General features: G+C 64.0%; 107 protein-coding genes, 1 tRNA gene and 2 riboswitches (2 of these 110 cut by a window edge). Of the genes, 40 read left to right on the top strand and 68 right to left on the bottom strand.

Features of this window, described 5'->3' with window-relative positions:
- Positions 1–507, top strand: the end of a protein-coding gene (locus AC5RU9_RS19875; protein ID WP_494017817.1) for a flavin monoamine oxidase family protein. Its footprint begins 816 nt before the window's first position; only the last 507 of its 1323 coding nucleotides appear in the window; its start codon lies off the left edge, out of view; it ends in the stop codon at positions 505–507.
- Here the strand turns inward: AC5RU9_RS19875 and panD are convergent.
- From panD to AC5RU9_RS19850, 5 genes are all read right to left on the bottom strand, one after another.
- Positions 504–935: an aspartate 1-decarboxylase gene (gene panD, locus AC5RU9_RS19870; protein ID WP_211713571.1), complete on the bottom strand. Its 432-nt coding sequence runs from the start codon at positions 933–935 to the stop codon at positions 504–506. The two genes, AC5RU9_RS19875 and panD, sit on opposite strands and share 4 nt — an antisense overlap.
- A gap of 26 nt (positions 936–961) precedes the next feature.
- Entirely contained in the window at positions 962–2359 is a 1398-nt protein-coding gene (locus AC5RU9_RS19865) for a rhamnulokinase (RefSeq protein ID WP_494017858.1), read from the bottom strand.
- A gap of 113 nt (positions 2360–2472) precedes the next feature.
- Positions 2473–4512 (bottom strand): bifunctional aldolase/short-chain dehydrogenase, encoded by a 2040-nt coding sequence (locus AC5RU9_RS19860; RefSeq protein ID WP_494017816.1) that lies wholly within the window; start codon positions 4510–4512, stop codon positions 2473–2475.
- 2 nt (positions 4513–4514) lie between these two features.
- A complete protein-coding gene (gene rhaI / locus AC5RU9_RS19855) occupies positions 4515–5681 on the bottom strand; it encodes an L-rhamnose isomerase (RefSeq protein WP_494017815.1) in 1167 nt (388 codons plus the stop codon).
- Complete coding sequence (locus tag AC5RU9_RS19850) at positions 5678–6085, bottom strand: L-rhamnose mutarotase (protein ID WP_494017814.1); 408 nt, start codon at positions 6083–6085, stop codon at positions 5678–5680. The genes rhaI and AC5RU9_RS19850 overlap by 4 nt, the downstream gene beginning before the upstream one ends.
- A 124-nt stretch (positions 6086–6209) precedes the next feature.
- Between AC5RU9_RS19850 and AC5RU9_RS19845 the strand changes: the two genes are divergently transcribed.
- Positions 6210–7226 (top strand): LacI family DNA-binding transcriptional regulator, encoded by a 1017-nt coding sequence (locus AC5RU9_RS19845; protein ID WP_494017813.1) that lies wholly within the window; start codon positions 6210–6212, stop codon positions 7224–7226.
- Positions 7227–7307: 81 nt separating this feature from the next.
- Here the strand turns inward: AC5RU9_RS19845 and AC5RU9_RS19840 are convergent, their stop codons facing one another.
- Genes AC5RU9_RS19840 through araB form a run of 4 tightly spaced genes read right to left on the bottom strand, consistent with a single transcriptional unit; the run spans position 7308 to position 12217 of the window.
- Positions 7308–8204: an aldose 1-epimerase family protein gene (locus AC5RU9_RS19840; RefSeq protein WP_494017812.1), complete on the bottom strand. Its 897-nt coding sequence runs from the start codon at positions 8202–8204 to the stop codon at positions 7308–7310.
- Entirely contained in the window at positions 8201–9721 is a 1521-nt protein-coding gene (gene araA, locus AC5RU9_RS19835; protein WP_494017811.1) for an L-arabinose isomerase, read from the bottom strand. The genes AC5RU9_RS19840 and araA overlap by 4 nt, the downstream gene beginning before the upstream one ends.
- 49 nt (positions 9722–9770) lie before the next feature.
- On the bottom strand, positions 9771–10478 hold the full coding sequence (locus AC5RU9_RS19830; RefSeq protein WP_494017810.1) for an L-ribulose-5-phosphate 4-epimerase: 708 nt from the start codon (positions 10476–10478) through the stop codon (positions 9771–9773).
- Complete coding sequence (gene araB / locus AC5RU9_RS19825; RefSeq protein ID WP_494017809.1) at positions 10475–12217, bottom strand: ribulokinase; 1743 nt, start codon at positions 12215–12217, stop codon at positions 10475–10477. The genes AC5RU9_RS19830 and araB overlap by 4 nt, the downstream gene beginning before the upstream one ends.
- A gap of 185 nt (positions 12218–12402) precedes the next feature.
- On the opposite strand from araB, the gene AC5RU9_RS19820 reads away from it, so the two are divergent.
- On the top strand, positions 12403–12831 hold the full coding sequence (locus AC5RU9_RS19820; RefSeq protein WP_494017808.1) for a hypothetical protein: 429 nt from the start codon (positions 12403–12405) through the stop codon (positions 12829–12831).
- On the opposite strand, the gene AC5RU9_RS19815 is transcribed toward AC5RU9_RS19820, so the two are convergent.
- The 3 genes from AC5RU9_RS19815 to xylA form a co-directional block, all read right to left on the bottom strand.
- Complete coding sequence (locus tag AC5RU9_RS19815) at positions 12828–13844, bottom strand: LacI family DNA-binding transcriptional regulator (protein ID WP_494017857.1); 1017 nt, start codon at positions 13842–13844, stop codon at positions 12828–12830. The two genes, AC5RU9_RS19820 and AC5RU9_RS19815, sit on opposite strands and share 4 nt — an antisense overlap.
- Positions 13845–13913: 69 nt before the next feature.
- Positions 13914–15344: a xylulokinase gene (gene xylB, locus AC5RU9_RS19810; RefSeq protein ID WP_494017807.1), complete on the bottom strand. Its 1431-nt coding sequence runs from the start codon at positions 15342–15344 to the stop codon at positions 13914–13916.
- Between the two features lie 82 nt (positions 15345–15426).
- Positions 15427–16614 carry a xylose isomerase gene (gene xylA / locus AC5RU9_RS19805; RefSeq protein ID WP_211713584.1) on the bottom strand — a complete coding sequence of 396 codons (1188 nt, stop codon included), beginning with the start codon at positions 16612–16614 and terminating at the stop codon, positions 15427–15429.
- A gap of 81 nt (positions 16615–16695) precedes the next feature.
- Between xylA and AC5RU9_RS19800 the strand changes: the two genes are divergently transcribed.
- From AC5RU9_RS19800 to AC5RU9_RS19790, 3 genes are all read left to right on the top strand, one after another.
- The gene (locus AC5RU9_RS19800) at positions 16696–17964 is read left to right on the top strand and encodes an ROK family transcriptional regulator (RefSeq protein WP_494017856.1); all 1269 of its coding nucleotides are present in this window, start codon (positions 16696–16698) and stop codon (positions 17962–17964) included.
- A gap of 105 nt (positions 17965–18069) precedes the next feature.
- Complete coding sequence (locus AC5RU9_RS19795; RefSeq protein ID WP_494017806.1) at positions 18070–19149, top strand: YihY/virulence factor BrkB family protein; 1080 nt, start codon at positions 18070–18072, stop codon at positions 19147–19149.
- A 13-nt stretch (positions 19150–19162) separates the two neighbouring features.
- On the top strand, positions 19163–19360 hold the full coding sequence (locus tag AC5RU9_RS19790) for a hypothetical protein (protein WP_494017805.1): 198 nt from the start codon (positions 19163–19165) through the stop codon (positions 19358–19360).
- Between the two features lie 59 nt (positions 19361–19419).
- Here AC5RU9_RS19790 and AC5RU9_RS19785 read toward each other — a convergent pair whose 3' ends face one another.
- From AC5RU9_RS19785 to AC5RU9_RS19775, 3 genes are read right to left on the bottom strand one after another with little or no spacing between them, the layout of a single operon-like run.
- The gene (locus AC5RU9_RS19785; RefSeq protein ID WP_494017804.1) at positions 19420–20262 is read right to left on the bottom strand and encodes a sugar phosphate isomerase/epimerase family protein; all 843 of its coding nucleotides are present in this window, start codon (positions 20260–20262) and stop codon (positions 19420–19422) included.
- Positions 20259–21473: a dihydrodipicolinate synthase family protein gene (locus tag AC5RU9_RS19780; protein WP_494017803.1), complete on the bottom strand. Its 1215-nt coding sequence runs from the start codon at positions 21471–21473 to the stop codon at positions 20259–20261. The genes AC5RU9_RS19785 and AC5RU9_RS19780 overlap by 4 nt, the downstream gene beginning before the upstream one ends.
- Positions 21473–22642 (bottom strand): Gfo/Idh/MocA family protein, encoded by a 1170-nt coding sequence (locus AC5RU9_RS19775; RefSeq protein ID WP_494017802.1) that lies wholly within the window; start codon positions 22640–22642, stop codon positions 21473–21475. The genes AC5RU9_RS19780 and AC5RU9_RS19775 overlap by 1 nt, the downstream gene beginning before the upstream one ends.
- Before the next feature lie 198 nt (positions 22643–22840).
- Here AC5RU9_RS19775 and AC5RU9_RS19770 point away from each other — a divergent pair, with 198 nt between their 5' ends.
- Positions 22841–23908 carry a LacI family DNA-binding transcriptional regulator gene (locus AC5RU9_RS19770; protein ID WP_494017801.1) on the top strand — a complete coding sequence of 356 codons (1068 nt, stop codon included), beginning with the start codon at positions 22841–22843 and terminating at the stop codon, positions 23906–23908.
- Positions 23909–23936: 28 nt separating this feature from the next.
- Here the strand turns inward: AC5RU9_RS19770 and AC5RU9_RS19765 are convergent, their stop codons facing one another.
- From AC5RU9_RS19765 to AC5RU9_RS19755, 3 genes are all read right to left on the bottom strand, one after another.
- Positions 23937–24710 carry a sugar phosphate isomerase/epimerase family protein gene (locus AC5RU9_RS19765; protein ID WP_494017800.1) on the bottom strand — a complete coding sequence of 258 codons (774 nt, stop codon included), beginning with the start codon at positions 24708–24710 and terminating at the stop codon, positions 23937–23939.
- A gap of 228 nt (positions 24711–24938) precedes the next feature.
- Complete coding sequence (locus AC5RU9_RS19760) at positions 24939–25505, bottom strand: GNAT family N-acetyltransferase (protein ID WP_494017799.1); 567 nt, start codon at positions 25503–25505, stop codon at positions 24939–24941.
- Positions 25506–25551: 46 nt separating this feature from the next.
- Positions 25552–26406 carry a LysR substrate-binding domain-containing protein gene (locus AC5RU9_RS19755; RefSeq protein ID WP_494017798.1) on the bottom strand — a complete coding sequence of 285 codons (855 nt, stop codon included), beginning with the start codon at positions 26404–26406 and terminating at the stop codon, positions 25552–25554.
- Positions 26407–26573: 167 nt separating this feature from the next.
- Here AC5RU9_RS19755 and AC5RU9_RS19750 point away from each other — a divergent pair, with 167 nt between their 5' ends.
- Positions 26574–27974 carry an MFS transporter gene (locus AC5RU9_RS19750; RefSeq protein ID WP_494017797.1) on the top strand — a complete coding sequence of 467 codons (1401 nt, stop codon included), beginning with the start codon at positions 26574–26576 and terminating at the stop codon, positions 27972–27974.
- 49 nt (positions 27975–28023) lie between these two features.
- Here the strand turns inward: AC5RU9_RS19750 and AC5RU9_RS19745 are convergent, their stop codons facing one another.
- The 4 genes from AC5RU9_RS19745 to AC5RU9_RS19730 form a co-directional block, all read right to left on the bottom strand.
- Positions 28024–29181: a N(5)-(carboxyethyl)ornithine synthase gene (locus tag AC5RU9_RS19745; protein ID WP_494017796.1), complete on the bottom strand. Its 1158-nt coding sequence runs from the start codon at positions 29179–29181 to the stop codon at positions 28024–28026.
- Positions 29178–29312 (bottom strand): hypothetical protein, encoded by a 135-nt coding sequence (locus AC5RU9_RS19740; RefSeq protein ID WP_458108388.1) that lies wholly within the window; start codon positions 29310–29312, stop codon positions 29178–29180. The genes AC5RU9_RS19745 and AC5RU9_RS19740 overlap by 4 nt, the downstream gene beginning before the upstream one ends.
- 224 nt (positions 29313–29536) lie before the next feature.
- Positions 29537–29610: transfer RNA gene (locus tag AC5RU9_RS19735), tRNA-Gly, on the bottom strand.
- Positions 29611–29688: 78 nt separating this feature from the next.
- Positions 29689–31203: a M15 family metallopeptidase gene (locus AC5RU9_RS19730; RefSeq protein ID WP_494017795.1), complete on the bottom strand. Its 1515-nt coding sequence runs from the start codon at positions 31201–31203 to the stop codon at positions 29689–29691.
- Between the two features lie 213 nt (positions 31204–31416).
- On the opposite strand from AC5RU9_RS19730, the gene AC5RU9_RS19725 reads away from it, so the two are divergent.
- The gene (locus tag AC5RU9_RS19725) at positions 31417–31860 is read left to right on the top strand and encodes an SRPBCC family protein (protein ID WP_494017794.1); all 444 of its coding nucleotides are present in this window, start codon (positions 31417–31419) and stop codon (positions 31858–31860) included.
- 3 nt (positions 31861–31863) lie between these two features.
- Here the strand turns inward: AC5RU9_RS19725 and AC5RU9_RS19720 are convergent, their stop codons facing one another.
- The gene (locus AC5RU9_RS19720; RefSeq protein ID WP_494017793.1) at positions 31864–33786 is read right to left on the bottom strand and encodes a CAP domain-containing protein; all 1923 of its coding nucleotides are present in this window, start codon (positions 33784–33786) and stop codon (positions 31864–31866) included.
- A gap of 125 nt (positions 33787–33911) precedes the next feature.
- On the opposite strand from AC5RU9_RS19720, the gene dcd reads away from it, so the two are divergent.
- Complete coding sequence (gene dcd, locus AC5RU9_RS19715) at positions 33912–34487, top strand: dCTP deaminase (protein ID WP_494017792.1); 576 nt, start codon at positions 33912–33914, stop codon at positions 34485–34487.
- Positions 34488–34810: 323 nt separating this feature from the next.
- On the opposite strand, the gene AC5RU9_RS19710 is transcribed toward dcd, so the two are convergent.
- The 3 genes from AC5RU9_RS19710 to AC5RU9_RS19700 all read right to left on the bottom strand — a co-directional run bounded on the left by AC5RU9_RS19710 (position 34811) and on the right by AC5RU9_RS19700 (position 37965).
- Positions 34811–36013, bottom strand: coding sequence for a cation:proton antiporter (locus AC5RU9_RS19710; protein WP_494017791.1), 1203 nt, complete (start codon positions 36011–36013; stop codon positions 34811–34813).
- 5 nt (positions 36014–36018) lie between these two features.
- Positions 36019–36501, bottom strand: coding sequence for a cation:proton antiporter regulatory subunit (locus tag AC5RU9_RS19705; protein WP_211713611.1), 483 nt, complete (start codon positions 36499–36501; stop codon positions 36019–36021).
- A 63-nt stretch (positions 36502–36564) separates the two neighbouring features.
- Entirely contained in the window at positions 36565–37965 is a 1401-nt protein-coding gene (locus AC5RU9_RS19700) for an MFS transporter (protein ID WP_494017790.1), read from the bottom strand.
- 159 nt (positions 37966–38124) lie between these two features.
- On the opposite strand from AC5RU9_RS19700, the gene AC5RU9_RS19695 reads away from it, so the two are divergent.
- From AC5RU9_RS19695 to mnhG, 6 genes are read left to right on the top strand one after another with little or no spacing between them, the layout of a single operon-like run.
- Positions 38125–41133 (top strand): Na+/H+ antiporter subunit A, encoded by a 3009-nt coding sequence (locus AC5RU9_RS19695; protein ID WP_494017789.1) that lies wholly within the window; start codon positions 38125–38127, stop codon positions 41131–41133.
- Positions 41130–41630 (top strand): Na(+)/H(+) antiporter subunit C, encoded by a 501-nt coding sequence (locus tag AC5RU9_RS19690; RefSeq protein ID WP_494017788.1) that lies wholly within the window; start codon positions 41130–41132, stop codon positions 41628–41630. Before AC5RU9_RS19695 ends, AC5RU9_RS19690 begins: the two co-directional genes overlap by 4 nt.
- The gene (locus AC5RU9_RS19685) at positions 41627–43195 is read left to right on the top strand and encodes a Na+/H+ antiporter subunit D (protein WP_211713615.1); all 1569 of its coding nucleotides are present in this window, start codon (positions 41627–41629) and stop codon (positions 43193–43195) included. Before AC5RU9_RS19690 ends, AC5RU9_RS19685 begins: the two co-directional genes overlap by 4 nt.
- Positions 43192–43758 carry a Na+/H+ antiporter subunit E gene (locus tag AC5RU9_RS19680; protein WP_494017787.1) on the top strand — a complete coding sequence of 189 codons (567 nt, stop codon included), beginning with the start codon at positions 43192–43194 and terminating at the stop codon, positions 43756–43758. The genes AC5RU9_RS19685 and AC5RU9_RS19680 overlap by 4 nt, the downstream gene beginning before the upstream one ends.
- Complete coding sequence (locus AC5RU9_RS19675; RefSeq protein ID WP_211713617.1) at positions 43755–44033, top strand: MrpF/PhaF family protein; 279 nt, start codon at positions 43755–43757, stop codon at positions 44031–44033. Before AC5RU9_RS19680 ends, AC5RU9_RS19675 begins: the two co-directional genes overlap by 4 nt.
- A complete protein-coding gene (mnhG, locus tag AC5RU9_RS19670; RefSeq protein WP_494017786.1) occupies positions 44023–44412 on the top strand; it encodes a monovalent cation/H(+) antiporter subunit G in 390 nt (129 codons plus the stop codon). The genes AC5RU9_RS19675 and mnhG overlap by 11 nt, the downstream gene beginning before the upstream one ends.
- A gap of 82 nt (positions 44413–44494) precedes the next feature.
- Here mnhG and AC5RU9_RS19665 read toward each other — a convergent pair whose 3' ends face one another.
- The gene (locus AC5RU9_RS19665) at positions 44495–44755 is read right to left on the bottom strand and encodes a DUF4235 domain-containing protein (protein ID WP_211713619.1); all 261 of its coding nucleotides are present in this window, start codon (positions 44753–44755) and stop codon (positions 44495–44497) included.
- Between the two features lie 36 nt (positions 44756–44791).
- Entirely contained in the window at positions 44792–45481 is a 690-nt protein-coding gene (locus AC5RU9_RS19660; RefSeq protein ID WP_494017785.1) for an NUDIX hydrolase, read from the bottom strand.
- A gap of 199 nt (positions 45482–45680) precedes the next feature.
- A riboswitch (TPP riboswitch) is annotated at positions 45681–45817 on the top strand.
- 77 nt (positions 45818–45894) lie between these two features.
- Between AC5RU9_RS19660 and AC5RU9_RS19655 the strand changes: the two genes are divergently transcribed.
- Genes AC5RU9_RS19655 through AC5RU9_RS19645 form a run of 3 tightly spaced genes read left to right on the top strand, consistent with a single transcriptional unit; the run spans position 45895 to position 48880 of the window.
- Positions 45895–46515: an ECF transporter S component gene (locus tag AC5RU9_RS19655; protein WP_494017784.1), complete on the top strand. Its 621-nt coding sequence runs from the start codon at positions 45895–45897 to the stop codon at positions 46513–46515.
- On the top strand, positions 46515–48089 hold the full coding sequence (locus tag AC5RU9_RS19650; RefSeq protein WP_494017783.1) for an ABC transporter ATP-binding protein: 1575 nt from the start codon (positions 46515–46517) through the stop codon (positions 48087–48089). The genes AC5RU9_RS19655 and AC5RU9_RS19650 overlap by 1 nt, the downstream gene beginning before the upstream one ends.
- Entirely contained in the window at positions 48086–48880 is a 795-nt protein-coding gene (locus AC5RU9_RS19645; RefSeq protein WP_494017782.1) for an energy-coupling factor transporter transmembrane component T family protein, read from the top strand. The genes AC5RU9_RS19650 and AC5RU9_RS19645 overlap by 4 nt, the downstream gene beginning before the upstream one ends.
- Here the strand turns inward: AC5RU9_RS19645 and AC5RU9_RS19640 are convergent.
- On the bottom strand, positions 48877–49476 hold the full coding sequence (locus AC5RU9_RS19640) for a GNAT family N-acetyltransferase (protein WP_494017781.1): 600 nt from the start codon (positions 49474–49476) through the stop codon (positions 48877–48879). The two genes, AC5RU9_RS19645 and AC5RU9_RS19640, sit on opposite strands and share 4 nt — an antisense overlap.
- Before the next feature lie 55 nt (positions 49477–49531).
- Positions 49532–51652, bottom strand: a complete 2121-nt coding sequence (locus AC5RU9_RS19635) for a penicillin acylase family protein (protein WP_494017780.1) — start codon at positions 51650–51652, stop codon at positions 49532–49534.
- Between the two features lie 101 nt (positions 51653–51753).
- Between AC5RU9_RS19635 and AC5RU9_RS19630 the strand changes: the two genes are divergently transcribed.
- The 3 genes from AC5RU9_RS19630 to AC5RU9_RS19620 all read left to right on the top strand — a co-directional run bounded on the left by AC5RU9_RS19630 (position 51754) and on the right by AC5RU9_RS19620 (position 55433).
- Entirely contained in the window at positions 51754–52488 is a 735-nt protein-coding gene (locus AC5RU9_RS19630; RefSeq protein ID WP_494017779.1) for a siderophore-interacting protein, read from the top strand.
- A gap of 155 nt (positions 52489–52643) precedes the next feature.
- Complete coding sequence (locus AC5RU9_RS19625; protein ID WP_211713627.1) at positions 52644–54167, top strand: UDP-N-acetylglucosamine 1-carboxyvinyltransferase; 1524 nt, start codon at positions 52644–52646, stop codon at positions 54165–54167.
- Positions 54168–54233: 66 nt separating this feature from the next.
- The gene (locus AC5RU9_RS19620; RefSeq protein WP_494017778.1) at positions 54234–55433 is read left to right on the top strand and encodes a glutamate--cysteine ligase 2; all 1200 of its coding nucleotides are present in this window, start codon (positions 54234–54236) and stop codon (positions 55431–55433) included.
- Here AC5RU9_RS19620 and AC5RU9_RS19615 read toward each other — a convergent pair.
- Genes AC5RU9_RS19615 through AC5RU9_RS19600 form a run of 4 tightly spaced genes read right to left on the bottom strand, consistent with a single transcriptional unit; the run spans position 55430 to position 57922 of the window.
- Positions 55430–56032, bottom strand: a complete 603-nt coding sequence (locus tag AC5RU9_RS19615; RefSeq protein ID WP_494017777.1) for a hypothetical protein — start codon at positions 56030–56032, stop codon at positions 55430–55432. The genes AC5RU9_RS19620 and AC5RU9_RS19615 overlap by 4 nt on opposite strands.
- A 10-nt stretch (positions 56033–56042) precedes the next feature.
- Positions 56043–57251, bottom strand: a complete 1209-nt coding sequence (locus AC5RU9_RS19610; RefSeq protein ID WP_494017776.1) for an O-succinylhomoserine sulfhydrylase — start codon at positions 57249–57251, stop codon at positions 56043–56045.
- Complete coding sequence (locus AC5RU9_RS19605; protein WP_211713631.1) at positions 57252–57662, bottom strand: rhodanese-like domain-containing protein; 411 nt, start codon at positions 57660–57662, stop codon at positions 57252–57254.
- Positions 57659–57922: a DUF1737 domain-containing protein gene (locus AC5RU9_RS19600; protein ID WP_494017775.1), complete on the bottom strand. Its 264-nt coding sequence runs from the start codon at positions 57920–57922 to the stop codon at positions 57659–57661. Before AC5RU9_RS19600 ends, AC5RU9_RS19605 begins: the two co-directional genes overlap by 4 nt.
- Positions 57923–57935: 13 nt before the next feature.
- Positions 57936–58049, bottom strand: a riboswitch (SAM riboswitch).
- A 165-nt stretch (positions 58050–58214) separates the two neighbouring features.
- On the opposite strand from AC5RU9_RS19600, the gene AC5RU9_RS19595 reads away from it, so the two are divergent.
- From AC5RU9_RS19595 to AC5RU9_RS19585, 3 genes are read left to right on the top strand one after another with little or no spacing between them, the layout of a single operon-like run.
- Positions 58215–59543 carry an NtaA/DmoA family FMN-dependent monooxygenase gene (locus tag AC5RU9_RS19595; protein WP_494017774.1) on the top strand — a complete coding sequence of 443 codons (1329 nt, stop codon included), beginning with the start codon at positions 58215–58217 and terminating at the stop codon, positions 59541–59543.
- On the top strand, positions 59543–61102 hold the full coding sequence (locus tag AC5RU9_RS19590) for an aromatic amino acid ammonia-lyase (protein WP_494017773.1): 1560 nt from the start codon (positions 59543–59545) through the stop codon (positions 61100–61102). Before AC5RU9_RS19595 ends, AC5RU9_RS19590 begins: the two co-directional genes overlap by 1 nt.
- Positions 61102–62175 (top strand): PLP-dependent cysteine synthase family protein, encoded by a 1074-nt coding sequence (locus AC5RU9_RS19585; RefSeq protein ID WP_494017855.1) that lies wholly within the window; start codon positions 61102–61104, stop codon positions 62173–62175. Before AC5RU9_RS19590 ends, AC5RU9_RS19585 begins: the two co-directional genes overlap by 1 nt.
- 178 nt (positions 62176–62353) lie before the next feature.
- Here AC5RU9_RS19585 and AC5RU9_RS19580 read toward each other — a convergent pair whose 3' ends face one another.
- The 3 genes from AC5RU9_RS19580 to AC5RU9_RS19570 form a co-directional block, all read right to left on the bottom strand.
- The gene (locus AC5RU9_RS19580) at positions 62354–62836 is read right to left on the bottom strand and encodes a carboxymuconolactone decarboxylase family protein (RefSeq protein WP_494017772.1); all 483 of its coding nucleotides are present in this window, start codon (positions 62834–62836) and stop codon (positions 62354–62356) included.
- Between the two features lie 258 nt (positions 62837–63094).
- Positions 63095–64549, bottom strand: a complete 1455-nt coding sequence (locus AC5RU9_RS19575) for an amino acid permease (RefSeq protein ID WP_494017771.1) — start codon at positions 64547–64549, stop codon at positions 63095–63097.
- A 248-nt stretch (positions 64550–64797) separates the two neighbouring features.
- On the bottom strand, positions 64798–65739 hold the full coding sequence (locus AC5RU9_RS19570; RefSeq protein WP_211713637.1) for an aminodeoxychorismate lyase: 942 nt from the start codon (positions 65737–65739) through the stop codon (positions 64798–64800).
- Positions 65740–65825: 86 nt separating this feature from the next.
- Here AC5RU9_RS19570 and cls point away from each other — a divergent pair, with 86 nt between their 5' ends.
- On the top strand, positions 65826–67298 hold the full coding sequence (gene cls, locus AC5RU9_RS19565; RefSeq protein ID WP_211713746.1) for a cardiolipin synthase: 1473 nt from the start codon (positions 65826–65828) through the stop codon (positions 67296–67298).
- A 13-nt stretch (positions 67299–67311) separates the two neighbouring features.
- Here the strand turns inward: cls and pabB are convergent, their stop codons facing one another.
- From pabB to AC5RU9_RS19550, 3 genes are all read right to left on the bottom strand, one after another.
- Positions 67312–69345, bottom strand: coding sequence for an aminodeoxychorismate synthase component I (gene pabB, locus AC5RU9_RS19560; protein ID WP_494017770.1), 2034 nt, complete (start codon positions 69343–69345; stop codon positions 67312–67314).
- Positions 69342–69902: a low molecular weight protein-tyrosine-phosphatase gene (locus AC5RU9_RS19555; protein ID WP_494017769.1), complete on the bottom strand. Its 561-nt coding sequence runs from the start codon at positions 69900–69902 to the stop codon at positions 69342–69344. The genes pabB and AC5RU9_RS19555 overlap by 4 nt, the downstream gene beginning before the upstream one ends.
- 94 nt (positions 69903–69996) lie before the next feature.
- On the bottom strand, positions 69997–70623 hold the full coding sequence (locus AC5RU9_RS19550) for a TetR/AcrR family transcriptional regulator (protein WP_494017768.1): 627 nt from the start codon (positions 70621–70623) through the stop codon (positions 69997–69999).
- A gap of 99 nt (positions 70624–70722) precedes the next feature.
- Here AC5RU9_RS19550 and AC5RU9_RS19545 point away from each other — a divergent pair, with 99 nt between their 5' ends.
- A complete protein-coding gene (locus tag AC5RU9_RS19545) occupies positions 70723–71049 on the top strand; it encodes a hypothetical protein (RefSeq protein WP_494017767.1) in 327 nt (108 codons plus the stop codon).
- 19 nt (positions 71050–71068) lie between these two features.
- Here AC5RU9_RS19545 and AC5RU9_RS19540 read toward each other — a convergent pair whose 3' ends face one another.
- From AC5RU9_RS19540 to uriH, 4 genes are all read right to left on the bottom strand, one after another.
- Complete coding sequence (locus AC5RU9_RS19540; protein ID WP_494017766.1) at positions 71069–71392, bottom strand: hypothetical protein; 324 nt, start codon at positions 71390–71392, stop codon at positions 71069–71071.
- Between the two features lie 119 nt (positions 71393–71511).
- Positions 71512–72477 (bottom strand): ribokinase, encoded by a 966-nt coding sequence (locus AC5RU9_RS19535; protein ID WP_494017765.1) that lies wholly within the window; start codon positions 72475–72477, stop codon positions 71512–71514.
- A complete protein-coding gene (gene uriT, locus AC5RU9_RS19530) occupies positions 72474–73916 on the bottom strand; it encodes a uridine transporter UriT (RefSeq protein WP_494017764.1) in 1443 nt (480 codons plus the stop codon). The genes AC5RU9_RS19535 and uriT overlap by 4 nt, the downstream gene beginning before the upstream one ends.
- Positions 73916–74938 carry a uridine-preferring nucleoside hydrolase UriH gene (gene uriH, locus AC5RU9_RS19525; RefSeq protein ID WP_494017763.1) on the bottom strand — a complete coding sequence of 341 codons (1023 nt, stop codon included), beginning with the start codon at positions 74936–74938 and terminating at the stop codon, positions 73916–73918. Before uriH ends, uriT begins: the two co-directional genes overlap by 1 nt.
- 186 nt (positions 74939–75124) lie before the next feature.
- On the opposite strand from uriH, the gene AC5RU9_RS19520 reads away from it, so the two are divergent.
- Entirely contained in the window at positions 75125–76153 is a 1029-nt protein-coding gene (locus AC5RU9_RS19520; protein WP_494017762.1) for a LacI family DNA-binding transcriptional regulator, read from the top strand.
- A gap of 12 nt (positions 76154–76165) precedes the next feature.
- Here AC5RU9_RS19520 and AC5RU9_RS19515 read toward each other — a convergent pair whose 3' ends face one another.
- Together AC5RU9_RS19515 and AC5RU9_RS19510 are read right to left on the bottom strand one after the other, a co-directional pair.
- Positions 76166–76519 (bottom strand): hypothetical protein, encoded by a 354-nt coding sequence (locus tag AC5RU9_RS19515; protein ID WP_494017761.1) that lies wholly within the window; start codon positions 76517–76519, stop codon positions 76166–76168.
- Between the two features lie 35 nt (positions 76520–76554).
- Positions 76555–77178 (bottom strand): LysE family transporter, encoded by a 624-nt coding sequence (locus AC5RU9_RS19510; RefSeq protein ID WP_494017760.1) that lies wholly within the window; start codon positions 77176–77178, stop codon positions 76555–76557.
- Between the two features lie 154 nt (positions 77179–77332).
- Here AC5RU9_RS19510 and AC5RU9_RS19505 point away from each other — a divergent pair, with 154 nt between their 5' ends.
- On the top strand, positions 77333–78424 hold the full coding sequence (locus tag AC5RU9_RS19505) for a DNA polymerase IV (protein WP_494017759.1): 1092 nt from the start codon (positions 77333–77335) through the stop codon (positions 78422–78424).
- 27 nt (positions 78425–78451) lie between these two features.
- On the opposite strand, the gene AC5RU9_RS19500 is transcribed toward AC5RU9_RS19505, so the two are convergent.
- The 7 genes from AC5RU9_RS19500 to AC5RU9_RS19470 all read right to left on the bottom strand — a co-directional run bounded on the left by AC5RU9_RS19500 (position 78452) and on the right by AC5RU9_RS19470 (position 84602).
- Positions 78452–79435 (bottom strand): aldo/keto reductase, encoded by a 984-nt coding sequence (locus tag AC5RU9_RS19500; protein WP_494017758.1) that lies wholly within the window; start codon positions 79433–79435, stop codon positions 78452–78454.
- 76 nt (positions 79436–79511) lie between these two features.
- Positions 79512–79829 (bottom strand): hypothetical protein, encoded by a 318-nt coding sequence (locus tag AC5RU9_RS19495; RefSeq protein WP_494017757.1) that lies wholly within the window; start codon positions 79827–79829, stop codon positions 79512–79514.
- An 85-nt stretch (positions 79830–79914) separates the two neighbouring features.
- Positions 79915–81345: a C40 family peptidase gene (locus tag AC5RU9_RS19490; RefSeq protein WP_494017756.1), complete on the bottom strand. Its 1431-nt coding sequence runs from the start codon at positions 81343–81345 to the stop codon at positions 79915–79917.
- A gap of 180 nt (positions 81346–81525) precedes the next feature.
- Positions 81526–82710, bottom strand: a complete 1185-nt coding sequence (locus tag AC5RU9_RS19485; protein WP_494017854.1) for an RNA polymerase sigma factor — start codon at positions 82708–82710, stop codon at positions 81526–81528.
- 45 nt (positions 82711–82755) lie between these two features.
- A complete protein-coding gene (locus tag AC5RU9_RS19480; protein ID WP_211713652.1) occupies positions 82756–83115 on the bottom strand; it encodes a YciI family protein in 360 nt (119 codons plus the stop codon).
- Between the two features lie 101 nt (positions 83116–83216).
- The gene (locus tag AC5RU9_RS19475) at positions 83217–84032 is read right to left on the bottom strand and encodes a class I SAM-dependent methyltransferase (protein WP_494017755.1); all 816 of its coding nucleotides are present in this window, start codon (positions 84030–84032) and stop codon (positions 83217–83219) included.
- A 57-nt stretch (positions 84033–84089) separates the two neighbouring features.
- Positions 84090–84602 (bottom strand): MarR family winged helix-turn-helix transcriptional regulator, encoded by a 513-nt coding sequence (locus AC5RU9_RS19470; protein WP_494017754.1) that lies wholly within the window; start codon positions 84600–84602, stop codon positions 84090–84092.
- Between the two features lie 165 nt (positions 84603–84767).
- On the opposite strand from AC5RU9_RS19470, the gene AC5RU9_RS19465 reads away from it, so the two are divergent.
- Positions 84768–86942, top strand: a complete 2175-nt coding sequence (locus tag AC5RU9_RS19465; protein ID WP_494017753.1) for an MMPL family transporter — start codon at positions 84768–84770, stop codon at positions 86940–86942.
- A 20-nt stretch (positions 86943–86962) separates the two neighbouring features.
- Here AC5RU9_RS19465 and AC5RU9_RS19460 read toward each other — a convergent pair whose 3' ends face one another.
- On the bottom strand, positions 86963–87757 hold the full coding sequence (locus AC5RU9_RS19460; protein WP_494017752.1) for a hypothetical protein: 795 nt from the start codon (positions 87755–87757) through the stop codon (positions 86963–86965).
- Between the two features lie 115 nt (positions 87758–87872).
- On the opposite strand from AC5RU9_RS19460, the gene AC5RU9_RS19455 reads away from it, so the two are divergent.
- Positions 87873–88286, top strand: coding sequence for an arsenate reductase ArsC (locus tag AC5RU9_RS19455; RefSeq protein ID WP_494017751.1), 414 nt, complete (start codon positions 87873–87875; stop codon positions 88284–88286).
- Between the two features lie 24 nt (positions 88287–88310).
- The gene (trxB, locus tag AC5RU9_RS19450; RefSeq protein ID WP_494017750.1) at positions 88311–89288 is read left to right on the top strand and encodes a thioredoxin-disulfide reductase; all 978 of its coding nucleotides are present in this window, start codon (positions 88311–88313) and stop codon (positions 89286–89288) included.
- Positions 89289–89357: 69 nt separating this feature from the next.
- Here the strand turns inward: trxB and AC5RU9_RS19445 are convergent, their stop codons facing one another.
- The 3 genes from AC5RU9_RS19445 to AC5RU9_RS19435 form a co-directional block, all read right to left on the bottom strand.
- Positions 89358–90050, bottom strand: coding sequence for a DsbA family protein (locus tag AC5RU9_RS19445; RefSeq protein ID WP_494017749.1), 693 nt, complete (start codon positions 90048–90050; stop codon positions 89358–89360).
- A 49-nt stretch (positions 90051–90099) separates the two neighbouring features.
- Positions 90100–90957, bottom strand: coding sequence for a prephenate dehydratase (locus AC5RU9_RS19440; protein WP_494017748.1), 858 nt, complete (start codon positions 90955–90957; stop codon positions 90100–90102).
- A 155-nt stretch (positions 90958–91112) separates the two neighbouring features.
- A complete protein-coding gene (locus AC5RU9_RS19435) occupies positions 91113–92525 on the bottom strand; it encodes an aldehyde dehydrogenase family protein (protein ID WP_494017853.1) in 1413 nt (470 codons plus the stop codon).
- Positions 92526–92703: 178 nt separating this feature from the next.
- On the opposite strand from AC5RU9_RS19435, the gene AC5RU9_RS19430 reads away from it, so the two are divergent.
- Positions 92704–93357 (top strand): LysE family translocator, encoded by a 654-nt coding sequence (locus AC5RU9_RS19430; RefSeq protein WP_494017747.1) that lies wholly within the window; start codon positions 92704–92706, stop codon positions 93355–93357.
- A gap of 2 nt (positions 93358–93359) precedes the next feature.
- Here the strand turns inward: AC5RU9_RS19430 and AC5RU9_RS19425 are convergent, their stop codons facing one another.
- The 3 genes from AC5RU9_RS19425 to AC5RU9_RS19415 all read right to left on the bottom strand — a co-directional run bounded on the left by AC5RU9_RS19425 (position 93360) and on the right by AC5RU9_RS19415 (position 95440).
- Positions 93360–94082, bottom strand: a complete 723-nt coding sequence (locus tag AC5RU9_RS19425) for a hypothetical protein (protein ID WP_494017746.1) — start codon at positions 94080–94082, stop codon at positions 93360–93362.
- A complete protein-coding gene (locus AC5RU9_RS19420; protein WP_211713662.1) occupies positions 94072–94758 on the bottom strand; it encodes a helix-turn-helix domain-containing protein in 687 nt (228 codons plus the stop codon). The genes AC5RU9_RS19425 and AC5RU9_RS19420 overlap by 11 nt, the downstream gene beginning before the upstream one ends.
- 91 nt (positions 94759–94849) lie before the next feature.
- A complete protein-coding gene (locus tag AC5RU9_RS19415) occupies positions 94850–95440 on the bottom strand; it encodes a TetR/AcrR family transcriptional regulator (protein ID WP_494017745.1) in 591 nt (196 codons plus the stop codon).
- Positions 95441–95561: 121 nt separating this feature from the next.
- Between AC5RU9_RS19415 and AC5RU9_RS19410 the strand changes: the two genes are divergently transcribed.
- The 3 genes from AC5RU9_RS19410 (at position 95562) to AC5RU9_RS19400 (ending at position 99389) form a co-directional block, all read left to right on the top strand.
- Positions 95562–97535, top strand: coding sequence for a primary-amine oxidase (locus tag AC5RU9_RS19410; RefSeq protein ID WP_494017744.1), 1974 nt, complete (start codon positions 95562–95564; stop codon positions 97533–97535).
- Position 97536: 1 nt separating this feature from the next.
- Complete coding sequence (locus AC5RU9_RS19405; RefSeq protein ID WP_494017743.1) at positions 97537–97971, top strand: hypothetical protein; 435 nt, start codon at positions 97537–97539, stop codon at positions 97969–97971.
- Between the two features lie 86 nt (positions 97972–98057).
- Entirely contained in the window at positions 98058–99389 is a 1332-nt protein-coding gene (locus AC5RU9_RS19400) for an APC family permease (protein ID WP_494017742.1), read from the top strand.
- Here AC5RU9_RS19400 and AC5RU9_RS19395 read toward each other — a convergent pair.
- Together AC5RU9_RS19395 and AC5RU9_RS19390 are read right to left on the bottom strand one after the other, a co-directional pair.
- The gene (locus AC5RU9_RS19395; protein WP_494017741.1) at positions 99367–100263 is read right to left on the bottom strand and encodes a sigma-70 family RNA polymerase sigma factor; all 897 of its coding nucleotides are present in this window, start codon (positions 100261–100263) and stop codon (positions 99367–99369) included. The two genes, AC5RU9_RS19400 and AC5RU9_RS19395, sit on opposite strands and share 23 nt — an antisense overlap.
- A gap of 17 nt (positions 100264–100280) precedes the next feature.
- Positions 100281–100739, bottom strand: a complete 459-nt coding sequence (locus tag AC5RU9_RS19390) for a carboxymuconolactone decarboxylase family protein (protein ID WP_494017740.1) — start codon at positions 100737–100739, stop codon at positions 100281–100283.
- Positions 100740–100832: 93 nt separating this feature from the next.
- Between AC5RU9_RS19390 and AC5RU9_RS19385 the strand changes: the two genes are divergently transcribed.
- Positions 100833–101870, top strand: a complete 1038-nt coding sequence (locus AC5RU9_RS19385) for a zinc-dependent alcohol dehydrogenase family protein (protein ID WP_494017739.1) — start codon at positions 100833–100835, stop codon at positions 101868–101870.
- Here AC5RU9_RS19385 and AC5RU9_RS19380 read toward each other — a convergent pair whose 3' ends face one another.
- From AC5RU9_RS19380 to AC5RU9_RS19370, 3 genes are all read right to left on the bottom strand, one after another.
- Positions 101871–103106 carry a pyridoxal phosphate-dependent aminotransferase gene (locus AC5RU9_RS19380; protein ID WP_494017738.1) on the bottom strand — a complete coding sequence of 412 codons (1236 nt, stop codon included), beginning with the start codon at positions 103104–103106 and terminating at the stop codon, positions 101871–101873. It abuts the gene before it with no gap.
- A gap of 48 nt (positions 103107–103154) precedes the next feature.
- Positions 103155–103814 carry a hypothetical protein gene (locus tag AC5RU9_RS19375; protein WP_211713670.1) on the bottom strand — a complete coding sequence of 220 codons (660 nt, stop codon included), beginning with the start codon at positions 103812–103814 and terminating at the stop codon, positions 103155–103157.
- 136 nt (positions 103815–103950) lie between these two features.
- A complete protein-coding gene (locus AC5RU9_RS19370) occupies positions 103951–104928 on the bottom strand; it encodes an AraC-like ligand-binding domain-containing protein (protein ID WP_494017737.1) in 978 nt (325 codons plus the stop codon).
- 211 nt (positions 104929–105139) lie between these two features.
- Between AC5RU9_RS19370 and AC5RU9_RS19365 the strand changes: the two genes are divergently transcribed.
- Positions 105140–106666, top strand: coding sequence for a GMC family oxidoreductase (locus tag AC5RU9_RS19365; RefSeq protein ID WP_494017736.1), 1527 nt, complete (start codon positions 105140–105142; stop codon positions 106664–106666).
- A 71-nt stretch (positions 106667–106737) separates the two neighbouring features.
- Here the strand turns inward: AC5RU9_RS19365 and AC5RU9_RS19360 are convergent, their stop codons facing one another.
- Positions 106738–108330, bottom strand: coding sequence for an alkaline phosphatase D family protein (locus AC5RU9_RS19360; RefSeq protein WP_494017735.1), 1593 nt, complete (start codon positions 108328–108330; stop codon positions 106738–106740).
- 133 nt (positions 108331–108463) lie between these two features.
- Between AC5RU9_RS19360 and AC5RU9_RS19355 the strand changes: the two genes are divergently transcribed.
- Entirely contained in the window at positions 108464–108871 is a 408-nt protein-coding gene (locus AC5RU9_RS19355) for a hypothetical protein (protein WP_494017734.1), read from the top strand.
- Here the strand turns inward: AC5RU9_RS19355 and AC5RU9_RS19350 are convergent.
- Complete coding sequence (locus AC5RU9_RS19350; protein WP_494017733.1) at positions 108856–111279, bottom strand: HAD-IC family P-type ATPase; 2424 nt, start codon at positions 111277–111279, stop codon at positions 108856–108858. The genes AC5RU9_RS19355 and AC5RU9_RS19350 overlap by 16 nt on opposite strands.
- 5 nt (positions 111280–111284) lie before the next feature.
- A complete protein-coding gene (locus AC5RU9_RS19345; RefSeq protein WP_494017732.1) occupies positions 111285–111803 on the bottom strand; it encodes a methyltransferase family protein in 519 nt (172 codons plus the stop codon).
- Positions 111804–111955: 152 nt separating this feature from the next.
- On the opposite strand from AC5RU9_RS19345, the gene AC5RU9_RS19340 reads away from it, so the two are divergent.
- On the top strand, positions 111956–112308 hold the 5' portion of the coding sequence (locus AC5RU9_RS19340; RefSeq protein WP_494017731.1) for a dihydrofolate reductase family protein. Its footprint extends 256 nt past the window's final position; only the first 353 of its 609 coding nucleotides appear in the window; the start codon lies at positions 111956–111958; its stop codon lies off the right edge, out of view.

Raw genomic sequence — 112308 nt, 5'->3', positions numbered from 1 at the left:
AAGCGGGAGGCGGCAGCAAGGGGACAGGCAGGCCGCGGCGCAAAATTGTGGATGAAGGTGGAAGGCCGTCAGGAAAGGTTCGTCGCGTTTGGGCCCGAAACCGCCGCCCTGAACTTCGCCCAAGCTGAGTACATCGATGAGGACACCACCACACTGGTCTGCTTCGGTCCCGACGCCGGGGCCGTGGATGTCACAGACGTCGCGGCAGCACAACGGCACCTTGACGCCATAGTTCCGGGTTTGAAGGTGCTCGATGTTGCGGGACACGACTGGGTGGCCGACGAGCATGCACGATCCACCTGGCCCATGCACTACACCGGATATCTCACCCGGTACCTGGCCGAACTCCAGCAGCCCGAGGGAAGAATCCGCCTCGCGGGATCTGACATGGCCAACGGCTGGGGAGGCTTCATCGACGGTGCGATCGAGAGCGGCCTCGACGCTGCCCGCCAAGCAGCGTCCGCCCTCGGCAATGACACAAGTTCGAGCGTTGCTGTTAAGGCTTAGCTGAGGTGCGCCGCGTTGCTCAACGCGTGGGGTGGGCGCATGAGCCCGGGCGTGTGGGCCTCGGCGGGGTCGTTACCCAGCTGGAGGATTTGGTTGTCCGTGCCGACATGGACCACCTTGGGCTGGTAGGACTTGGCCTCTTCGGTGGTCATCTGCGCGTAGGTGATCAGGATCACAAGATCGCCCACGTGGACTTGGTGGGCAGCGGCACCGTTGATTCCGATCACGCCGGAACCGCGCTCGCCGGCGATGGTGTACGTCTCCAGGCGGGCACCGTTGGTGATGTCCACAATGGAGACGAGCTCGCCGGGAAGAATGTCGGCCGCGTCCAGGAGGTCCAGGTCGACAGTGACCGAACCGACGTAGTGTAGGTCGGCGTGGGTCACCGTTGCGCGGTGAATCTTGGACTTGAACATTGTGCGGATCATAATGCGACCAGTTTAGCGCGGCACCCTCATCCGGCGCTGTGACGTACCAGACGTTCAGCCGGCTCGTAGCGTTCCAGGCTCGTCCCTGCCACCACCAGCGCACGCAGCTCGGCGAGTCCGCCGGCCATCACGCCGCTTGCGCGCGCCTGCACCAGGACATTGCCCAATGCAGTGGCCTCCACGGGGCCTGCAATGACCGGTTTTCCGGTGGCGTTCGCGGTCAACTGGCAGAGGAGCCGGTTTTGCGAGCCACCGCCCACGATGTGCACCACTGCGGTGCTGCGGCCGGTGAGCCGTTCGGCGTCGGCCAGTGTACGTGCGTAACCAGCGGCGAGGCTATCCATAATGCAACGCACGACGGCGGCAGGTCGGTCCGCGAGCACCGCGCCGGTGTTTCGAACGGCAGCGCGGATCCGGTCCGGCATGTCATCCGGTGCGGTGAAAGAGGGATCGTCGGCGTTGATCTGCGGCCCGCCGTCGGGGAGTGCCGCTGCAGAGTCGAGCAAAGCCGGCAGGGACTGGTTGAAACCCTGCGCGGCCCAGGAACGCTGGCATTCGCTTAACAGCCACAGCCCACCAACATTGCGCAGGTAGCGGATGGTGCCATCAACTCCACGCTCGTTGGTGAAGTTGGCTTGGCGGCCGGCCTCGGTCAGGACCGGAGCGTCCAACTCCACTCCCACCAAGGACCACGTCCCGGAAGAGATGTAGGCAAAGTCCTCGCCCTCAGCGGGGACTGCGGCCACGGCGGAGGCGGTGTCGTGCGAACCAACAGCCACCACCTTCGTGCCAGCTGAAAGGCCGGTCCGCTCAACAACGGAGGGCAGCAAGGTACCAACGGTCTCGCCGGGCTGAACGAGCGGCGGGAAGATATCCCGAGGCAAGCCCAACGCATCAAGGAACCCCAACGCCCACTGGCCCGCAACGGCGTCGAAAAGTCCTGTGGTGGAGGCGTTCGTGGCCTCGGTTCGACGTTCACCGGTGAGCAGGAAAGCGATGAGGTCCGGAATCAGCAGGGCCTGGAGTCCATCCACGTCCTTTTCGGTGGCGAGCTGGTACAGGGTATTGAACTGCAGGTACTGCAGGCCGGTGGTGGCGTAGAGCTTTTCGGGCGGGATCACTGCGTGCACGCGCTCAACGGCGGTGCGGCTGCGCTCGTCCCGGTAGCTGAACGGCACCGAGGTGAGGTTGCCGTCTTTATTGATGAGACCGTAATCCACCGCCCACGTGTCGATGCCGATGCTTGCGATGCGCTCCCCTTTCCCTGCAGCCACGGAAGCGGCAGCCGCGAGGCCGCTCAGTACCTCAGCGAACAGGGCGTCGAAATCCCAGTGAAGGCCGCCGTCGAGCCCGATGACCCCGTTGGGGAACCGATGGATCGTTTCCAGCGAGATGCCGGACGTCGGCGATACACGGCCCAGCATGACGCGGCCGGAGGAGGCCCCAATATCGATGGCGGCAAACACTGTGTGAGAGGACACCGTCCCGGCGTGTGCCGGGACGGTGTTAGTGGATGCTTCGTTTGTCACGGTTGGGCCTAGCGCAGGAAGGCAGCTGCCACGCCGGCGTCCACGGGGATGTGGAGGCCGGTGGTGTGGGAGAGTTCGTTGCTGGTGAGCACGGACGCGGCGTTGGCCACGTGTTCGGGCAGGACTTCGCGCTTGAGGAGCGTGCGCTGGGCGTAGTACTTGCCCAGTTCCTGCTCGTCCACGCCATACACCGCCGCACGTTTGGCGCCCCAGCCGCCGGCGAAGATACCCGAGCCGCGGACCACGCCGTCGGGGTTGATGCCGTTGACGCGGATGCCGTGATCGCCCAGTTCCGCCGCGAGCAGGCGGACCTGGTGGGCTTGGTCGGCTTTAGTGGCGGAGTAGGCGATGTTGTTCGGGCCCGCGAAAACAGAATTCTTGGAGGAGATGTAGATGATGTCTCCGCCCAGGCCCTGATCGATCATCACCTTCGCGGCGGCTTTGGAGACCAGGAACGAGCCCTTGGCCATGACGTTGTGCTGGAGGTCCCAGTCCTTCTCCGTGGTTTCCAGCAACGGCTTGGAGATGGACAGGCCGGCGTTGTTGACCACCAGGTCCAAGCCACCGAACGCGAGCACGGCTTCCTGAATGGCAGCGGCGATCTGGGCTTCGTCGGTGACGTCGGCTTGGACGCCGATGGCGACGTCGGAGCCGCCCAGTTCCTCGGCTACCTTTTGGGCGTTCTCAAGGTTCAGGTCGGCAATGACGACGCACGCGCCGTCGGACGCCAAACGGGTAGCGATCGCCTTGCCGATGCCCGACGCCGCACCGGTCACCAGCGCGATGCGGGTGGCGTGGGACTTGGGCTTGGGCATCCGGGCGAGCTTGGCTTCTTCCAGCGCCCAGTATTCGATGCGGAATTTCTCGGCTTCCTCGATCGGGGCGTACGTGGAGATGGCCTCTGCGCCGCGCATCACATTGATGGCGTTGATATAGAACTCGCCTGCCACGCGGGCGGTCTGCTTGTCCTTGCCGAAGGAGAACATGCCCACGCCGGGGACCAACACGATCGCCGGGTCAGCGCCGCGAAGTGCGGGGCTGTCCGGGGTTGCGTGGCGGTCGTAGTACGCCTGGTAGTCCTCGCGGTAGGCGGCGTGGAGTTCCTTCAAGCGGGTGACCGATTCCTCGATGGAGGCGTCGGCCGGCAGGTCCAGGATCAGGGGTTTGACCTTGGTGCGCAGGAAGTGGTCGGGGCAGGAGGTGCCCAGCGCGCCGAGACGCGGGTGCTCTTCCGCGGCGAGGAATTCAAGTACTGCGGTGTCATCGCTGAAGTGTCCCAGCTGAGGTTTGTCGGTGGAGGCCAGGCCGCGGATCACCGGGGCGAGGGCTGCGGCTTTGGCGCGGCGCTCCGCCTCGGGGAGCGGGGCGTAGCCGGGGAGTGCGGGGCCGAAGGGCTCGGATTTGCCGTTGTCCTTGATGTAATTCTCGGCCTGATCGATGATCCACAGCGAGTTGGCTTCGGCCTCTTCGCTGGTGGCGCCCCAGGCGGTTATGCCGTGGCCGCCCAGGATGGTGCCGATGGCCTGCGGGTTGGCTTCCTTGATCGCCGCGATGTCCAGGCCCAGCTGGAAACCGGGACGACGCCACGGAACCCACACCACCTTGTCGCCGAACACCTTGGAGGTCAGTGCCTCGCCATCCACCGCCGTCGCGATCGCGATGCCCGAGTCCGGGTGCAGGTGGTCCACATGTGCAGCGTCAACGAGGCCGTGCATGGCGGTATCGATCGACGGCGCAGCGCCGCCCTTGCCGTGGAGGCAGTAGTCGAACGCGGCCACCATTTCGTCTTCACGTTCGACGCCGGGGTAAACGGACTTGAGTGCCTGCAGCCGGTCCAGCCGGAGTACGGCAAGGTTCTCAGCTTTGAGGGTGCCGAGGTCGCCGCCGGAGCCTTTGACCCAGAGGAGTTCGACGTCCTGGCCCGTGACGGGGTCCTTTTCGGTGCCCTTGGCGGAGGTGTTGCCGCCGGCGAAATTGGTGTTCCGCTTGTCCGCGCCGAGTCGGTTGGAACGGTTGATCAGCTCTTCAACAGTGGTGTTGGTAGTCATGCTTAAGCGCCCCATCCGGCTTGCTGGCCGCCTGCGCGGTCCTCGTTGATCTTCTTCTGGTATCCGCTGGCCTTGTACGCGGCCATTGGGTCGGCGGGCAGGCCGCGGGACTCGCGCCACTGCGCCAGGACCGGGCGGACATCGGTGTAGAAGGCATCGTTGAAGATGCCGTTGGCGGCCAGTACATCCCCGGCACGCTGGGCCTCGGTGAGGGCTGCCGTGTCCACGAGCAGGGCACGCGCGGTCATCTCCTGGACGTTCAACACCGAGCGGATCTGGCCCGGGATTTTCTCTTCCAGGTTGTGGCATTGATCCAGCATCAGGGCAACCCCGGAGTCCTTACCGAAGCCACCGCCACGGATCACCTCGTGCATGATGCGGAACAGCTGGAACGGGTCAGCGGCGCCAACAATCAGATCATCGTCGGCGTAGAAGCGGGAGTTGAAGTCGAAGGACCCCAGCTTGCCCAGGCGCAGCAACTGCATCACGATGAACTCGATGTTGGTGCCCGGTGCGTGGTGGCCGGTGTCCAGGCAAACGAACGCCTTCTCGCCCAACGCCAGGGTCTGCGCGTAAGAAGTACCCCAGTCCGGGACGTCGGTGTGGTAGAAAGCGGGCTCGAAGAACTTGTACTCCAGAACCAGGCGCTGCTCATCGCCGAGAGCCGCGTAGATTTCCTGCAAGGATTCGGCGAGGCGGTCCTGGCGACCCCGCATATCGTCCTGGCCCGGGTAGTTGGTGCCGTCAGCCAGCCAGATCTTCAGGTCCTTGGACCCGGTGGCGTGCATGATGTCGATGCACTCCAGGTGGTGATCGATGGCCCGGCGGCGTACGGACTCGCTGGAGGAGGTCAGGGAGCCGAACTTGTATTCGTCATCCTGGAAGGTGTTGGAGTTGATGGTGCCCAGCCCAACGCCCAGTCCTTCGGCATACCCGCGAAGCGCGGAGTAGTCATCCACTTTGTCCCACGGAATGTGCAGGGCAACGGTGGGAGCCAGCCCCGTCAGCTCGTGAACCTTGGCGGCGTCGGCGATCTTTTCCTCAACGGTGCGCGGCGTTCCCGGGGTGCCGAACACCTTGAACCGGGTCCCTGAATTTCCGTAGGCCCAGGACGGCACTTCAATGGCCAGTTCCCCTAGACGGCCCAGGGCCGATTCTGTGGTGTTCATGCTTGTTCCTTTTGGTATTCGTGGGCTGGATCTTTGTCTATGTGTGCGGCGCCTGCGGGCTCTGTGACGGCTCCCGCTGCGGCCAGTTGATCCTCGAGGTTGAAAACTTCCTCGATGATCTCGAAACCTTGGTCTGGAGGGAGGTCGCTGTCCGCGAAGAGGTTTGCCATCTCTGCCTGCCAGCGGGCATTGACCTCGGTCAGGGCCATCTGCGTCTGCGCTGCCTCGTAGTCTTCGCATTCCAAGTAGCCGATCAGTTGGCCATCAGGGGCGAGGAACAGGGAGTAGTTGTTCCACCCCGCGCTCTTCAGCGCTGCCAGCATCTCCGGCCATACGGCGGCGTGGCGCTCCTTGTACTCGTCCATCAGTTCCGGCTGGACTGAAGAGCGGAAACAAACCCTCATATGAGATCTCCGGGCTACTCGTCTTTGAATCGTTTCATTTGTTACGATTCAAATTACCCTCGGAAACGGAAGGGTGTCAAGGCGTTTCCTGCACTTTGACTTCGGCCCACGGAGATCGGAAAGCATGTCCACGACAGCCAGCATCAAAGACGTTGCCACCCATGCGCAGGTAGCCGTGGGAACTGTTTCGAACGTGCTGAATTATCCGGACCGCGTTTCGCAGCGGACCAAGGAACGTGTCCTGAAATCCATTGCCGAACTCGGCTTCGTACGCAACGACGCCGCCCGTCAACTCCGCGCAGGACAAAGCCGGACCATCGGCCTGATTGTGCTCGACGTCGGAAACCCCTTCTTCTCGTCGGTGGCACGTGCTGCTGAAGATGCCGCTGCGGCTCTGGGAAGCGTGGTGCTGGTGGGGGACAGTGGCCAGGATGCGTCCCGCGAAGCGCACTACATGGACCTGTTCCAGGAACAGCGGGTCCAAGGCCTGCTGATCTCGCCCGTCGGTGATGTGGCCCAGCGGATCGATACCCTCCGTGAGCGCGGCGTGCCCACCGTCCTGGTGGATGAATTGGCCGACACCGAGCGGTGCAGCTCAGTGTCCGTTGATGATCAGGAAGGCGGCTTTTTGGCCGCCAAGCACCTGCTTGACCTGGGCCGTCGTCGTCTGGCTTTTGTTGGCACGCCCTCTATCCGCCAAGTGGCCAGCCGACTCAAGGGCGCGCAGCGCGCCGTTTCGGAGGTGGACGGAGCGTCGATTGAGGTGCTCGACTCTGCCGGGCAGACCGTCCTCGCGGGGCGTCAGCTCGGCAACAAACTGGTGGAGCGTTCTCCGGACAAGCGCCCCGAAGCTGTGTTCTGCTCCAACGACCTCCTGGCCCTGGGCGTCATGCAATCACTGACCATGCTGCGAACGGTGCGGATTCCCGAGGACATCGCACTCATTGGCTATGACGACATCGATTTCGCCATCTCCGCTGTGGTGCCGCTGTCCTCGATCCGGCAGCCCACGGAAGCGCTCGGCCGCACGGCGATCGAGCTGCTTGCCGAGGAACAGGACAGTGGCGGCACCAAGCACAGGGCCGTGGTGTTCACCCCCGAACTCGTGGTCCGTCAAAGCACTGCGGGCGCTGACAGTTAGCGCCCGCCACACCCAAGTAGGGGACAGGAAACGTTCCACTGAGCGCCCAGTAGAGCGTTTGCTGTCCCCTAGTTGGGTGGGCTACAGGGCGTAGATGCTCCACGATGCCGTGTGCTCGGTGCCGGGCTCAAGCCGGATCAGGTCCCTGCCGCTGTTGAACGCATCCGGTGGGCAGGTCATAGGTTCCACAGCCAGGCCGATCCGGCTCGGAATGGGTGCCGGCTTGTCCGCTGTGTGGATCTGTAGCCACTGGGAGCTTTCGTCCCAGGACATTCCGACGCCGGTGCCCGCCGGGTCCCGCACGGAAAGCCGCGCCAGCCCGCCGTCGAACGTCAGGCCTGCGAAGGCGTGGTCCATCTCGGTATTCCCGATGGCGCGCGCTGAACGGAAGTCGAAAGCATGGCCTTCAACGGGTGCCAGCGAAAGTGGCAACAGCCTGTCCGGGGTGACTTCAAGGAAGGAATCCGCGGCAAACTCGAGCACCCACTCATCCAGCGGCGAAGAACCGGCCACCAGGTACGGGTGCGGGCAGACGCCATAGGGGGCTGCCACGTCCGCAGCATTCACAGCCGTCACGGAGGTGTGCAACCCGGATTCGTCCAGCACGTACCGGGCCGAAAGTTCCAGCACGAACGGGTAGCCCGCGCTGGGTCCCACCGTGCAGGTCAAGGTGAGGGAACCGGCGTCGTGCTCTTTCAACGTCCAGTCGAGCGGAAAAGCAAGCCCGTGCAGCGACGTTTGCCGTTCGGGTTCGTTGACCGGCAGCTGGTGCGTGACTCCGTCGAAGGTGTACGTGCCGTCCGCGATCCGGTTAGGCCACGGTGCAGCGATGATGCCGCGATAGTCGGGGATGGGGCCGCCGGCCGGGAACGGAACAATAAGGTCGCGCCCATCGAACCGGAGGACGCGCAGGGCAGCCGCGCGGGCGGTCACAACAGCCGTGTAACCGCCCGCGCTCAGCGTGAATTCAGTGCTCACAGGCCGCCGGCCAGCTTGTAGTACGCGGCGTTCCAGTTGAGTTCCTTCTTGAACTGTTTGATGGTGGTGCCTTCGTCGATGGTGAGGAGTTCGGTCTTGGCGATTTCGGCGAAGTCCTCGAACACTTCCAGGCCCACCTGCGTGGACAATACCGTGTGGTGCGCGGCGCCGGCGGTGAGCCACGCGGCGGCCGAGGTGGCGAAGTTGGGCTTGGGCTCCCAGAGCGCGCGCGCCACGGGCAGGTTGGGCAGCGGTTGGTCGAGGTCGACGACGTCCACCACGTTCGCCACCAAGCGGAACCGATCGCGCATATCAGACAAGGCGACGACGATGCCCGGGCCGGCGTCGGTGTCGAAGACCATGCGGACGGGATCTTCCTTGCCGCCAATACCCAGCGGGTGGATCTCCACGCGCGGCTTCTTGACGGTCAGCGACGGGCAAACCTCCAACATGTGCGCGCCCAGGATCTTCTCGCTGCCCGGCTCCAGGTGATACGTGTAGTCCTCCATCAGCGACGCGCCGCCGGGCAGGTTCCCGCCCATGACCTTGGCCGCGCGGACCAGGATGGCGGTCTTCCAGTCACCCTCCGCGCCGAAGCCGTAGCCGTCGGCCATGAGCCGTTGGACCGCCATGCCGGGGAGCTGGCGCAGTTCGCCCAGATCCTCGAAAGAGGTGGTGAAAGCGGCCGAGCCGTTCGCTTCCAGGAAGCTGCGCAGTCCCAGCTCGATGCGTGCGCTGTAGCGCAGCGATTCGTGGCGGTCGCCCCCTGCTTTGAGTTCGTCAACCACCTCGTAAAGGCGCTCGTACTCCGCAACCAGGGCATCGACGTCGGACTCTGCGGCGCCGTGGACAGCCTCGGCGAGCTCATTCACGGACCACGTGTTCACCGAGACGCCGAAGCGCAGCTCGGCTTCGGTCTTGTCGCCTTCGGTAACTGCGACGTTGCGCATGTTGTCGCCGAAGCGGGTCAGCTTCAGCGTCCGGACGGCGGCCCATCCGGCGGAGGCGCGCTGCCAGGCGCCCACCTGACGGGCGACCTCAGGGTTGCTGACATGCCCGACGACGGTCTTCCGCGGCACGCCGAGGCGCGACTGGATGTAACCGAATTCGCGGTCACCGTGCGCTGCCTGGTTGAGGTTCATGAAGTCGAAGTCGATGTCCGCCCACGGCAGGTCCCGGTTGGCCTGGGTGTGCAGGTGCAGGAGCGGCTTGCGCAGGGCGTCAAGGCCCTGGATCCACATCTTGGCGGGGCTGAAGGTGTGCATCCAGGCAGTCACGCCGATCACCGCGTCATCCGCGTTGGCTTCCAGCGCCGTGCGGCGGATGGCGTCCGAGTCGGTGAGGACCGGCTTCCAGACAAGCTTCACCGGGACGTCGCTGTTGGCGTTGAGGGTGTTGGCAATCTCCTGCGACTGCGCTGCGACCTGCTTGAGGACGTCCTCGCCGTAGAGGTGCTGGCTGCCGGTGAGGAACCAGACCTCGTACTGCTCAAGTGACGTGTTGTTGGCCTTTGCCATGGGGGTGCTCCTGGGGTTGTGTTCTTGTCCGGGCTGGGCTGCTGAGGGCTTAGCGGCCGTAAACGTTTTGGTAGCGGTCGTACAGCGACTCGATCTTGGCTTGGTCGATGGGAAGTGGTTCGCCCAGCTGACGGGAAATGTGCACGGTCCGGGCTACTTCCTCGCACATGACAGCGGCCTTGACCGCGGACCGGGCGTCCTTGCCGATGGTGAACGGCCCGTGGTTCTGCATCAGCACGGCGGGGGAGTTGGAGTTCTTGAGCGTCTCCACGATGCCTTGGCCGATGGAGTCGTCCCCGATCAGCGCGAACGGCCCCACGGGGATGGGGCCACCGAATTCGTCGCCCATCATGGTCAGAACGCAGGGGATTTCCTCGCCGCGGGCAGCCCAGGCTGTGGCGTAGGTGGAATGCGTGTGCACCACGCCGCCAACCTCGGGCATGTGCCGGTAGACGTAAGCGTGCGCGGCTGTGTCCGAGGAAGGCGAAAGATCCGGATTCCCCCAGTCAACGGTGCCCGCGCTGCCGGTGTTCATGCCCCGGACCGGTGTGCCGTACAGGTCGGTGACCACCATGAGCTCCGGTGTGAGGTCGTCGTAGGAAACCCCGGACGGCTTGATGACCATGAGGTCGTGGCCTGGAATGCGGCCGGAGACGTTGCCCGCGGTCCACACGACCAGTTCGTATCGGGTCAGCTCTGCGTGAAGTTCGCAGACTTCCTTGCGAACCCTCGCGATGGTGTCCAGGAGCGCGCTCATGCGGACACCCGCTCTGCGGCGTCGGTGGAAGAGTTCGACGCCGGCTCGGTCACCCTTGCGGTGCCCTGCGCCTCGCGCTGGATCGCCTTGAGGCGGTGCATGACATTGTTGGTTCCGCGGCCGAAGTAGTCGTGCAGGGTCCGGTATTCCTGGAAGAGGACGTCGTATGCAGCAACGTTTTCAGGAATGGGCGTGTACACAGCGCCGGGAGCTGCGGCCATGGATGAGGCGGCTTCGCGGATGTCCTTGTACTTCCCGGCAGCGACGGCAGCGTGGATGGCGGAGCCGAGCGCGGGGCCCTGCTCGGAACCGATCGTGGAAAGCTGCAAACCGGTGATGTCCGCGTAGACCTGCATGAGGAACTTGTTCTTCAAGAGCCCACCGGCCACGATGAATTCCTTGACGGGGACACCGGAATCGCGGAAGGCGTCCACGATGGTGCGGGTGCCGAACGCCGTGGCCTCCAGTAGGGCCCGGTAAGTGTCCTCGGGCTTGGTTGCCAGGGTTTGGCCCACCACGATGCCGGAAAGTTCATGGTCAACCAGCACTGACCGGTTGCCCGAGTGCCAGTCCAGGGCGATGAGTCCGTGCTCGCCAATGGCCTGTTTCTCAGCGAGTTCCGTGAGGTATTCGTGGATGCTTTTACCTTGGGCTGCGGCGGCGTGGTGGTATTCCGGCGGGACGCCGTTCTTAGTGAACCAACCGAAGATGTCGCCTACTCCGGACTGGCCGGCTTCGTAGCCCCACAGGCCGTCAACGATTCCGCCGTCAACGACACCACACATGCCCGGGACCTCGCGGAGGACGTCGCCGTTCATGACATGGCAGGTGGAGGTACCCATGATGGCAACAAGCTGTCCAGGCTCCACGGCATTGGCTGCCGGTGCGCTGACGTGCGCGTCAACGTTTCCCACGGCTACGGCAATCCCTGCCGGAAGGCCCGTCCAGGCGGCGGCTTCTTCCGTGAGCTGTCCGGCGGCGTCGCCCAAACTGCCGATGGTGTGCTCCAGTTTTTCGGAGACGAAATCCTTGAAGTGGGGATTGAGCTCGGCGAGGAAATCCTCCGACGGGTACTTTCCATCCTGGTAGATGCCCTTGTATCCGGCTGTGCAGGCGTTCCGGACGTAGTTTCCACATAGCTGCCAGACGATCCAGTCGGCGGCTTCAACCCAGTGATCCATGGCGCCGTAGACTTCGGGGTCCTCTTCGAGGAGTTGCAGGCCCTTGGCGAATTCCCATTCGGAGGAGATCAGGCCGCCGTAGCGGGGGAGCCAGGATTCGCCACGCTTTTCAGCAAGCTGGTTGATGCGGTCCGCTTGTGGTTGGGCGGCGTGGTGGCGCCACAGCTTCACGAAGGCATGGGGTCGGTCAGCGAAGCGGTCCACCTCGTTCAGCGGCGTGCCGTCCGCCGTCGTCGGGACCATGGTGCAGGCGGTGAAGTCGGTGGCGATGCCCACCACCTTCTTCGGGTCGATGCCGGCATCGGCGACGGCGGCCGGTACAGCATTGCGCAGGACGTCGCGGTAGTCGTTAGGGACCTGGAGCGCCCAGTCGGCGGGCAAACGCTGGCCGCTGCCGGGAAGCTTTTCCGTGACCACGGCGTGCGGGTATTCGAACACGCCACTGCCGAGCTCGGCACCGTCCGAGACGCGCACGACGACGGCGCGGCCGGAGAGGGTGCCGTAGTCCACGCCGATGACGAATTGCTCATCGAGGGGGGAATTTTCTGAGGTATTCATGAGGTCTCCATCCGGCTGGCCAGGGCCTCATTGCCGGGGTTCGGGGTGGAAAAGTGAAGAAGGTCTGATGCAATTGTTAGCGCTCACAACTTTGATGTCAAGAGCGGTTCCGCTGATGTGTCCAAGTCCGCTCACGGGTAGGGTGGCAGGACAAACTGTTTGGGGGAACATTGAGATACCGCGAGATGACGTCCGTCGCCGCCGCTGTTGCGGTCCTGTTGCTTACCGGGTGCTCCAGCTACCCCGGAATTGCGGCCGTACAACGGCCCGCCGAGGCAAAAGACGCACTACCCGCCGATATTCGGAGCGAAAAACCTGACTTGCCCTCAGACTTCCGACTTTTGGCCGAGGACGACGGGGTTAAGTACTTCGCAGCTGAGAGCCCTGAGCACACGACCGCCTGCATCGCCGCCTACCCCGTTGACAAGCCGGACCAATGGACGCTGGCTTGTTCCGATGGGATTACCGGCGAACGGGAAATCGTGACCACCAGCCACACGGGGCAGCCCACCGTGAAGCTGGTGACAACCGGCTTCGACACCAAGGCCCTCGAAGCAGAGGGCTGGCGCAAGGTTCACGACAATGTCTGGGTGGGGGCCGTAGCCAACCCCTAGGCCTGCCCCGCTTGGCGGGTACCGGCTTGGGTGGGTCCGGCTTGGGCTGTGGTGGAGCGGACAACCAGGCGCGGCGTGACCGTCGCCGGCGCGTGCGACGTGCCCTTGTCCAGGTACTCGAGCAGCAGATCGATGCAGCGTTGGCCGAGCTCTTCGAAGTCCTGCGCAACGGTGGTCAGTGGCGGAATGAAGTACGCGGATTCCGGCTGGTCATCGAAACCCACCACACTGATGTCGGTGGGAACCTGGACGCCGGTCTCGTTGAACGCGCGCAGTACCCCCAGAGCCATCTGGTCGTTGGCAACAAATAGAGCCGTCACCGAGCGCTCCGCAGCGATCTTCAAGCCTTCGCGGTAACCACATTCAGCGCTCCAGTCGCCCTCGATCAGTGTGGCTGGCTCAAGCCCCGCCTCAGCCAAAGCATCCCGCCAGCCGTCGATGCGCGCGGCCGCGTCGATCCAATCGGCGGGCCCGGACAAGTGGCCGATCTGCGTGTGGCCAAGGTCCAGAAGGTGTTGGACTGCGAGCCGGGCTCCTTGCCGTTGGTCGACTGTGGCGCCGCTGAGGTTCTCATCGCCCACGGACCCGACGGCTACCAGTGGAACCTGGGCTGTGATATCCCGCAGGACATCAAAAGTTCCGGGGTGGGGCACCGTGACCACAATGCCGTCCACGCCCTGGTCCATGAAATGGGCGATGGCGTCCTTGATGGTTTCCGGCGTGACTTCGCGCAGGCCCGCAACGCTGACGAAGTAGCCGGCGTCCCTCGCCGCTTGCTGGACGCCCAAAAGTGTGTGGGATGGTCCGTACTGGGCCAGTTCGCTGCCGAGCACACCAATGGTTTGGGAGCGTCGGGTTACCAAGCTACGTGCGGCTACGTTGCGGCGGTAGCCCAGATCGGTGATGGCCTGTTCGACGCGCTCGCGGGTCTTGGAACTCACGTTGGGGTGGTTGTTGAGCACCCGTGAAACGGTCTGATGGGACACCCCGGCGACGCGGGCGACGTCCTCCATGACCGGAGGGCGGGTTGGTGCGGTTCGTTCAGAGCTCACCCTGTCACGATAGAGCACTGGCCACGATGATCAGCCGATGGCCGCCCTTGCGGCGTAATGGCGGTACCTCGTAAGGAAGGCGGCGGGCGCGTCGCCGTTCCGTGCACTCACGTTCACGCCTTTCACTGGCCAGTCAGGCAACGTGCCCGCCAGGACACCCGCTGCCTGGCGCGCGGCGCCATCTGCAACGTACTCGCCCGGCTTCGGCACGAACACCGGAACCCCGAATACAGCGGCGGCGACCTCCTGGACGGCTCCGGATTGTGCGCCGCCACCTACCAGGATGACGCGCTGGGCCGCGACGCCCTGGGCCAGGAGTGCGGCCAGGCCATCGGCGAGGGAGCACAGCACACCCTCGAATGCGGCCCGGGCCAGGTTGGCGGGGGTGTAGTTGGAGAGGGTGAGGCCGTGGAGCGAACCAGTGGCGTTCGGCAAGTTGGGTGTCCGTTCGCCCTCGAAGTACGGCACCATGGTCAGCCCGCCGGATCCTTCCGGTGCGGACAAGGCCAGTTCGCCAAGTTCGTGGAGGGTCACGCCCAGCAAAGCGGCGGTGGAGTCGAAGAGCCGTGTGGCGTTGAGCGTGCAGGCGAGGGGAAGATAATTGCCGGTCGCATCAGCGAAACCTGCCACCAATCCACTGGCGTCGTGTGAGGAAACCTCCGATACGGCGAATACCGTCCCCGACGTGCCGATGGATATGACGACATCACCGACGGTGGCACTGACGCCCAGGCCTGCGGCAGCGTTATCGCCAGCGCCCGGCCCGATCAAGGCGCCTCCCGGAGTCTTGCCTGCCACTTCCAAAGGCCCCACGACGGTGGGCAGCACCGGTACGTGTCCCAGCGTGCTTCGAAGTACTTCGGGAAGGTACTCGCCGGTGGTGGCCGAAAAGTAGCCGCTGCCGGAGGCGTCGGACCTGTCGGTGCGGAGGAGCTCCAGCGACGCGGGCCCTGTTCCTGGACCGTTGCCTGCCAGGCGCCATGACAGCCAATCATGGGGAAGGCACACCGCGGCCGTACGGGCGGCGTTGTCCGGCTCATTGCGGGCCAACCAGCGCAGCTTGGTGGCCGTCAATGAAGCGACCGGCACGGTTCCTGTGCTGCTTGCCCACTGGGCGGCACCGGCCACTGAATCGCCATCACCGGCCTCCCGGATGAGATTCTCGGCGTCCGGTGCTGAACGGGTGTCGTTCCACAGCAGGGCCGGGCGAACAACGTCGCCGGATTCGTCGAGGCACACCATGCCATGCTGCTGCCCACCGATGGAGATGGCGTCCACATCATCCAAACCGCCCGCGTCCGTGATCGCTTCCTGCAGCGCAGCCCACCAGTGCTCAGGGTGAACCTCGCTTCCCTCCGGGTGGGAAGCCCGGCCCTGACGCACCAGGGCACCTGTGGCTGAGTCGCGGATGATCACCTTGCAGGACTGGGTGGAGCTGTCGATCCCGGCTACGAGAGGCATGCGTAATTCCTTTGGAGGACATCGCCGGACGTACCCGAAACAAGGGCACGTCCGGTGATGGATGTTGGTGGGCGGGAGTGACTTAGCGGGCGCCGAGCAGGTGCTCGATGGCCAGCTGGTTGAGGCGGACGAAAGCGAACGAGCGCTCCGCGGCCTGGTCGGCGTCGAACGTTTCGAAAGCGCTGGCGTCAGCCAGCAGGTCCGCGGTGGTCTCGCCGGCGCTAAGAGTCGGCTCGCCCAGCTCGAACACGCCTGAGGTGGCCAGCGCTTCCTGGACCTCGGGATCCGCGCGGAACGCAAGCGCACGCTCCTTGAGCAGGAGGTACATGGACATGTTGGACTTTGCGGATTCCCAAACGCCGTCGTAACCGTCCGTGCGGGACGGCTTGTAGTCGAAGTGGCGTGGGCCGTCGTACTTCGGTCCGCCGTTCGGGAAGCCGTTCTCCAGGAGGTCCACGGTAAAGAAGGCGCTGGTGAGGTCGCCGTGGCCGAAGACGAGGTCTTGGTCGTACTTGATTCCACGCTGGCCGTTGAGGTCGATGTGGAAAAGCTTTCCGGCCCACAGTGCCTGGGCGATGCCGTGGGTGAAGTTCAGGCCCGCCATCTGCTCGTGGCCCGTCTCCGGGTTGAGGCCCACGATGTCACCGTGTTCCAGCTGCGCGATGAACGCGAGGCCGTGCCCGACGGTGGGAAGGAATATATCGCCGCGGGGTTCGTTCGGCTTGGGCTCCAGGGCGATCCGTAGGCCGTAACCCTTCTCCTTGATATAGCCGGCCGCGGTGTCAACGCCTTCCTTCATGCGGTCCAGCGCGGCGGAGAGGTCCTTCGAGCCGTCATATTCGCTGCCTTCGCGGCCGCCCCACATCACGAACGTCTCGGCGCCAAGCTCGGCAGCGAGATCGATGTTGCGGAGGATCTTGCTCAGGGCGAAGCGACGGATGGAGCGGTCGTTCGACGTGAAGCCACCGTCCTTGAAGACGGGGTGGCTGAAGAGGTTGGTGGTCACCATGGGCGTCTTCAAGCCGGTCTCGGCCAATGCTGCCTTGAAGTTCTTCAGGATCAGTTCACGTTCGGAGGCCGTGGCGTCGAAGGGGATCAGGTCATTGTCATGGAAAGTGATGCCGTAGGCGCCGAGGTCGCTGAGCTTGTGGACTGCTTCTACCGGGTCCAGGGCAGGGCGGGTTGCTACGCCGAACGGGTCTGCGCCTGTCCAGCCGACGGTCCAAAGGCCAAAGGTGAAGCGGTCCTGGGGGGTGGGCTGCGGGGTCATTTTGCTCCTTTGCAAAGCACTGGGAAGGGAAGGAAAGTAGTGCCTTCCAATTAGTTTTCAATCTGAACTATATGGGGGATGATGGATTATGGTCAATGGAAGCCGGCAAAAAGTTTTTCGAATCCGCAGGGAGGTCCCATACCCGTGATTGACGCAACCGCGCCGGGGCGCGTAGGTGATGTCCGCCGTCGTAATCTTTCGCTCGTGTTGGACTCCATCGCGAGGACGGGGGATGCCAAGCCCAGTCGCGCGCAGCTTGCCGCGGGAACCGGACTTACCAAGGCTGCGGTGTCCAGCCTCGTCGCCGACCTCGTGGAATCAGGGCTGGTCTCCGAGGTGGGCCTTTATCGCGACGGTGAGCGGGGGAGGCCGGGCCAGGGCCTGGAGCTCAGTTCCCGGCGCGGCGTGATCGGCATGGAAATTAACGTGGATTACCTGGCCGTAGGCGTGGTGGACCTGGGTGGCAACCTGCGCTTCCATTCAAGTGTTGAGTCGCCCAACCGGGGCTTGGAGCCGGCAACGGTGATGGAGCGTCTCGGCGCCTTGGCGGCCGAGGCGAAGGCTGCTGCGGCCGCCGAAGGCATAGCCATCCTCGGTGGCGGCCTGGCTGTCCCCGGGCTGGTGGACGAGCAACGAAGCGTCGTCCTCTCCGCCCCTAACCTGCATTGGGAAAATGAGCCATTGAATCCACGGGCCCTCCTGGAGGGGGCCCCGCTTGGGGTGCGGTTGTCCAACGAGGCCAACAGTGCAGCACTGGGCGAACTTTGGTACGGCGGCGGCCCCACCGACTTCCTCTACGTGTCCGGAGAGGTGGGTGTAGGTGGCGGCGTCATTATCGCGTCCGAGCTGTACACGGGACCGGGTGGTTCCGCGGGGGAGCTGGGGCATATCGTAGTGAACCCGGACGGACCGTCCTGCTCGTGCGGTGGGGCGGGGTGCCTGGAAACCTTCGCTGGCCAAGAGGCGATATTCGAGGCGGCGGGCATTCCGCCCGGCACGTTGGAGGGGCGCGCAGAGGTACTGCTCGCCGCGCTTCGGCGGCGGGATCCGCAGGCTACGAAGGCAGTCGACGACGCCGGACGGTACCTGGGCGTGGCCCTCGCCTCCTCTGCCCGGCTGATGGATATCGAAGCGGTAGTGCTCGGCGGGCATTTTGCCGTGCTGGGAGAGTGGCTGCGCCCGGCCCTGTTGGGTAGCCTGGAGCGCCATGCGCCGGGGCTCCTGGATCCGAGGAACCTGACATTGTCCGGCCTGGAGCATTCCGGAACCCTGCTGGGAGCTGCCGGCCAGGTGATCCGCTCCGTGATTGAGTCGCCGTTCGAGTTCCTGCTGGCGGCGAAGCTGGCATAGATTCCGGGTTGAAAGTCGGCGTGGGTTCTTCCTAAAGAATCATCAGCATGCTTAGTATTGGTGAGTCAGTTGTTCGCGCAACCTACCCCCACGAACGAGTGCCCCATGACTACACAAGATTCAGCCCACACAAGCACTGCCAAGGCGCAGACCGCACCTTCCCCGGAAGACTCGCGCAAGCCGGACAGTCCCAACGACCTCGCCAAACCCACATGGATGTACATCGCCAAAAGGACCCTGAGGGAGTTCACCAAGGACCAGTGCCCGGACGCTGCGGCAGGCTTGACGTACTACGGTGTGCTCGCGCTCTTCCCCGCGCTCCTTGCCTTGGTTTCGCTTCTCGGCATATTTGGCGATGCAGGCAAGACCACATCGGGATTGCTGGACATCGTCCAGCAATTTGCTCCCGGACCGGGCGTTGACACCCTCCGAAAGCCCATTGAGGAGCTGACCCAATCCAACGCGGCAGGCTTCGCCCTGTTCTTCGGGATCGTGGTGGCCCTATGGTCGGCCTCCGGATACGTGTCCGCGTTTAGCCGCGCCATGAACCGCGTCTACGAAGTGGACGAAGGGCGTGGGTTCATCAAGCTCCGCGGCACGATGCTGGCAGTGACGGTCGTCGCCGTCGTTGGTGCAGCGCTGGTCGCCGCCATGCTGGTCCTCAGTGGGCCGGTGGCAGAAGCAATCGGCGGCGCCATTGGATTGTCCCAGGCGTTCCTGACGGTCTGGAACATCGCGAAATGGCCGGTACTCATCGTCATTGTGGTGGCCATCATTGCCGTGCTCTACTACTTCACTCCCAACGTCAAGCAGCCCAAGTTCCGCTGGATGAGCATGGGCTCCCTCATCGCCCTGGTGATTTTTGCCCTCGCCTCACTGGGGTTCGGCTTCTACGTTGCCAACTTCAGCAACTACAACAAAACCTATGGCGCCCTGGCGGGTGTGATCATCATGTTGCTGTGGCTCTGGATCCTCAACATGTCCTTGCTGTTCGGTGCCGAATTCGACGCCGAGATGGAGCGTGGCCGCCAGCTGCAGGGTGGAATTGAAGCTGAAGAGAGCATTCAGCTGCCGCCCCGCGACACCAAGAAGAGCGACAAGATGCAGGAAAAGGAAGATGAAATTGTCAGGACCGGAGAGGAAATCCGTGAAAGCAACGGCGACGAACCGCGGAAGAACAAGTAGCCGGAACCCTGTCATGGACGCCAGCAAAACCAAGCTCAAAGCGATCAAACACGGCGACAACGTGAAGATCCGGGGTGAAGTCTTCCGGGTCAGCGCAGTGCAGCCTGCGGAAGGCTCACCGAACATCACCTTGGAACTGCAAGGGCACGACGGCGGTTCGGTCACCCTCATCGGCCTGCCGAAGGCCCGCGTGGAGCTTGCCGCGAGCTGAGGCGGCCTTGGTGCGACCCTCCCGCGGAGATTGGGGCCATCCGCGGGAGGATCACGTTCTTAGGCGAACGGGAGGACGAGCTCCGCGTAGCGCTGCTTCATGGTTTCCAGGACGGTGTCACCATCGGCATCCCAGATCTCCTGGTTAAAGATTTCAACCTCGATGTCGCCCGTGTACCCGGCGTCCCGGACCCAGGTGCCGATAGTCGCGAAGTCGATGACGCCGTCGCCCATCATTCCGCGCGAGAGCAGCGCATCCGTAGCGATCGGCAGGTTGAAATCGCACACCTGGTAGGAGGCGATGCGGTTCTCGCGGCCAGCTCGTTCGATCTGCGCCTTGAGTTCCGGATCCCACCAGACGTGGAAGGTGTCGACGGCGACGCCCACTGCCTTCGCGGCGTACGGCGCGGCGAGGTCCAGGGCCTGGCCCAGGGTGGAGATCAGGGCACGGTCGGCCGCGTACATCGGGTGCAGGGGCTCAAGAACCAACCGAATGCCATGCTCTGAGGCAAAGGGAACGAGTTCCTCCAGCCGGTCCGCCACGCGTTGCCGTGCAGCGACCACGTCCTTCTCACCCGGTGCGAGCCCACCAACAACCAGGAACAACTCCTGGGTGTCCAGTGCTACTGCTTCGCGGACGGCTTCGAAGTTGTCGGCCAGTGCTGCGGCCTGTCCCTCGGGATCTGCCGCGGTGAGGAAGCCGCCGCGGCACAGCGAGGAAACCCGGAGTCCGGCGTCCTTGATGAGCTTGGCTGCTTTGTCCAGGCCAGCCTCGGCCACGCGGTCACGCCACGGGCCGATCGCGGGGATGCCCGCGCGGGCACAACCGTCCACGGCCTGGGCAAGTGTCCACTTCTTTGTGGTGGCGCTGTTCAGCGACAACCGCGAGAAATCCGTGCTCATGCGCCCACTCCGTTGATCCGAAGGTAGTCCGACATGCGGAACGCTGCCAGGGACGGATCCTTCAGTAGTCCGGCTTTGTCCGCCAGTTCGAAGGTCTTCGCCAGGTGCAGGACCGAACGGCCCGAGTGCAGGCCGCCCACCATCTGGAAGCCGGGCTGCTTGCCGTTGAGCCAGGACATGAAGGCAATCCCGGTCTTGTAGTAGAACGTCGGGGCGCTGAAGATGTGCTTGCCGAGCTCACGGGTGGAGTCCAGGACTGCGCGCCCTTCAGCACCTTGGCCGGCGTCGTACTTCTGCAACGCAACCGAAGCGGCCGGGTAGATGGCCGCGAAGATGCCCAGCAGGGCGTCCGAGTGGTGCGTTTCGTCGCCGTCGATCAGTTCCGGATAGTTGAAGTCGTCGCCGGTGTACAAGCGCACACCGGACGGGAGCGCAGCGCGCAGCGCGACCTCGTGCGAGGCGTCCAGCAGCGACACCTTCACCCCGTCAACCTTGTCCGCGTGCTCGCGGATCAGGCTAAGGAACGTGTCGGTAGCGACGGAGACGTCATCGGAGCCCCAGTAGCCAGCCAGTGAGGGGTCGAACATGGTGCCCAGCCAGTGCAGGATCACGGGCTGGTCCACTTCCTGCAGGAGCGTGGAGTAGACGTGCAGGTAGTCGTCGGCGCTGTTGGCAACCTTGGCCAAGGCGCGGGAGGCCATGAGGATGACCTTGGGCCCGGCCTCGCTGACGACGGCGATCTGCTCACGGTAGGCGTCGATGACGGCCTGGATACCGGCTGCACCGTCAGGGAGGGCGGCAATATCCAGCTGGTCGGTTCCGGCACCACAGGAAACGAGGTCCCGGACGGACTTGCCGGCCGTCGCCGCATTGTTGCCGGCTACGACGGACGCGGCCTCGGCACCTGTGCGCTTGATGAGCTGCTGGGTCGCAGCCCAGTCCAGGCCCATGCCGCGTTGTGCGGTGTCCATGGCGTCAGCAACACCCAGCCCGTAGGACCACAGCTCGTGCCGGTACGCCAGCGTGGCATCCCAGTCGAGCTGCGCCGGGGCGCCTGGGGTGTTATCAGCTGCCACTTCGGGGATGACGTGGGCTGCAGCGTAAGCGCGGCGCGCCGCCAGCGGAGCCGTTGGCTTGACCCATGCTGTGGCGGGTTGGAGGCGGTACTCGCGGGTGCCGCCGTCGTCGGTGGGAAGGATGAGTGACGTCATTAGAGGGTGATCTCCGGGATGTCGATGGTGCGGCGCTCGGCCGAGGACTGGAGGCCAAGTTCGGCCAGCTGTACGCCGCGGGCAGCGGAGAGGAGGCCGAAGCGGTGCTCACGGCCGGCGACGACGTCGCGCAGGAACTCTTCCCACTGAAGCTTGAAGCCGTTGTCCAGCTCGGCGTTGGCGGGAACTTCCTGCCACTGGCTCCGGAAGGATTCGGTGACGGGCAAGTCCGGGTTCCAGACGGGCTTGGGCGTGTGGGCGCGCTGCTGCGCGACGCACTTGTTCAAACCGGCGACGGCGGAACCGTGCGTGCCGTCGATCTGGAACTCAACCAGTTCGTCGCGGTAGACGCGGACGGCCCAGGAGGAGTTGATCTGGCCGATCACGTCATCGCCGCCCGGGGTCTCGAGCTCGAAGATGCCGTAGGAAGCGTCGTCGGCGGTGGCCTTGTATTCCTTGCCGGCTTCGTCCCAGCGTGCGGGGATGTGGGTGGCGGTCTTGGCGTTGACGCTCTTGACCTTGCCGATGATTCCTTCAAGGACGTAGTTCCAGTGGCAGAACATGTCCGTGGTCATGCCGCCGCCGTCTTCCTTGCGGTAGTTCCAGGACGGACGCTGGGCAGCCTGGACATCGCCTTCGAAGACCCAGTACCCGAACTCGCCACGGATGGAGAGGATGCGGCCGAAGAAACCCTCGTCCACCAGGCGGCGGAGCTTGACCAGGCCGGGGAGGTAGAGCTTGTCGTGCACAACGCCCGCGGTGACGCCTGATTCCTTGCCGATTTGGGCGAGCTCGATGGCTTCCTCCAAGGTCTCGGCAGTGGGCTTCTCAGTGAAGATGTGCTTGCCGGCACGCATGGCCTTCTTCAGGGTGGCGGCGCGGAGGCTGGTCATCGAAGCGTCGAACACGATGTCTACGGTGGGGTCGTTGATGACCGCGTCCAGGTCGGTGGACCACTCGGAGACTTTGTGCAGTTCGGCGAGTTCGCGGATCTTGGCCTCGTTGCGGCCAACCAGGATCGGCTCCACCTGGACCTTGGTGCCGTTTTCGAGGGTGAAGCCCCCGGCGTCGCGGATGGGGAGGATGGACCGCAGCAAGTGCTGGCGGTAACCCATACGGCCGGTGATGCCGTTCATGGCGATGCGGATCGTCTTTGTTTCGAAACCCATGTTTTGTCTCCAGTGCCTTGTGTGCCGGTCGCTCTGCGGTTCCCGGTGCTTGCTTGGTTCGTGTGGGAAAGCGCATTCCCATTGCAAAGAATCATGCACCATGGCGCGCCAGCTTGGCAAGCGCTTTCCCGAATTCCCGCTCGAACTGCCATAATTTCCTTAGCGCCAGTCCCGACGCCTGCAGACAAGGAGGGCCCCGTGGCCGCCAGCACACTTAGTGAAGTTGCCCGTTTAGCCGGGGTTTCCCTGGCTACAGCATCCCGGGTCCTCAACGGCTCATCCCGTAAGCCGGCGGAAGACATCGCCGAGCGCGTCCGCGAGGCCGCCGATAAGCTCGGCTATGTCCCCAATGCGCAGGCACAGGCGCTCGCGAAGTCCAGTTCCGGACTGATAGGCCTGATTGTCCACGACATCGCCGATCCCTACTTCTCGGCCATAGCCCGCGGCGTGCAGGAAGCCGCCCGGCAGCAGAACCGCATGGTGTTGCTGGCAAGCACCTCCGGCGCCGCTTCCGACGAGCGGGAAGCCGTAGCTGCCTTCGCTGCCCGCCGTGCGGACTCCATCGTGATCGCTGGTTCACGCTCCGTCCGGGCCGAGGACCAGCAAGGCAATACCGAGCTCGCCTCCGAGTTGGACCGTTACTGCCGCAACGGCGGACATGTGGGCGTGGTGGGGCACCCCATCGTCGGCGCTTCCGCCTCAGAGGGCTACCACGTGGTGAAGGTCCCCAACGAGGAACTCGCGGCTGGCCTCGCCGCAGAATTGGCTGCCTCCCACGATGGACCGTTCCTGATCATCGCCGGCCCCGAAGGCCTGTACACCTCCGACGACAGGGTCCGCGGATTCCAGCGCGGACTCGCCGACGCCGGCAGGCCGCCGGCCGAGGTCATCCGCACCGGCTTCAATCGTGCGGGAGGATACGACGCCGGCCTGGCGCTCGCGGAACGGATCAAGTCTTCCGAAGAACGGCTCTGCATCTTCGCGGTCAACGACGTCATGGCCATCGGAGTCACAGCCGCGCTTCGACCGGAAGGGGTATGGATTCCCCGCGATGCCACCATCGCTGGCTTTGACGATATCGAGACCCTGCGCGACTTCCGGCCGGCGTTGTCCACGGTCCACCTGCCGCTTGAGGATATTGGTCGCCTCGCTGCCGGAGACCCGGATACGCCACCTGTCAGCGGCGTGGTCAAGCTTCGCCGCAGCACCGAGGCTCCGACTGCAGAAGCTCCGGCTACAGATGCTCCGGTGGAATCCCAGGCGTGACCACGCTGCCGTCCGGGCGGCTTTCGCGCTAGTCCTCGCCCAGGGTGATGGTGTGCAGGAAGGCGGCGTCATTGAAGACGTTCTCCGGGAGGTCATCCTCGACGAACTCCAACATGATGTCCATATCCTTGCCGTTGCCCCGCAGGACGTCGGTGACTGTCTGCCACAGCAACTTGCGGTTCCGCAGCGGGAACCGCTCGGCTTCAGGCCCCCAGGAGAAGCAGTGCACGCCAACCACACGAGGCAGGACCTGGTGGAGCGAGTCGAGTGCCTGCTGGTCGGAAAGCCCGACGGCGGGTTGCCAGTAGGTGCCGACGTTGGCGTGGTTGACGCGGTCCAGCAACTCGAGGGTGGTGCCGGGGGAGTCCGTGAGAGTGTTGCCGTGGTATTCGAAGGCGATGGTGATCCCGCGTTCGGCCCCGAGATCGGCAATACGCTGGGTGTCTGTCACCACCGAGTCCCAGTGTTCCGGGCCGGCACCCGCAGATCCGAGTTCCCCGGCCCATACACGGACCCTTGGGGCGCCCAGTGCGCTGGCGAGATCCAAGGCCTTTCCAAAGTCTCCGAAAGCGCCGCATCGGTAGTACGAGCCAAGCGACAGGACCGTTAGCCCAGCGTCTTTCGTGGCGCGCCTGGCATGGGCCGCTGATTCCGCATCACCGACGTGGACATCGGTGCCCCATTCGATCCCTGCCAGGCCAGCCTCGGAGGAGATTCGCGCAACGTCGTCGATCCCCAGCGCGCGGAGGGTGACGGAACAGATGCCAGGCGTGAGGTCAGCCAGCGTGGTGAGGTCGGTCATGCTTCACAGGATACCGGGAATGCGCTTACCCAGTAAGGGCTGATCGTATGCCGAACACTGTCCGCACCGGTTCCCGCCGAACGCACCCGGTACGAGCGAACGCCGCACCCGCTCCCGCCGAACGCACCCCGTACGCGCAAGCGGCGCGGCCATTCCCGCCCAACGCACCAGAGGTTACGGGTGCGAACGGCGGAAAAGGGTGCGGCCTACATGTCGCACATCTCCGGGCTACAGCTGGAACCAGTAACGCCGGATCGCTTCGGTGACTCCCAACTCCGGGGCAAAACTCTCCGGTGGCCGGACGCTTTCAAGAACGCCGCCGCACGCCTCGATGGTGCGGGCCGACGCCACGTTCGGCTGCTTGCACGTCACCAATACTCGTTCCATGCCGAGGGCGCGACCCTCCAGGAGGGCGCTTTTCAGTGCTAGTTTGGCGAGCCCCCGGCCCCGCGCACTGGGCCGGATGCCGTAGCCGATGTTGCCTCCCACCTCAACGAGGTAGTCATTGACCAATGAGTGCCTGAGGCTGGCGGCCCCCAAGTAGGCGTTGTCCTCGACAACCCAGAGGGTGGTCTGGTTGGCCAAACCTTCGGGAGGTTGGAAGCTCTCCTTGGGCAGCTCGTGCAGCAGGCCAACCCATTCCGCGAAGTCGCTGCTGTCGCGGAGATCCAGGCCGTACCTCCCGGCCACAAAAGCCGCCGAGCCATCCTGATTAAGGGTTCCCCACTCGTCATAGCTGTCCAGCCAGGACTTATGGAAGCGTGCCGACGGCTGTGTGAGCTTGGCGTGAGTCATGGGGTGAGCGTACTACGGCCGCTGGCTGCTCCCAGCCGGCCAGCACCTAGTTCGACTTGCTGAGGGTCCTGCCCATGATCGCTTGTGTCAAGGCGTCGATCACCTCTGCGTTCGCCAGCGGATTGCGGATCAGGGTGAAGTCGACGTCACCCACCGGGGGCAGGCCGAAGCGCTGGGTGATGACTTTCAGGTCTTCCGGGACCAGTGATGCCGGCATCACGGCGACGCCGATGCCTGCCCGGACCGCAGCCAGGACGCCGCTGATCTGCTTGGTACTGCATGTGATCCGCCACGTCCGGCCTTCGGCTTCCAGTGCATCGATAGCCAGCTTCCGGCTCAGGCTGGGAGCCGGATAGGCAATGAGGGGGACCGGGGCTCCAAGTTCCAGCACGGTCTGCTCGACGCCAACCCAGGCGAAGTTGTCATGTCGGACTACGGTGCCTTCCTTTGCTCCGGCCACCCACTTCACGAAAACCAGGTCCAGTTGCCCCGCATTGAGGCGCTTGTATAGCTGGTCGCTTTGGCTGACTGTCAGCTCGAGGTTGATCTGCGGGTACAGCTGACGGAACTCACGCAGGATCCGCGGGAGGCCCGTAATGGCAAGGTCGTCGGCGGTACCAAAGCGGAGTCGGCCGCGCATCGCCGAACCGGAAAAGTACCGTGCAGCTGAGTCGTGGGCGGCAAGGATGTTGCGGGCAAAGCCGGCCATGGCATCCCCGTTGTCGGTCAACCTGACCTCCCGAGTGTCCCGCGCTACGAGGACGCGTTTGGCGGCGGCTTCGAGCTTGCGGACGTGTTGGCTGACGGTGGGCTGTGCCAATCCCAGGCGGTCGGCGGCTTTGGTGAAACTCAAGGTTTCGGCCACAGCGAGGAAGGAGCGGAGCTGGACTGGTTCGAACACAAAACTCCTCGGTGGCCGGGCTGGACTACTGCGTCACTTCCCTTGTGCTGCAAGCAGCTCATTGCATTCCGCAATGCTAGTTATAGGCGCAATACTCTTCCATAATTGCTGCTGGCAACCATAGCGTTAAACGCATCCCACCGAAACTCTCCATCCGAGGACTACTTTTGGCACCCCCACCGCCTTCAGCGGCACACGTCAGCCAGCCCGTCATCGATTCTTTGTCCGCCCGTCCCTTGCCGGACACAAACCAGCCGGACACCGTCACCCAGCCACTCGCCGTCGTGAGTGAAAAGCTGCCCTGGCGGCACACGTTCATCTCCCTGAAGGTCCCCAACTTCAGGATTTTCGCGATCGGCCACTTCATCGCCGTGATCGCCATCTGGATGCAGCGCATCGCCCAGGACTGGATGGTTCTTGAACTTTCCGGTTCCGTCACCGCCGTCGGAATTACCGTGGCGCTGCAGTTCATGCCATCGCTGTTCCTGGGGCCCTGGGGCGGCATGATCGCCGACCGCTTCCCCAAACGGAAGATCCTCATCATCTGCCAGTCGGCGGCTGCGGTGCTGGCTGCCCTGTTGGCCGTCCTGTCACTGAGCCAGCGGGTTGAGGTCTGGCACGTGTATGCCATTGCCCTGGCGTTGGGCTTCGTGACGGTCCTCGACCAACCGGCACGGCAGGTCTTCGTCAATGAACTCGTTGGGCCAAAATACCTGCGCAACGCCATCAGCGTGAACTCAACCACCTTCCAGCTAGGCGGCCTGATCGGGCCCGCTCTGGCTGGCGTGCTGCTCACCGCCGTGGGCGCAGGCTGGGCGTTCGCCGCCAACGCGGTTGCGTGCTGCTCCACCGTGACCATGCTGCTCATTTTGCGCAAGGACCAGCTGCACCTCAGCCAGCCCACACCGCGCAAGAAAGGCATGCTGCGGGAAGGCCTGAACTATGCGCTCAGCAAGCCCACCATCTACTGGCCTTGGCTCATGGCGGGGTTCGTCGCAGTTTTCGCGATGAGCCTTCCGGTGCTGTTGGCGGCTTTTGCGGACCACGTGTACGACGCCGGGGCCGGAGGCTACGGCCTGCTGAACGCGATGGTTGCGCTCGGTGCACTGACCGGCGCCGTGGCGTCCACCCGACGTCGGCAGTTGCGGTTACGTTCGGTGGTCACGTCCGCCGGGTTGTACGGCCTGATGCTCTGCCTGTCCTCGATCATGCCGTCCATGGTGTGGTTCAGCGTCATCATGGTGCTCGCCGGATTCTGGTGCCTGATGTTCCTGACCGCCGCGAACCAGATGGTGCAGACCAGTTCCAACATGAGTATCCGTGGCCGAGTCATGAGCCTGTACCTCGTGGTGTTGATCGGTGGCCAGGCGATCGGCGGCCCCATGATGGGTTGGCTCGCCGAACACCTCGGTCCGCACCTGGCCATTTTGATAGCTGGCGGCGTGCCGGCCATCGCGGCTGCGGTAGTCGCCGTCGTACTGGCCCGGAAGTCCTCCCTCCACATCAAAGTGGATTTGCGCGACCGGCGGCGTGTACTGAGGATCGTGCAGGAAGCCCAGGCAGCTTAAAGAAGGCGGCGCCCGCGGCAGGACCGCGGGTGCTGCCGTCTTGGCGCCTTTAAGCCGCAGGCACGTGCGGGTAGTCCGCCGAACGTCCCTGGAACTCCAGGATGTCCGGATTCCGGATGACGCCGTCGCGGATTTCGATGGCTCGGGAGATGGTCTCATTGGCAGCCCACTCGTCCGGCCCCGCCACCACCGTCCCGAGGAAAGGCAGCAGTGCTTCGCTGATTTCCCAGCTGGCCGAGTTCCACAGGTACGACGGGCTGTGGTCCACGGCGTAGTAGTTGACGTGCCCGCCCACGCGAAACATGGGCTCGTCGAAGGTAGTTGTCCGGGCCCAGCTAAAGCCCATCCCTTCGTCGCAGGAGACATCCACGATCAGGCTGTCCGGCTTGAACTCCCCCAAGTCCTCGGTACGCAAGTACGTGAGCGGCGCGTTCGGGTCCTGCAGGGTGCAATTGACCACGATGTCGGCCGCCGCAAGGAACGGCGCCAGGGGCTTGCGCCCGGTGTCCGTGATGACTTCGCTGAGGAACGGCGCCTTGCTGTCATGGTCGAATTGCACGATCCGCACCGAATGGATCGGCGACCCCACGGCAGCGACACCCCGGTTGGTCAGGACCTGCACATCGTGGACGCCATGGGCGTTCAACGCGGTGACGGCCCCGCGGGCAGTAGCCCCGAAACCGATGACCACCGCACTCAAGCGCCGGCCATAGTCGCCCGTGGAACCCGTCAGGGCCAAGGCATGCAGCACGGAACAGTACCCAGCGAGCTCGTTGTTCTTGTGGAAAACGTGCAGGCCAAAACCGCCATCCGCCGCCCAATGGTTCATGGCCTCGAACGCGATGAGCGTGAGTTTCTTGTCGATGGCCAACTGGGTGATGGCCCGGTCCTGCACACAGTGCGGCCACCCCCACAGTGTCTGGCCGTCGCGGAGCTCGGCAAGGTCCTGGGCCTGCGGCTTGGGCAGGAGGACGACGTCGCTCTGGGCGATCAGCTCGTGGCGGGTACCAAGCCCGCCGACCAACGACTCCAGCGTGCTGTCCGGGACGCCAAACCGTTCGCCGTAACCGTATTCGAACCGGAGCTGTTGGCGCACTTCCGGAGCAATGCGCTCCAAATGCTGGGGATGGATGGGAAGGCGGCGCTCATTGGGCTTCAGCGAGGAAGCGAGGACGCCTATGCTCAGCTGGCCAGTTGGCGCGGTCACTTCTTGTTGCCGGTGGAAGGCTTTGCGGCCTCGGTGGCGGAGGACTCGGAGGCCCGCTTGTCCGCACGTTTTTCCTTGATGGACTTACTGGATTTCTTCGATGCAGCTTGGCGCGGTGATTTGTCGCCCATGATCGCTCCCTTAGAGCGGAGCCGAAATGGCTCCTGACTCCTGACGATACACCTCTCAGGGAGGAGCTGTGGCCGGGGTCACTGGGGCTCTGCGCACAGGGGAGAGGTGACCCTTGGGAGAGGCGACCCTTGGGCAGGCGGCCCGCGGGGCGGTGATCCGGGGGGCGGCCGGAGATCAGGCCTGGGACAGAAGAAACCCCGGATCGCTGGATCCGGGGTTTCCTTGGAGCGGGCGACGGGAATCGAACCCGCGTATCGAGCTTGGGAAGCTAGCGCTCTACCATTGAGCTACGCCCGCGATGCCCCGGGAAAATCCCTTGAGCGAGTCCTAGCTTAGCGCAGTTCCAGGGGCCCTCATGACAGATGCTTCCCGGGCCTACTTGAACAGTTTCAAGTTGCTCCACCCCGAGCCCACCTGACCGTATGTGGTCCACTGCCCGCGGCCCAGGCCATAGTTATAGAGGTTGCCGTCGGCGGTCTGCGCTGTGATGCCGCGCGTGCCGGCACCGGTCAGCCCGAAGCTCGGCGTCAATACACGCATGTACTGCCAGCCCGTGCCCACTGTTGTGGCCGGTCCGTAGAAGCCTGCCCAACCATCACCGCGGTAGTTGATCAGGGAACCGGATGGGGTCCGGGCCAGAATGTCGTTGGCGCCGTCGCCTTCCCAGTCGGCAATGGTAAGTTCCATGCCATTCCAGCCCTTACCAATAATTTGCGGGGCGCTGAGCGCACCACCGAAGGTGTTGGCGTAGTAGCGCAGGACACCGTCGGGGAAGTATCCGACCACGCCGGGTCGGTCATGCGCGTGCGTCCACTTGCCCACGGTGATGGTCATGCGGTCCCAGCCGCCGTTCCCGACAACAACCTGGCCGCCGAATCCGCCGCCCGGTAGGCCCCGATAGACGCCGAGCATGCCGTTGTTCCATTGCGCAAGGATGTCGTAGACACCATCGATGTCCCAGTCCACTACGAAGGCCTGCTTCAGCCCAGTCCACCCCGGACCTACCTGGACGGCGCCCATGTAGCCGCCCGCCGCCGTAGCCGGGTAGCGCAACAGACGGCCAGAAGTGTCAGCAGCAAGCAGGTCGGCGCCGGACTTGATGCTGGCTGCCGCGGCAGGGTTGCCAGCGAAATAATGCTCCAGGGTGGGGAACCCGCGCCGGTTCATGTCGGTAGCCAGGGCAACGCCCACGTAGCGCAGGTGCCATGGCTCGTAGCTGTAACCCGTGGTGCCGGTGTAACCGTTGGGGTAACGGACGATGAAGCCGTACTTGTAGGCGTTTGCGGCAACCCACTTGCCGGCGGCGGTGTCGCCGAAGCACGTGCTCAGGCCGCAGGAACCGGCCGCGTTGCCGATGTCCATTGCCAGGCCGGTCTGGTGCTCGCTGTAGCCGGGACGTGCGGAAATCGTATCCGCATAGGCCTGGCCGTAGATGCTGACATAGTACGCGTAGACCTGCTGTTGCTGGGCGTACGAACGGTAGCCGCTGACGATTGACAAACCACCGGTGCCGGCATCAGCCGCGCCTTGGAACAGGCCGTTGAGCCACGCAGCGGCTTCGGCCCGCATGTATTGACCCGAGCCCCGGGCATTGATGAGGTCATTGGGAGCGTAGCTTGCCGGATTCAGCGGCCTCGACTTGTTGACCAGCACCGAGAAGCTCGCCGGATCTCCGACAGGGTCAACGCTAGGCAGTGGGTTTGCAGTTGCGGGCACGCCCACCTTCGCCGTCACGGCAGTACTGGCCACCGCAGCCCGGTCAGGCGCGGCTGCGGTGGCAGGTGTCGCTGAAATCGCACCGCCCGCCACCGCTACGGCGAGGAAAACCGCGCACGCGGCCACCCGTCGTCGAGCCTTTGCCGCAAAAAGTTGATGGTCAAGAACCCGCATAATGCCCCCAAATCGGTATTTACCAGCCTCGGGCACTCTACCGCGTGGAACCGATGGTGTCAGTCGTAACTTTATGAAGCGCCAGGTAACCATTCGGACAAGGCTCGTACTGGATGTGTTCCGGTGGGGCGCGGCTGACTATTCTGAAAGTGTTAGCTGCAGCGTATGGGGAACCGGGCTACGACATCGGACCGTACGCCGAAAGAGGTTTCCGTGGCATTCGCAGACTATGAAGTGGTGATCAGCAGGGACGCCATGACCGTTTACGGATTCCTTATGGACGGTATGAACAATTCACTCTGGCGCTCCGGGATCCGCAGCATCTCCCTCCGCTCCGGCAACCGCGGTCAAAAGGGCGCTCTGTACCAGCAGACAATCATTGGCCCGGGCGGACGCCCCGTAGCGGCCGACTTCCAGATCACCGAGGCTCGGCCAGGTGCGGAAGTGCGCTTTGCCGTGGTGGCCGGACCGGCCCGGCCAACCGGCGGCTACTACCTCAGCACCGAAGGACAGACAACCCGGCTCAGGTTCGCCCTGGAGTACAACCCCAAGGGCCTGCAGAAACTGATGAACGGCGTTATCCAGAAGACCATGGAGGCCGAAGTTGCCCAACTGGAGCAGCTCAAGACCGTGATGGAATCGCGCTCAGTGGTGTGAGCCCTACTGGGCCAGCTTGAAGCCGGTCCAACCGCCGCCCACCGTCACCGGCGTAGTAAGCCTTCCGGAGGAAAGATCCCAGTACTCCAGAACTCCGTTGGTGCCAAGACCAGCGACGCCTGTGGTGCCTGGTCCATTGACTCCTTGCAGGGCACGCAATGCGGAGTAGTCAGTCCACGCCGCGCCTACCACCGGCCTGGCTTCTTGTTTGGGGGTGCCCAGGCCGCTGCCGCGGTAAAGGCGCAGGTATCCGTTGGGCTCAACCGTCAACAGGTCCTGCAATCCGTCCGCGTTGTAATCCACCATGCTGAGCCGCACGGCCTTGTTTCCTGTGCCGATCGCCGCCTGTGAACGGATGAACGTCAGGCCTGCGTTCCTGTATAACCACAAGCCACCCGAGGCGTCCATGGCAACAATTTGCGGCAGGCGGTTGTTGGCACACCAGTTACCAATGGCAAGATTCAGGGACTGCCATCCCTGGCCAAGGACGCCCGGGGAGCCGAAGCCGCCGCTGGCCCTTCCCGGATAGACCAGTAGTGCACCGTCAGTCCTTTGGGCTATGAGATCGAAAACGCCGTCGCGGTCCCAGTCAGAAACGAACAGCTCCTTGAGCCCCGTAAAGCCGACGCCGATCTTCTTGACAGCGCCATACTTGGCATTCCCCCGCGATGGATACGAGTACACCGTTCCGTCCGGCCCCACAGACACGAGGTCGGCAGCGCTGCCGATGGATGCCGCGCTCAGGTTGACCGTAGGGGGTTGGTATTTGTTGTCCGGTTCGCACACAGCCACCGGATCGGTGGGCGGAGTGACCGTCCCACCGGGCCGCGTCGTGGTCCCCGCCGGCAGGGTGGTGTAACCGAAGAAGTTCACTACGCCCCAAAGCGTGTAACGGTTCGGCGTGGTCTGCCAGTTGCCGTCCGTGTACGTGATGCCAATGCCCATCACGTTGAACCGGGGATCGCGGAGGAGGGCATCGTGCCCCGGCGATTGCTTCCACCACTCCACGAGCTGTGCGGCGTCACGGTCCCAGCGGACAGCGATGACTTCACCCGCGCCATTGTTCGGATTGAGTGCCCGGGGGTCGGTCCAGAAATTGGGGCGGTGCTGGATCACTTCCCGGCTCGCGATGTTGTTGGACCACTCCTGAGCCAGGCTGGCCACCGTTGCGTGGTACTTCACCGGTGCCAACCCGAGGGATGCGCGGTAGCTGTTGATCGCGTTAAACACCGTCAGGATCGCGGCGGAGTTGCTGTCAGGAAGGAGTGCCAATGCTCCGTTGTCGGGATCGGTTTCCTGGCTCGGCGCCTTCCCTGGGAACGGGGTTGGGGCTGCCGTGGATGTTGTTGGGACGGGTGCCGGGGTTGGCGTGGCGGAGGTGGCGGACGGCGTGGGGACGGGTGAAGTGGCGGACGGCGTCGGCGTTGGCGTGGAGCTCGGCGTCTGCTGTGGAACCGGACCGATCGCGGGAGCCGTTGGCGCTGGATCGGGTGTAACGGCGGATGTGGTGTCGCGGGGTGCGGGCTCAGCCTCCGTGGCTGGGGGACCGGTGATGCCGGTATCGGGGACACTAGGGTTGTCAGGGCCCCACGACGGTCCGATGTTCGGCACCGGCGGTGGCGTCTCGAACACGGGATCTATCGCGACCGGCCCATCGCCGGTGGCCCGTTCCGGAGCCGGAATGCTGACGGGGTCCTCGGCGCTGCCGGCTACTGGAGTCGCTTCGGAAGGGCCAGGGTCGGCGAGCGGTGCCGGGTCCGCCGTCGTGGTCGCTTCCGGTGCGTTCAGTCCCGACGGGACACCCGCTGAAGAAGCGGTCCCGTCAGGGACCGTCTGCGTTGCCGGAAGGAGCTGGCTGGAAGCAGCCACGCACAGGGCCAGCGCTCCGGCCAGCACAATAGCGGCAGGCGCTGCCAGTTTTTTCACAATTACCCCGCGAATGCTCGATGCCCCCAGGTACGGGCGCGGTTCTACATGTCCGGGAACTATAGTCCCATGGGGCTGGCCGGACAATGCATCGGGTATTTGGCGCATGGGGTATTTTTGATGCTGTGCTGATCTCTGACCGCGATATTCGTGCCGAAATAGACTCCCAACGGATTGTTCTTGAACCGTACGACCCCGCGATGGTCCAGCCGTCTTCCGTGGACGTCCGGATTGACCGGTTCTTCCGGCTCTTCGACAACCACAAATACGCCCACATCGACCCTGCCGAAGAACAGCCGGAACTCACGCGGCTGGTAGAGGTCGAAGGCGACGAACCTTTCATCCTGCACCCCGGTGAATTCGTGCTGGGCTCCACCTACGAAACGGTCAGCCTCGCGGACGACATCGCCGCGCGCCTCGAAGGAAAGTCGTCCCTGGGCCGCCTCGGGCTGCTGACGCACTCCACAGCCGGCTTCATCGACCCCGGGTTTTCCGGGCACGTAACGTTGGAACTGTCGAACGTCGCCACCCTCCCCATCAAGCTGTGGCCGGGCATGAAGATCGGCCAGCTCTGCTTCTTCCGACTCACGTCGACGGCCGAGCACCCCTACGGCTCCGGCGAATACGGCAACCGCTACCAGGGCCAGCGCGGCCCCACCGCCAGCCGCAGCCACCAGAACTTCCACCGGACGTCCATTTAGTTCTTCTTAGTTCTTGGCGTCGAGGGGGTTAGCTCCCGGCCCACCTCGTTGCGGCCGCGGATCAAATCATTTGTCGTCTTACGCGACCCCTTGGGCCGGGAAGTGGTGTGGCCGGATCTCGCCTTCCGGAGTTCAAAGGCGCGATAAATTACGACGGCGGTCACCACCTCAGCGCCGCGCAGAAGGAATCCGACATCCAACGGGAGGCCTTGCTCGCAGCCAACGACTGGATCTCCGTGGTGATCACAGTCGAACAAGTGCGTGTGCACGGGTATGACGGTGTTGCCCGCCGCATCAGGGAGGCCCTTATCCGTGGGGGCGGCTTAGGCGGGAGCGCGCTCGGGGCGGCGCCGGGGTGGGGCTCCGGGGGTTTTGCGGAAGACCTTGACCACGGGCTCGACGAACCGTGCCGCCAGGGGACCGAGGATGGCCATGATGAGGACGTATGCCGTGGCGAGTGCGGCGAGCTCGTCGGGGACGGCTCCGGACGTGACGGCGAGGCCTGCGATGACGATGGAGAACTCGCCGCGTGCGATCAGCGCTGCCCCGGCGCGGAAACGGCCAGGCACAGCGATGCCGGCACGTTTCGCAGCCCAGAATCCCGTGAGCATTTTGGTGAGGGTGGTTAGGACGGCCAACACGAGGGCCCATCCGAGCACGGGCGGGATGGACGTGGGGTCTGTGTTCAGCCCGAATGCCACGAAGAAGATGGCCGCAAACAGGTCACGCAAGGGTTCCAGGATCCGTGTGGCGTTATGCGCGGTGGCCCCGGAGATCGCGATCCCCAACATGAAGGCACCCACAGCAGCCGATACCTGCAATGCCGAGGCTATGCCAGCCACCAACAGCGCGAGCCCCAGCAAGTTCAGCAGGAAGACTTCGGAGTTCTCGCTGTGGATCGCTTGGGACACCCGGTGGCCGTGCTTGAGGGCGATCACCAGCACCACCGTGACCACGGCCAGGGCGATGCCCACGGTCTGCAGGCCGCCCAGGAAACCAACACCGGCGAGGATCGCGGTGAGGATGGGGAGGTAGATGGCCATGGCCAGGTCTTCGAACACCAGGATGGACAGCACGACGGGCGTCTCGCGGTTACCAATGCGGCCCAGGTCGGTGATGACTTTTGCGGCAATCCCTGACGACGAGATGTAGGTGACGCCGCCCATGACGATGGCGCCCACGAGGCCCCACCCCAGGAGGACGGCAATACCGGCTCCTGGAATGAAGTTCAGGATGAAGTCCAGCACGCCCGCCTGCCATGAGCGCCTCAGCCCGGTGACGAGCTCTGACGCCGTATATTCCAGTCCGAGCATAAGCAGGAGCAGTATGACGCCAATTTCGCCAGAGAGGTGCGAAAACTCGTGCATGCCGTCCAGCTTGACGAACCCGCCGGCACCGAAGGCCAAACCGCCCACAAGGTAGAGCGGAATGGGCGACATGCCAATTCGACCCGCTAACCGAGCCAGGAGGCCGAGGCAGAAGACGACGGCCCCCAGTTCAACGAGGGCTAGTGCAAGCGGGTCCATCCGGGTTAGCCGTTACGCAGGATGTCGGCTGCTGAGTCAAGACCTTCCTGCGTGCCGACTGCTACGAGTAAGTCACCGGTATGGAGTACGACGTCGGGCGCGGGCGAGGGGACGACCTCGCCTTCGCGCATGATCGCGACGATGGAAACGCCGCTGCGGGTACGAACCTGGGCTTTGCCCATGGGCTGGTTGACGAAGGGCGAATCCGGGGTGATGGAGAACTGCCGCGTGACGATGCCGGGAACCTCGCGGTGGGCTTCAGCCAGGCGCATGGCTATGTGCTGGCCACCGAGGAGGTTGCCCAGGGCGGCTGCTTCATCGGCTGTCAGGGGTATGGTCGCCTGGCACGTGTCGGGGTCGTCCCACGTGGACACGAAGAGTTGGGTCTCGCCCTCCCGCAGTTCCACCACGCCAATACGCCGGCCCGAGGCCGTGACGAAATCCTTACGGACCCCAAGGCCCGGGAGTTCAGTCTCATCCACATTCATAGCTACACCCTAACTCTGGGAACCGGTCTGGTGTGGGGGTGGCCCTCCGCCGGTCCTATGTAGTTAACGCTCTGGCACCACGGCTATTTCCACTTTTGCGGGTGGCTTTACGGGCAGGATCACCAACAGCCCACCGAGGAGTACCACCATGATCCCAAGGATGCCCCAGCGTTGGGCTTCACCCTCTGCGACCAAGGGAGAAGCGATGGCGATGCACAGGGTGAAGAGTGTCGGGGCCAGGAAGCTGACGGCACGCCCCGTGGTGGCGTAGAGGCCGAACAGTTCACCGGATTCTCCGGCTGGTGCGAGCCGTGCCAGATACGCGCGGGAGGACGACTGGGCGGGGCCCACGAACAGGCAGAGCAGCAAGCCGAAGACCCAGAACGTTGAGGCTCCCGGCCATTCATTGCCGAAGAACACGTAGTCCCCGTTGCCCAACACCAGGATGAACGTACCTGCCACGAGGAGGCCCACCAAAGACAGGACGATGACGGCCTTGGGGCCGATCCTGTCGTCAAGGAAGCCGCCAATGATGGCACCGACGGCGGCGACGACATTGCCGAAAATGGCAAAGAAGATCACTTCCTTGAGCTCGAAACCGAAGGTGCCCGCGGCAATGACGCCGCCGAAGGTGAACACGGCGGCCAGGCCGTCGCGGAAGATGGCGCTGGAGAGCAGGAAGTAGATGGTGTGGGGGCTTGTCCGGTAGATGGCCCCGATACGCCGGATGAGCAACCTGTATGACGCGAAGAAGCCCAGCGATGCGGTTGCTTTTTTAACGGGCACTTCGGGTACAGCGAACATGACGGGCAGGGCGAAGATGAAAAACCAGAGCGCCGAGAAAATCGCGACGAGCCGGATGTTGAGGGAGTCCTGGGTGGAGGCGCCAAACCACTCAAAGGACGGTTGGACGAAGAGCTGAAGCACCAGCAGGAGTGCCACGATTCCGCCGAGGTATCCCATGCCCCAACCGAAGCCGCTGACCTTGCCGATATTCCGTGGCGTTGAGATCTGGGCCAGCATGGCGTTGTAGTTGACGCCCGCGAACTCGAAGAAGATGTTGGCCAGTGCAATCAAGCAGACGCCCAACAGTAGGAACTCCGGCCGCGGGAATACGAAGAAGCACAGCGCCGTGAGGACGGCTGTGGCGGCAGTGTTGACCCCTAGCCACAGCTTGCGCCGGCCGCCCGCGTCTGAGCGCTGGCCGGTGACGGGAGCAAGCAGGGCAATGGCGAGGCCTGCGATGGCCAAGGCTGCACCCAAGGCCGCCGACGCCGCGTCTTCTCCGCCGAAAGCGTTCGACGTCAGGTAGACGGTGAAAACGAACGTGGTCATGACAGCGTTGAAGGCAGCCGAACCCCAGTCCCAGGAGGCCCACGCAAGGATTTGTCCCTTCTTTGACGCGACGGGACCGGAGGCGAGCTCGGACGTTGGGTGGGTTTCTGGAACTGCAGCCGCGTTCATAGTTTGAATGCTATAGGGACCACGCGAACGGTGCTCGCATGACAGACCCTATGTGGATATCACTGTCCGTGCCCCTTGATAAACTAGGTAAACCGAACCCAACGTATGACCGCTTGCTCCAACTTTTGACAATTCGTTCCTGACTTTGCGGAGAAAACAGTGCTCACAGTTCTCGCCATCACCTTTGTAGCGGCAACTGTGGCGCCCTTGATCTTCCGCGCATTGGGCCGGAATGCGTTCTACGTCCTGGCCGCCGTCCCCGCGGGTGCGTTCGTGTGGCTGCTCTTCCAATATGGACCTGCATATTCCGCTGGCGGCATGGAAGAGATCCTCCCGTGGATTCCCAGCCTGAAGCTGGAACTCGCGTTCCGCATGGACCCCTTGGCATGGATGATGTCCTTGCTCATCCTCGGTGTCGGTTCGTTGGTGCTGGTCTATTGCGCACGATACTTCAAGAACGAAGATCCGTACCTTGGTGGATTCGGAGCCCAGCTGCTCGCTTTTGCGGGAGCCATGTTCGGATTGGTCACCTCTGATGACCTTCTGATGCTCTTCATTTTCTGGGAGCTCACCACCATCCTGTCCTACCTGTTGATCGGTTATGCCCGGACCCGCCTGGCCGCCCGCCGATCGGCGCTTCAAGCCCTGATGGTCACCACAGCAGGTGGGCTTGCCATGCTGGTTGGACTCATCATCCTGGGCCAGGCCGCAGGAACGTACCGGATTTCGACCATCCTTGACCAAGCCGGGTCGGTCATGACTGGACCCATGCAGGGCGCGGTTGCCGCCGCCGTCGTGCTTGTCCTGTCTGGTGCGGTGACCAAATCGGCGCTGGTTCCGTTCCATTTCTGGCTGCCCGGTGCGATGGCCGCTCCCACTCCCGTGAGCGCCTACCTCCACGCAGCCGCGATGGTGAAGGCCGGCATCTACATCGTGGCTCGTTTGGCCCCGGGGTTCGCCGAGTCACAATTCTGGCTGCCTGTGGTCCTGGGACTCGGGTTGGCCACCATGCTTGTCGGCGGGTACCGGGCCCTCCGCCAGACCGACATCAAGCTCATCCTCGCCTATGGAACGGTCAGCCAGCTCGGCTTCCTGACCATGGTGGTTGGGCTGGGTCGTCCCGATGCGGCGCTGGCGGGGCTCGGGCTGCTGCTGGCCCACGGCCTGTTCAAAGCGGCCCTCTTCCTGGTGGTGGGCATCATCGACCACCAGTCCGGAACGCGCGATATCCGCAAGCTTTCCGGCGTCTTCCGGTCTTCACGGGCACTGGGCGTCGTGGCCGCCATTGCCGCAGCGTCCATGGCCGGTGTCCCACCCTTGGCAGGTTTCGTCGCCAAAGAGTCGGTCTTTGAGGCTTTCGTCCACTACGGGACGGGCCATGACGCGCCGGCTTGGGGCATCTGGATTCTGGTCGGCCTGGTGATCGGATCGATCCTCACCTTCGCCTACAGCGCCCGATTCATGTGGGGTGCGTTCGCCACGAAGCCCGGTGTGGAGCCCACACCGTTCAAGCCCATCAAACCCGCGTTCCTGGCCGCCCCCGCCATTCTGAGCTTGCTCACGATCGCCTACGGCCTGTGGCCGGTGCCGGTGGACACGTGGATCCAGCCTTATGCGGCGTTGTTCGCCGACGGCCCGGACGCGGTCGACGCCGGACACCTGGCTTTGTGGCATGGCGTCACCCCGGCTTTGGGCCTGACAGCAATAACGTTCGCGGCCGGCGCCGCGATGTTCTACGGACGCAACCTCGTTTCCCGAGCCCAAGGCCTGGTCCCGGACTGGGTGGATGGCGACCGCGCCTACCAGAACACCATTGGCGCCTTGGACGATGTTGCGGTGTGGGTCACGGGCCGTACCCAGCGTGGTTCGCTGTACTTCTACCTGGCTGTCATTCTGACGGTCGCCTTCGCCGTGCCGGCGACCGCTCTGATCATGGCCAACAAGCCCTTGCCGGATGGCATCTATTTCATCGACCCCAATTCCCCGCTGCAAATGGTGGCCGGGGCAGGCATCGTGGTGGGCGCACTGGCTGCCGTCCGCGCCAACAAGCGCTTCCTTGCCGTGCTCATGGTGTCCGTGACGGGCTACGGCATCGCCCTCATGTTCGCGCTGCAGGGCGCCCCGGACCTCGCCCTGACGCAGATGCTGGTGGAAACCATCGTGCTGGTGGCCTTCGTGCTGGCCATGCGCAGCCTGCCCGCGGAGCTGCGGGACAGGACCGGCGGCAGGCTCAGGGTGATCCGCGTGATCATCGGAGCGGCCTTCGGCATCACCATGATCTTCGTGGCGATCTACGCCATGGGCGCCCGCGTGGCTACCCCTGTCTCCCTTGATTTCCCGCGCTTGGCCTATGAAGGCGGCGGGGGATTGAACGTGGTCAACGTGACCCTCGTGGACATCCGCGCCTGGGACACATTCGGTGAGATTTCCGTGTTGGCCATTGCCGCCACGGGTGTCGCCAGCCTGATCTTCGTCCGCAGCCGTGGCGACCGTATCAAGGCCTCCGAAGCGGTGCCCGAAGGCAGCGTGGGGCGCCGCATCGGCGTCGAACGCGGTTCCCGTGCCAATGCCACGCTTGCCGTGGCGAAGAAGTTCACCGACGTGACCCGCGACGTCTGGCTCGTTGCCGGCCGCACCTTGGCGCCTGAGCGCCGTTCGATCATTTTCGAGGTTGTCACCCGGCTGATCTTCCACTCAATGATCGTGTTCTCCATCTACCTTCTCCTTGCAGGACACAACCTGCCCGGTGGCGGCTTCGCGGGCGGCCTCACCGCTGGACTCGCCCTGACCATCCGCTACCTCGCTGGTGGCCGGTTCGAGTTGAGCGAGGCAGCGACAGTAAGTGCCGGAACCCTTTTGGGGACGGGTCTTGCGACGGCGGCCGCATCCGGCGTGGTCCCGCTCTTCCTGGGCGGGCAGGTTTTCCAAAGCGCCATCATCGAGTTCTGGCTTCCGGTGTTCGGCAACATCAAGTTCGTCACCTCCACCATTTTTGATATTGGGGTGTACATCGTGGTGGTGGGGTTGGCGCTTGATGTCCTCCGCAGCCTCGGTGCCGAGATCGACGAGCATTTTGAGGGCCAAGGCTCACCGCTGGCAGAGGAAGATGCTGCCGGGCTGGCCGAAGAAGCAGCCGAATCAGCCGCATCCGGGAAAGGTACCGCATGAGCATTAACCTGACCCTGCTGATCGTGATGGGCGTGCTGTACGCCTGCGGCATCTACTTGATCCTTGAACGCAGCCTGACGCGTGTGCTGCTGGGATTGATGCTGCTGGCCAATGCCACCAACATCCTGATCCTGAGCACCGGCGGTTATGCGGGGCTGGCGCCCTTGTACAGCAAGGAAACAAACCCCGAGGCTTACAGCGATCCCTTGCCGCAGGCACTGATCCTGACGTCGATAGTGATCTCGTTCGCGGTGACCGCCTTCATGCTGGGCATCATCTACCGGACGTGGGTCCTGGCCCGCCAGGACGAGATCCAGGACGACCTTGAGGACGTTCGCGTGGCCAAGACTCCAAGCTTCGACGCCGAGGAGGACGCCATTGTTCCGTTGGAAACCTCGGAGTTCGCCGTAACGCCCATCACGACGACGGACCGGAGCCATCCGGAAGCCACGGAAAAGCCGCACACCAGCACCACCCAGGAAGGAGGCAGCGCGTGAATCTCGCGAGCCTGTCGCCGCTAGCAGTCCTCCTGCCGATCCTGGGTGCAGCACTCGCATTCCTGTTGATCCGGCACCACTCAGCCCAGCGGGCGGTGAGTATCGGCATCCTGAGCGCCACCCTCCTGCTCGAGTGCCTGCTCCTGGTATCCGTGTGGAACGGCGGCACCACGTCCGTAACCCTGGGCGGTTGGCTGCCTCCATGGGGCGTCGTCCTTGTGGTGGACCAGTTCTCCTCGCTGATGCTGGTTGTGTCCACCGTGGTGAGCCTCGCGGTGTTGATCTACGCCACCGGCCAGGGCATGGCTGATGGCGACCAGGAAGCGCCGGTCTCGATCTTCCACCCCACATACCTGATCCTGGTGGCAGGCGTGTCCAACGCGTTCCTCACCGGGGACCTCTTCAACCTTTATGTCGGCTTCGAGATCCTGCTCACCGCAAGCTACGTCCTGATGACCCTGGGCGGGACGGGGCCACGCATTCGTGCCGGCGTCACGTACGTGGTTGTTTCCGTCGTGTCGTCCGTGTTGTTCCTGGTGGCCATCGCCATGATTTACGGTGCCACTGGAACCATCACCATGGCGGACCTGGCGATAAAGCTCGCCGAATTGGACCAGGGGACCCAGAACCTCCTGCATGTCATGTTGCTGGTGGCGTTCGGTATCAAGGCCGCCGTGTTCCCGCTGTCCTTCTGGCTTCCCGACTCGTACCCAACAGCGCCGGCTCCCGTCACCGCGGTGTTCGCTGGTTTGCTCACCAAGGTGGGCGTTTACGCCATGGTCCGCACCGAGACGTTGCTGTTCCCGGGAGATACCCTCAACGTCCCATTGATGGTGGTGGCGTTGCTGACCATGGTGGTGGGTATTTTGGGCGCCTTGGCCCAAAGCGACATAAAACGTCTCCTGTCCTTCACGCTGGTGAGCCACATCGGGTACATGGTGTTCGGCCTCGCCATGAGTTCCGTCGCAGGCCTGGGCGCCGCTGTCTTCTACGTGGCGCACCACATCACCGTGCAGACCAGCCTGTTCCTGGTAACTGGCCTTATCGAGCGCCGGGGTGGCAGTTCGTCGATCGACCGGCTGGGTGGCCTGGCCAAACTCTCGCCACTGCTGGCATTGCTGTTCTTCGTTCCAGCCATGAATTTGGCAGGCATACCGCCCTTCTCCGGCTTCCTCGGCAAGCTGGGCCTCCTGCAGGCCGGCGTGGAACTGGGCACACCACTGGCCATCACCTTGGTGGTCGGCGGCGTGGTCACCAGCCTGCTGACGCTGTTGGCCATCGCCAGGGTCTGGAACAGGGCGTTCTGGCGCAAGCCCGAGGACGCCGAATACCCGGATCCCGTGTTGTTGGCCAGTGGGAACGTCGGGGTGCTCCCGCGGACCATGGTGGGTTCGACGGCGGGACTGGTGGTTTTCGGGGTGGCGCTGACGGTGTTCGCCGGGCCGCTCTTCCACCTCGCGGATGGTTCCGCGGAGATCATGCTGGACCGATCGGCCTACATCCATTCGGTCCTGGGCGATGCAGTCGAGGTTCCGGCGCTGCCGCAGACGGGTGGTCCCAAATGAGCCGTAAACCGAACTCCTTCCGTACCGAGCTGCCTCTGCTCATCTGGTTGGTCATTGTCTGGGGTGCATTGTGGCGGGATTTCAGTCCGGGCAACCTGTTGTTCGGTGCCTTGATCGCGGTGCTGGTGGCAAAGTTCTTCTACCTTCCTCCGGTTGAGCTCAGTGGCAGGTTCAACATTCGGCGGGCCATCCCGTTTGCCCTGATGTTCCTCGCCAAAGTGGTGGCAGCGAGCTTCCTGGTGCTGTACCTGGCTGTGGTCAAGGGGCCAAAGGTGCGCAGCGCCGTCGTCGCCGTTCCGTTGCGGAGCCACTCCGACCTCATGGTGACGGCAACAGGGCACGTCATCTCGCTGATTCCAGGCTCGTTGGTGGTGGAAGTGGACCGTTCGACGTCCACGCTGTACCTGCACGCGCTCAACATTTACCAAGAGGCTGACATCGATAAGATCCGTCAGGAAGTCCAGAACATTGAAGCCGGCTTGATCCGCATCATGGGCACCCGCGAAGAAGTCCAGGCGCTGGGAGCCGAGATAGGTTCCGGAGTGAAAGGGGCAGCCCTGTGAAGGAAATCGTCCTCATAGTTACGGCCGTGATTCTTAGCCTGGCTGCTGCCGGCGCCATTGTGCGGATCGCGATCGGTCCTTCCCTGCTGGACCGGGTTTTGGCCTCAGACGTTTTGCTGGCCATTCTCGGCGCAGCCCTCGCGATCGACATGGCGGTGAACCGGCACCTGAATAACCTGATGCTGCTGGTGGCGCTGGCCGTGATTGGCTTCATTGGTTCGGTGACGGTGGCCCGCTTCGTGGCCGAGCGGAGGGAACAGAGCAATGAGTCCTGATGCCACCGGCGTGGATGCCGTCATCGATATTGTGACCGCTGTGTTCCTGGTGGTCGGAGCGCTGATGTCCCTTGGCGCAGCGGTCGGTTTGCTGCGTTTCCCTGACCTGATGAGCCGCATGCACGCAGCTACCAAGCCTCAGGTCCTGGGCTTGTTCCTCATGCTGGCAGCTATAGGTCTCCAGATGCGGACCTGGTGGGTTTGGCCCGTGCTGTTGGTGGCGTGGATATTCCAGCTGCTCACCGCACCCGTCTCGGCCCACATGGTGGGGCGGTCCGCGTACCGCACCAAGCATGGCCACCGGGAGATGCTCACCAAGGACGAACTAGAGGCCGTTGTTCAGCGGGCAGCTGCGGGTCAAGCCGACCACGAGCGTTAAGTTAACGCGGGGTCATTTCCGGCCCATCCCGAGGGGATGTAGTGGCTGGAAATGAACCCGCGTTGCCTTGGACGGTGATGCCCTAGACGATGTCCTGGGACTTCGCGAAGCGGGCGATTGCACGCTGCGTGCCCCTGCTGGCAAGCACCTGGATGAGTGTGCTCACGAATGCCGAAATCAGGGCGAAGGTGAGGGCGGAGCGCAGGCTCGTTTCCATGTCATCGTTGCCTACGGGCGGCTTGTTGCCTGTGGCCTTTTCCCACCCTTTGTTGACGAGTTTTGTTCCGACGAAGCCCGCCCCGAGGCTCACTCCGGCGCCGATCAGCTTGAAGAAGAGGTTCATGCCCCCAGCCTAGCCGCAACGGGTGGGCCGGCAACGCTAGCGGCGGCTTTCCCGTTCCTTAAGGAACGCGGTCAGGGAGCCTACGGGTGCCAGCACGGGTACGACAGGGTGGTCGGCCGACCACACGGCGTCGACAGTCCCGTATTCGGCGATTTCCTTGAGGAGATAGTAAGTGGGCGGCATCAGTTTCAGGGTGCCTGCCGCTTCCGCCGCGAGGATTCCCTCTACCGGCATCCACAAGGATTGCCACGCTTCAGTTGTTTGGTGGTGTGGTGCCATGTCCGCCGACGGCTTGGCCACGTAGAAGAACGTGTCGAACCGCTTGGGCATGTCGATCGGGGTAATCCAGTTGGCCCACGGGCGCAGGTCACCGGCGTCGATGCCCAGCCCGGCTTCCTCGCGGACCTCGCGGATGGCGGCTGTGAGCACGGTTCCGGCATTCCTGGCCGCGTCTTCTGAATCCGCCCCGATGGAGCTTGCCTGCCAGTCCGCCGCGTGGCGCTGGAGCAGTTGGGGGGCGTAGTCCCACCCGGAGTGGTCGGCGGGGTCCACGCGTCCTCCCGGAAACACCACCATCCCGGCGGCGAAGTCCATGGTGCTGACCCTGTGCTGGACGAATGCCTCGAGCCCGGAGGGGGTATCGCGGAGCAGGATGACGCTTGCGGCGAGGCGTGCTTCCGACACGACAGCGTTGCCTGGGAGGCCTGAGCCGGGATGGTCCGTCATGAAGTGTGCCCCTTTGCCGCGGTGGATGTTGCTGGATCATTCTCTCAGGTCCCGTTGCGGGGCCCGCCGTGCAGGGTATGGGCCCAAAGAAGGGTGTTCAGCGGGCCTCGCAACGGTGGAGGTGGGCCGGATTGTGACCGGGCAGCAGTCCCCACCACGGAGGGCAGGTGTAAACTGAACCAGCCCAGCAGGGCAGATTTAATAACGACAGGGGAGCGCCGCCGTCGGAACTTGCAGAGATGCAGGAGCCGCGAGGGCGCTGAGAGTGCGGACAGCCGCAGACCCTCGAACCTGATCCGGTTAGTACCGGCGCAAGGGAGTCGAGCTTCTCAGAGTGTCCGGAACCGGGCGGCGCAGGCCGGCCGGGGAATCCGGGGAGCACTTTCCCCTCCTGTAACTCAGGAGGCAGAAAAATGACCACGGTAAACGTGAAGAAGACCAGTTATAACTGGCGTGTTGTAGACATCGTGGTGGCAGCGTTGATCGCCATCGCCGGCGGCGTGATTTTCTGGGCTTGGTCCCAAGGCGCCGCACTCGTATCCATCCCCATGAACGCAGCATATCCGCCGTTGACGGGCCTGATCGCAGGCGGTTGGATGATTCCGGCAGTCCTGGGCATGCTCATCATCCGCAAGCCGGGTGCTGCCCTGTTCTGCGAGGCGGTCGCAGCTACAGGCGAACTCATCATGGGCTCCCAGTACGGCACCACCGTACTCATCTCCGGCATTCTGCAAGGCCTCGGCGCAGAGCTCATCTTCGCCGCGTTCCTCTACAAGAAGTTCAACCTGCCCACCTCGCTCCTTGCCGGAGCAGGTGCAGGCCTCTTCTGCGGCCTCAACGACTCGTTCCTGCCGTGGGGCTGGAACATCGCCTACGAGGCAATCGACAAGCTCACTTACATCACGTTCACCACAATCTCCGGGGCGATCATTGCGGGCGCACTCTCATGGATTGCCACGCGTGGTCTGGCAAAGACCGGTGTCCTGAGTTCCTTCGCGTCGCGCAAAGCCGCTTCGGAGCCCGTCTTCAACTGATGTCCGCAACCGAACGCGGCGGCCAGGTCCGGCCTGCCGCCATCTCAGCCGAGGGCTGGGGATGGCGGCACGCCGGCAGGGCCACACCCGCCATCCAAGGCCTTGACCTCAGGATCGAACCGGGGGAGCGGGTGCTGCTGCTCGGACCCTCGGGTGCGGGCAAGTCCACGCTCCTGCATGCCCTCGCTGGGGTGTTGGGGGACGAGGAAGACGACTCGGACGAGACCGGCTCGCTGCTGATCGACGGCGTTGCTCCCCGCGAGCAGCGGGGCCGCGCCGGCCTGATGCAGCAGGACCCCGAAACGCAGGTTGTGCTGTCCCGGGTGGGGGACGACGTCGCCTTCGGCGCCGAGAACCTGGCCGTGCCGCGGGAGGAAATTTGGTCCCGCGTCCATGAAGCGCTCGACGACGTCGGGCTGCGCACGGCCGCGGGCGGCGGACTGGCGTTGGACCACCCGACGGCGGCACTCTCCGGCGGCCAGAAACAACGCCTTGCGCTTGCCGGGATTTTGGCGATGCGGCCCGGGTTGATCCTGCTGGACGAACCAACGGCCAACCTGGACCCGGCAGGGGTCCTGGAGGTGCGGGACGCGGTGGGGCGTTGCCTCGATAAGACCGGTGCCACGCTTGTTGTGGTGGAACACCGCGTGTCCGTGTGGAAGGACCTGGTGGACCGGATTGTGGTACTGCAGCCCGGATCCGGCGAGGCGGGAGCGGCGGGCACTCCAGGCGTCCTGTTGGATGGGCCGCCGGAGCAGGTCCTGTCCGAGGCCCGCACCATGCTGATGGCAGCGGGTGTTTGGGTTCCCGGATACGTCCCCGCAACCCGTGCGCGGCGAAGTGAAACCCCTACCGCGCAACTGCTGCTGGCCGCCCAGGATGTGGCAGTCTCCCGCGGGAAAGCTCGCAGGAAAGGCTTCCGGACCATCCCACCCGTTGCCGTGCAATCCGATATCAGCGCCCAGGTCAGGGCCGGGCAAGCATTGACCATCACAGGTCCGAATGGTGCCGGTAAGTCCACGTTCGCGCTCACGCTGGCCGGCCTTTTGGCGCCGGTGGACGGCAAAGTGAGTGCCGCCGTCGAGCTTTCAGAAGGGGCCGGAATCGACCCGTTCAGGTGGAAGGCTGACCAGCTGATTTCACGCATCGGGACAGTGTTCCAGGAGCCCGAGCACCAGTTCGTCACGGGCAAGGTGCTGGATGAGCTGATGTTCGGTCCGAAGCACCTTGGCCACGGCGAGGAACGCGTGGACGAACTGTTGGAGCGGTTGCGGCTCACCCATCTGGTGGACGCGAACCCGTACACCCTGTCCGGCGGCGAGAAGCGAAGGCTTTCCGTGGCCACGGTGCTGGCCGCGCACCCCAAAGTCCTCGTCCTTGATGAGCCCACCTTCGGCCAGGACGCGAACACCTGGGCCGAGCTGGCGTCGTTCCTTTCGGAGTTGCTCGACGCCGGAACAGCCGTGGTCTCCGTAACCCACGACCAGGAATTCAGTGCTGTACTCGGCGGCACGGAGCTGCGCCTGAACCCCGCGGCACGCGCTGAAAGCCGCCAGGAAGCCGGTGCAGCATGAGGGACGCACTGAACCTGCGAGGTAACCATGCCCTGCTGACCAACGCGAATCCGCTGGCCAAGTTCGCCGCGGTCTTCCTCATTTCGCTGGTGCTGGCCCTCTCCATCGACTGGGTGTCAGCATCAACCGCGCTCGTTGCCGAACTGGCGCTGTTCCCGCTCGCTGGGCTCACGCTGCGGCTTTTGTGGCAGCGGGCGTGGCCGTTGATCATCGCGGCGGCGATTGGTGGCTGGAGCACGGCGATCGTGGCGGCTGACAGCGGCGCTGTACTGCTCGACGTCGGCCTGTGGTCCATCAGCGAAGGTTCCCTTGAGCTGGGGCTCGGTTTCATGCTGCGCGGGTTGGCGATTGCCCTTCCGGCGATCCTGCTGATGACCTGCACCGATCCCACGGACCTGGCCGACGCCCTGGCGCAGAAGGCGAAGCTGCCGCACCGGTTCGTCCTGGGCTCCCTCGCCGCCATGCGGTTGGTTGGCCTCATGGCGGAAGAATGGCAGACCATCGGCATGGCCCGCCGCGCCAGGGGTGTCGGTTCGCAAGGCAGCCCGTTCCAGCGGTTGAAAGCTACCCTCGGCCAGAGCTTCGGGCTGCTGGTCCAAGCTGTTCGGCGCGCCTCACGGTTGGCTGTGACCATGGAAGCACGTGGCTTTGGCGGCGGCCAGCGGACGTGGGCGCGCGAATCCACGTACTCTGCGCTGGACATTTGGGTGGTCCTTGGCGGAGTGGTCATCGCAGCGGGTGCCGTGCTGGCCGCTGTGAGTGCCGGGACGTGGAGCTTCGTCTGGCGCTAGCGGGCGGAACGTTCCTGTATTTCATCGAAACCGGCCCGGGTGAGGAACCCCAACTGGGCTTCCTTCTCTGCGAGCTGGACGATGGGTCCACGTTCGAAGCATGTTGCTTCCAGGCGACGCAGGGCCTTGGCGTTGCGTGAGTCGGGCTCCACGACGATCCGGTCCTTGCCAGGCACGGAAAACATGTACTTGATCAGGGACGTGGCCAACCTGGGAGTGAAATGCGGAATGGGCCGGGTGGCCGGAGCCAGCAGCAAGTGCATGCCGATGTCTTCCTCCCGCGCGGGGTAGGCCTCACCCACGGGGTCGTGCAACGGCTCGTAGGTCTGGAACAACGCCAGGGCCTCCCCGTCCAGAATCACCAGGAACGCGTGGTGGGTGTCCAAGGAATCCAGGAATTCATAGATGCCCAGGACTTCCTCACGGGTGTGCCCGGTCATTCCCCAGAACTTGGCGCGCGGCTGGGTCACCCACTCGAAGACAAGCCCTATGTCCTCGTGCGGAAGCAGCGGGACAATCCGCAGGGAACCCCATCCTTCGAGTTCTTCGGAGTAGACGGTGGTGCGGACGGAGAAGTCCTGGGCGGTGGTGGTCATGTCTTCCTTCGGGTGCTGGGGCTGGGTATTCGTGGTGCGACTGGGTGGAGAAGTGTCAGGATGCTTCTTTGCTGAGGGCCGACCACTCGCTGGCCACCGGGGCAAGCTGCCCGGACGTCCACAGGGGCGATTGGTCAGCGAAATGCTGGTGGCCCGGCGTTCCGGCGGCGCCGAAAGGAACAATCCACCGGCTGTTCCGGCGCTCGGACAGGTCCCAGACGTAGCGGGCCACAGGGCCGCGGAAGCTCCGATCATCCACGCCCGGGAGGCTCTCAGTGCACAGCACGCATCCGGTGTCGCCGCTGAGGCCGGCAGTTGGCGCGGCGTCGGCAAGGGAACCGGGCAGGAGATGAACGGCCAGCAGCTTATGGCGGTCACCCCATGACGCTCCGTCCAGCAGAGCCTCTTCCCGCGCCGTGTCTTCAAGACTTGCAGCGGCTTCCACTCCAGCGTCGATGCCGAGCTCCGAACCCCGGAGCAGCAGCGTCTCAAGGGCGAAACCGATCCGGGAGGGAACGGACAACCACGGCCCGAATAGCGGTGAATAGCCTGTGGGGTCGTTCAATGCAGCAAGGGATGGGTGCTTGGCGATGCGTTGGACCAAGGTACCCCTCCACCCGGCAAAAAGGGCCGCGGGCTTGCTGCCGGCGTCCATCCGGCCATCCCAACGAAGCAGTCGTGAGCGCACTTCCTTGGCCTCCCGGGACAGGTCAGTCGGGTCCAAGGCGGCCAGGATCGACCGGTACATCGGCCATGGACCCAGCAGGGTGTCCATGTGGATGGCCTGCATATGGTCAGGAGCAAGAGGCCCTTCAATCGCCTCCAGCAGCTCGCGGATCCGCGCGGCACGGTACGCGGGTGCGAACTCCATTGCGACGGCGTCCCCACCGCCTGCTGCACGGTCATTCGCGCTGACGGCGAACGTTTGTACCGCGGACCGGGGAAGGATCACGTACTGCCCGTCCCACGCATGGCGGGCTGAGTGCGCGGGTGCGGGCAGGCGACGGTTGGCGGGATTCCGCTGGGGGACGAGCCCGGCGACAAACTGCGTCACGGTTCCGGACGTGTCAGCGGCAATCACACTGTTGACGGGCTCCACCCATGCATCCAAGGCCGCTTCCACCGCGGAAACGCTCCGGCTACGCAGCAACGGCAGGAGGGCCTCGAAACCCAACCGCCCCTCAACCCTCGCAGGAAAGCGCAAACTCAAGGCGCCGCCGTCGGGCGTTTCAGAGATGACCGGTCCGCGGGCCGTCTCAAAAATGTCCACGGACACAGACTCACCGTCGCGGACGTGAATGGTCTCCAGATTCACGACGACGGTTTCCCAGCCCTGCTCGCCACGTGCCTCGACGCGCTCGCCGGAGTAGTCCGTGACACGGCGCAGTTCCTCCTCGAAGAGGTCCTGGTAATCGGCCATGGCGTTCGTGACGGCCCATGCGGTGTGCTCCGTCTGGGCGAAGTGCGGAAGGCCGGGAACTCCCGGAAAGGCGAACCCGACGGCGTCGAATTCCGGGCAGCCGAGCCGCACCTGCTGATACACGCCGGGCAGTTCCATCAGACGGTGCGGGTCTCCGGCGATCAGCGGGGAACCGCTCACTGACGCCGAACCATGGGCCGCCCACGCGTTGCTGCCAGACCAAACGGGAGCTTCGATACTGAACAGGCCGACGGCATCCTCGCCGAGGGTCTGTGCGACATGGGCCCGGAACAGCTTGTTGGGGAAGGTGGAGAAAAGGATGTGGTGCACCAGGAAGACGCCAAGGGGGGTCCACGGATTCCAGGGATGGGGAGAGCTCCCGGACTCGGCGAACTCCGGGCTGTCCCGGTACCCGTCAGCCAGCGCGCGGTTGACCCCGTCCACGTACTGGCTGCACCAGCTTTGCGTGTCCGCGTCGAGGTTGTCGAAGCATTGGCGGGCGGTGTCGTCCAACCGCGCTTGCCGGGCGAACCTGTCCCAGCTCACGGCCTCCGCGCCAAGCACTTCGGCGGTGCGGCCTTCGGAACGCCAACGTTCCAGTTCGATCTGCCATGACCGGTCAATCGCCGCATTGCGGCCTTGCAGGAACGCCAGTTCGTGGGCGGATTCGGCCCAGAGGTGCGGGATTCCCCATGTGTCGCGGTACGTTCCGGGACCGCCTGCCGGTCTTGACGGTTGCGTTGGGGCAGGCGTCATCTTCTCGATCCGCTTTCGGGCTTAGGTTAGGCTTACTTAAGTTCAAGATAAGTGGCTTTGGCTCCGTGCACAAATCGTGGCCATTCGTAAAGGAGAGTTCCTTGAAGCGCAATTGGGAAGGCGTGGTCCTCAAGGTGATGGGCGCCAAGGACTTCACCCTCGAGGTGACGGGACGGGAGGAGATCACCCCCGATTTCCTCCGAATCCATGTGCGCGACGGCGGACTCCTGGAGCGCAGTGGACTCCATCCCACCATGTGGATCCGGTTGTGGTTCGATGACTCCGGCAAAGCGCACCAGCGCGCCTATACCGTGGTGAACGCGGACCCGGCAGCCGGTACGTTCAGCATGGACTTCGCGATGCACCAAGGCGTGGCGGCCGATTGGGCCTGGTCGGTACAAGCCGGGGAAACCATCGAGGCAACCGTCCAGGGCAGCTCGTTCACCTTCCCGCAGCCGTCTCCGCGCCGCATCTGGGTGGTGGGGGACCCCGCGTCCATACCGGCCATCAACTCCCTGCTGGACGAACGGGAACGCTGCGCCCCGGGAGCGGCGCCCGTGACGGCATGGCTTGAATACCAGCACGACGCCGATACCTCACTTCAGGTGCGCACGTCCGGTTCCGATGTCGTCACCTGGATTCCACGCAAACGTGACGGGGCTGCGTTGGTGGAGGAAGTCTGCCGCGCCCTTGAGGCGGACGTGGTCTCGGCGTCTGAGGACTTCTTCTGGATTGCCTGCGAAGCATCCAGCACCCGGGCCATCGTCAAGCATCTCCGCAAAGAACTTGGTGTGGACAAGCACCGCATCGATGCCTTGGGATACTGGCGGGCCTAGGACCCCCGTGGCTGGACCCCTCAGAGGTGCCTGACGCTGCCTCGGTGACTGCCGCCGTCGTGCTTCATATCTCACAATCCGGGTACCGTGTGAGATTAACCGCTCAAAGCGAGATTTTCTGGCCACTTCTAGCTCACCTGTGATATTTCTTGGGTATGACGCAAGCTACGCCAGAACACATAGGCCACCTGCTCCGCAACGCTCGGGGCGAAAAGGGCTGGACGCAGGGGCAGTTGGCTACCGAGCTGGGAACCAGCCAAAGCGCAATTGCCCGGATGGAACAGGGTAAGCAGAACCTGAGCCTCCGAATGATCGAACGCCTTGAAGCGATCTTCGGGCGCTCGATCGTCAAAGTCGGCAAACCCCAGATGACGCACCTGCGTGTGGAAGGTGGCCGGACGCTCTCGGGTGAGGTGGATGTCAACAGCAGCAAGAACGCCGGTGTGGCGCTTCTGTGTGCAAGCCTCATCAACCGGGGCACCACCACGCTGCGCCGGCTGGCCCGCATCGAGGAAGTCAACCGGATCGTCGAGGTCCTGACCTCCATTGGCGTCGAATGCACCTGGCTTAACGGCAGCGATCTCCGGATTCGCCGGCCCGAGGTCCTGGACCTCGAATCGATGGACGTCGACGCCGCACGCCGTACCCGCAGCGTCATCATGCTTTTGGGTCCGCTGCTGGACGAGACCAGCGAATACCTGCTGCCCTACGCCGGGGGTTGCGACCTCGGAACCCGCACCGTTGAACCGCACATGCAGGCCCTGCGGCAGTTCGGACTGGCCGTCGAAGCCCGGTCCGGGTTCTACTCGGTTACCGCACCACCCGCCGACGACGACAACCGGTCCTTCGTCCTGACTGAACGCGGCGACACCGTTACCGAGAACGCCATCATGGCCGCCGCCCACCGCGAAGGTACAACGGTCATCCGCAACGCCAGCCCCAACTACATGGTCCAGGATCTCTGCTTCTACTTGCAGGGGCTCGGCGTGGAGATCGACGGCGTAGGAACAACTACCCTCAAGATCACGGGCCGGTCCGCCATCGATGTGGACATTGAATACTTCCCGTCGGAGGACCCCATCGAGGCCATGAGCCTCATCACCGCGGGCATCGTCACCAACTCAGAGGTCACCATCCGCCGGGTGCCCATCGAATTCATGGAGATCGAACTCGCCACCCTGGAGCAGATGGGCCAAAACCTCGAGGTCTCCGGCGAGTACATGGCCCGCAACGGCCGCACCCGCCTGGTGGATGTGACCACCAAGCCCTCCGAACTCCGGGCACCCCAGGACAAGATCCACCCCATGCCCTTCCCCGGCCTGAACATCGACAACCTGCCGTTCTTCGCCGTGATCGCAGGCAACGCCGAGGGCCAGACCATGATCCACGACTGGGTCTACGAGAACCGCGCGATCTACCTGACAGAGCTCAACAAGCTGGGTGCGCAGGTGCAGCTGCTGGATCCGCACCGGATCTACGTCAACGGGCCCACCAAGTGGCGTGCCGCGGAAATCGGCTGCCCACCGGCCCTCCGTCCGGCCGCCTGCCTGCTCCTGGCGATGCTGGCGGCCCGGGGAACGTCCGAACTGCGGAACATCTACGTGATCGAGCGTGGCTACGAGGACCTGGCTGAGCGCCTGAACACCATCGGCGCGAAAATCGAGTACTTCCAGGACTAGCCTGCAGGAATGCGCGCACCCGGCCAACCCCCTGTCGCCCTTGGGCACTCTGGCGCAGAATGAAGTATGCGGACTTTCGGGGTTGAGGAAGAGCTGCTGATCGTCGATCCCGTGACCGGGATGCCCTTGGCCCTTGCGGACGCGCTCCTCGCAGGCCAGGAGGAACCAGGGAAAGCGGAAACGGGTCTGGGTCACGAACTGAAGCTGGAGCAGATCGAGACCCAGACGCGCCCCTGCCACAGCTACGCCGAACTCCTCCACCAGGTCCATCGCGGCAGGGCCATGGCCAACGACGCCGCCCGCCACCACGGCGCCAGGGTGGCTGCGATTGCAACGTCGCCGTTGGCCTCGAACACGCACACCACCCCGGATCCCAGGTACGCCGAGATGCTGGACCGCTTCGGCATCATCGCCACCGAGCAACTGACATGCGGATTCCATGTGCACACCTCGGTGGAGTCGCCGGAGGAAGGCGTGGTGGTACTTGACCACGTCCGCGACAAACTTGCGGTGCTCACGGCCCTTACCGCTAACTCTCCCTACTGGCGCGGGCTCCCCACGGGTTTCGACAGCTACCGAACGCAGGCTTGGAACCGCTGGCCCACTTCGGGCCCATCGGCGGTCTTCGGCTCGCTCACCGCCTACCGCCGGATCGTGAAACGGCTCCTGGAAACCGGCGTGATCCTCGATGAGGGCATGATCTACTTCGACGCCCGGATCTCCAGGAACCACCCCACCGTGGAGGTCCGCGTGGCCGACGTGTGCCTGAGGGCCGAAGATGCGGCACTGGTGGCGGTGCTGGTCCGGGCTTTGGTGGAGACGGCTTCACTGGAAATGCTCGACGGCGTCGAACCCACCCATGTGCCGACGGCGTTGCTCCGGATGGCGAGTTGGCAGGCCAGCAGTTCAGGGCTTCGCGGGGAGTTGCTGGACTTCGGGGATTTCCGTCCCGCACCCGCCGCGGACGTCGTCTGGGCGCTGGTGGACTACGTGAGCCCGGTCCTGGACGACCAAGATGAGCTGGCTCTGGTGAAAGCCGGCATTTCGAAGCTTCTCGAGCGCGGGAACGGCGCCCAGGAGCAACGCGATGCCGCGATGCGCTACAGCGACAGGCGCGGCCACGGGCATAACCCGCCCGGAAGCCCGCCAAGCGGAGAGGCCTTGGCCGCCGTCGTTGGACATGCTGCGAGAGTGACCGTGCAGGGCGCTGGAGCTGATGCGCGCAAGGACCCCGCACCGATGCTGACCATGGTTCGTAGGCCTTAGTTTTCCGGTTCCTCCCACGTCATCAGGTAAGCCCCGGTGGCCCCTTCGATGAGGTAGAAAACCAGCGGCGGAATGTCCTTCTTGGCGAGGAGAATTCCCCCGAATACAGGAGCGCTGGCCGCGGCGGTATAGCCGATCCAGCGCTTGGCGGGCGAGGAAAGCAGGCTCCCACCCAACGCCCCCAGCGCCACAACATGCAGCGCGGAATACAACAGGAACGGCGCATTCGATCCGCGCCGGGCAGCGAAGCGCTCCAGATTAGAAGCGCGGAGCGAGATGCTGTAAACAAAGAACGGGGCGCCGGCCAGCAGCGCGGCCGCAGCGGCAACGGCCCACTTCTTCGACTTCCCGCGTTCTTTATCGGTGCCCGGAACAGCACCAGCGAACGCGGCGAAACCCACCGGCACGGCGACGGTTCCGGCTGCAGTCAGGTGCTGTCCCACCACCCAGCCGCGTCGACCGGCCTGGAGCATCCGCAGCCGTTCCGCTGCGTCCGGGGTGATGTATACGCGGCTGACCGGTGAGACTCCCACGAACCACACCACCGTGCCGGCAACGATAACCGCTCCGGCACGGCGGTAAGGGTAAGTCCCGCTCATGGCAGCAAGGCTAGACCTGTTTGAGGGCCTTCTCCAGATCCAGGATGAGATCGTCCACGTCTTCCAGGCCCACGGACAAGCGAACCACTCCATCCGAGAGGCCAATTGCCGCCCGGCCTTCCGGACCCATGGCCCGGTGCGTCGTGGTGGCCGGGTGGGTGATGAGGGACTTGGAATCGCCCAGGTTGTTGGAGATGTCGATGACGCGGAGTCCGTCGAGCAGCGCGAAAGCAGCTTCCTTGGCCGAACGCCCGGCTGACGGCGAAAGCTCGAATGTCAGCACAGTGCCGCCGGCTTTCATCTGCTTCGCAGCGAGCTCGTACTGCGGGTGCGATTTCAGCAGCGGGTACTTGACCCAGCTGATGGCGGGCTGCTGCTCGAGCCACTCCGCGATCTTCAAAGCCGACGCGGAGCTGTGGTTCACCCGCAGCCCCATGGTTTCCAAGCCCTTTGTCAGTACCCAGGCGTTGAACGCGGATAGCGAAGGTCCGGTGTGCCGCATGAGCTGCTTGACCGGGCCGTCGATGAATTCCTTGGTTCCAAGGATGGCGCCGCCCAGGACGCGACCCTGGCCGTCGATGTGCTTGGTGCCGGAGTACACGATCACGTCGGCGCCCAGCTCACCGCAGCGCTGCAGCAGGGGAGTGGCAAAGACATTGTCGACGACGACGGTCGCCCCTGCGGCATGCGCCAGTTCGCTGACGGCGGCGACGTCGACGATCTCCTGCATGGGGTTCGACGGGGACTCGAAAAACACGGCCGTGGTGGGCTCGGACAGGGCCTCACGCCACTGCTCCAGATCGGGTCCATCGACGAATACCGTCTCCACGCCCCAGCGCGGCAGGATTTCGTTGAGGATCACGAAGCAGGATCCAAACAGGGAGCGGGCAGCGACCACGCGGTCGCCGGCAGCCAGCAGGGCACCCAGGGCGGTGAAGACCGCGGACATTCCGGACGCCGTCGCAAAGCACGCCTCGGTTCCTTCGAGCAGGCGTAGCCGCTCCTGGAAGGTGGCCACGGAGGGGTTGCCGTAGCGGGAGTAGACGAATCGTTCGTCCTCGCCGGTGAAGGCGCGTTCGGCAGCGGCAGCGGATTCGTAGACAAAGCCGGAGTTCAGGAAAACGGGTTCGGACGTTTCCTGGAAGTTGGTACGGTCAAGACCGCCACGGACAGCCTGGGTGTCAGGGTTCCAGCCAGCGGCGTCGGGATTGAAAGTCACTTAGTCGGTCCCCAGGTTCGTCGGTAGGCCACGGTTTTTCCAGCCATTCACAGTGCGCTCGCCGTAGCGGTCGGGTTCGCCTTCAAAGCCCTCAAGGACGTTGTATGCGGTGAAGCCTGCCTGGGTTGCTGCGATGGCCGCGGAAATGGAGCGCTGGCCTGAGCGGCACAGGAACACCAGTTCCACGCCGTCGTCTTCGGGCGCCTGTTGCCGCAGGTCCTCGATGAAGCGTGAGTTGGGGATGCCGCCGGCGAGGTTCCACTGGATGAACAGGGGATCGTTTTCCGTGGCTTTGGTGTCCGGGATGCCGATGTGGGCCCATTCACCCTCGGTGCGGACATCCACCAGGATGGCGCCCGCTTCAAGTTTGGCCCACGCGTCCTGCGGGGTCAGGTCACCTGCGTAGCTCATGCGTGCCCCTCGAATGCTTCGTCGTCGTCGTTTTCAAGCTGGTCGACGGCGTCGGCCACGGCGGCGTCTGCGTTGGCGATCGCCGCGGGTAGCACAATTGCCTGGGCGACGATGACGTCCGTGCCGTTAAAGGTGGCTGCCGGGCTGCCATGGAGCACATAGCCCTCGGCGAGTGCGGAGCTGATCCGCTCGCAGAAATCGCGGGTGTCTGGGCCTGTGATCAGGCGGTAGGAAAGTTTTTCTTCAGTGGGTTCAGGCATCGCTGGTGCTCCTCAGTCACGCTTGCAGTTCGAATCTGTCCGATACGCCGAGTAGTCACCTGAGGCACCCCGCCGGAGAGAGGGTTGCCGACCAGCAAGTCAGGGCTTCGCGCTGGTACTCATTACTCAAGAAAAACGTAGCATTCAGGGCGCCCGGGCTGCATGTGGCGGGGGGTTGCCCGCCGTCATGTTGCGTAACCGGAGGGTGCTGTGGCAGGGCCCATTTATGACGCCCCGGGAGCATAATTGACGCAGTACGTCCCCCTGTAACTTCGCAAGAAATCAGGTCGCGGTGAACGGACAGAGCAGTTCTACACTCAAGCCCATGCTGCATTTTGGATGGTTCGTGGGCCACGGATTCGGAGTCCAGGGCTGGGGGACTCCCGGCTACAGCCTGGGTTATGACTGGAAGAAACCCGCCCTGTACCAAGAGGCCGTGCGCGCCTTCGAGCGGTCCGGGCTTGACCTGTTCATCATTGAGGACTCGCTCACCGTTCCGGACACGTATGGCGGTACGGCGGAGGTCTCGCTTGCTCACGCGTCCTTCGCGCCGAAGCACGACCCATTGGCGTTGGTCCCATACCTCCTCTCCGCCACAGAGCACCTGGGGATCGTGCCTACCGTCAGCGCCTCTTTCTATCCGCCCTTCACTGCCGCCAGGCTGCTGGCCACGTTGCAGCACTTCTCCGAGGGCCAGCTGGGCTGGAACGTGGTGACGTCGGGCAGCGACCTCGCCGCCCAGAACTACGGGCTGGATCAGCAGATTGAGCACGACTTGCGGTATGAGAAGGCGGAAGAATTCGTCGACGTCGTGAGGCGGCTTTGGCGGAGCTGGGAACCTGGCGCCGTGCTTGAGGACGTTTCCGCCGGGGTATTCGCGGACCATACAAAGGTGCACCCGATCAACCATGAGGGCGACTTCTTCAAGGTCCGTGGCCCGCTGAACACGGCGCCCCTGCCGGAGGAACCCGTTTTGGTTCAGGCGGGGGCTTCACCCCGCGGCAAGGCCTTCGCTGGCGGGCATGCCGATGTAGCGATCGCCTTGGCACGAGGCGTGGACGGGATGAAGGCGTACCGGGACTCCATCCGTGCTGAGGCTGCGAAGGCCGGCAGGAACCCCGATGACGTGAAGGTACTGTTTGTCCTCAAGCCCACGGTGGTCGGTTCCGCTGCGGAAGCCGAGGAACTGCGCGCCCAGAGGCGTGAGCTCACCCAACGCGATATCGACAGCCAGCTCAACTCCATCTCATACCTCTCCGTGATCGACTTCAAGCAGTTCGACCTCGATGAACCACTGCCCGAGCTGAGCACCAACAGCAACCAGGGCACCCTGGAGCATTTCGCCAAAGCAGCGCCGCCAGGTTCCACGCTTCGCCAGATCCTGCAGGCCCGTAGTGGCGGGGCAGGCGACTCAATCATCGGTACTTCGGGCGAAATCGCCGACTACCTCGAAGAAACCGGCTCTGCCGTGGGCGGAGATGGGTTCCTCTTCTCCGGCTTCGTGGATCCGGTTACGGTGCATGGGGTGCTGGACAAGCTCACCCCGGAGCTGCGCCGACGGGGGCTGTTGAGGAAGAGCTATGGCAACGGTGGATTCCGGCAGAACCTCCTGGACTTCTGATGGCCTCCGATGATCCAAGAACCCTGGTGATAGGAACGGCCCCAATACGGGCGGAACGCGTGGCTCTGGCGGCCAGCGATGCCTCGTTTCACGTGAAACTCAACCATGATGCGTTGACTTTGCTTGGACGCTCCCGCGAGATCCTGGAGGAGGCTGCCTCTTCCGGCCAGAGGGTCTACGGACTCAACACGCTGCTGGGATCCGGTCGGGACACGGTTGTGGAGGACAAGTCGATCCTCAGTTACCAGGTGCAGGTTGTCCGGTACCACAACAGTGGTGTGGGCCCATATCTGGACCGCGCCGCCGCCCGTGCCGTCATCCTGGCCCGGCTCGTCGGATTCAGCCGTGGTGGCTCCGGAGTTCGCCCCGACACGGCCCGCTTCTATGCCGAACTCCTGAATCGCGGCGTCCACCCCGCTATCCCGGCCGAAGGCTCAGTGGGCTCATCGGACCTCACCCAACTCGCCGCCGTCGCTGCTGTCGCCCTTGGCGAAGGTGAAGCGTTCGATGCCGACGGCGCCTTGGTTCCGGGGGCCAAAGCGCTCGCCGACGCCGGGCTGCAGCCCCTCACCCTCGCAGCCGGCGAAGCCCTGTCACTGGTGAGCGCCAACTCCTACTCCGTGGGCGTCGGCGCCCTGATCCTCCTGCGGTTGCGGCACGTAGCCGAACTTGCCGACGTCGCGCTTTCCCTCTCGCTTGAGGCAATCGCAAGGTACGACGGCGGTGGGAACCTCAGCCCGTTTTCGCCGGCGATCCAGGCAGCCAAGGCGGTGGACGGCCAGCGGGACTCGGCCGCTGCTGTTCGACGCCTTTTGGGCGGCGGCTGGCTGGAGGATGTTCGGCCTGGGGTTTCGGTTCAGGACGCTCTCTCCTTCCGCGCCGCACCGCAGACGCACGGGGCATTCCGGTCCCTGGTTTCGGACCTGGGCAAGGCGCTGGAGGTGGAACTGAACGGTCGCGGTGACAACCCGCTGGTGGACGTCGGGTCCGGGCTGGTGGTGTCCGGCGGGAATTTCCAGCCCACGCAGTTGGCGCTGTCCTTCGAAGTGTTGCGGCTCGCTTTGGCCCATGTGGGCATTTCCAGCGAGCGGCGCATCGCCAAGTTGTACCCGCCGCAACGCGCCATCCGGGCCAAGCACCTCGCCGCAGCCACCGACGAGTCGGGCCTTGCACATGAAGAACTGCCGGGACTGCTGTGGTACTCCGCCGCGGGGCTCCTGGCTGAACTCAAATTCCTGGCAGCGCCGGCAACCCTTGGAGCACCAACCCTGTCCGCCGACGTCGAAGACCACTCCACCCTGGCCCCACTCGCGTTGCAGCAACTTGAAAAGTCGCTGGAGGCCGCGGAGAAGCTGTTGGCGATTGAGGCCCTCACTGCGTCCTACTTGCTGCTTGAAGCGGGGGCCGCGCAGCCACTCGGGAAGGGGACGGGCGCCGTCGTCGGACGTTTGGCCGATGTCCTTGCGGACCGGCCGTCCGCGCCGGATTTGGTGGAGAGGGCGCGGTCTGGGCTGCGCGAGGCCGTGCAACAACTTATCGAGTCCGAAGGAGGGGAATGATGGTGAACACCGCTATCCGCAAACACGGCGCGCACTCAGCCGAGCCGACGCCGGACGTGCTGGATGCCTCAGTCCTGGACAAGGTGGGGAACACCCCACTGGTGAAACTCGAGGCCATGGGCCGTGGGTTGGGCAGCGCCATCCACATCAAACTCGAATCCGAGAACCCCGGGGGCTCCATCAAGGACCGCACAGCCTTGAGCATGGTCCGTGCCGCTGAACGCTCAGGGGAGTTGAAACCGGGCGCCACCATCGTGGAGAGCACCTCCGGAAACACGGGGATCGGACTGGCCCTGATCGGGCACCTCACCGGCCACCCGGTTGTTGTGGTCACCGGCGACACCATCTCGCAGGAGAAGCTCGCCGCACTGCACAACTACGGCGCACGCGTGATCCTCACGGACTGGAACGCGCCCTCGGAATCGCCGGAGAACGCCCGTGCCGTGGCTGCCCGCATCACCGCAGAGACGCCCGGCGCCTGGCGGCCGATGCAGTTCGACAACCCAGCCAATCCCGCCGCGCATTACGAGAATACCGGCCCTGAAATCTGGGAACAGACAGGCGGCTTGATCACACATTTCGTGGCTAGCATCGGCACAGGCGGGACCATCAGTGGCAACGGGCGCTTCCTGAAAGAACAGGTGGCAGCTTCACGGCCGGGCGGTCATCTGGAAGTGGTGGGCGCAGACCCCTACGGATCCGCGTACAGCGGCGGCCACCCCGGCGAAATCCTGGTGGATGGCGTGGGTAACTCGTGGCCCGAACCCGAGTGGCCCAAGGCTTTCAACCGCGGGATCGTGGACCGTTTTCTCCGGATCCCCAACGACGAGGTCTACACCACGGTGCATCGGCTCCTGGACGAGGAGGGGCTCGCTTTGGGACCGTCGTCCGGGCTTGCGGTGGCTGCAGCCCTCCGGGTGGCCCGCGCCGCGCCGCACGGTTCGGTGGTGGTTGCCATAGCCCCCGACGCCGGCACCAACTACCTGAGCAAAGCCTTCAACCCTGTTTGGCTGGCAGAGCACGGCATCCGCCTGGCTGCCGACGTTCCCGAAGCGCGCAACCCCCGCGAGTAGATCCTCTCTCACGTTCCGCCCGCTTGGGCCGGACGCTCTGTCACGTTCCGTCCGTTTGGGCCGGACGCTCTGTCACGTTCCGCCCGCTTGGGCCGGACGCTCGCTCACGTTCCGCCCGCTTGGGCCGGACGCTCGCTCACGTTCCGCCCGCTTGGGCCGGACGCTCTCTTCAGTGCGGCTACTTCTTGGCCACGCGTACGGGGTGCTCGCTCAGAATGGAGAGCCGGTTGAAGGCATTGATCCCGATCGCTGCCATGCAGAGGACGCTGATCTGTTCGTCGCTGTAATGCTGTCGCGCCCGTTCGAAAAGTTCAGGGTTGGGGCGCGATGTGCTCATTCGCGTGATCTGTTCGGCCATCTCCATGGCTATCACTTCAGCGGGCTCGAATAATTGAACTTCCCGGTATACGGCCACCAAGGAAAGCCTCTGCTCTGTTTCGCCGTACTTCAATGCCCGCCGGTGGTGAAGATCCAGGCAAAATGCACAGCCGTTGATTTGCGAGGATAAGTAATTTATGAGCTCGAGGGTTCGCCGCGGAACACCTAGCCGGTCAGCTTCTTCGACGAGCTGTTGGGAATAGTGGCTGAGCGTGGCATAAAGGTCGGGCTGCTGCTTATCCAGATAGCCGGCAAGACGTGGTTTCGTTTCCTGTTCGGGCATGGATGGAGCCTAACGCACCGCGCGCGGGCCAACGAAGTGAGTGAGGGTTGGGTTGAAGGGGGTGGGGTGTGAGTGAGGGTTGGGTTGAAGGGGGTGGGGTGTGAGTGAGCGTTGGGTTGAAGGGGGTGGGGTGTGAGTGAGGGTTGGGTTGAAGGGGGTGGGATGTGAGTGGGGGTCGGACGAAACCAGCCCCCGGGCAACCCGGTGAGGTTGCCCAGGGGCTGGTCCTTCGTCACGCCAGGTCGGGGAGCCGTGGGCCTAAGCGCCGGCAACCTTCTTGAGCGACCGCCGTCGTCCGTACTTGAAGTAGAAGAATGCGTAGCAGGCTCCAACGAACGGCACGCCGAACAAGAGCGCCGCGACCTGGTTGGGATCAAAGGCGATGCCTATCAGCGACACCACGCACAAGGTGAAGGCCAGGATCGGGACCAAGGGGAAGAGCGGGGCCTTGTAGGGGAGCGTCGAGACGTCGCCCCCGTTCTTCACGAAGGTTCGGCGGTAGATGAAGTGTGAAGCGACAATCGACATCCAGACGCCCACCGTCGCGAAGCCGGCCACAGACACCAGCACCAAGTAGACCGTTGCCGGCGCCACAACACTGCTGATCAGGGAAGCCAGGCCACCGAGCATGCTGACGCACAGGGCGATCATGGGGATGCCGCGTTTGGTCAGCTTCTTGAAGGCCTTGGGTGCGTGGCCTTCGTCTGCCAACGAGAACAGCATGCGGGCACAGGAGAAGAGTCCGCAGTTGCCGGCCGAAAGCAGGGCGGTGATGATCACGAAGTTCATGATGTCCGCGGCGAAGGGGATGCCCAGCATGGAGAAGACGGTGACGAACGGGCTCTCGTCCACGCTGACTTGCTCGTAGGGGATGGTGGCCGCGATGACCACGATAGCGCCGACGAAGAAGATCATGAGCCGGATGACCGTAGTACGCATCGCTTTGGGGATGTTCGCCCCCGGGTTGGCGGTTTCGCCTGCTGCGACGCCGATGAGTTCGGAGCCGGAGAACGCGTAGAAAACAGCCAGGCACGTAACGAAAACACCCGTGAAGCCATTCGGGAACAGGCCGTCGGGAGTCGCGAAGTTCTCCCCGAACGAAGGGAATCCGCCTGTGGCGAGGGGGTGGAAGCCCGCCAGCGCAGCGCCGCCCAGGATGATGAGGCCGACGACGGCGGCGACCTTAATGAGCGCGAACCAAAACTCTGATTCACCAAAGACACGCGATGAGATGGCATTCAGCGTGAAAAGGACTGTTGCGAAGACGAAGCACCAGATCCATACATCGACACCGGGGAACCAGCGCTGCATGAGTAGGCCGGCGGCCGTGAATTCCGAGCCCAAGGCCACTGCCCAGCAGAGCCAGTACAGCCAGGCGGTGGCGAAGCCTGTTGCAGGGCCGATGGTCCGGGCCGCGTAGATGTGGAAAGCGCCTGAAACGGGGAACGCTACGGCGAGTTCTCCGAGGCAGGCCATCACCAGGTAAACCACGACAGCGCCGATGAGGAAGGCCAGGACCGCGCCCAAGGGGCCTGCGGTGGCGATCGTGTAACCGGAACTGACGAACAGGCCAGAGCCGATGACGCCACCCATGGCGATCATCACCAGGTGCCGGGCCTCCATGGACCGGCGAAGACCTGTTGACGGGGCGTCAGTCTGGGTCTGCGCCTTGGTTGCCGATGCTTCGGCTTCTGTGGGGGAGCTGAGTCCCATATTCCCTCCGGGAAGTTAGCCAGCAAAGTTTGGGTAGTGCCAGCCGGACGTGATCCAACTAACACGAGAACAAGATTCATCACATGACGGATGAGCATTTCAAGGAGGATAAGAAATGCGGTTGGACCCGCAGGAACCTTTGGGCTGAGGCCAAGCTTTTCTTATCTAAAAGTCACGCGAGCGATTACTTTGCTTGCGATCTGCTAGGTTCCAAGCGGAGCTCCCACGGCCTCGATCCGGGGTCGGGCTTATTCGATTCCCGCGAACAGCTCGTTCAACTCGGCTGTGAGCTGCTTCCGTACCGCGGGCGTGCCGATTTCCTTGCCGTTGATGTGGTTCACAGGAGCGATCAAGCGGATGCTCGAGATAAGCCAAACAGCGTCGGCGTCGAACAGGTCCTGTGGGACGAGGGGCCCGTAGCCAAGTTCCCAACCCGCGGCTTTCGCTGCAGCAAACAGGGCGCCTTGGGATGTTCCGGGCAGAATTCCGCTGTCGTGTTGGGGCGTGATGAGACGGCGTACGGTCTTGACGGAACCTTCGCCGTCGTCGACCTCTTCAAGGTGCGCCAGCAACACGGTGGACGTCGGACCTTCCAGGACGCGGCCGTCCGTGGAGGTGAAGATGGCGTCGTCAGCTCCCTGCTTGTGCGCGTAGCGAAGCGCCGCCATGTTGACCGCATAGGAGAGCGTCTTGGCGCCAAGCAGCAGCCAGGGTGCCCGCTCGCCGGCTTCCGTGTCGAAGCCGCGGTCCAGAAGGACGACGTCGATGCCCGTCTCGCGCTGCCGGCGGCTGCCCGCGGGGGATGGCGAAGCCTGTACCCAACAAGTGGGGTTTGCCGCGCCTTCAACGCCGCGGGTCACGATCAGCTTCACGACCACCTCATCCTCCTCCGGCGTCGCGGCCGGGTGGAGGTGGCGGAACTCGGTAATGGCGGTGTCGATTGCCCTGCGCCAGGCGTCCTGCTCCGGGAGTGCCAGATCGAGTGCGGCAGCGGAACCACCCAAACGGTTCAGGTGTGCCTGCACCTTGCGGGGGCGTCCTTGGACCGCCAACAGCGATTCGAACACTCCATCGCCACGTGTGGCACCCAGATCCGTTGCCATGAGCTGGGGTTGGCTGGAATCGGCAAGACGGCCGTTTTCGAACGCGGGATCCAGGAAAACCAGGACCGTGGGGGCAGGTGAAGTCATGGTCCCAGCTTAGTGCCGGGCCATTGAATATGACTTTGCCGGATAGGCTGTGGTCACTGTTGTTCACGGAACGTGGGGGTTGGTCGGTGCTCTTTCCTTTTCCTTTTGGCCAGGAGTGGACCTGGTTATTGGGTGTCTGGGCCATTGTGGAAGTCGTCATGCGCATTGTGCTGCTCGGCGTCATTCCCGGCAATCGTCGTCCCACCACGGCCATGGCATGGCTTCTGGCTGTGTTCCTCATCCCATCTGTCGGCTTTGTCCTGTTCCTCCTCTTCGGAAACTTCAAGCTGTCAAAGCGCAGGCGGGAGCAGCAGGAAGAAGTTAACCGCCGGGTCCGCGCCGTAACCTCCGATCTCTCCGATCCCGTGAGCGTTTACTCAGGCCCCGAATGGGTGAAATCGGCAGGCGAACTCAACCATCGGCTCGGATCGTTGCCCATGGTTGACGGCAACAAGGTGGAGCTCATTCCTGGCTACGAAGAGTCCATTAAGGCCATGGCCGAGGCAGTCCGGGGCGCCAACAGGTACGTCAACGCAGAGTTCTACATCATGAGCAGCGACTCCGTTACGGACGAGCTGCTGACGGAGTTGGAAAAGGCCGCTGAACGTGGCGTCACTGTCAGGCTGCTTTTCGATCACATCGGCACACTCCGGGTTAAGGGCTACCGCCGGTTGATACGCAGGCTCAAGGCTGGAAAGATCCAGTGGCGGCGGATGCTCCCCCTGCTTCCGATCCATGGCCAGTGGCGGCGCCCGGACCTCCGGAACCACCGCAAAATCATGGTGATTGACGGCATCGTTGCCTTCACGGGCTCGCAGAACCTGATCGAACCGTCGTACAACAACCCCAAGCACCGCAAGGTGGGCCGCAAATGGGTTGAGCTCATGTCCCGTCTCGAAGGTCCGATCGTGGCAACCCTCAACGTCGTGTTCGCGACAGACTGGCTCAGCGAGACAGACGAATCCCTGGAGGACCAGCTCCGGCTGCCCTCCCAGCCTTCTCCGGGCAAGGTCACGGCACAGGTGGTTCCGAGTGGTCCAGGTTTTGCGACAGAGAACAACCTCCGCCTGTTCAACACCCTGATCTATTCCGCGCAGCACAGGATCTCCATCTGCAGCCCGTACTTCGTTCCGGATGACTCGTTGCTCTACGCCATCACCACCGCGGCACAGCGGGGCGTGGACGTGGAGCTATTCGTCTCCGAGAAGGGCGACCAGTTCCTGGTCCACCACGCGCAACGCTCCTATTACGAGGCCCTCCTGGGTGCCGGGGTACGCATTTACCTGTACCGGGCGCCGTACGTCCTCCACGCCAAGCACTTCACCATTGACGACGAAGTGGCGGTTCTTGGTTCCAGCAACATGGACATGCGCTCCTTCTCCCTGAACATGGAGGTTTCGGTGATGCTGTTGGGCGCCGAAACCGTGAACCTCATGCGCGCCGTGGAGTCCACGTACCGCGAGGTGTCCCGTGAGCTTATGTTGGAAGACTGGGTTGATAGGCCCCCGCTGGCCAAGTATGTGGATAACGTGGCCAGATTGACGGCCACGCTGCAGTAGCCCTCAACAGGTATCAGCCAGGGAACTCCGCGCCCAGCGTGGACAGCACGCCGTAGGCCTTGGTCCGGATTTCCTCGTACTCGTCGTCGGCCACCGAATCCGCCGTGATGGCCCCGCCCACGCCCAGGCTCAGGGTTCTCCCGCCTGCACCGGAAGGGTTTACCACCAGTGTTCGGATGACCACGGCGAGGTCTGTCGCAGCGTTCAGCGAGAAGTAGCCGATAGCTCCCGAGTAGATCCCCCGAGGCCCCGATTCGAGGTGGTCGAGGATGTCCATGGTGCTGATTTTGGGCGCGCCCGTCATGGACCCCGCAGGGAAAGCGGCCGCTACCGCTTCGGCCCGGGGGGCACCCGGATTGAGGTGGGCATCCACCGTGCTCACCATTTGGTGGACCGTGGCGTAGCTTTCGATCGCGCATAACCGGCTTACAGTGACCGAACCCGGGATGGCGAAGTGGCTGAGGTCGTTGCGCAGCAGGTCCACGATCATGATGTTCTCCGCGCGGTCTTTCAGCGAGGTCTCCAGGTCATGCTGCAAGGCTGCGTCTTCAGCGGGGTTGGCACTGCGCCCGCGGGTGCCCTTGATCGGTTCGGCGCGCATGCCGCCGTCGGACAGGATACGAAGGAACCGTTCGGGCGACGTGCTTGCGACCACCAGTTCGCCGAACCGCAGGTAACTGGCAAATGGTGCCGGGTTCCGGCGTCGAAGGTTAAGGTACGCAATCCAGGGGTCGAGGTCGCCAGCGGGGGCTTCAAGGGTGGTCGTCAGGCACACCTCGTAGGTGTTGCCTTCTGAGATTTCGTGTTGGGAGGCCGCGATTTTCCGCTTGTAGTCGGTCGCGGAGTCGCGGCTGACGAATTCGGGGACGATCCCCGATGAGGCGGCGACGCCGGCGGCCGCCGGGACAGCAGCAGCCCCGACTGCGGTGCGTGCTTCGTGGAACCATGCCTCGGCGTCGGGCGCATCCAGCGCGAGAAGCCACGCGGTTTTTTCGCGGTGATCGAGGACGACGGCCCGTCCAGCGAAGAGGAGCGCGGCGTCAGGGGTTTCGGACTGGACGTCGCTGCCGCCGGTTTCGCGTTTGAGCTCGTACCCAAGGTATCCGAGCCAGCCGAGCGTGAACTGGCCGTCGTAACCGCGGGGTGCGCGGACGGCCCGGCGGCCCCACACGGAGTCGAGCCAGCGGAAGAACGTCCCGGATGTGGTCACCGTGGCGGAGCCTGCTGTTACTTGGGTGGCCCCGGACCGGTGGGTTGCCAACTGGCCGTAAGTGCCGCCGTCGTCCGCCAAAATGCTGAAGCGGCTGCGTGCCGCGGCCTGTGCCGTCCCAGCAACTGACGACGCGTTGGAGGAATCAAGCCAGACGGCGTTGGCGGACTGGCCGTAGAGGGACTCGAAGAGCTGGGCTGCGTCAGGCATGGCGTCCACACGCTCGGAGCGCAACTGGAGTCCGCGGCGGGCACTGAGCTCCGGCGCGAGGATTGCCGCCAGGGATGGCAGATACATGAGGGCCTGCAGCACGTCGTCAGGTGCGCTGCCATCGGCGAGGTTGAGGACGTGGACGTCCGCGGCGCTGGCCGCCGGGTCCGATTCCAGCCAGGCGTCTTCCTGCGCAGCCCAGCTGTCCCAGTACGGTTCGTAGGTACTTCCGTCCCGCGTCAAAGCCCGACGACGGCGGTCGTCACCGGGGGACTCGACCCACACCACGGCGTCCAGCATCGGCCGGGCAGCCTCAGCAGCGGCACCCACGCCTTCCACGATCACGATCTCGGCCGGCAGGGTGACTTTCAGGCCGCCGTCGTAATGGCGTTCCCAATCCCAACTTGTCCATTCGGCGGCGAGGCCGGCATTCAGCGGCGGGAGGACCGTGGCCACGTAACGTTCGATGCCCGGCATGAGGCCGTTCCAGCCGGGGTAGATGTCTTCCAGGTGGAACAGTGAAACTTTGTGGTGCTGCCGCAACCGGGCCGCCAATTCGACAGCCAGTGTGGTTTTTCCTGCGCCGGACCTGCCGTCAACAGCGATGATCACGGGTGCAGGGGTCATGACATAGAGGTTACCTGCTGGGGCTCGCCGGATTCGGCCTCGACCTGGGGGCCGATGGCTGTTTTGACATGTTGCACGATCCCCGGGATGGCGTCGTTGATGAGGGTCCAGGTGGTGTCGAAGTCCGTGTGGCCCCCATACCAAGGGTCTTCGATGCCCAGATCGAGCGAGCTACGCCCGGCCACGTGCGGATCGAAGCTGCGCAGCATCCTGACTTTTGCCAACGAGCCGGCGTCCGGGGCGCCTTCCTGGAGCCACCCGAAATGATCAACGTCCAGGGCGAGGATCAGGTCCCGCTCAGCGAACCATTCGTGCCGCCATTTGCGGGCGACATGGTCTTCTGAGGCGATGTGTTTGGCGGTCAAAACCCTGGCTGCACGGGGGTCTATGGGGTGCCCGACCTCGTAACCGGTGGTGCCGGCTGAATCGACGGTTACGTGGTGGCCCAGCCCTTCCGCTTTGAGGGCCTCGGTGAGCATGAGCGCCGCCATGGGCGAGCGACAGATGTTTCCAGTGCAGACCGTGATGATGCGGTATGGGCTCGACGTTGAGTACATGAAGCAAGCATGGGTGATCCCACCCCCTCTTGGCTAGGGGCAACTTCACAAGCAAGTCACTTTTGGTGTCAAACCTGTCACAGCGCCGCTGGAGTCAGGCTGTTGCCGGTTCAGTTGCTGCCGCTTCGGTTGTTGCCGCTTCGGCGGCCAACGCTGCAGCCATCAAGCGGACGGTACGTACGACGGCGGCGCGTCGCCTTTCGGTGCGGCCCGGGTTGTCGCCGGCCATGAGCCCGTCGAGGGCCGGCAGTACGGGAGCGGAATCGCACAGGCTGACGATGGTGATGAGGAGATCGCCCGCGTCCTCCCGCGAGATGCCGGGGAGGGCTGCGATGGTGCTGTTGACCTTCGATGCGCAGTTGGCCATCCGCTTGGGCAGTCCCACGACGTCGGTGCCGCGTTCCAGTCCTTCCCAGAACAGCAGGCGCGGGGCGGTGGCATCCACCTGGTGGTGATCGAAAAGCCTCCCGGCGTAATCAGCCATGGCTTCCGGTCCGCTGCCCTCGATGGGGACCTCATCCATGAGGTTGGTCAGGGCGGTGACAATCACGGCGTCGAACAAAGCGTTCTTGTTGCCGAAGTACTGGTAGATCCGCTCTTTGTTGACGCCGGCTTCCGCTGCGATGCGGTCAATGCGGGCGCCGGCCAGTCCACGCGCGCAAAACTCTGTGGTGGCCGCGCTGAGCAGCAGCCCCTTGGTTCGCTCTGTGTCCCATGCCATAGAGTCATCTTAGCATTTTCCAACTAAGTGGTTGTAATTGTTCGGCGCCACGGTTATGGTGATTCCAAGCCCAATTGCAACTATCTGGTTGGAGAATCGATGACCACCGAAACAACGCCCATCACCACAGAAGCAGAGCCCGTCGCGGCTCCCGCCACCGCGGCGGCCCGTCCCCAAGGGCCGTCCGTTCACATGCGGGCGCTCATTACCTGGCTCGCCATCTTCCCTCTGGTCTCCATTGGCATGCTGCTGCTGGGCCCCTTCATGGAACCGTGGCACCCTGTCCTTCGGGCGCTCGTCCTGACCGCATTCGTCGTTCCCACGGCTGTCTACCTGGTGGTTCCGCGGATGCTTGAGGGCCACGGCCACCTCAGCCGCAAGGCAGCGGAACGCTCAAGCCAACGCGCTGCCCGCCGGTCCGCCTAGGATCGCAGCGCCGTCGGTCCTACTTGGAAGACGGACTGTAGTCGGGGTAATACCGCTGGATCTCATCGGCTTCCAAACCGAGCTCAACCATGTGTTCAAGCGATATGAGCGAGCGGACTTCCTCATCTGAAGATTTGATGCTGTTCCAAGGGCCTATCGTCTGGTAACAGAAGTCATTTGGATCGTTGAGCTTGGTGGCGTTGTAGCACTCCGGGTGATTCTTTTCGCCTGCGGGAACTTCCACCGCCCTCGAGGCCGAGGAGTCGAATGCCGATGAAAATCCCAGTCCAAGTACTGACGCAATAGCCAGGGCTGCGATGGCTAATTTAGTTCTTTTATTCATGGTTCCCCCAAGTTCCCGATGACTTGGAGAGCCTATAGCAAAGGGACGTGAAACGAGAGTCGGGAACCAGCGGGCCACCCCAGGGCGGCCCGCTGGCGAGGTCACTCAACTCAGGTCACTCAGCTCAGGTCCGCCTGTTTCCACAGTTCCTCGACCTCAGCGGCACTAGGGTACGCGGCTTGCGTGCCCTTTTTCGTGGCAGCCAGCGCGGCTGCCACCGAAGCGAACGCCGCTGCATGGGCCAGGGAATCTCCAGCTGCCAGGCGCGCAGCGACAGCACCCGTAAAGGCATCGCCGGCTCCCGTGGTGTCCACGGCGGCCACGCGGGTGGGCTCAATCCGGGTGATCTGATCATCGCCGCGAGCCAGCGAGTCCAGCACCACAGACCCCTGGGCGCCGAGCGTCACCAGTACGCGCTGCATCCCGCGGTCAGCGAACTGGCTCCGGACGGGCTCCCATGCCTCCACGCCAGCCTCAGCGTCAGGAATGTCCGCTTCCGAACCCAGGAACAGCGAAGCCTCGTGCGCATTTACCAACAACACGTCGCTCAACCCGGCCAGCTCCTCCGGCACCTCGGCGTAAGGCGAGAGGTTCAGCATGACTGTAGCTCCGGCGTCGTGCCCTGCTTGGGCGGCAGCTAGCACGGTAGCGATCCCCACCTCCAGGCAGAGGCACACCACGGCGGCGTCGCTGAAAGCAGCAGGCTCGACGTCGGCCGGGGTCAGAGTGCCGTTGGCGCCAGCCGAAATGATGATGCTGTTCTCGCCGCTCGCGTCCACGGAAATAACCGCGACACCGGTGGCAACGTCCGCACGGAGGACGCGGGACACGTCCACACCGGCACTGGCCGTCGAGTCCAGGAGCATGGTGCCGTTGGGGTCCTCGCCCACGGCGCCGATCAGGGTGACCTGCCCACCGAGCTTGCTGGCAGCCACCGCCTGGTTGGCGCTCTTGCCGCCGGGATTCACCGCAAAGCCGTTGCCGTGGACTGTTTCGCCGGGATTCGGAAGACGGTCGGTGTAGATGGTCAGGTCGGCGTTGAGGGAGCCGACGACGACGATCCCCGCCCTGGGTGCGCCGCTCACACCGTCACCTCAGCATCTTCGGTTACTTCTGCGTCCACCGGCTTGGGGATCAGGAGTGACGCGGCGAAGGCAGCCAGGGTGATCGCAAGGCCCACCACAACCACCGTCAGGTACGAGGCTTTGGTGTCGTTCAACGAGGCTGTGGCAACCAGCACGGCGGGCAGTACCAGGAAGCTCAGCCCCGCGCCGAGGTTAAAAGCTCCCGCGTTCATGCCGGGGAGGAAGCCAGGGTTGCCCTTCGGCGAAAGGACGACGCCGAGTCCGTTCAGCATGATGTTGACGGTACCGGCGTACATGATGCCCAACAAAGCCGTGCCAACAATCATCATTGGCAGGCTATTCAGGCCGAAGAATGCGATGATGGCCAGGGCCACAAGGCTGCCGATGAGGCCGATGCGGAGCACCTTGGTGTAACCGAGAACCGGAGCAAGTCGGCCGCTGATGGGACCGAAGATCCAGCCAAGGAGTGCGTACGGGGTCAGGATCATGAGCGACATCTCGGTGGGCCCGACGCCGAAGCCGGGATCGGCTGCCTGAACGTACGCCGGGACGATGCCGTTGATGACCGCGAAGATACCGGTCATGGTCAGCGTGGTGGTCAGCAGCGGAGCCCACGTGGAACGCTGGCGCAGGTGCACGGTTTCCACCATGGGCTGCTTTGCCCGCTTCTCGACAGTCCAGAACGCGAAGAACGCGACGGCGGCAATCAGCGTAAGGAAGATCGCGAGGGTCAGGGTGCCGGCGTCGAAAGCCGTGGCCAGCTTGGAGCCCTCGTTCAGGGCCGTCAGCAGTGCACCCACGGCGATCACGATGAAGAAGACGCCCAGCCAGTCCATGGTGGTGCCAGCTGCAGGCTTGCTTTCGCCGGCGAGGAAAGCAATCAGGACGGTGGCAACGACGGCCAGTGCCACCATGAGCCAGAAGATGCTCCGGAAACCAAAGTTCTCTGCGAAGTAGCCGCCAACAAACGAGTCGACACCGGCCACGCCGCCATTGACTGCCGTGATGAGGCCCATGAGCGTTCCGTACTTGCGCGGGTTGCTGACGGCCGAGCGAAGCATGATCAGGCAGAGCGGAACCGTGGGCCCGCTGACGCCCTGGATGATGCGGCCCACAAAGAGCCAGGTAACGTCAGGGGCCATTGCTGCGATGACGGAGCCGACGGCCATCAGGATCATCATGCCGACCAGGATCTTCTTGCGGCCAACAATGTCGCTCAAACGTGGCAGGAAGAGGGAGAACAGGGCGGCCGCGGTGAAGAACCACGTCTGGGACAGGCCGATGGTGGCCTGGTCCGTGTTGAGTTCGTTGCCCATGGTGACCAGGGCGGGGCTAAGCATGGAGGCGTTGAGCTGGAAGGCTACGCAGGCTGCCAGCAGTGCCACCATGAGGGCGGTGACGTTGCCGCGGGCGGACTTGGTTTCTGCGGGGTTCGACATTACTTGGCCCCTCCTGCGAGAACCGGGGCGGTTCCGGCACCAGCGGTGGCGGGAGCGCCGCCGTCGTGCGTTGGTTCGCCGATCCTGACGATCGCGTCGGTGACCAGGTCCCAGAACTTCTTGTGGTCCAAGTCGACGGCGACCGATGTGTGGCAGTCCTCCGGGGCGGGTGCGCGGAAGTCAGCCACGGTCATGCCAAGGGTGAGCCTGCCATGGAGTTCGATGTCAACGGGGACCTTGCGCGTGGTCATGACCGAGGGGTCGATGACGTACGCGACGGCGCAGGGATCATGCACCGGCGGGAAGTCGAAGCCCTGGGCGTCCTTGTAGGTCTTCTTGAAGAATTCCATCAGTTCAAGGACGAACTTGGCGGGTTTGGTGCCGATCTTGGCGATCCTGTCCACAACCTCGTCCGTTGCCAGCGCTTGGTGCGTCAGGTCGAGGCCAACCATGACCACGGGCCACTTTTCGTTGAAGACGATGTGCGCAGCCTCAGGGTCGATGATGATGTTGAACTCGGCCACCGCGCTCCAGTTTCCCACGTGGTAGCCGCCGCCCATGAGGACAACTTCCTTGACGCGTTCAACGATGCGGGGCTCCTTGCGGGCCGCCATGGCGATGTTGGTCAGGCCCGCAGTGGGAACCAACGTGACGGTGCCAGGCTCGTGGGCCATGACGGTTTCAATGATGAGGTCGACGGCGTGGCGCGGGTCCAGCTCGATGGCGGACTCGGGCTGCTCCGGACCATCCATGCCCGAATCGCCGTGGATGCTGGGGGCGGTCTCGATGGTGCGGACCAAGGGACGGTCGCAGCCTGCGGCGAAGGGGACGCCAGTGATGCCGGCAATGGTTGCCACCGAAAGGGCGTTGCGGGTGACCTTCTCGAGGGTCTGGTTGCCCACCACCGTGGTCACTGCGAGCAGTTCGATGTCCGGGTTGCCGTGAGCCAGCAGCATTGCTACGGCGTCGTCATGGCCAGGGTCGCAGTCAAGAATGATCTTCTTGCGTGTGTTGGGATCCACGTTTCTCTCCACGTCATTGGGGCCTGCCAGGTACTTGCCCGGGGCAGGGCGCTAAGCATTCAGGGGTGATTCTGGCACTGTTTCCGGTCGGGCGTCAAACGCTTAACGTGCTGATTGCGAGGGGTACGTCAAGCGCTTGATGCCTTGTCGCAGGTCAGGGCGGCATATCAGCGCTACGATCGATGCATGGAATCCCTGGATCGGCGCCATGCCCGCGCGCCACGAGTGACCGCCGCGATGGTGGCCGCCCGAGCCGGCGTTTCCACGGCGACCGTATCGCTGGTGGCCAACGGCAAGACGCAGGGTCGCGTATCCGATGACAACATCTCCCGCGTTCGGACGGCCATTTCCGAACTCGGTTACGTAGTTGACAGCATCGGCAGCTCGCTGGCCCGTGGCGTCAGCTCCATCGTCATCCTGGTAACGCCGGACGTGTCCAACCCGTTCTTCGCAAACGTGATCGCAGGCGTGCGGGAATCGCTGGGCGCCGAATACCAGTTGCTGCTGTCAGTGACCGACGCCGGGGAGTCGCCGCAGGCCTCCGACGTCCGCAAATTGTTGGCCCTCCGCCCGGCGGGCCTGCTGGTGGGCGCTCCCAGTGCCGGGTTCCTTGAAGACCTCTCCGCGGCCGGACCCCTGGTGCTCCTGGACGCCCCCGGGCTAGAAGGTTTCGCGCCGTCCGTCAATCTCGATGTAGCCCAGGGTGCCCGCGAACTGGCCCGGCACTTGGCTTCCTCCGGACACACGAGGGCTGCGTATGTGGACGGCATCACTGGAACAGCCACGTTCCAGTTGCGCCGGGAAGCTTTCCTCGAGGAAGCCGCTTCCCTCGGCCTGGTGGTCTCGCGGGAGCACATCATCAGAACAGCGATCGACGTCGGTGCTGCCGCTGCCGCTTTCGCCGAAGCCTGGCCGGCATGGCAGCGCGAGGGGGTGACCGCCGTCGTCTGCGGTACCGATACCCACGCCTATGGAATGCTGCAGGAGGCGCGGGTGGAGGGGGTCCGCATCCCCGAAGAATTGGCTGTGGCCGGCTTCGACGACTTGCCCTATTCGGCTACCAGCAACCCCAGCCTCACCAGCGTCCACCTGCCGGCGACCCCCCTGGGACGCAAAGCGGGGGAGCAGCTGCGCGGGCTCATGGAGGGCCGTGAATTGTCGGAGCCGCATGTGACTTTGGAGAGCTCGCTGGTAGTGCGGGGTTCTACTTCGTAGGCAGGCCGGGAATCACCGCGACAGTGGGCGAAGCTGTTCCTCTGTGACAGGAAGCGAGACCGTGAAATAGATCTGGGGAGCGGTCATGTCGCCCCAATCGTCCTTCTTTACCCGGACCGAGGACGGCGTGACTTCCGCAATCCGCACGCGCAGCCAGCCGCCGTCGTCGAGCCGTAATTCGTGGGGCTCGGCCAGGTAGCGCAAGCCAAGGTCATCGAGGACTTCCTCCGCGCTCAACCAGTCCACAACCTCGGTCCGCGGACGGCCAAGCAGGTCGATGGCGACGAACCCGTCGGCCACGGGCTTCATCCAGCCAACATGCTCGCCGTCATCCGCGCGCCGGTGCTCGATCCAGTTCGACTCCATGCCTCCGACCGTAGCATTCGCCATGGCTGCAGGGGCTAGTGGATGACTGCCAGCAGGATGCCCACCAGCACGAACAAGCAACCGAAAATGCGGTTGAGGACCTTCTGGCCACGTTGGTCGTGGGTGAAACGCTGGAATGAACGCGCTGCCAAGGCGAAGAAGAACCACATCACCATGATGTCGATCGCCAGAACAGTGGCGGTCAGCACCACGTATTGCTGGACCAACGGCTGGTCCGGGCGGATGAACTGCGGCATGAAGGCCAGGAAGAAGACAATGGCCTTCGGGTTCAGCAGGTTGACCCACACGCCCCGCTGGAACATGGAAAGTGCGGGTTCGTTCTTCTTGTCCTCAACCTGTTCTTCGTCCAGATCGGGTTTCCGAAGGAACTGCCGGATGCCGAGGTACACCAGATAAGTCGCGCCCGCGTATCGGATCACATTGAAGATGACGGGCGAGTTGGAAACCAGGACACCCACACCCAGGGCCACGATCAGGATATGGATGACCAACGCCACCTGCTGGCCCAGGATGCCCCAAATGGAACGTCGGAAGCCAGAGTTGAGCGAGTTGCTCATGGTGAAGATGGCACCCGCGCCGGGAGTGAAACTGATCAGGGTGCCGGCACCAACCAAGGCCAGCCAGAGAGAAAATTGCACCACCTCAGCTTATGCCGGTGAAGGGAGTGATCAGGACGCGTCCCGTCACCACCCACTTTGCCGGTGTAGAGCGGGGGATGCATCCGAAAAAGGTTTATTCCAGCGGCAACCCAGCCCAAAGTAGGTGGTGAAGGTACAGCCAAGGCCCGCGGCCATGGGGCAGACTGATCCCGTGAGCGGAATACCGTGGGTGTTGCACGTTGATCTGGACCAGTTCATTGCGGCGGTCGAGGTACTGCGGCGGCCCGAGCTGGCGGGCAAACCGGTCATTGTGGGCGGAAGGGGAGATCCTACGGAACGGGCTGTGGTGTCCACGGCATCCTACGAAGCAAGGGCCTACGGAGTTGGCTCAGGGATGCCCCTTCGCGTCGCAGCCCGGAAAGTCCCCGAAGCCATCATCCTGCCGGTCGACCAGGAAGCTTACCTGGCAGCATCAGAGGTGGTGATGGCGACCCTGCGGGAACAACCGGGTGCAACGGTTCAGGTGCTCGGCTGGGACGAGGCTTTTGTTGGCATCACAACAGAGGATCCTGAAGCCTACGCACGGTTGATCCAAGAAGCCGTGCTGGAACAGACCCAGCTTCACTGCAGTATCGGCATCGGCGATACCCTGGTCCGCGCAAAGAACGCCACCGACTTCGGCAAGCCCGCCGGGGTGTTCAGGCTGACCAAGGAAAACTGGCTGGAGGTCATGGGGGACAAGCCAACCAGGGAACTGTGGGGCGTTGGAAGCAAAATCTCGCAGCGCCTCGCGAAGCACGGCATCACCACAGTCAATCAACTCGCCGCGGCCGACCCGCAGGATCTGGTGCCGGAGTTCGGCCCCAAGATGGGGCCGTGGTACGCACAGCTGGGGCGCGGCGAAGGCGCCACGGAAGTCGACGATACTCCGTGGGTGGCCCGCGCCCACGGCCGCGAAACCACCTTCCAGCAGGACCTCACCGAACCGGACCAGGTGGAGGCCGCCGTCAAGGAACTGACGGCCCGCGTCCTCGAGGATGTTGCAGCCGAGGACCGGCCAGTGGTGGGCCTTACGCTGAAAGTCCGTTACAAGCCGTTTTTCACCAAGACCTATGCGAGGAAGATCCCTGAGACTTTCAGCCGCGACGACGTCCTGACCCAGGCTTTGGAGCTCACCGGAAAAATCGAGCCGGACCGCCCGATCAGGCTGCTCGGACTTCGCGCCGAAATGGCCATGCCGGACGACGCCCGGAAGGGACACACCCCCACCCGGAGCGGTTGGTGAAAACCAGGTACGACGCCGGTCTGGCGGCTACCAGCGCGGGTGGATCGCTTCGCGGAAGTAGCGGTCGTAGATGTCCCGCACTCCATCGGCCAATCCCGCCCCGACCACGGGCATCTCTCCAGCCTCAGCGTTGATCCGGGCCTGCTCCGCGGACCGTGCTCCGGGGATCACGGAAGTGACGCCATCTTGTGCGACCACCCAGGCGAGGGCCGCTTGGGAGGTGGTGACGCCGTCGGGAACCAATGCACTGAACTCCTGGGCGGCTTTGACGCCGGTTTCGAAGTCGACGCCCGAGAAGGTTTCCCCCACATCGAACGATGACCCGTCCCGGTTGTAGTTGCGGTGGTCGTCAGCGGGGAACTCGGTTGCAGCTGTGTATTTTCCGGACAGCAAACCCGAGGCCAGGGGAACCCGGGCGATGATGCCCACGTTGGCCGCCTTCGCGGCGGGCAGCACCTCATCGAGCGGCTTCAGGCGGAAGGCGTTGAGGATGATCTGCACGGAGGCAGTGTTCTCGCGCTTGATGGCTTCGAGGGCCTCGTCTGTCCGTTCGACGCTGACCCCGTAATTGCGGATGGCCCCTTCGCTGACCAGCGTGTCCAGTGCGTCGTAGACTTCGTCGCGGCTGTAGACGGCGGTGGGCGGGCAGTGCAGTTGGACGAGGTCCAGGGTGTCCTGTTGGAGGTTGCGGCGCGACCGGTCTGTCCACGCTCGGAAGTTCTCGAGGGTGTAGTTCTCGGGCACCTGGTCAACGCGACGGCCCATCTTGGTGGCTACGGTGATGTCCAGGCCAGGGTTGGCGCGGAGGAATTTTCCAATGATTTCCTCGCTGCGGCCGTCGCCGTAAACGTCTGCGGTGTCGAAGAAGGTGACGCCGTGGTCCACGGAAGCCTTAAGCACGGCCACGGCATCTTCTTCGCTGACGTCTCCCCAGTCCGCCCCGAGTTGCCAGGTGCCAAGCCCGACGGTTGAGACGGATCGGCCGGTCTTGCCAAGTATGCGCTGTTCCATGCGTTCGACTATATGCTGCCTGATTGGGACGTTGCCCAAGAAAGTGGGACCAGAGGGTGACGCCGTGCCGGGATCCTCAGCGCGGGGAACGCCGATTGCGAGCCTGGCGGGCCAGCTGAATGAACCCATAAACGAAAGCTGCTTGCACAAGCACCATCAATGCCAGGAGCAGCCACTGACTCCGGGCAATGAATACTACGGCGCCTGTGATTACCAGCGTGGTTCCCAGAATGAGGGCATACACGGCGAATCCAAGGGCGACTTTCGCGCTGCGCACACCCGTTCTGAAGCCGAAGCCCGCAGGTTCGTTGTCTGGATGGCCGCCCATGGGATCTGGGCGGGCAGGTTTGAGGTTGTCGAATTCTGCCCAGAGGTCCGGGTCCGGATTGCTCACGTCTTCATCATCCCTCAGCCTTCCGGTTTGGTGAACCAACCCAGGCATGGGACGGCCGATGGCTGCGGCAGCCGTGAGCCTGTGCCTAGTATCTGGCCACGAAGGGGTAGAGCTCCATACCCACCATGGAACTGATGTTGGAGACCGTGATGCCTTCCTGGGGGTTCAAAGCCTGCACCACTTGCCCGTTCCCCAGATAGATCGCCACATGGTAGAAGTTGGACGGCGAACCCCATACCAAGAGGTCTCCACGGCGCGCCTGTGAGAGCGGGACATGGACGGGCGCTGCGGCATATTGCTGCGAGGCGGTGCGTGGCAGTCGCATCCCGGCTGCGGCAAAGGCGGCCTGCACCAGTCCTGAGCAGTCAAAACCGTAGGGTCCGGTACCGCCCCACTGGTAGTAGAACGGCGAACCGACCTTACCCAGGGCGATGGAAATTGCTGTTTCGTAAGACCCGCTCGATGGCACAGACGGCGGCGCAGGTGCGGGTGCCGGGGCCGGTGCAGGTGCTGGCGCAGGTGCGGGCGCAGGTGCTGGGGCTGGCGCAGGTGCGGGTGCCGGTGCTGGGGCTGGCGCAGGTGCGGGTGCCGGTGCCGGTGCTGGCGCTGGTGCGGCCGGAGCCGGGGCTACCGGAGCCGGAGCAGCGGGTCCAGGCGTGTCCGGCGACGTTGCCGGATTCCGGGGAGCCTGATCCTGCTCAGCCTTGTCGGTGCTGGCGGTCAGTGCCGCGAGCCGTGCCTCTTCGCGCTGCCGATCCAGGGCATCCACCCTGGCCGACTCAAGCTCAACAGTGGAGTTGCGGAGCTGGGCCAACCGGTCCACCAAAGTGGTCCGCTGCGCTTTCGCGTCGGCCACAGCCTTGACCTGCGCCGCGTTGGCCTGTTCAGCCTGCGTTTTGCGCTGTTCCGCTGTCTTGGCCGCGTCGTCCGCGGCTTTTGTGGCGTCATCCGCAGCTGCTGACAGGGACTTGGATGCGGCGGCGGCGCTGACGGCAACCTCAAGATCGCGGTTTCGCCTGGCTGAGAGAGCCTCCAGCGTGGCGGCCTGCTGGAAGCTTTCACTGCCGCCGGCCAGCGTAACGAGTGCGGGATTCAGTCCACCGTTGCGGTACAGGTCGCCGGCGATCTGCCCCACTTGTTTGCGCGTCCTGTCCTGCTGTTCCCGGGCGGCAGAGGCTTGGGCGCGGGCTGTAGAGGCGGTTTTGGTCCTTTGCTGGAGCTCCACCAGGGCCTCGCTGTAGGCGTTGTTGGCCTGCATGGCAGCCGTGGCGGCTACCTGCTGGTCAGCGGCTGCGTCCGCGAGGGTCCGCTCAATGGAGGCGACCTGGTCCGCCGTCGCCGCTTCACTGGCTTTGGCCGCCGCGATCTCCTCAGGCGAGGGCACGTGCGGAGACGCCCCGACAGTGAGCGGGGTAGTTGTTGCGGGTACAGCCACTGAGGGAGTTACCACTGCCCCGGAAAGGACGACGACGGCGCACAGCACCGCGGTCCCTCGGGCGGATCGGGATAAAGCCATGTACAGAAACCTCGAAACGGGACGGGGGAGCGAGATTCTGGAGGAGGCGCGTCTGCGCCCCTCAGATGCTCTCGGCAGTCCTGAGGTTACGTGAGCGCTTGCACATTGGCAACAGCAGTCACACCAGTAACATAAACCACAACGTTGTGATTTCGGCCGACACGGCGGGTGTGTCGTGGGTCAAGCTCCGGCGGTATCCAGCCTCGCTACTTTTCCCAACAAATACCGCCGCTCCTGCAAGCTGGCGGTCTTCTTCGCTGCGCTGAGGTAGGCGGCGCGGGCTTCGGCGGGGGAGCCTGCCATCTCCAACAAGTGACCCCGGACTGCATCCAGGCGGTGTGAGCGGCCCAGCGCGGAATCCAATCCGTTCAGCAACTCAAGCCCGGCACCGGGACCGTCCACCATGGCGACGGCGACCGCGCGGTTCAGGGTGACAACCGGGCTGGGTGCCACGGCTTCAAGCACCGTGTAGAGGGCCAGGATCTGACGCCAGTCCGTCTCCGCATCCGTTGCTGCTTCGGCGTGCACCGCGGCGATCGCGGCTTGAAGCTGATAGGGACCTGCACTGCCGCGTCCGAGCACGGAAGAGAGCAGGGCGATACCTTCCTCGATTTGTTGGTGGTTCCACAGGCTCCGGTCCTGCTCCGCCAGTGGTACCGGGGTCCCATCCGCCAGGGTGCGTGCCTTCCGACGCGAATCCGTGAGGAGCATCAGCGCAAGCAGGCCGGTCGCTTCCAGCTCCGACGGCGCTGCAGCAACCAACAACCGCGTCAGCCGGATCGCCTCGGTGGTGAGGTCTTCGCGCTGCAGCGACGCCCCGGAACTCGCCGCGTAGCCTTCGTTGAAGATCAGGTACAGGACGTGGAGTACGACGCCGAGCCTCGCCTTCTGCTCGGAGGGCGGTGGCATGGTGAACGTGGCTCCAGCCTTCTGGATCGCCTGTTTCGCCCGGCTGATGCGTTGTCCCATGGTGGCTTCGGGGACAAGGAAGGCTGAGGCGATTTCCGCCGTCGTGAGTCCGCCAACTGCCCGTAGCGTCAAGGCGAGTTGTGAGGGTGCCGTCAGCACCGGGTGGCAGCAGAGGAACATCAAGGTGAGAGTGTCATCTGTTGCCGGAACGGAGCTGTAGGAGTAGTCGACGTCCATGGCGGCGACGCGTTCCTCGCGGGAACGTCGTGCGCTTTCGCTCCGGTAAAAGTCCACCAAGCGGCGGTTGGCGACGGCCATCAGCCACGCTTTCGGGTCGCGCGGCAACTCGGATGGCCACTGCAGGGAGGCCTCCAGCAAGGCTTCCTGGACTGCGTCCTCACAAGCGTCGAACTGCCCGTGCTTGCGTGCCAGCACGCCGAGGACCTGCGGCGCCAGCGTGCGCAGCAGGTCCTCGATTCGCTTGTCCGGCGGGTGTTCCAGCTAGACCTCCGGAGGCGCTTCCTGGATAGCGCGTAGTTCCACGACTTGCGAGTACTTCACAATGCTCGCGCAGATTTCGACAGCCCGTTCCTCGCTGGCGACATCAACCACCCAGTAGCCAACCAGGGATTCCTTGGACTCGGCAAAGGGGCCATCAGTGGTGATGACTCCGTCCGGGGTTTGCTTGACGAGCTTCGCGGTGCTGCCATCGGCCAGCCCGGCGTTGAAAACCATCTCACCGGACTCGGTCAGATCCTTGTCGATCTGGATCATGAACCCGATCATTTCCCGGATCCACTCAGGGTCGGCGGTTTCCATCATGCCCTCAGCCGACCCGAACATCATGATCATGTATTTCATCTCAAACTCCTTATGAACGGCACCCCGTGTGGGCGCTTTCATTCATGGGTCGGAACTGCGGTGGGTATTTCTACATGGTGCGGCACATCTTTTTCGGGTCGCTACGCGCGGGCGATCACCTCGCCGTTGGGAATGAGGAAATAGCCGTCGTCCGTGGCGCCCCAACGGTGCCAGCCTGCAGCGATCCGGGCAAGATCGGCTTCGTTTGCCAGGCCGTATTCAAGAGCCTGTTCAGCGAAAGCGGAGTGCAGCACACGTTCGCTCCAAACCCGGGATTGCCAGGCGCGTTGCTGGGCGGTGGCATAGAGCCAGTTGCTGCTGGTGGGCGCCACCTGGGTGAATCCTGCCTGCTGGGCCCAGGAGACCAGGCGGCGTCCGGCGTCGGGTTCTGCTCCGTTGCGGCGGGCGATCTTCTGGTACAGCTCCATCCAGTCGTCGAGCTCCGGGACTTCCGGGTACCAGCTCATGCCATGGAAATCGGCGTCGCGAACCGCCACGATGGCTCCGGGCTTGGCCACCCTGCGCATCTCCCGGAGCGCCGCAACCGGGTCGGTCAGGTGCTGGAGGACCTGGTGGGCGTGGACGAGGTCGAAGGTCTCGTCCTCAAAGTCGAGGTCATGGATGTTGCCGGTCTGGAAGCTCACGTTGTCCACGCCGCGCTCCGAGGCAAGTTCAGTCGCCTGGGCCACGATGTCAGGTGAACGGTCCAGGCCGATCACCTGGGCGGGCGCCACCAGCCCGGCGAAATCGCAGGTTATGCTCCCGGGTCCGCACCCGACGTCGAGCACGGAAGTGCCGGGGGTGAGATGCGGCATGACGAACGCCGCCGAATTCTCGACCGTCCGTGAGGCGTGGGCCCGGACAACCGACTCGTGGTGCCCGTGGGTGTAGACATCTTCAGGCTGCTGCGCGTTCATAGGGAAACGCTACAACCAGGAAGGCGAATTCAGGCGGAACGCGCACCCAACAGTCAACTACTTGGGTTCAGGGTTGGTGGCTTCCTGGCGGGCGGCCAACGTTGCTTCCACCATGTCCGTCATGAAACGGGTGACAAGGTCCAACTCCTCGGCGCTGTAGGCGGCCATGGCCTTGCCCATTCGGAGGGCCAGCGGCATGAACATGGCGCTCCCGTCGCGGTAGGCCTTGGGCGTCATATGGAGCTGGACCTGCCGACGGTCAGTGCCAAGCCGTTCCCGGATAACGTGCCCGGACGCATGGAGCCTGTCGATCAATGCCGTGGTGGCAGGCGAACTGAGCCGGAGCTCAGTCCGCAGGACGCCCGGAGTGACCACCTGGCCAGCGGCGGAGTGGCGCATGATCACGGCGAGCGCATTGAGGTCTGTGCGGTGCATGTCGTTGCGTCCGCCGGCTGCGTCGACGTAGTGGTTGGCTTCGAGGGTGAAGTTCTGGAGAAGCCGTACGAGTTCCTGCGGGGCCGCGTTTTCGGGCCTGCCGGCTTCGGGCCGCGGGGCTGATGGGTCAGACATTTCCGCCCTCCTGCCAGCGTTCGTCTCTTGTTTACTGCCTTCCGGATATTACTCCCAGCGGCCACGGATTCCGGCATCAGCTCCAGGCGCTCTTGGAATAGTTCCATCATAGAGATAATCTATGATGGAATAAAGACCTTGATCATCCCCGGAGAAGAAGGACACATGAACGCGCAGAAAGTACCGTTCTGGCTGAGATGGCTGCTACCCGTGGTCCTGGTTATCACCTGGCTGGGCATCGCCGGAATCGGAGGGCCCACGTTCGGGCGGTTGGATGAAGTTTCCTCCAACGACCAGGCATCATTCCTCCCTGCCGGCGCCGAAGCCACGGAGGCCGGCGACTGGCAGGCCAAGTTCAGGGACTCGGAAGAGATCCCGGCAGTGGTCATCGTTGAGAACGGTGCTGCGTTCACCCCCGCCCAGCTCGGCGAAGCAGCCCAGCTGAAAGCCGACATCGAGGCACTCAAGCTGGGGAGCGCCGTCGTCGGGCCTATCCCGTCCGAAGACGGCAAAGCCATCCAGTTCATCGTCCCCATGTCCTCCTCCGACGAACTGCGGGATAAGGTCCAGGAGCTGCGCGACGTCGTTCAGCCCGGGGCTCCCGACGGTATGAAAGCGTTCGTGACGGGCCCTGCCGGGCTCACCGCGGACCTCGTGAACGCGTTTGGCGGGATTGACGGCATCCTGTTGCTGGTTGCATTGGGCGCAGTGTTCGTGATCCTGCTGCTCGTCTACCGGTCCGTGGTGCTGCCATTGGCGGTGCTGTTCACCTCGGTGTTCGCGCTGTGCGCAGCCATCCTGCTGGTCTTCGGCATGGCCAAGCTCGGCTGGATCCAGCTCAACGGACAAAGCCAAGGCATCCTGTCCATCTTGGTGATCGGTGCCGCCACCGATTACGCGCTGCTATATGTGGCGCGGTTCCGTGAAGCACTGACACACACCACCAACCGCACCCGCGCCGTCATCACAGCGTGGAAGGCATCTTTCGAGCCGATCCTCGCCTCGGGCGCCACCGTCATCATCGCCCTGCTCTGCCTGCTCTTCTCCGACCTGAACTCCAACAAGGCCCTGGGCCCGGTCGCGGCGGCCGGCATTCTCTGCTCGTTGTTTGCCGCGCTCACGCTCCTGCCGGCCCTCATGGCACTGCTTGGCCGCGCAGCCTTCTGGCCCTTCCGGCCCAAGCTACTGCCCGACGACGAACGCGAACCTGAGCTCGTTACTGGCCTTGAGGGGCAAAAGGGTCTCTGGAAGGGCGTCGGAACCCTCGTCTCCAAGCGCCCCCGGGTGGTCTGGATTGCCTCGGTCCTCCTGCTGCTTGTAGCGTCCGCGGGCGTGCTCCAGCTCAAAGCCAACGGCGTCCCACAAACCGACGTCATCCTGGCCAAGTCCGACGCCGTGGACGGCCAGGACGCGCTGGCGCGCCATTTCGACGCCGGCAGCGGCAGCCCCGCCGTCGTGGTCGCCTCCCAGGGTGCCGCGCAGCAGGTCCTGGATAAGGTCAAAGCGGCCGACGGCGTGGGTGACGCCTACCTCCTGGCTGACGGAAACGTGCCGATTACCGGAGCCCGGGGCGCCCCGTCCGAACCGGCAGTCCGCGATGGCAGGGTGCTGATCAACGCCACGTTGAACTCTGCTGCGGACTCCATCGAAGCCGAGGACGCAGTGAAGTCCCTGCGTTCTGCCGTGCGCGAGGTTGATTCCGCAGCGTTGGTGGGCGGGGTGACCGCCACTGCACTGGACACCAACACCACCGCGCAGCGCGACCTTGTGGTCATCATCCCGATCGTCCTGGTAGTCATCCTGTTCATCCTCATGCTCCTGCTGCGATCCGTTGTGGCGCCGGTGCTGCTGGTGCTTTCCGTGGTGTTGTCGTACGGCGCAGCCCTTGGCGTCTCTGCATGGGTGTTCAACGGGATCTTCAAGTTCTCCGGAGCTGATGCCACTGTGCCGTTGTTCGGATTCGTGTTCCTGGTTGCGTTGGGGGTGGACTACAACATCTTCCTGATGAGCCGGGTCCGCGAGGAATCCCTGAAGCACGGAACCCGCCCCGGTATCCTCCGTGGGCTGGCCGTCACCGGTGGCGTCATCACCTCCGCAGGCGTGGTGCTGGCCGCGACATTCGCAGCCCTGGGGGTCATCCCGATCATGTTCCTGGTGCAGTTGGCGTTCATCGTGGCATTCGGGGTGCTGCTGGATACGGTACTGGTCCGCTCCCTCCTGGTCCCGGCACTGGCGTACGACCTCGGCAGCAGGATCTGGTGGCCCAGTAAGCTCGGACGATCCTCCGGCGAACCCGTAGTCCGGGCGCCCGAGGAGGAACAGGCATCCGTCGGGCGGTAGGTGCCGGTGATCGCCGGTGTTCAGGCGACTTGCTTCTGCTTCGCCTTAGCCGGTGACTTTCGCTTCCGTTTTCGCCGTCGCTTGGCTTGAATGTTGAACGGTGGGCGGGGTTCGCCGAGCCGCGGACCCCGCCAATACCGCCCACCCAGCAGGATGCCGGCAAGAATGCCGTACGCCCACACAAAGGGAAGGGCCAACTGGCCGGTATTGCTGCCCAGGAAAACCAGGAGAAAGAATTCAACGGGTATGACCAGAAGGAGCCCGTTTCTGGTCTGCAGCGACGGCGGGAAGCGGAACAGTGCCCAGCCGGCAATCAAGGAGCCAATCAGAACGGCACCGACGGCCGGCGTCGGCGATTGCAGGCAGAAATGGGCGACGCCAATCGCGAGCAGGACAACGGCGCAGGCCGCGTTGATCAGTGCGATGCGCCGGCCACCGGTGAAGCCTTCACCGTTGCGTTCCCGTTTCTGCGTCACTTCGGACCCTGCGCGCTTCCCGGACCACGTGTGGCCGCCCGCGATTCCGCCGGCGAGGATCCCCAAGAACCATGAGCCGGCCGCCAATGCTCCCAGATCATCCTTGACGGAGATCAAGGAAAAGGAAATGAGGCCGATGGCGAAATTCATCACCGTTGATGCGCGGCTCGATCGCCACACGGCACGAAACAGGAAAGCCGCATACGCCGTGCCCAATGCAAAGGCAACAGACGCGGGGACGAGGTCGTCGTGGGCCACCCAAACGAACAATGCCACGATAGCCGCGATCATTACGGCATAGACCAGCCGCACATTTGCCGCGGTCGATTTTTTCGGCACAATAACACCCCCCGCGTACAAGGATAGGTGACGTAACAGGGCGAACGGGGAGGACCCAGCTTGACCGATCGCCTGGCGCGCACCCACGATTTAGTTGTTACCGTCAGGAGAACCAATGACCGGCAAGAAGCCGTCCGTACTTTTCGTGTGTGTGCACAATGCAGGGCGCTCGCAGATGGCTGCCGCATTCCTCACCACACTCTCCCAAGGCGCCATTGAGGTCCGGTCCGCCGGCTCCCAGCCAGCCGACACCGTGAACCCGGCCGCCGTCGAAGCCATGTCGGAGCTTGGGATCGACATGTCAGCCGAGATCCCCAAAGTCCTCACCACTGAGGCCGTCAAGGACTCCGACGTCGTCATCACCATGGGTTGTGGCGACGAATGCCCGTACTTCCCCGGGAAACGTTATGAGGACTGGGTCTTGGAGGATCCCGCCGGGCAGGGTGTGGACGCCGTCCGACCTATCCGTGACGAGATTCGAACACGGATAGAAACTTTGATCGCCTCGTTGATCCCTGCTGCCACATAAATCCGACCACCAGGAGCGTCTCTCATGAGTAACGAACAACTGATCATCATCGGGTCCGGTCCTGCCGGCTACACGGCGGCCATCTACGCCGCACGCGCTGGCCTGGAGCCCCTGGTCCTGGCCGGTTCGGTCACCGCCGGCGGCGCGCTCATGAACACCACCGAGGTGGAGAACTTTCCCGGGTTCCCGGGCGGCATCCAAGGCCCAGAGCTCATGGACGGCCTGCAGGAACAGGCCGAAAAATTCGGGGCCCGCATAGTGTTCGACGACGTCACTTCGGTATCGCTGCAAGGTCACGTGAAGAGCGTGGTTACCGGAGCCGGCGAAACCCACGAGGCGCCGGCCGTCATCCTGGCCACGGGCTCCGCATACAAAGAACTTGGCTTGCCCGAGGAGAAGAAGCTCAGCGGACACGGAGTCTCCTGGTGTGCAACGTGCGACGGTTTCTTCTTCCGCGAACAGGACATCATCGTGGTGGGCGGTGGCGACTCAGCGATGGAGGAAGCGACCTTCCTGACGCGGTTCGGGAAGTCAGTGACCGTCGTCGTGCGTAAAGGCGAACTGCGGGCATCCCGGATCATGGCGCAGCGCGCCAAGGACAACCCGAAGATCAGTTTCGCCTGGAACTCGGCGATCAGCGCCATTCACGGAGACACCAAGGTCACAGGTGTGACGCTCAAGGACACCCGCACCGGCGAGACCCGCGAGCAGGCAGCAGCCGGCATCTTCGTCGCGATCGGCCATGTACCCCGCACTGAACTGGTTGAAGGCCAGGTGGACCTGGACGCCGAGGGCTACATCAAGGTGGACTCTCCCACGACGTGCACCAACCTTTCGGGCGTTTTCGCGTGCGGCGATGCGGTTGACCATCGCTATCGCCAAGCGATCACCGCTGCGGGCACTGGCTGCTCTGCCGCATTGGATGCCGAGCGGTACTTGGCTGCGCTCGATGACGCCCACAGCATTGCTACCGCACTGGTTGAGGAGCCCACGCACTTCTAGCCTGAGGTGGCCAGTGGTCTGGCAGGTCCATCGCAAAGCTCCACGCCCGGCGTCGGGAAGCCGACACCTCTACTTAGCGGCTTCGTCAAGGAGTTGGCGGAACTGTTCTTCGGTGTCCAAAGTGAGCTTTTTGCCGTTGAGGAAGAACGTCGGAGTGCCAGTGACGCCGAGGGCCCGACCGTCGCTGGCATCCTTCCGAATCCGAGCCTCGGTCTTCGTATCTGCGACAGCAGCATCGTATTGGGCCAAGTCGAGGCCCAGTTCCCCCGCGTAACTGCGGAACGTCGCTGCTTGGGAATCTTGCTTTTCGCCCCACTGAGGCTGGGTTTCGAAGAGCTTGGCCACCATCGCTTCGTACTTTCCCTGCTGTGCCGCGGCTTCGACTGCCAGTGCAGCGGTTCCGGAATTCCGATGTCCGGGCAGGGGGAAGTAGCGGTGGACGAACGTGATCCGGTCCCCGTATTCCTTTTTCAGTTCCTCCACCAAGGGCACAGCTGCCCGGCAGGATTCGCATTCGAAGTCCAGGAACTCCACCAGTTGCGCCTTCTCCGTGGCAGGAGTGGTGATCCGGTGACTGTCTTCACGGACCAACTGCGGCCCGTCCAGCGGGGCGGACGTACTGGGTGATGGTTTGGTGGCCGTGGACACAGCGAACCAGATGCCCCCTGCCGCAACAACGGCCGCGATCAGGATCCACACGATGGCCCGTACTCTCTTGGCGGTGTCGGCGACGGGCTGGGGTCTTGGTGGTGCCTGTGTCATCAGTGGTGTTGCTTCCTGGTCGCGGCGGGCTGCGTACTAGTGCAACGGGTCAGGCACTAACCGTGTTCCGCTCGCGGTAACCGTCCGCCGCGTAAACGCCCAGGATCCGCACTTCCGTGGTGAAGAATTCCAGTTCCTCAAGCGCCCGCCGTAAGCGGGCGTCCTGGGGGTGTCCCTCGACGTCGGAAAGGAACATGGTGGCGGCGAACTCATCGCCCACCATGTAGCTTTCCAACCGTGTCATGTTCAGGCCATTGGTCGCGAATCCGCCGAGTGCCTTGTAGAGCGCCGACGGAACGTTGCGGACGCGGAAGACGAAGCTGGTGATCGCGGGACCCGGCAGTTCTTCCTTGGTGGGAAGCTCGCGTTCCCGTGCGAGGACCACAAAGCGTGTGGTGTTCGTGGGGTCATCTTCGACGCCGGACGCCAGGACCTCCAGGCCGTACAGTTGGGCGGCAAGCGGCGGAGCCAAGGACAGTTTGCGGGGATCGTTCCAGTCCCTGACTTCGCGGGCTGAACCCGCGGTGTCGCCGGCGATCACGGGCTTGAGGCCTGCTTCTCGAATGATCCGGCGGCATTGTCCCAGTGCGTGAATGTGGCTGTGGACCTCGGTGGCGCCTTCGATGGTGCTGCCCGGAATTCCCAGGAGGTCGAAGCGGATGGGCAGGAAGTACTCGCCGACGATCTGCAGCTTGGACTGGGGGAGGAGGACGTGGATGTCAGCCACCCGGCCGGCGATGGAGTTCTCGATCGGGATCATGGCCAGGTCGACTTCCCCGGTTGATACCAACTCGAATGCGTCCTCAAAGCTCGCGCACGGCACGCTCTGGAGCTCGGGGAACATTTCCTTGCACGCGAGATCCGAGTTGGCTCCCGGTTCACCTTGATACGCAATCTTCTGGGCCATGGTCCTCATGCTTTCACGCAGGCCATGCATGGACCCAAACGCGTCCACCCTGTGACTGACAAGAGCCGCAGGGAGAGCCCAACCAAGGGACAGGTAACGTCGCAATGAGGGCTCAATGCGGCGGTATCTGTCCCCTGGCTGGGCGACCGGATGGCCTAGCCGTTGATGATCTGCGGTACGCCCAGCGCCTTGAGGCCCTCGACGCCGAACTCCAGGCCATAGCCGGACTGCTTGGCGCCGCCAAACGGGACACGGGGGTCCACTGCGCCGTGCTTGTTGATCCACACGGTGCCGGCTTGGATGCGTGCGGCGACTTCGCGGGCCGCGCCCAGGTCGGAGGACCAGACGGAGGCGCCGAGTCCGACGTCGAGCGCGTTTGCCTTGGCGACTGCCTCGTCAACGGTGCTGTACTTGATGATCGGCAGGGCGGGGCCGAACTGCTCCTCCGCGACCAGCGGGTTGTCGTTGTCGATGTCCGCTACCAGGGTGGTGGGGTAGAAATTGCCGGGCTGGTCGGCCTCGGGGTTACCACCAACCAGGATGCGGGCGCCGGACTCGCGGGCGGCCTCAACCAGCCGGGCCACGATGTCGTACTGCTGCCGGTTCTGCAGCGGACCGAGGACATTATTCTCGTCGAGCCCGTTACCCATAGGCATGGCGGCAGCGACGGCGGCGAGTTCGGTGCACACGGCCTCGTACTGGGATTCGTGCACGTAGAGCCGCTTCAGGGCGGCGCAGGTCTGGCCGGTGTTGATGAACGCGCCCCAGAAGAGCCCCTCGGCGATGGCTTTAGGGTCGGAATCGGGCAGGACGATGCCGGCGTCGTTGCCGCCGAGTTCCAAGGTGAGGCGCTTGACGGTGTCCGCGGAGGAGCGAATGATCGCCTTGCCCGTGGCAGTCGAACCCGTGAACATGACCTTGCCGATTGCGTCGTGCGAGGCCAGGGCTTCGCCGACGTCGCGGCCCCCGGAAATGACCGAAAGCAGGCCCTCGGGCAGTTCTTCGTTGATGATCCTGGCCAGCGCCAGAACGGACAGCGGCGTGTATTCGGAGGGCTTGACCACCACGGCGTTACCCATGCGCAATGCCGGGGCGATCTGCCAAACGGTGATCATCATGGGCCAGTTCCACGGTCCAATGGCACCCACGACGCCGATGGGCCGGTAGTGCAGTTCGGCGTGGGTTTCGCCGTCGTCCACTACGGTTTCCGGGTCGAGCGGAGTGGATGCGGTGGCGCGCAGCCACGCCGCGCAGGCGCCGACTTCGAAGCGCGCGTTTGGGCCGTTCAGCGGCTTGCCCTGCTCGCGGGAGAGCAGCTGGGCGAGTTCTTCTGCAGAGCGTTCGACGGCGTCGGCGGCTTTCATGAGCGCAGCGGACCTTGCGTCGTGGCCCAAGGCAGCCCATGCGGGTTGCGCAGCAGTGGCAGCGGCGATGGCGGCTTCGAGGTCCTCGACGGTGTGCACGGGGGCTTCGCCGACAGCCTCACCCGTGGCCGGGTCGAAGATGGTGCGGCTGTTCTGGCCGGTGGCTGGGGTAATCGAGGCCAGCAGGGCGTCGTAAGTCTCCATTGGTACTCCGCTCGGGTAGTAAGTCTTGGCGGCCAGTAAGGCGCGCGGCGATGTTTCCAGTGTGGTCGGCGTCACGGGGAAGGGCCTTGTCTATGCACGAACAGCCCTTGACGGGAAGTGAACGCTTTATGTTGGCGTGGCTTTCGCAACCCACCCGTCATGCCCGACAATCAGTCTTGTGACTCTCGCTTCCCTCGCTGCTTTCGCCGGTCTCTGCCTGGTTCTCTCCGTAACCCCGGGGCCGGACACGTTCCTGGTGCTCAGGATTGCCTTGAACCGACCCAGCGCAGGGATTGCCGCTGCCGCGGGTTCGGCGGCTGGCGCGATTGTCTGGGCAGCGCTGGTGGGCGTGGGGCTTGCCGCGCTCCTGGAGCAGTCAGCCGAACTCTTCCGTTGGCTCAAGATCGCGGGCGGTTTGTACTTGCTGTACCTGGGAGTGTCGTCGTTCATCAAGTCCCGGAAGGCCGCCAAGGCCGCCAATGCCCCGGCGGTGGACGGTGCAGCGGAGAATGGGCCCCTCCCTTACAGCCGGCTCTCCGCTTTGGGCGCCGGGGCGCTGTCAACGCTGCTCAACCCCAAGGTTGGGCTGTTCTATTTAGCCGTGGTCCCGCAGTTCATCCCGCACGGCGGCGACACCATGGGCACTTCCTTGGTTTTGGGTGTGGTGGTGGCCGTCATCGCCTTCGCGTATCTCTCGATGATCGCGGTGGTCGCGTTCAAGGCGATGCGGTGGCTCAAGCGCCCCAAGGTGAGTACCGCCGTCGAGCGTGTCAGTAGCGGCGTGATCGCCGGGCTGGGCGTCGGTGTGGTGGCGTCGGGGGCCACGAGCTAAAGCTAATTCAGCGAGAGACGAAGACGTTCCACGCCCTCGGCACATTCCGGCACCTGATCCATAAGCTCTGGTTCATTGGTAAGACGGCCCAGCATGTTCGCCAGATGGTTCTGTTCAGCAGGTTTGTAGGTGATACCGCGAAGGTCCGAGGCGCGCACAACAGAGGCCAAGGTCAGGAAATCATCTACGTGCCGTCGCCAGAGGGGGTCATTGACGATGGTCAGGGCTCCCGCTTTGCCTATCAGGCTGCCCAGGATGGTGGGCCGGATGACGCTGCCGGACACAAATCCTGCCAGGACCTCGACGGTCTCGGAGCGGTCAAGCGCTTGCTGGCTGGCCGGCGCAGCAATGGTGGTTCCACCCGTAACTCCGCGTCTCTTCTCCGCCCGTTCCCCCAGGTGTCGAGGAATCAGGACATCCACCACCGCATCTCCGCGTTTCCATCGATGTTGGTACCCCTCGAGGGATTCGCCTTGGGATTCGAAGCCGAGATGCACCAGCAGTTCCGTGAAGTCGTGAAGCATCGTTGGGAATGCCCGGATGTCGAGTGCCACGTCCGCGTCCTTAGTAGCCCGCACGGCCGGAGCACCTCGCTCGACAGCGTGCAGGAAAACGGCTTGGCCGCCTACCAGAACCCATCCTTGGGGCATCGCGCTATGTATTTCAAAGACCGCTTGCCAAGCTTCCTGTTGTTCGCGGGGCATTGCCGGAAGTTCAATGGGCATGGATTGTCCTGAGGATTTCGCGTGCGGCTTGCTGTTCCCGGGCACCCTGCCGTTCGGCCAAGTCCACCGCGACCGCAAGTGGTGGGAGCTCATCCGGGATTCGTTCGGCGGCCCGCAGCACGACATTGGGTCTCTTGCCGGGGGACGGCTCAACCAGGAACCAGTCTTTGACGATGTCCTCAAGTTCGTCGCGTTGCACGTAGGCCTCCAGCTCCGAATTGGCCAGCAGCCCAGACCACGGGTGCGAGACTCCGGAAAGGTGGATCCGTTTGTCCTCGCGAAGCTCGGCAAGGTCGGCCGGGCTGGAAGAGAACTGGAGCTTTTCGGCCCGATTAGCCAACCATGCCGCCAGGAGTTCCAGCGAAGCGGGGGAGTCCCTCAGTCGGCTGATGCGTTCCTTCAACCGGTGCTGTTCTACGGGTGAGGGTGCCAAGTACTCCGGGAGGGGGCGGCTCTGGCTGTCGTCCCAGAAGCATGCCATGAGTTGCCAGGCGCTGCGTTCGGACAGGGGGCGTCCCGCAGGCCGGCCAGGCAGGTATTGGGAAGCATCGACTTCCTCAACAATCCAGCGTCCACCCACCCGTAGCCCTCGGATACGTCCGGATTGAACGAGGTGGCGCGCTCGACTTTCGTTGACGTGGAGGCGCCTCGCCAGTTCTGGGATGCTCAGTACCATTACACAATGGTATCGGTTTCGCTAGTAATGTGTAATGCCTGAACCTGGAGGTTTTCGGGTGGCGGACTTCCGCGTGGGGCATGCGAACCGCTCAACCAGCCAGCAGCGTCAGGTAGTTATCCAACTGCCTGGCAAGGTCCTGCGAAAAGTGTTCGTTGGGGGATAGTGCGGCCACGATCTGCGCGCCGAGCATCATGTTGAGCAGATGGTCGGCGACGGCGGCGTCCCCGATGGGGGTGCTGATCTCACCGGCCGCACGGGCTGCTGCGGCATGAGCCGTGATGGTGGTGTGCCACTGGTTCATGGACTCGCTGTGCAGGGATGCCATGTCGGGATCGTTGAGCGCTTTTTGCCAGAACGGGATCACGATCCGGGCCTCATTGACGCGTTCTTCATCCAGCGGCAGTACCTCGGCGCAGAACGCGCGGAGCGCGGCTACTCCTGCCAGCCCCTTGGTCATCGAGGCTATGCGCTGGTTGGTGCGGTTGAAAACGTGCCCGAACGCCGACGTCAGCAGCATGTCCTTGGTGGGGAAGTAGGGCTTGAGGGCGCCGTTGGCGAAGCCTGCTTCCTCGGCGATTTCGCGCATGGTGGCGCCTTCCATGCCCAGCCTCGCGATGATGCGCCAGGTTGCGTCCACCAGTTCAAGGCGTCGTTGATCGTGGTCCACAATCTTTGGCACTGTTGGGGCTCCCGGAAAAAATATGGCGGACAGGTCTTGTGACTCATCTTACGTTTTGGTTATTCTCTACAACTATAGAAAATAAATCCTGACCGTACGCGGTCCCGGACAAGAGGCAGCCATGACGCCCACAGCAACTGAGACAGCCGCCATTGAGGAAACGCAGTACCGCCTCGCCACGGGTGCCGAAATCTCCGAGGTCCAGGGAATCCTGCAGGCCGCCGGACACCTCGGCTCCGGAAAACGAATCGCCTACCTGGGACTGGTGGACCCCTCCCGCGGTCAGACGGAAAAAGACCGCCGCTTCCGCATCTTCATCCACGACATCTCCGGTGGCGCACCCACCGACGTCCTCGTCTCCGTGACCCGTGGCGAGATCCTGTCCGCGACCGAACTGGACACCAAGGTCTCCGGTGAACTGCCAGTACTGGAAGAAGAATTCGAGGTAGTGGAGACGCTCCTGGCTACGGACGAGCGTTGGCTTGCAGCCCTTGCAGCCCGCGACCTGGACGTCGCCAAAGTCCGGGTGGCCCCGCTGTCCGCCGGTGTTTTCGAATACGACGAAGAGAAGGGCCGCCGCATCCTCCGCGGGCTGGCCTTCGTGCAGGACTTTCCCGAGGACAGCGCTTGGGCGCATCCGGTGGATGGGCTGGTGGCCTACGTGGACGTGGTCAACAAGGAGGTCACCCAGGTCATCGATCTTGGGGTTATGCCTATTCCGGCCGAACACGGAAACTACACGGACCCGGAACTGACCGGCCCGCTCCGGGAAACCCAGAAGCCCATCAGTATCACCCAGCCGGAAGGCCCCAGCTTCACCGTTACCGGCGGCAACCACGTGGAGTGGGAAAAGTGGAGCGTGGATGTCGGCTTCGACGTCCGCGAAGGAGTGGTCCTCCACAACCTGGCCTTCAAGGACGGAGACCGGCTCAGGCCCATCATCAACCGTGCATCCATCGCCGAAATGGTGGTGCCTTACGGCGACCCCTCACCCATCCGGTCCTGGCAAAACTACTTTGACACCGGCGAATACCTGGTGGGCCAGTACGCCAACTCCCTGGAACTCGGCTGCGATTGCCTTGGCGACATCACCTACTTGAGCCCGGTTATCAGCGATGCCTTCGGGAACCCCCGCGAAATCCGCAACGGCATCTGCATGCACGAGGAAGACTGGGGAATCCTCTCCAAGCACTCCGACCTCTGGACCGGCATCAACTACACCCGCCGCAACCGCCGTCTGGTGATCTCCTTCTTCACCACCATCGGCAACTACGATTACGGCTTCTACTGGTACCTCTACCTGGACGGGACCATTGAATTCGAGGCCAAGGCCACCGGCGTCGTCTTCACCAGCGCTTTCCCGGAAAGCGGCTCGGACAACATTTCCCAGCTCGCGCCAGGACTTGGAGCCCCCTTCCACCAGCACCTGTTCAGTGCCCGCCTGGACATGGCTGTTGACGGCCTTACCAACCGGGTGGAGGAAGAAGATGTGGTCCGCCAGGCCATGGGCCCAGGCAACGAGCGCGGCAACGCGTTTTCCCGCAAACGCACCCTCCTCACCCGCGAATCCGAGGCCGTCCGGGAAGCCGACGCGCGTGCGGGACGCACCTGGATCATCTCCAACCCGGAGTCCCGGAACCGCCTGGGTGAGCCTGTTGGCTACAAGCTCCACTCCGAGAACCAGCCCACCCTCCTGGCCGACCCGGATTCTTCCATTGCCAAGCGCGCCGCGTTCGCCACCAAGGACGTGTGGGTCACCCGCTACGCCGACGAGGAACGCTACCCCACGGGCGATTTCGTGAACCAGCACTCCGGCGGCGCCGGGCTGCCAGCGTATGTGTCCCACGACCGCGACATCGACGGCCAGGACATCGTGCTGTGGCACACCTTCGGCCTCACACACTTCCCCCGCGTTGAAGATTGGCCGATCATGCCCGTGGACACGGTTGGCTTCAAGCTGCGCCCGGAAGGCTTCTTCGACCGCAGCCCAGTGTTGGACGTGCCCGCCAACTCCTCCGGCTCCAGCTGCCACAGCACCGCAGCTTCAGGTGCGGCGGGCGAAGAGCACGGCGAGTCCGCCGGGCACTGCCACTAGCGTGGCCACGGCCATCAGTGGAGGACGGGCCGGACCCGTCCTCCACCCCCGGGTCTGCGCCGTCCTGACCGCACTTTCCTGCGTGGTCCACCTTGGGCTCGCAGCCTCGGGGCACCACGAAGCCTGGCTGGCTATCCTCATGATCGCCCTTGCAGCCGTGTGCATCCCCTGCACAGTCCACATCTGGCGCCACAGCCGCGTCGGTGCACTCCACCAAGTCACCGGCTCAGCCCTTGCCATGGTCACCCTGCACGCCGTGCTGCTGCTGGGAGCGGGCGGTTCCGGACACACTCATGGCGGCAGGCCGGCGTCGAACGCTGTCGATTCATCCGGCGCCGCCGGATTGTTGCTGGTCATCGCACTGGAAATCACGACGGCGTTACTCGCTACAACGCTGGTGGCCCGCCTCAGGCGGATCCGGGCGCAGCCCATCTAAACGGGGTGCCCAAAATTCGGCAGGATATTGCTGTTTGCAGGCAGTATCCCTGCTTGTTGGACCCCTTCCGAATACTGTTCAGTGGGATGGTGAATAAAGCTGTCAACAGTTCGGGTCTGGGCCTCTTCCGTGCAACGGGAATCTATGTTGGTGCCATTCTCGGTTCAGGCGTGCTGGTCCTGCCCGCCATTGCCGCCCAGGTGGCTGGGCCGGCGTCGATATTGGCGTGGGGCTTGCTCCTGGTGTTCTGCACGCCCGTGGCATTCAGTTTCGCCGAAATGTCCAGGCAACAGCCCGACGCCGGCGGCATAGCAACGTTCGTCACGAGGGCCTTCGGGCACCGGGCGTCAGCAGTGGCCGGCTACTTGTTCTACTTCGCGATTCCCTTCGGCGCGCCCGCCACGGCGGTGATTGGCGGGGAGTACATCGCCCACGCCATGGGAGGCGGCCGGGAGACGGCACTGATTGCCGGGGGGCTGATCCTGGCGGCTGGTTTTCTGAGCAACGCGGTGGGCATCAGGGTCTCCAGCAAACTGCAGCTGCTCCTCATGGTCTTGTTGGTGGCTTTGCTGGCCTTCGCTGTTGCCGTGGCCGGGCCGTATGCCCGGGTGGAGAATTTCGAGCCCTTTGCCCCGCATGGCTACTGGGCTGTGGGAGGTGCGGCCAGCTTGTTGTTCTTCTGTTTCGCGGGATGGGAAGCCGTGACTCACCTGGCAGGCGAGTTCCGCAACCCCGAGCGCGACCTGAAGCGGGCAACCTGGCTGACGCTCGTCGTCGTCGGTGTGGTGTACATCGGGCTCGTGGCTGCGTGCGTAGCTGTCCTGGGGCCCGCGCTCGCGGGCAGCAGCGTCCCGGTTGCCGAGTTGCTGGCGAAAGGGCTCGGCCCTGCGGCAGCACCGGTTACCGCCGTCGCGGCGGCGGTGCTCACGTTCGGTCCGTTGAATACTTTCGTGGCCGGTGCCAGCAAGCTCGGTGCAAGGTTGGCGTCCGACGGCGTGCTGCCGCGGGCTTTGGCGCGCGGCGTCGGGCCGGGGGAGGTCCCATCGGTGAGTCTCGGCGTCCTGGGCATGTTGGCGTCGATCTCCTTTGCTCTCGCAGCGACCGGTCTGCTGAGCATGGGGTTCCAGATCGGCGCGGCCTCGGCTTGCTTCACCGCGGTGACGGCCTTTGGCTTGGCTGCCGGAGTGGTACTGCTTCGCCGTGGGACGCCGGCTTGGTACGGGGTGATCGTGGCGGCGGTGGTGATGCTCGTTGTGCTCGTGTTCAGCGGATGGGCGCTGCTGGTCCCGGCTGGCCTGGGTGTGGCGGCCCTGGCTGCCTGGCGAGTTCGCGGGAAGCCTGCCACTTCGCACGGAAGTTTCCCGGCGAGCCCGCAGCCTTCCCGCGAACTCGCGGCTAGGAACGGCAGACCCTCGTAAGTTTGTCCGGATTGGACACTTGCCGCAGGCCCCGGATGCTTCCATCCGGAGCTGCGTCCACCTCGATGACGTCGGAGCGGCCGTTATGCCTGAGCACCAAAGCCGTTCCACCGTTGATCTCCACAAGCCAGGCCCGGATCGGCTCCACGGGATCTAAGGCCACAGCCTTGCCGAGGATGCCCGCAAAGAAGCGTGCGATCCTCGAAGCCCCGAACAGCGGGTTCATCGCGCTCTTGACCTTGCCACCGCCGTCGGCCCACAGCACTGCGTCGCGGTGGAGCATCGAAACCACCGTGTTGATCTCACCCTGCTCAATGGCTTGGACGAGTTTCTCCAGGGCGGCCCGGTCCTTTGCCCGGGGAGCGGGTGCTTCGGGGTCAATATCCAGGCGGCGTTCGGCCCTCGAAATCAGCTGGCGAACGGCGGCCGGCGTCTTGCCCAGGACGTCCGCGATCTCCGGTGCGGGCATTCCGAAGGCACGGTGCAGGACCAACGCCGCCCGCGCCTCCGGTGCCAGTTGCTCGGCCAGATGCAGCAAGGTCAAGGACAGCAGTTCGCGGTTGGCCACTGCCTCCTCAGGCAATTGCGCGGTGTCCACAGGCTCAGGCAGCCACGGTCCGGTGTAGTCCTCCCGCACCGCGGCGAGTTGGCGCACCCGGTCGATGGAACGGCGCACGCACACGGTGGTCAGCCATGCCGGCCAGGAGTCCACGCGGCCGCCGTCGGTCTTCCGTTCCTGCCGTACGGCGTCGATCCCAACCTCGGAGACCACATCCTCGGCATGGCCGAAGTCGCCCAGCATCCGGTAGGCAATCCCCAGCAGGCGGTTCCGTTCGCTTTGCCACGCCACCGTGGCCGAGACTGCAAGCGTCATGCTGCCCACGTTACCGTTCAGACCAGCGGATTCTTCTCGTCCACGGGCGGCTCCATCTGTGTGCTGATCGCAATCCTGTTCCATACATTGATGGTGGAGATCGCCAGGACCAAACCGCCCATCTGGCCGTCGTCGAAATGGGTTGCCGCAGCGTTCCAGATCTCGTCGGTCACAGTGTCGGGCCCCAACTGGGTCAAGGCATCGGTGAGGGCAAGGACGGCCTGCTCGCGGGCGTCGAAGAACACCTTCGAGTGCTGCCAGGCGGCCACAGCATGCAACTTCCGTGACGGGATGCCACGCTTGCGGCCATCGGTCGCGTGCATATCCACGCAGAAACCGCAGCCGTTGAGGATCGAGGCGCGGAGCTTGATCAGCTCGTAAAGATCAGGGTCCACAGAGGTGCGGGCGTAACCTTCCAGGCCAATGACGGCAGCGTAGCCGAGTTTGTTGCTGCGGCCGATGTTGATGCGGGTCATGCTGACTTCCCTTCAGAGTTGGTGCGTTACAACAGTGATGTCGGAAGCAGTAGCAAAAGTGTGACAGTGCTGCCCGATTGTTAGAGTCGATCCGTGCGAGCAGTGATTTTTGATGAGGTCCGGACCCAGCCCTACGTTCGGGAGGTCGACAAACCAGAGGCACCCGCAGGGGGCGTTGTGGTGAAAGTGCTCGCTACGGGCATGTGCCGCAGCGACTGGCACGCGTGGGCCGGCCACGACGACATCGCCATGCCCCACGTCCCGGGGCACGAGCTTGCCGGTGTCATCGATGCAGTAGGCGAGGGCGTCCGGAACTGGAAAGTGGGCGACCGCGTCACCGTCCCCTTCGTCTGCGGGTGCGGCACGTGCGAATGGTGCCTGGCAGGCGACGCGCAGGTCTGCCCCGAGCAGCAGCAACCCGGTTTCACCCACTGGGGATCGTTCGCCGAGTACGTGGCGCTGCACGCAGCCGACAGCAACCTGGTTGCCATCCCGGACAGTATTGAATTCACGACGGCGGCCAGCCTCGGCTGCCGCTTCGCCACGGCATACCGGGCATTGGCAGCGCGTGCGCAGGTCAAAGCCGGCGAATGGGTGACCGTGGTGGGCGCGGGTGGCGTCGGGCTCAGCGCCGTGATGATCGCGAAAGCCATGGGAGCCAGGGTCATTGCTGTGGACCGGAACCCGTCAGCCTTGGCTGTGGCCGCCCGGCTGGGCGCCGAACACACGATCCTTGCTGATGGCACGGACATCCCTGACACCGTAAACGTCCTCTCCGGTGGAGGCAGCCACGTGGCGGTGGACGCCGTCGGAAGTGAACAGACCTGCGCCGACGCGATCTTTAGCCTTCGCAGGCGCGGGCGGCATGTCCAGATCGGCTTGTTGCCGTCCATCGACGGCAACCCGCAAGTGCCCATGGCAAGGGTGATCGGTTGGGAGCTGGACCTGTTGGGCAGCCACGGGATGGCCGCGACGGACTATCCGGGCATGATGGCACTCATCGAACAGGGCTCGCTTCAGCCGCAACTGCTGATCGAACGCACCATCGGGCTCGAAGACGCGGCGGCGCTGTTGCCCGGCTTCGACCAGGCCAGCCCGGCCGGGATGACCATGGTGGACCCGGCGCTTTAGTCAGTTGGTTTCCCGTGCCGGCCGGTTCCGGTAGGCCGCGAGGAAGTGCGATATACGGCGCACAGCTTCCTCGATGTCCTCCACTGCCGGCAGGATCACGAAGCGGAAGTGGTCCGGCGTTGGCCAGTTGAAGGCTGTGCCGTGCGAGACCAGGATCTTCTGTTCCTGCAGGAGTTGGAGGACGAACTTCTCGTCGCTCTCGATTGGGTAAATCTCAGGGTCCAGCCGCGGGAACAGGTACATGGCTCCGGCGGCGGGGACACAGGAAACACCCGGGATGGCCGTCAACAGTTTCCAGGCCAAGTCCCGTTGCTCGCGCAACCGCCCGCCAGGACGAATGAGGGCCTCGATGCTTTGGTACCCGCCCAGGCAGGTCTGGATGGCGTGTTGCGCCGGAACATTGGCGCAGAGGCGCAAGGAAGCCAGCAGTTCCAAGGACTCACGGTAAGCGGCAGTGGCAGCAAGTGGCCCAGTCACAGCGACCCAGCCGGCTCGATACCCGGGCATGCGGTAGGCCTTGGACAGTCCGCTGAACGTCAGGACACACACGTCCTCGGCTACTGCCGCGGTGTGGATGTGGGGTGCGTCGACGTAGCGGATCTTTTCGTAGATCTCGTCCGAGAACAGCACCAGGTCATGCTTCCGGGCCAGGGCGGCGAACTGCTCAAGGATGTGCCGCGGGTACACGGCCCCGGTGGGGTTGTTCGGATTGATGATCACGATGCCCTTGGTGCGCGGGGTGATCTTCGCTTCGACGTCGGCCATGTCCGGCCACCAGTTCTCGTCCTCATCGCAGAGGTAGTGAACAGCTTGGCCACCGGTGAACGTCACGGCAGCTGTCCAGAGGGGGTAGTCAGGGGCGGGAATGAGGATCTCGTCGCCGTTCTCCATGAACGCCTGGAGGGTCATGGAAATCAGTTCGCTGACGCCGTTGCCAATGAAGAGGTCTTCGACGCCGATGTTCATCAGTCCGCGGGTCTGGTAGTACTGCGAAATGGCGGTGCGGGCGGAGAAGATCCCTTTGGAATCGCTGTAACCCTGCGCGCCCCGGAGGTGATGGATCATGTCCACCACCACCGACTCCGGCGCCTCCAGGCCGAACGGTGCGGTGTCCCCAAGATTCATCTTGAGGATCCTGTGACCCTCCGCTTCCATGGCCTTGGCGGCTTGGAGGATGGGACCGCGGAGTTCATAGCGGACGTTCTGGAGTTTGCTGGAGTGCTGCATCGGACGCATGGTTGATCTTTTCATGGGAGCGGCCCGGGTGAACAAATGATTCCAGAATCAGACCCAGCGAATGATCAGGGGAAGGCTCTTGGTGCTGGCCGAGACTTCCCGTTCGGTGCCGTCCACGGCAACAGCGAAGTGCTGGAGTTCATCGGAAGATGTCAGGACCTCAAAGTGCCCCGTCGCATCACTCACGGCGGCAGTAGCGGATGAATGGGCATGGATGTAAGCGTCGGGAATGCCCTTGTTATGCACGTCCACCAGCCGTCCCCGGATCCGGCGGCCCGCTCCTGACATCCCCTCGGCAGGCCGGGCTGGAGGATCGGACGGTTCCTCGAAGCGGAGGGACACCGGGATACGAACCAGAAACCCCAGTCCCTGCTGGATAGCGCCGGAGTACTCGTCCTGCCGGAATTCGCCGTTGGACACCACGGAGTACTGGCTGTGGAGTTCAACAGCCAGCAGCAGTTGCTCCATGTTGTCCAGCTGTTCCGGACCGTGGCACTCCACCGCAACCCTCAGCTCGAGGTCCAGGACCGGCCCCTCGCGGCGGGACCGCCCAACCCTGCTCAGGGTTACCGCCCGCACCGTGACCGGAGCGTCTGGTGGAGGAACGACGGCGGTGGGGGACCCGTCGTCGAACCTGACGTGCTGAGGGGCGACGGCGTCGGAAAGTACCCCCAAGAGGTCGGACAGCGACGAACGCACATGGCCCACGGCAGAACCCCAGCCGGACAGAGATCCACTAAATCAACTGGAACAAGGCTACTCCCGCAGATGCCCCTAGTCACTGGGAATCAGGGGTAACTCCATTCGGTTGAATGCGGGCCCTGTCGTTGAATGCGGGCCCTGTCTAGGCCGGGCGGTACGAGTAGCGATACTCCGACGGCGAATAGCCGAACGCGGTCTTGAACGCTCGCGAGAAACTGGACGCATCGGTGAAGCCCCAGTGCATCCCTACTGCGGATACCGGGCGGGTCCGGAGGCGTGGGTCCACCAGATCGGTGCGGCATTTCTCCAATCGCTGCCGGCGCAGCCAGGCGCTCACGGTGTCGTCGCGCTCTTCGAAGAGCTTTTGGAGGTACCGGACGGATACATTGTGGGCCGCCGCGATGTCACTGACGGTCAGCTCGGGATCGCCCAGGCGGTCCGCAACGAACGCCTCGATCCGCTCCATCAACGCGAGCCGCTCGGACGATAAGGGCGAAGACGGCGGGACCCGTTCGGCGAACACGGCCGACACCAGGTTCATGAGCGCATCCGAAACGGTGGCGGCGTCGGACACTGCGCCTTCGTGGAGTTGCTTCGCCACTGCCCCAAGAAGGGCGGACGTCAGGGACCCCAGGCCCTGCCTGCCGGAGACCCTTGAAGCGGTGAGTGTGGCGATGCTTTTGCGGTTCAGGTGGAGGGCTTCGGGCGGGAACATGACCACCATCATCCGGTAGGCGTCGTCGAAGTAGAGGTCGTACGGCCGGGTGGTGTCGTAGATGGCGAAGTCACCCGGAGTCAGGGCAGCCTCGCGCCCGTCCTGGGCCACCACGGAGTAGCCCCTGAGTTGGAGGCCCAGTTTCACCAGGCCGGGATCGTTGGCCTGAATCTGGCGTTGGCCGCGGCTGACGTGGCTCGCCGTGCCGGACACAGCACTGAGGAAGACCGGTCCGACGGTCTGGTTGATGAGTCCGCCGTCGAACTCTCCCGGGTCCCGGGCCACGACGGTCAGCGGGACGAAAGCATTGTTGACGGCCTGGTTCCACGCGTCAAAACGATCGGTCCTGGCAAGGTCCTTGGTAGTGAATTCTTCACGCGGCTGTCTGGCGATGACACCGGTCACGTCGGCTCTCCTTTGAAATGACGCTCGGACGCAGGTGGCGGTTCCTCCAGTGTCCCACGGCCCCCGGAGAGCTGGTGATCCGTATCACAAACGTGCGGATGGTGCGCAGTGCTGTGCGCGCCCGGTCAAGAATCACGACGGCGGTTCGCGGCAGACTGCTGGGGAAGGCACCCCGCCAGACCCGGAGTTTGATGTGTTCAAGGAGGAACCCATGGCTGAAAACCAAACCCATCGTGCCGACTATGTAGTGGTCGGAGCAGGCTCGGCAGGCAGCGTCGTCGTGCGCCGTCTGCTGGACGCCGGACACACAGTCCACGTTATTGAGGCCGGATCCGTGGACACCGACCCCAACATCCACAGCCCACAAGGCTGGCCCTTGTTGCTGACCGGGGCCAACGACTGGGCCGTCATGACCACCCCGCAGAAGCACGCCCATAATAGGAGCCTCTATTGGCCGCGCGGCAGGGTCCTTGGCGGCAGCAGCTCCCTGAATGGTATGATCTACATCCGCGGACACAAGAGCGACTACGACTCGTGGGCCGCCAACGGTGCCGAAGGCTGGTCCTGGGACGAGGTTCTGCCGCTCTTCAAGAAGTCCGAAGACCACGCAGACGGCGCCAGCGAATTCCACGGCAAAGGCGGGCCTCTCCACGTGGAGCGCATCGCGGAGCGGCACCCTGCTGCCCAGGCATTTGTTGACGCTGCGAAGGAACTGGGCCACACCGAAACGGAGGATTTCAACGGAATCCAGATGACCGGCGTCGGCTTTAATCACACCACCACCAAGGACGGAAAGCGCGCCAGCGCGTGGCAGAGCTTCGTGGCGCCGGTGCTGGACCACCCTGGTTTGAAGGTCACCACGGACGCGCTGGTCAGCCGGATAGTAGTCGACGGCGGGCGAGCCACCGGCGTCGAATATCACCGTGATGGTGAGGTGCTTCGGGCGGAGGCGGGCGCTGAAGTGATCATCAGCGCCGGTGCCATTGGTTCCCCGAAGATCCTGTTGCTTTCGGGGATCGGTCCGTCGGAACAGCTCCGGGACCTTGGGATCGACTCGGTGGTGGATTTGCCGGGCGTTGGAGAAAACCTCCACGACCACCTGCTGGCGGGAAACACCTACGAGGCATCAGGACCGTTGGTTGCCGGCCGCCACAACCTGCTGGAAAGCCAGCTCTACGCCCACAGCAACCAGACCGACGAGGAAGCCCCGGACCTCCAGCCGCTTTTCCTCCACTTGCCGTATCCCACCGACGGTGGCGCTGCTCCCCAACACGGGTACACCATTGCGCCCGGGATTGTGCGTCCCAGGTCCCGTGGAACGCTGCGCCTGGCGTCGGCTGATCCTGCGGCAGCGCCGCTGGTGGATCCCAATATCCTCGCGGAGGAGTACGACGTTGAGGCGTTGGTGGACGCGATCATTATGTGCCGGGAAATCGGAGAGCAGGAGGCCTTCGCGCCCTTCCGGAAGTCCGAGTTCACCCCCGGACCCACTGTCCAGAGCCGGGATCAGGTCCGGGAGTTCGCCCGCCAGGTAGCTGGGACCTATCACCACCAGGTTGGCACGTGCAAGATGGGCGTTGACGACCTCTCGGTGGTGGATCCTCAGCTCCGTGTCCGCGGAATCGAGGGTCTGCGGGTGGCCGATGCATCCATCATTCCGTTCGTTCCCAGCGGAAACACGAACGCCCCGTCCATCATGATCGGGGAGAAGGCATCGGAGCTGCTCCTCAGCTCCTGACCCCACACCAGGTAACAGCACCTGCTCCATCGAACGCCCAGTGGGACAGGTGCTGTTACTTGGATGCGGGATCAGCTCAGGCCGGGGACGCGGTCGTTGATCGTGAAGGACTTCTTGGTGCTGACGGGAGCGCCCGGTGTGGTGACGTGGTCAAGCACCCGGAAGTCCGCGGTCATTGCGTCCTTGGTGATGCGCGTGTTCACGTAGCCGCGGTTGTCGTTGTAGAACTTCAGGTGCGGATTCCAGGCCATGGTTGCGTCCGTGGTGGAACCCGTCCCGTCGCCCGTCGAGGTGATGGAGGTGCACACCAGTTCCGAACCGACAACGGCTGCTGCCGGGTCCTTGTAGTCCACCTTGAGGTCGGTGGCCCAGTGGCGGTGGACGTCGCCGGTGAGTACGACGGCGTTACGCACCTTGGCGTCTACCCAACCTTGGGTGATGCGGCGCCGGGACGCAGCGTAACCGTCCCAGCCGTCCATGGAGACGTCGTCGATGTCCGGTGCCTTGTCCCTGTCGCGCTCGGCAAAGAACACCTGCTGGCCAATGATGTCCCAACGCTGGGTGGAGCTCCGGAAGCCGTCCAGGAGCCATTTTTCCTGCTCGGCGCCGGTGATGGTCCTGTTCTCGTCCAATCGTTCGGCAACGTTCTTCCGCCAACCGTCGCCGGCGAGCTGGTCGTCCCGGTACTGGCGGGTGTCCATCATATGGAAGTTGGCCAGCTGGCCCCACTGGATGGTGCGGTAGATCTTCATGTCGAAGCCAGCCGGGACCGAGGACGGACGCAGCGGCATGTTCTCGTAGTACGCCTGGAACGCGGCCGCGCGGCGTTGCCGGAAATGCTCGGTGGTGTCGTTGAGTTGGCCGGCGTCGCTGTTCTCGGGTACGTCGTCAGCCCAGTTGTTGTCCACCTCGTGGTCATCCCACACCACCAGCCACGGGGCTATCGCGTGCGCGGCCTGCAGGTCGGCGTCGGCCTTGTACTGGGCGTGCCGCTGGCGGTAGCTTGCCAGGCTGACCGTCTCGGGCCCTTCGTGGTCGCGGGGATTCCCGCCGCCGATCACGTAGCCGCCCTTCTTGTACTCGTAGAGGTAGTCGCCAAGGTGGAGCACCAGGTCAGGGTGGTCTTCGGCAAGTCGCCTGTACGGGGTGAAATAGCCGTGCTCATACTGGGCGCAGCTCGCGAAGGCCATGGCCAGCGCCGCCGGGGTCTCTCCGGGCGCAGGGCTGGTCAGTGTGCGGCCCACTTCGCTCACGTGCCGTCCGGTACGGAAACGGTAGAAGTACTCCCGGCCCGGCCTAAGGCCCTTAATCTCGGCGTGCACGGAATGGGCGGATTCGATCCTGGCATGCTCGACGCCGCGGGCTACTACCCGGCGCATGGCGGGGTCTTCTGCGACTTCCCATGCGACGGCGACGTTGCGGGAAGGCATGCTGCCCAGGCCATCCTCGGCCACGGGATTCACTGCCAGGCGTGTCCAGATGACGAACCCGTCGGGCCATGGTTCGCCCGACGCGATGCCGAGCGTAAACGGGTAGGTGCGGAGACCGGCGTCGTCCGCTGTTGAAACCGCAACAGCGGCCTGCGGCATCGCGGCTGACACACCGGCGACGAGCCCGGCGCCGAGTCCGGCGGAGATGAGGGACCTGCGGGAGATGTTTTCCATACAGCCGACCCTATGAAGCCCGAGTTGACCGCGTTCAAGCCGGGTATGAATAGTCGGTTAATTGTGTGACAAAACGTGTTAACCCGCACTGGACCCCTGCCAGCCCTCAGGAGCGCTCGTCTATGCTCAGTCCATGATGACGGGGGAGCGACCCAAGCGCCCTGGCGCGGTGACGTTTTCGGTGGTGCTGATGTACATTGGCGGCATCGCCCAGATCCTTCTGGGAATCCTCACAATCTTCCTGCGGTACACGCCCGAGGCCCAGTCCGGTGGCATCGCCTTTCCCATCACCCTGCTCGGTGCGGGGATGGTCCTTTTTGGATTGTTGGTCATCGGGCTGGCGTCCGGCGTGGCACGGGGAAGCGCAGCGGCCCGTCGCGGTGCTACAGCGGTCATGCTGCTCGGGGTGGCCTTCGCCGTGCTGGACCTCGTCATCGGCGCTGACGGAGACTGGTCCGCGGTCATTTCCCAATCCATCGCAACGGTGATGGTGCTGGTGCCGTTGTGGACGGCGCGGGGTCGCCGCTACTTCGAGGGGTGATGCAGGGCTTCCTGGGCGTCCCGGTACGCCACCCGGCGGTGCACGAAACGGACAATCTCGATCAGCCCGATACAGGCCGCGGACGTTCCCAGGATGAGTAGCGCAGTAGGGAGCGTGGGGTCAGTGAACTGCAGGAAGTCCCGCGCGACGCGCACGGAATACACCAGGACCAGGCCCACCATCATGGCGCCGATCACCAGTCCCTTGAACCGGGTCACTGGCCGTGATAGCACCACCAGGATCCAGATGCCGATGATGGCCAGGATGAGGGTGGACCCCGTCCTGATCTCCACTTCGGGGATGGCCATGTTGGCGGCCAGGCGCGCATAGGACGCAAGCCCCAGCGTCACGGCCACTCCGGCTGGGACCGCGAAGGTCAGCGACCGCCGGAGGAAACCCGGAATGTAGCGCTGGGCGTTGGGCAACAGAGCCAGGAAGAAGGCCGGGATGCCGATGGTGAGTCCGTCGGTGACCGAGAGCTGCCGGGGGAGGAAAGGGAACGGGAGCAGGAGGATGCCGAACGCGATGGCCAGGAAGGTGGCGTAGGCGGTCTTGGTCAGGAACAGCATGGAAACCCGTTCGATGTTCGCGATCACTTGCCTGCCTTCAGCCACCACGCTTGGCAAGTGCGAGAACTTTCCATCGAGGAGCACCAGCCGTGCCACTGCCTTCGTGGCCGCCGCGCCGGAGTTCATGGCGACGCCGATGTCGGCCTCCTTGATGGCCAGGGCATCGTTTACCCCGTCACCGGTCATCGCCACCGTCCGGCCGGCCGACTTCAGGGCCAGGACAATCCGCTTTTTCTGGTCGGGCGTCACTCGGCCAAACACCACGTTGTTGTTGATGGCTTCCAGGAATTCCTGGTCCCCTTCCGGCAGTTCCCGGGCATCGAAACCATGCGGTGCCTGGAGACCTACCTCCCGCGCGATCGCGGCCACTGTGTGCGGGTTGTCCCCTGAAATGATCCGCACATCCACATCCTGTGCGGCGAAGTAGGAGAGCGTTTCGGCAGCGTCGGGGCGAATGTTCTCCTTGAAGGTCAGCAGCACCACGGGAACAGCGTCAGCGGGAACGGTCTCGTCCTGTGTTGGAGTTCCGTGGGCCAGGACCAGTGTCCGGCGGCCGGTTGCGGCCAGTTCCCGGGCCTTGATCGCGAGCTGCTGCTGGGCGGGGTCGGTGGAGTTGTGGGCCGGGAACACCATCTCAGGTCCGCCCAGGATCCACATGCCCTGGTCGAACACCACGGCGCTCCACTTGCGGGCCGAGGAGAACGGAACCCGGTCCGTTGGTGGTTCGGCGGGTGGAATGGTGAACTGCCCGGCGAGGCTGCGGGCTGTGGCATTGGCGTCATTTTGCACCCCATACCAAGCCAGAATGGCTTCCCACCCTGCCCGGACTGTCAGCGGGTGGGCGGCGTCGAAAACGATGTCGCCTTGGGTGAGGGTACCCGTCTTGTCCAGGCAGATGATGTCCACGCGCGCCAGGCCTTCGACGGCGGGCAACTCCTGGACGAGGACCTGCTGGCGGGCCAGTTTCACGGCCCCCACGGCGAACGTAATGCTGGTCATGAGCACCAGCCCCAAAGGAACCATCGCGACGACGGACGCGATGGTGGCGGTGGCCGCGTCACGCCAGGCGCCACTCGAGGAGGCATGGGCCCACCCTCCTTGCGCAACCATCTGTGCGTTCAGGACCAACAAAGCCACGGGGCCCACGAACCACGTCACCCACTTGAGGACCCGATCGATGGAGGAGCGCAATTCCGAGGCCACCAGCGAAAACCTCTTGGCTTCCGCGGCGAGCGAGTTCGCGAAGGAATCAGCACCAACCTTGTCCACCACGGCCGTTCCCTCCCCGGCCACCACCACGGAGCCGGACAGGACCCTGTCTTCGGACGTCTTCCCCACGGCATCGGACTCACCCGTGAGCATGGATTCGTCCACCTGCAGGCCGCGTGATCCCGTGACCACCGCATCTGCCGGCACCTGGTCCCCGGCCCTGAGGACAAGGGTGTCGTCCAGAACCACATCATCCAGTGGGATTTCCGCTTCCGAACCTTCGCGCATTACCCGTGCATGTGGTGCGTTCAGCAGGGCCAAGCGGTCCAAGGCCCGCTTGGCCCGGTATTCCTGGACACTGCCGATAACTGCGTTCGCGATGGCACTGAAGCCGAACAGGGCATCCTGCCAGCGACCGATCGCGAAGAGGACGATGAAGCAGGCAAGGATGATGCCGTTGAACAGTGTGAGAACGTTGGCGCGGACGATGCTCCACACGCTGCGGCTGGTGTCCTGGACAAAGGCGTTGGTTTGTCCGGCGGCGACCCTCTCGGCAACGTCTGCCGCGCCCAGACCCTGCGTCGATGACACGTTCTGCCGGACGGTTGCGCTTTGAAGGTCCTTTTCCATGCCAATCACACCTCCGTTGGCCGCCACGGGGTGAGCCGGGGCCACCATCCCGGGACATTTCGCCGGTAATCCAGGTACTGCTCGCCGAATGTCCTGGTGAGGGTTGGTTCCTCGTAGCCCTTCACGAATGCGGTCACCGCGGCGAGCGCCATCAGGGCATAGAGGACCAACGCCCAGCTGGCGAACAACAAGGACTGGCCCAGGATGATTGCAAGGACCGCGAGGTACATCGGGTTCCGAACGAACCGGTACGCTCCCGTCACCACGAGCGTCCGGGTCGGAGCGATCGGAGCAGGCGTCCCGCTGTGCAGGGCGAACAGAGCGAAGGCATGCAGGAGGAAAGCCACCCCGGCACCGATCACCACCCAGGAGGTTATCGCCACGATCCCCGCGGCGCTGCCCCAGTCGTGCCAACGCCAGCCGGAGATGATCCATGGGATGAGGCCCGCGACCACGCCAGGGGCGAGGAAGAGGAAGACGATCGTCCCGATCCACGCACGTGCGGGCGAGGTTGCCTGGGCCATGCGCGTCAGAATAGTCCCATTGCTCCGTGTGCGCGAGGGTTCGTGGCCGGTCTGTGGACCCTGATTCCGGACGCCCTCCCGCTTGCCGCGCAGCGGGACTAGTATGGCCCGCATCCAAGGGCAGGCTCGGACTTTCACCGAAGGAACACACTATGGGCACTCTTTCTGTTGACCTTTTCCTCACCCTCGACGGCGTCTACCAAGCACCGGGTGGACCCGACGAGGACACTTCCGACGGCTTCACGTTCGGCGGCTGGCAGGCTGCGTATTCAGACGAAGAAGCCGGCGCTGCGATCGTCGCCGGGATTGACCGCATGGACGCGCTCCTCCTGGGACGCAGGACCTACGACATCTTCGCGGGCTACTGGCCAAACCAAAGCGACCACATTGGCGACACCTTGAACGCCCTGCCCAAGTTCGTCGTATCGCGGACCTTGACCGACCCCGGGTGGGAAGGAACGACGGCCCTGACGGATGTGAAGGAGGTGGCTGCGGTGAAGGAGCG

The sequence above is a fragment of the Arthrobacter sp. B0316-5-4 genome (assembly GCF_059090325.1).
Note: the sequence above shows the minus strand (reverse complement) of the source record. Positions and strands in the feature narration are given on the sequence as shown.

Bases quoted from the DNA above. Each gene is read 5' to 3' on its own strand.
- panD (WP_211713571.1), bottom strand. From the start codon at position 935: ATGATCCGCACAATGTTCAAGTCCAAGATTCACCGCGCAACGGTGACC.
- AC5RU9_RS19865 (WP_494017858.1), bottom strand. From the start codon at position 2,359: ATGCTGGGCCGTGTATCGCCGACGTCCGGCATCTCGCTGGAAACGATC.
- AC5RU9_RS19860 (WP_494017816.1), bottom strand. From the start codon at position 4,512: ATGACTACCAACACCACTGTTGAAGAGCTGATCAACCGTTCCAACCGA.
- rhaI (WP_494017815.1), bottom strand. From the start codon at position 5,681: ATGAACACCACAGAATCGGCCCTGGGCCGTCTAGGGGAACTGGCCATT.
- AC5RU9_RS19850 (WP_494017814.1), bottom strand. From the start codon at position 6,085: ATGAGGGTTTGTTTCCGCTCTTCAGTCCAGCCGGAACTGATGGACGAG.
- AC5RU9_RS19845 (WP_494017813.1), top strand. From the start codon at position 6,210: ATGTCCACGACAGCCAGCATCAAAGACGTTGCCACCCATGCGCAGGTA.
- araA (WP_494017811.1), bottom strand. From the start codon at position 9,721: ATGGCAAAGGCCAACAACACGTCACTTGAGCAGTACGAGGTCTGGTTC.
- AC5RU9_RS19830 (WP_494017810.1), bottom strand. From the start codon at position 10,478: ATGAGCGCGCTCCTGGACACCATCGCGAGGGTTCGCAAGGAAGTCTGC.
- araB (WP_494017809.1), bottom strand. From the start codon at position 12,217: ATGAATACCTCAGAAAATTCCCCCCTCGATGAGCAATTCGTCATCGGC.
- AC5RU9_RS19820 (WP_494017808.1), top strand. From the start codon at position 12,403: ATGACGTCCGTCGCCGCCGCTGTTGCGGTCCTGTTGCTTACCGGGTGC.
- AC5RU9_RS19815 (WP_494017857.1), bottom strand. From the start codon at position 13,844: ATGGAGGACGTCGCCCGCGTCGCCGGGGTGTCCCATCAGACCGTTTCA.
- xylB (WP_494017807.1), bottom strand. From the start codon at position 15,344: ATGCCTCTCGTAGCCGGGATCGACAGCTCCACCCAGTCCTGCAAGGTG.
- xylA (WP_211713584.1), bottom strand. From the start codon at position 16,614: ATGACCCCGCAGCCCACCCCCCAGGACCGCTTCACCTTTGGCCTTTGG.
- AC5RU9_RS19800 (WP_494017856.1), top strand. From the start codon at position 16,696: ATGGATTATGGTCAATGGAAGCCGGCAAAAAGTTTTTCGAATCCGCAG.
- AC5RU9_RS19795 (WP_494017806.1), top strand. From the start codon at position 18,070: ATGACTACACAAGATTCAGCCCACACAAGCACTGCCAAGGCGCAGACC.
- AC5RU9_RS19790 (WP_494017805.1), top strand. From the start codon at position 19,163: ATGGACGCCAGCAAAACCAAGCTCAAAGCGATCAAACACGGCGACAAC.
- AC5RU9_RS19785 (WP_494017804.1), bottom strand. From the start codon at position 20,262: ATGAGCACGGATTTCTCGCGGTTGTCGCTGAACAGCGCCACCACAAAG.
- AC5RU9_RS19780 (WP_494017803.1), bottom strand. From the start codon at position 21,473: ATGACGTCACTCATCCTTCCCACCGACGACGGCGGCACCCGCGAGTAC.
- AC5RU9_RS19775 (WP_494017802.1), bottom strand. From the start codon at position 22,642: ATGGGTTTCGAAACAAAGACGATCCGCATCGCCATGAACGGCATCACC.
- AC5RU9_RS19765 (WP_494017800.1), bottom strand. From the start codon at position 24,710: ATGACCGACCTCACCACGCTGGCTGACCTCACGCCTGGCATCTGTTCC.
- AC5RU9_RS19760 (WP_494017799.1), bottom strand. From the start codon at position 25,505: ATGACTCACGCCAAGCTCACACAGCCGTCGGCACGCTTCCATAAGTCC.
- AC5RU9_RS19740 (WP_458108388.1), bottom strand. From the start codon at position 29,312: ATGGGCGACAAATCACCGCGCCAAGCTGCATCGAAGAAATCCAGTAAG.
- AC5RU9_RS19730 (WP_494017795.1), bottom strand. From the start codon at position 31,203: ATGCGGGTTCTTGACCATCAACTTTTTGCGGCAAAGGCTCGACGACGG.
- AC5RU9_RS19710 (WP_494017791.1), bottom strand. From the start codon at position 36,013: ATGGACCCGCTTGCACTAGCCCTCGTTGAACTGGGGGCCGTCGTCTTC.
- AC5RU9_RS19705 (WP_211713611.1), bottom strand. From the start codon at position 36,501: ATGAATGTGGATGAGACTGAACTCCCGGGCCTTGGGGTCCGTAAGGAT.
- AC5RU9_RS19700 (WP_494017790.1), bottom strand. From the start codon at position 37,965: ATGAACGCGGCTGCAGTTCCAGAAACCCACCCAACGTCCGAGCTCGCC.
- AC5RU9_RS19690 (WP_494017788.1), top strand. From the start codon at position 41,130: ATGAGCATTAACCTGACCCTGCTGATCGTGATGGGCGTGCTGTACGCC.
- AC5RU9_RS19680 (WP_494017787.1), top strand. From the start codon at position 43,192: ATGAGCCGTAAACCGAACTCCTTCCGTACCGAGCTGCCTCTGCTCATC.
- mnhG (WP_494017786.1), top strand. From the start codon at position 44,023: ATGAGTCCTGATGCCACCGGCGTGGATGCCGTCATCGATATTGTGACC.
- AC5RU9_RS19665 (WP_211713619.1), bottom strand. From the start codon at position 44,755: ATGAACCTCTTCTTCAAGCTGATCGGCGCCGGAGTGAGCCTCGGGGCG.
- AC5RU9_RS19660 (WP_494017785.1), bottom strand. From the start codon at position 45,481: ATGACGGACCATCCCGGCTCAGGCCTCCCAGGCAACGCTGTCGTGTCG.
- AC5RU9_RS19655 (WP_494017784.1), top strand. From the start codon at position 45,895: ATGACCACGGTAAACGTGAAGAAGACCAGTTATAACTGGCGTGTTGTA.
- AC5RU9_RS19650 (WP_494017783.1), top strand. From the start codon at position 46,515: ATGTCCGCAACCGAACGCGGCGGCCAGGTCCGGCCTGCCGCCATCTCA.
- AC5RU9_RS19645 (WP_494017782.1), top strand. From the start codon at position 48,086: ATGAGGGACGCACTGAACCTGCGAGGTAACCATGCCCTGCTGACCAAC.
- AC5RU9_RS19640 (WP_494017781.1), bottom strand. From the start codon at position 49,476: ATGACCACCACCGCCCAGGACTTCTCCGTCCGCACCACCGTCTACTCC.
- AC5RU9_RS19635 (WP_494017780.1), bottom strand. From the start codon at position 51,652: ATGACGCCTGCCCCAACGCAACCGTCAAGACCGGCAGGCGGTCCCGGA.
- AC5RU9_RS19625 (WP_211713627.1), top strand. From the start codon at position 52,644: ATGACGCAAGCTACGCCAGAACACATAGGCCACCTGCTCCGCAACGCT.
- AC5RU9_RS19620 (WP_494017778.1), top strand. From the start codon at position 54,234: ATGCGGACTTTCGGGGTTGAGGAAGAGCTGCTGATCGTCGATCCCGTG.
- AC5RU9_RS19615 (WP_494017777.1), bottom strand. From the start codon at position 56,032: ATGAGCGGGACTTACCCTTACCGCCGTGCCGGAGCGGTTATCGTTGCC.
- AC5RU9_RS19605 (WP_211713631.1), bottom strand. From the start codon at position 57,662: ATGAGCTACGCAGGTGACCTGACCCCGCAGGACGCGTGGGCCAAACTT.
- AC5RU9_RS19600 (WP_494017775.1), bottom strand. From the start codon at position 57,922: ATGCCTGAACCCACTGAAGAAAAACTTTCCTACCGCCTGATCACAGGC.
- AC5RU9_RS19590 (WP_494017773.1), top strand. From the start codon at position 59,543: ATGGCCTCCGATGATCCAAGAACCCTGGTGATAGGAACGGCCCCAATA.
- AC5RU9_RS19585 (WP_494017855.1), top strand. From the start codon at position 61,102: ATGGTGAACACCGCTATCCGCAAACACGGCGCGCACTCAGCCGAGCCG.
- AC5RU9_RS19580 (WP_494017772.1), bottom strand. From the start codon at position 62,836: ATGCCCGAACAGGAAACGAAACCACGTCTTGCCGGCTATCTGGATAAG.
- AC5RU9_RS19575 (WP_494017771.1), bottom strand. From the start codon at position 64,549: ATGGGACTCAGCTCCCCCACAGAAGCCGAAGCATCGGCAACCAAGGCG.
- AC5RU9_RS19570 (WP_211713637.1), bottom strand. From the start codon at position 65,739: ATGACTTCACCTGCCCCCACGGTCCTGGTTTTCCTGGATCCCGCGTTC.
- pabB (WP_494017770.1), bottom strand. From the start codon at position 69,345: ATGACCCCTGCACCCGTGATCATCGCTGTTGACGGCAGGTCCGGCGCA.
- AC5RU9_RS19555 (WP_494017769.1), bottom strand. From the start codon at position 69,902: ATGTACTCAACGTCGAGCCCATACCGCATCATCACGGTCTGCACTGGA.
- AC5RU9_RS19550 (WP_494017768.1), bottom strand. From the start codon at position 70,623: ATGGCATGGGACACAGAGCGAACCAAGGGGCTGCTGCTCAGCGCGGCC.
- AC5RU9_RS19545 (WP_494017767.1), top strand. From the start codon at position 70,723: ATGACCACCGAAACAACGCCCATCACCACAGAAGCAGAGCCCGTCGCG.
- AC5RU9_RS19540 (WP_494017766.1), bottom strand. From the start codon at position 71,392: ATGAATAAAAGAACTAAATTAGCCATCGCAGCCCTGGCTATTGCGTCA.
- uriT (WP_494017764.1), bottom strand. From the start codon at position 73,916: ATGTCGAACCCCGCAGAAACCAAGTCCGCCCGCGGCAACGTCACCGCC.
- AC5RU9_RS19520 (WP_494017762.1), top strand. From the start codon at position 75,125: ATGGAATCCCTGGATCGGCGCCATGCCCGCGCGCCACGAGTGACCGCC.
- AC5RU9_RS19515 (WP_494017761.1), bottom strand. From the start codon at position 76,519: ATGGAGTCGAACTGGATCGAGCACCGGCGCGCGGATGACGGCGAGCAT.
- AC5RU9_RS19505 (WP_494017759.1), top strand. From the start codon at position 77,333: ATGGGGCAGACTGATCCCGTGAGCGGAATACCGTGGGTGTTGCACGTT.
- AC5RU9_RS19500 (WP_494017758.1), bottom strand. From the start codon at position 79,435: ATGGAACAGCGCATACTTGGCAAGACCGGCCGATCCGTCTCAACCGTC.
- AC5RU9_RS19490 (WP_494017756.1), bottom strand. From the start codon at position 81,345: ATGGCTTTATCCCGATCCGCCCGAGGGACCGCGGTGCTGTGCGCCGTC.
- AC5RU9_RS19480 (WP_211713652.1), bottom strand. From the start codon at position 83,115: ATGAAATACATGATCATGATGTTCGGGTCGGCTGAGGGCATGATGGAA.
- AC5RU9_RS19475 (WP_494017755.1), bottom strand. From the start codon at position 84,032: ATGAACGCGCAGCAGCCTGAAGATGTCTACACCCACGGGCACCACGAG.
- AC5RU9_RS19470 (WP_494017754.1), bottom strand. From the start codon at position 84,602: ATGTCTGACCCATCAGCCCCGCGGCCCGAAGCCGGCAGGCCCGAAAAC.
- AC5RU9_RS19465 (WP_494017753.1), top strand. From the start codon at position 84,768: ATGAACGCGCAGAAAGTACCGTTCTGGCTGAGATGGCTGCTACCCGTG.
- AC5RU9_RS19455 (WP_494017751.1), top strand. From the start codon at position 87,873: ATGACCGGCAAGAAGCCGTCCGTACTTTTCGTGTGTGTGCACAATGCA.
- trxB (WP_494017750.1), top strand. From the start codon at position 88,311: ATGAGTAACGAACAACTGATCATCATCGGGTCCGGTCCTGCCGGCTAC.
- AC5RU9_RS19445 (WP_494017749.1), bottom strand. From the start codon at position 90,050: ATGACACAGGCACCACCAAGACCCCAGCCCGTCGCCGACACCGCCAAG.
- AC5RU9_RS19440 (WP_494017748.1), bottom strand. From the start codon at position 90,957: ATGGCCCAGAAGATTGCGTATCAAGGTGAACCGGGAGCCAACTCGGAT.
- AC5RU9_RS19435 (WP_494017853.1), bottom strand. From the start codon at position 92,525: ATGGAGACTTACGACGCCCTGCTGGCCTCGATTACCCCAGCCACCGGC.
- AC5RU9_RS19425 (WP_494017746.1), bottom strand. From the start codon at position 94,082: ATGCCCATTGAACTTCCGGCAATGCCCCGCGAACAACAGGAAGCTTGG.
- AC5RU9_RS19420 (WP_211713662.1), bottom strand. From the start codon at position 94,758: ATGGTACTGAGCATCCCAGAACTGGCGAGGCGCCTCCACGTCAACGAA.
- AC5RU9_RS19410 (WP_494017744.1), top strand. From the start codon at position 95,562: ATGACGCCCACAGCAACTGAGACAGCCGCCATTGAGGAAACGCAGTAC.
- AC5RU9_RS19400 (WP_494017742.1), top strand. From the start codon at position 98,058: ATGGTGAATAAAGCTGTCAACAGTTCGGGTCTGGGCCTCTTCCGTGCA.
- AC5RU9_RS19395 (WP_494017741.1), bottom strand. From the start codon at position 100,263: ATGACGCTTGCAGTCTCGGCCACGGTGGCGTGGCAAAGCGAACGGAAC.
- AC5RU9_RS19390 (WP_494017740.1), bottom strand. From the start codon at position 100,739: ATGACCCGCATCAACATCGGCCGCAGCAACAAACTCGGCTACGCTGCC.
- AC5RU9_RS19380 (WP_494017738.1), bottom strand. From the start codon at position 103,106: ATGCGTCCGATGCAGCACTCCAGCAAACTCCAGAACGTCCGCTATGAA.
- AC5RU9_RS19365 (WP_494017736.1), top strand. From the start codon at position 105,140: ATGGCTGAAAACCAAACCCATCGTGCCGACTATGTAGTGGTCGGAGCA.
- AC5RU9_RS19360 (WP_494017735.1), bottom strand. From the start codon at position 108,330: ATGGAAAACATCTCCCGCAGGTCCCTCATCTCCGCCGGACTCGGCGCC.
- AC5RU9_RS19355 (WP_494017734.1), top strand. From the start codon at position 108,464: ATGATGACGGGGGAGCGACCCAAGCGCCCTGGCGCGGTGACGTTTTCG.
- AC5RU9_RS19350 (WP_494017733.1), bottom strand. From the start codon at position 111,279: ATGGAAAAGGACCTTCAAAGCGCAACCGTCCGGCAGAACGTGTCATCG.
- AC5RU9_RS19345 (WP_494017732.1), bottom strand. From the start codon at position 111,803: ATGGCCCAGGCAACCTCGCCCGCACGTGCGTGGATCGGGACGATCGTC.